Below are 111113 nucleotides of genomic sequence, written 5' to 3'. Positions count from 1 at the left end.
GATGGATGCTGAAGCGTGGTAACTCCAGTCTCCTCGGTCCGGTCCGAATGGACAACCTCTCGAAAGCTCACACCTAGAACTCCTCTTGAAAGCGTATCTAGCTTCAAAGGGCGTGTCGAAACGCGGTCTCCGGCTCGGCTTCGGTCACAAGATCGAGGACATTTACGAAGCCGCAGTGGCCCTAGGAATGCCGCCGATTGGGAACGTGAAGATGATTGCCAACAACCTTGACCTGATGAATTCTCAGCAAGATTTTAGGTACCCGTCGGGGTACAAGCTGAATGTCCCGCCGCCGAGCTTCTGCCGAGAAACGTATAACGCTCTCCACACAGCGATCGAGCCGAGGATCCCCACCGAGGTACTGAAAGCCAACCTCAAATTTCATTGGGATTTTCGGGGGAAGACTGTCATTTGGAAGGACGAATAGCCCGAGGATGATCTTCCCCATCTACGTTGGCGTTCTTATGGCGCTGCTGTCAGCATCCGCCATTGGCGGTGGCGGCAAGGCGATCTTGTTGGGATGGCCGCCTCGCTGACAATGGCCGGGATGGGCACTCGCCGGCTGGCTAGGTTCTTAGCAGGCCATAGCCGGCTGTCTGGTGGAGATCGTCTTTCAGGGCTTTGATCGTCTGTGAAAGGTCGCGAACCTTGTCCATCAGCGTCTGAATGGTCGCCCCGATGGGCTGGATCTTAACGCCTCAATCGTCGCGAGAAGCTCAAGGTAGACGTGGTTCAATTGAACTTTCTCCCTTCGAGAGCTCTCAATGGTGATCGACATGTGCGACCAGGCTCGATCAATTGCCTGTTCGCTTATCCTTCATCGACAAGCGGACGCGTGCCGCCACCTCCCTTCCGTCACGCGAAGGACCCAGCCGGCGAGACCAGACGGCGTGCGTGGCGCAATCTTCTATGTGACGAGCGGCGAGATCGCGTGTGTCCCGCCGTGATGGGATCATCTATTCGTCGAGCGCGGCGCTGGCGCCATCATCGTCGATATCTGCAAACCCTGGGATGATCCAGCAGCTTCTCCTTCGACAGCAGCCCGGCGTCCTCGAGCGCCTCGAAATCCGGCAGCTGGCGCAGCGTGTCGAGCCCGAACTGCGACAGAAAAGTTTTGGTCGTCACATAGGTGTAGGGCGCGCCCGGCTGCGGGCTGCGCGGCCCCGAGGCGACCAGCTGCTCAGCGCGCAGCACGCCGATCAGGTCACGTGACACCTCCTTGCCGAAAAAGCTCGACAGCTCGCCACGGGTGATCGGCTGGAAATAGGCAATGCACATCAAGACAAGCGCCTCCGCCTGCGACAGTTCTTTTGCTCCCTCGCCCGCTGCCGTGCCGAAGGCTGCGTGAATGGCGTCGCCAAAAACCTTTTTGGTCCGGTGCTGCCAGCCGCCGGCGACCGCGACCAGCTCGTAAGGGCGGCCGGCGAGTTCGGCGCGAATGTCGTCGATGATCAGCTCGATATTGCAGTTTTTTCCCACCACCCGCGCGAGGACACTACGTGTCACCGGTTCATTTGCCGCAAAGATCACCGCTTCGACGCGGGCCATCCATTCGCACCAGCGCAGCTCCGGCGGCAGATGTTCCAGTTCGGTGTCGAGCAGCGCCGGCTGATCGTTTGGCTTGCGGCGGGCGGACGCTTCGCTCATCGCTACAGCCCGAACAGCCGGAATGTGGGGCGGCCGGAGAGCTCGCGCACGACCTCCAGTTGCTGCAGCCGTTCGAACAGCCGTCGCGATGCAAAGCGCGACAGATTGTCCGTCGTCAGCGATCCGGACACGGCGTCTTCACTGAGCAGCAGAAAGATTACGTCGCCGGCGCCTTTGGCGCGCAGTTTCGGCGCCACCGCCAGGAGTTTTTCGGCCCGGCGCGACAGCTCGGCGGCCAACCGACAAGCGTCCGCGGCGGCCGCGACGAGCGCGATGCAAACCGCCCGCTCAAAATTCTTGTCCCCGGGCCGGATGCGCCGGCCACCGCCGGCCTCGGTGCGGAAAGATGGTCCAAAACCCTGCGCCATTAGGAGCGGCAGGGGCTGCGGCCAGCCCAGGCGTTGCGCCAGTACCAGGTCGGCGAGCCACCAGCCAAAGACTTCGGCATCGGGACGCATGGCGACGACCTCAGCGGCGATCGCCGCGGCGTCGAATGGCGCCGACCGCTGGGATACCCCGAGTTTTTCGATCTGCGTGCAAAGGTCGGCGAGCGCGGCGCCGTCCCAATGGAGGCCAAGCTGGTCGAGTATCTTCCCGAGCCGGCCGGGCGTAGCGGCGGGCGGCTGCCTGGCCAACTGCCGCCAGGCGCCAAAGACGGCGCCTGCGGGACCGGGGTCAGCACGTAGGGGACGCAAATGCCAGGCATCGCGCAAGGCGGCCGCATCCTCGGCGCGGCCGGCGAGCCGCATGCTGGAGGCGGCGCAGCGAACCGCCAGCCGCTGCCGCCAAGCGCCGGCCCAGGCTGCCTGCGCGCGGGCGAGCGTGTCGAGGGCACCCAGGGCGGCGCCGGCCCGGAAGGCGGCGTCGCCGTCACTCGGCGCGCCGGCGCTTGTGATCGCCCACGCGGGAACGGAGGGCGGCGCAGAGGAGCTGGCGGTCGCGGGATCGAGGCGAATCATAATTTGGAGAGTAAAGTGCCGGTGCGCTTTTCGCCATGATTTTCGTGCCAAAACGCACAGCCTGTCGGATCAGCACAACGACTGATAGTGTTGCATTATCAATCTCTTCACGAGTTCGTCCCTGCTAAGCCATTTGGCCAACAAGTAAGTCTCGACAGGGCACCTTTTTGCGCAGCCGGACGAAACTCCGTTCGGAAATGTGCCGGCTCGCGGCGTAGGAGCCTGCTCAGGTTCAGATGTCATGAAGGCATCTAACGCCCGATCTGCCGCGCAACTTCGGTCCCATATTCATTGCCGACGGGGTATCTGAGGGCGACGTTTTTTGCGGGTTTTTCCTGGTCGGCTTTGGAGGTGATGCTGGCGCCGATTGTCACAGGCTACTTCACTATCTGTTCCTTGACCGATGAGATCTTTTGCGCTGCGGCGCTCCCGTCTTTGCTGTGGGTCACCTTCTGACCCAAGCCCCAACGTACACACGCGGGAGTGTCCTACAAGCCATCGGTTTCGACAGATCGGATGGATTGGGCAGGCGAGCCCAAAAGCTGCGAGCTTAGAGCGGTTATAAATCGTAGTTGTAGCTGTGTAACAAACTGTGTAACAAAAAGCGCGAAAAGACTAGTATTTTCAGTATCATAGAGGTGAAAGGGAATCCCTCCCTCTCCGCCATCCCGCCGATTGCATGCCATAGTGCGATATTCTGCGAGATAGCTACCCAACGATCGCCGATTGCCGCACGGGATGCGTTCTCAGTATCACTGACCGTGACGCTTCGATCCACTCAACGATGGATCGCCGCTTGATATGCAAGGAAGCCGCATATGGAAGTCCGCCCCTTCGAGATCGATATCGCTGATTCGCGACTTGCGGATCTGCAGCGTCGCCTCCTCGCGGCACGCTTGCCGGCCAGTCTCGATCGTGAGGCGTGGGACGATGGCACAAGCCTCGCCTTTATCGAGCGACTGGCGGATCACTGGCAAAATCGATTTGACTGGCGGGCTCAGGAGACCCGGCTCAACCAGCTGCCGCAGTATAAGGCGGCGATCGACGGGCTCGACATCCACTTCGTTCACCAACCGGGTACCGGTCCGGCGCCGCTGCCTCTCATCCTCACGCATGGCTGGCCGGGTTCCTTCGTCGAGATGGAACTTATCATTCCAATGCTGGCGGATCCGGCGGCTTATGGTGGCGATCCGGCGGACGCCTTCCACGTCGTCGTGCCTTCCTTGCCGGGGTTTGGCTTTTCGCAAGCGCCCACAGATGCGGGCGTAAGCTCCAGGCAGATCGCCGAACTATGGCTAAATCTGATGCGTGGGCTGGGCTATGATCACTTCGGAACGCAGGGCGGTGATATCGGCGCCGGCGTTTCGACATGGCTGGCACGACTGTTCCCCGAAAGCGTTACAGGCGTTCACGTCAACTACATCCCCGGAAGCTATCGGCCGCCGATCGGAACAGGTTCCCCCACTGTGACACCGGAGGAACAGGCCTTCCTGGATAGAGCGGCGTCGTGGGCCGGCGCTGAGGGCGCCTATGCTCAGATACAGGGCACGAAGCCGCTGACGCTCGCCTACGCACTTACGGATTCGCCTGTCGGGCTGGCGGCGTGGATTGCCGAAAAGTTTCGCGCGTGGAGTGATTGCGACGGCGATGTCGAGCGCATCTTCACGATGGATGCGCTTCTCACCGACATTTCCCTCTATTGGTTCAGCAACACCATCGAGGCATCTTTGCGGCTTTATAAGGAAAATCGGCTTCGTCCCCTTTCCTTCGAAGGCGCCGAGCGCATCATTCCACCGCTCGGCGTAGCCCTGTTTCCGCGCGAGCTGTCGATGCCGCCCCGTTCATGGGTCGAGCGCGTCTTCGACGTAAGCCGATGGACGATCATGCCCAAGGGCGGCCATTTCGCCGCAATGGAGCAGCCGGCGCTGCTGGCCGACGATATTCGCGCCTTCTTCCGCCCTATGCGTCCGTCACCCTGACATGCACGTTAGAGGGCTATGGCGTAGACATAGTGCTCATCATCGTCGGTCGTGGCCCGCCAGATTTCTCTCCTGACAGATTGATTTTGCAGGATAGTTGTCGACGTCACTTGCCTCCATTTCCCCTTACGGCTGGGTAGCGCCTTTCGGCCCTTGCACTGGTATTCTCTGCATCGCTGCCATCATCGCCTTGATGCTTGCCAGCGCGGTCTTCCGCTACAGGCAGCGCGACATGCCGGAAGACCGCCCCCAAAAGGAAATCCCGGTTGTTTGACTGGCTTACTGGCCGCCTTCGCCGGGTCAGCCTGAGATAATTTCGTAGCTAAGGATCTGAGCGTCGCTGAGGGACGACCTCCGTCCAGGCGAGATGACGCCGGAGCCGAACAGGAGAACGGCTTCACGGCGCACGAACACTTCATGGTCGGGTCCAGTCGACACAAATGTGCCCGACGAGCTTCGCTCAACAAGCCCCGCCCTGCCGTTCGAAATGGTGAAGGTCGCGTGGTGTCTTGAGACCCAGGGGCGCGGGACGACGATATTGCATTCAGGAGATCGGCCGACGGTCACGAATTCGTTGTTGCGGCAGGATCGCAACTGATCTCCATAGCGGATGATTAGATTGATGTGCCTTGGCGGGGCGAACCGCCTGTCGATAATGGTGCCCCGGTTGGCGATCTGCGTAGTGAGGGCGGCCCCATCGTCGCTACCCAGGGTATAGACGTCGAAGGGCTCTTCCTTCCCCTTGAATGGCATTTTGTCGATGAGCCGCAAGGAACCGCGGCCCTCTGAGGAAAGGGCTTCGAAAAAGCTCTGGCTGATCAGCACCTCCCCCGGGTTGGCCGTGGTGGACAACCTCGCGGTGACATTGACAACGTCGCCGAATACTTCGCCCCGCGTGCGAATAACCGCCCCGAAGTGCAATCCGATCCGGGTGGTCAGCGACCCTTTCGTCAGCTGGCCGACAATTTGACGGACGGCCCTCAGCGCCGCCTCTGGCCTCTCGAACAGGCTAAGCACGTCATCGCCCTTCGAGTGAATGAAATCACCGCCGTGCCGGGCGGCGATCTCGCGTATCGCGTCTAGGCAATCCGAGACCTGCTGCAGAGCGGCATCGTCGCCGATGCGCTCAGAGCGGCGTGCTGCCCACCACATCGGCTAAGAGGACTGCGGCAAGAACTCTTTCCTGATCCATAATCCTAAAGCTCCGGCACCGGCTTAACTCTTAACTGAACTTGCCACCGTCCCCGAGTCCTTGATGCTTTGCGTTGTACAATGCACGGCAGCACGGCCTGGCGCTACAGGCAGCGCGACATGGTCGGCATGGTCGCCTGCCTTCTGATGGCCATTCTCGCGGTTATGGTGCCGGCGCTGCCGGCGAGGCCCGTGACTTCCGCGATCACACCATATGCAACTGTGGCCCGTCTGTTAGCCTATCCTGGCGGCGGACCTCATTTCCGCCTTAAGGCCGGCGCCACCCCCAGGAGCCCACCCAAACATACCCCAACGGTGCCGGCCCTTTTCCCTGGAACATCTCTGAAATCGTCGAGCACACCCTTGCGGGGCGAAGCTTGCGCGCGCGATGCTGCATCATGAGGGCAGCGGTCTATCCCTTAGTTGTCGCGGCAATATCTATCGGCACTGCAACAGCCGAGACGCCAAAGGAGGCGTATGAACGCTGTCTGGCGACCGCCGAGGATAAATTGGGGTGGTCGGGACGTTACGCCAGCGCGGCTTGTCGAACACGCTGACTATGTAGATGGTTCTTGCGGCTCAGGCACGGCTGGCATACTTCACCTTGCCCCACTGACTGCATTGAGGACACAAAGGACGGAGATAGGCCAACTTGTCGCCCGGAATACTTCCCGAACTGGTGATCGTCAGGCTGCTGCCCTCGAAACCCTCCAAGCTATAGGATTCCCAGGTGCCGCTGAGAGGTTGGTCGTCTTCTCGCAGTTTCAAATACCCGGTGCGACCGCATTCGCAAACCAGCTTTTCCCGCAATACAGTTAAGAGCACTTAGGACAGCCTCCGACGATGCGGCGAACAGGCCCGAAGCCACCATGGACATTTGGTATTCGAGTCTCCCGCACTGCCAAAGCTACAGGCGTATTGGCGATAGCTCAACTAAGACTGAAGTCCCCTAAGCCTCTCTCGAAGGTCGGCTTCCACTCGCGATTGGCCTGGATGCCCTCGCAATCAGGAACCACCGTGAAAAACACCGGCCGGTGGCGGGCTTTTCATTTGGCGGTGGGGCTAGCGGGATTAGCGGGCAAAATGCCGTCGCTTTCGAGTGTCAGCAGATGTGGTAAGGTTGATTGTCGGCGAGTGGCGGAGGTCCAGCAACAATGACTTTGAGACGAACCGGAGCTTACGGCACATCCGGCTTGGTTCTAGCGCTTTGCATTGTATTTGCTTGGCAGAACGCCGCTGCCGCTCAAAATTGCGACACAGCCGCGGCGCCTGGCGTCGATTGGCAGGACTGTGACAAAAAGCTTCTCATCCTAAAAGGACAGGACCTGAGCGGGGCGAACCTGATCGGTGTTGATTTCACTTCGACCGACCTCAGGAACAGCAATCTCCTTGCGGCAAATTTTGAGAAGGCAACGCTTGTGCGTGCTTCCCTGGCCGACTCGACCGCCAAAGGCGCCCGGTTCGACAAAATCGAGGCCTACAGGACCGACTTCAGCCATATGGACGCGCAGGGCGCTGTGTTTACGGGCGCGGAAGTGCAGCGCTCGAATTTCCAGGACGCCAATCTGACCAATGTTGATTTCACAAAGGCGGAATTGGGTCGGGCGCAGTTCCATGACGCCGATATCAGCGGCAGCCGCTTTTCGTTTGCCAATCTCGCGCGGGCGGACTTCCGAGGAGCGACGTTCACCGCGCCGATTGACTTTGACCGCGCTTTTCTCTTTCTGACCCGTATCGAGGGCCTCGATCTTTCCAATTCGGCGGGTCTATCCCAGTGGCAGCTCAACATGGCTTGCGGAGACGCCCGGACCGAGTTGCCTTCTGGCTTGACGAGGCCTGAAGATTGGCCCTGTAGCGAGCCATAGGCTCGGCCCTGTCGCTGCCGGGGCTGAAATCGCCAAGCGCGCCCTTGCGGGGGCGAAGCTTGCCCATCATGCTTTAGCGCATCAATCTGGGAGGCGGCGATGACTGAACGTGAGCACGAGATACTCGCAAATGCTTGGGCGCAGGCAACAGGAGCGCAACAGATCCTTCAGGCGCTTCTCATCATGCTGAAAAAGTCTGGCACGTCGCGCGAGTTTTTGGAGCAGGTGTTTGATCTCGCGGTTCAGCCGTCTGAGGCCATGGCGTTGAGCGACGATCAGACGACTCGGGCGATCGCAGTGAGGACGGTTCAGGTCGTGGATCACTTTCGCGCTAACGTCCTTGGTTGACGATTGAACCTCGTCCCGCTCGGAGCAGCCGCTTGCCTCCTGATGGCCGGCATGGGCGCCTATATGCTGTTTCGCTTGCGCCTTTTCGTGAGGAGACTATGGGCAAGCATTTCCGCGACGAACAGATCGAGGAATTCCTAAAAGCCTACGTCGCGAGGTTCCCGGACGCCGTAGAGCGAATGGAACATGTCATGTTGAATCCGTTCGACGATAATGACGAGCTGATGTCCCAGAACTTCCGCGAGATTTATCAGGTCGCACAAGTCGATGGAATTCTTCACGGCATACGCGACGCATGAGCCGAGTGCGATCCATCATTTGGTCAGGGACGTCGCGAGACCTGTGTCGGATGGGCTTGGCCCAAGGGAGCGAGAAAAATCAAATATTGACGCGCCGCTTGGCTGAGGCCTGGATAGGCAAGATGCCCCACCGGAATCAGCCGGCAGGCGCCGCGTTCGGGTTGGGGCAATCAGTCAATTGCTCACACGCAGAGGGCCGATCGCCAACTCCGCCATAACGTTCCACCAGTTTTGCGAATCCGTAGGCGAAGGCGAAAAGAAGCGCCAGGACAGCCAACATTCGGACGGCCATGCGGGATTATAGCACGATCATCCCGGCGCGTTTGTTTAGGCTTGCCTAATGTAATATGATCTCTTGCCAGCCGGCACCCTCACGCCGGTTAGGCCCGGTGGTCAAACCCCAAGCCCCCCGCCCCTGACCACTGGGCCGCCAGTAGCCTCGCCAGCGCGCATGCCGACCGCTGTCTGCCAATGTTGGCGCGACCGGAAAGTGTATCGTTTTACTCAATTTCCAATTGCTGGACTCGCGTGATGCGTCGGTAGTTTAATTTTTGCATCAGGCCAAGGAGTGGAAGGGCGCAAACTGGGAGGAACTAGACACATGGATTTCGAATTCGACATCCGCCATCCGTCTGACGATCAGCCGTACGAAATCACCTCTTTCGCCCAAAAGTACGGCCTTACGATCCCAATTGCGGACGCCGTGCTCTTCGCCAAAGGACCGTCGCGGAGGGCATGTGACGCTGCCGCACTGGCTTTCCTCTGCGCTATTGCCGCGCAAGCCAAGAGACAGAGGGCGCAATAGGCCCGCCAGGCGGCCGGCGGGGTTCCTACGCCGCCGAGGCGTCCGCGCGTCCTGACGATCGCCTGTGGCCAGCGCCATGCACTGCAACGCCATACCGCGGGAAAGCCCTCCTGCTTGTCCAGCTATGGCCCGGAATGACCGTGCGGCGGTGACGCCTTGTTGCGTAGCAGCCAGCGCCCGATCGGCGGCCACTAGGCGACGAGGCCTTGCCTGATTTGGTTTACTTCTTCGATCGGGATCGGATGCCCGGTGAGGAAGCCCTGCATCAAATCTACCCCCAGGCGCTGCAACAATATGTACTGCTCTTCCGTTTCAACGCCCTCGGCGAGCACGACATGGCCGAGATTGCGAAGCAGTCCGACCATGTCCCGCAACAGGCTAAGGCCATGAGACGTCTGGCAATCGTGGAGGAAGCTGCGGTCGATCTTGACCACGTCGAATTTGAAACGGCGGAGCCATGTAAGGCCAGCAAATCCCGTTCCGAAATCGTCCAGCCAAATCTGAACGCCCAATTTTCGCAGCCGCTCCACGTTTCTTACCGCTTGCGCCTCCAGAAAGATGTCACTGCCTTCGGTGATTTCGATGGCCAGTTTCTGTGGCGCGAGGCCGTGCCGACCAAGGATTTCGGTGATCCGGAGTGAAAAGTTCGGAACCTTGAGCTGAAAAACAGATACGTTCACGGTCACGACCGAGCCCAATTCGTATTCGGCCATGTCACCGCAGGCTCGATCGACCAGCCACGTACCCAGTTCCACTATCGCGCCGGTTTGCTCGGCAACAGGTATGAATACGGACGGACTGATCATGGTACCGTCGAAGTCACATACCCGCATCAGAGTCTCGTGGCCCAGCACTCGTCCAGACGCCAGGTCGCAAATTGGCTGGTAAGCGACAGAAACGAGCTGGTTGGAAACTGCCAGCTTCAGCAGTTCTGAGAGATTTTCGCCGGAGCGATCCCGGCCGGTGGCGTGCGGGTCGTAAATTGTGAACGTAGCCCGACCCGCAAACTTGGACGCGTAGAGCGCGCGGTCAGCTTCCTGCAGCAAGATTCGAAGTTCTATGCTCTGATCGGCGCGCGTCAACGAGGCTCCGGCACTGATCGTGACAATGTTGAGCTTGTCACCCCGATCAGGGTGGTAGATGTCCAAGTTCTCCACAGCGCGACAAAATTGCTGCGTTATTTCGTGAAGGTGAGCCCGTCCGGTGACCTTGCAGAGAATGACGAATTCTTCTCCGCCATAGCGTGCCGCGACGGCGTTGTTCGAAGCCGCCATTTCGGAAAGGACCTGGGCGAGTTTGATCAGACAATCGTCGCCGGCTTGATGACCAAGTCCGTCATTGAACCTTTTGAAGTAGTCGACGTCGATCAGAATGAGGCCTATCTCGTCGTCGTCCGCGGCCCAGTCTTCGCGCAGCTCCGAGAACTCTCGAATGATCGCCCTCCGGTTTTTCATCCCCGTGAGCGGATCCGTGTCCGCGATCTCGGTTAGCTTCTGCCCCTTCCTTATCGCAGCCTGCTCCTGGAACTGTGCCCGAAGTGCGTGCAGGAAAGTCTGGTACCGCTCCAGGCTAAGTCGCCAGGAAAGATACAGCGACAACACCAGACAATTCACGAAATAGGCCGACAGCACGACCCGGCCCACGATGTCGGCCTGGAGGAAGAACAGCGCGGCGCACACAAAGCTTGCGGCGACCGTCGCGGAGGCAATGGCTGAAAGCCAAAACCGGAAGTTGAAGAACAAATTCGCACCGAGGATAAATACGGTGCCAAAAATCATGAAATGGGAGAGGGCTTCTTGATGCTCTGTTCCAAGAGCGGATACGAGCCATCCAAGGGCACCGGATACAATCGCCAGCGCTGCTACAAGGTGCAAGGTGGCAAGGGCGAAGCCCCGTCGGGCGACAAATTCGACAAGCGCCAAGGAAGTGAGCCCAAGCGTAACGCGGGTCAAAACAAGCCGATCGGCGATATCCGGAAAAAGAAACCAATCGAAGAGGCCATAGGCCACATAGCTGAGTACAGCAGCCGCAATACCCCATCGCACGAGACTGCGATTTTCATCGGCATCTTTCTGCAGGAACAGTGCCAGGAGTTCCGGATCGGCCGAATGCCACCGCGGGCGTGCAATTGCAACCGCCACCTTCTGGGCAATGTCCTCGCTCAGTTGCATTGCAACACTCCTCTGCGATCTGCAGTCGCGAATGCAATAGCCGAGGTTGCCCGCCGTCGGAGAATGAAGGCGCCACTGTCCGCAGGAAAAGTCGGATGTCGCTAACCGACGGTAAACAGGCGGTTTGGATTTAGCCGGTTCAGGAGGGTGGATGACCACTCAATTGGCTAAAGTTTTATTAGAATTTTATTAAAATAGTTCGCATCATGCCGCGACACACCTATGCTGTTTGCCGTGGACCGGGCGGGGTAAACCGGAGACACGGCATGCCTATCGACCAAAAATTGCAGCTCGACGAATACAGCCTCGTCACCACCAGACTGATGAAAAGACATGCCCCTACCTCTGAAGGGACGGCCGACTCCGACGAGTTGAGGAACAGCGCGGTCCAGCTCGCCCTGATACTGGATCTTGCTTATCAAGCCTTCGCGCGGCACAAACCGGCCGCCCTCACCGTCGACCGCCTGGCAGGCAGGCTCCATAAGCTCCGCCGGCAGGTTGCTCCCGCGGTCTGGCAGAAACTCGTCCCTTTGGCTCAGCAGCACCGGGTCGCGGAATACTTGATCCAGGACCCGTTCACCCGTTGGTCGGTCGAAAAACCGCGCGGGTATTCTGGCGATGCAGGCTTGCTGGACATTTACTACAAGCATCCCACTGCCGACGATATCGTGGCTTCATCGACCTCACTTGGTCGGCAAATTTACGCGTACACCAGTGAAGCTGCCAGTTCGGTGGCGGGGCGCGAGCGGCGGGATATTCTGGCCAGGACGGTGGACGAGACGGCCAGCAGTGTGGAAAAGGCGGAGGTGCTGGCGATTGCCTGCGGCCACCTGCGGGAAGCCGAACGCTCCGACGCGTTGGCCAAGCGTAAATTGCAACGTTGGGTCGGCCTGGACCAGGACCCCGTCAGCGTAGCCACTGTGAACCACGACTTTGCCGGCACGGCAGTCGAGGCGATCCACGGCTCTGTACGCGGCATCCTTCGCCGCGCCTACGCTCTTGGCACATTCGATCTCGTCTACGCATCGGGGCTTTACGATTACCTGCCGCGCGCCACTGGCGTCCGCCTGCTGCAAAGAGCCATGGAACTCGTCAAGCCTGGTGGCGAATTCCTGTTTGCCAATTTCAGCGACGAGATCACGACGGATGGTTACATGGAGACCTTCATGGATTGGCCACTCATCTTACGGTCGGCTGATGACATGTGGGACATCATCAATGCCGCCCTCGGCGGGAGCTCTTTCGAAGCGCATGTATATTATGGCTCGAACCGAAATATCGTTTACGGCAAAGTCAGGAAAGGCAACCTCTAAGAGCCTAAGGGCGTTCTGATTGCCGTTTGATGCACCGGTGCATCGGCAATGGGCGAGAACGGATTTCTAAGCCTTTGCTGCTACTCAATCGTCCGTGGCCGGAGTTTTCCGACAGTGTCGCAGCGCGCATTCATCATCCTGCTCATCTTGCTGGCAGCGCTTGTCGCGCCGTCGGCAACATCGTTTGCCGGCGCGATGATCGGCTTCCTGATCGGCATCACGGTCGCCTTCTTCATCGCGATGCCGGGAGCCGCCATCGGCTACGCGTTGAATCGGGCCGGTGTTCCGGTGACGGGCGAGCAACTCGTCTGGGCTGCCGGCGGCCTCTACGCCGTGTTCGTTCTTGCCGCGGCCGTGCAGGCCTGGCTGCGGCTCCGGCGCGGCGATATGGACGGAGCGCGATCAGCGGCGTTGCGGATGGCCATCCTGATGGCGCTGCCGCTGATCGCCTGGCTGTCGCTAAACGCCATGCAACGCAATTGGCCCTGATCCCTACCCCTGTTCAGCTCTCGAAATAGCTGACACGGTCGAGATCGGCCATGAGCCTCGGCCCGGTCGGCAACCATTCCAGCATAGTGCGGGTCTGCTCGCTGGAAGCCGACAAGTCCCTGCCTATGAAATGGCCGAGGAAGCCGAAGTGCCCGGCCGCCTCCTCGTGGCTCTTGGAAACGACCGGCAGATTGAGGCGGCGGCCGATGATCTCGGCGATCTCCCTGGTCGCCACGCCCTGTTCGCCGACGGCATGATAGCTGGCGCCGCCGGCGCCCTTCTCCAGCGCCAGCCTGTACAGCGTGGCGGCATCGGACCGGTGCACCGCAGCCCAGCGATTCATCCCGTCGCCGACATAGGCCGAGACGCCCTTTTCACGCGCGATGGCAATCAGCATCGGCACGAAGCCGTGGTCACCGTCGCCATGGACGGTCGGCGCCAGCCGCACCGTCAATGCGCGCACGCCGCGCGCGGCAAGCGCCATGGCCGTCGCTTCGGAAGCGCGCGGCATGGCGACGGAAGGAGGCGCGGGTTTGTCGTCCTCGGTCGCTGGCCTTCCCTGCGCAAACCCGGCGAGGCCGGAGGTGACAAGCAGCGGCCGCTCCGAACCTTCCAGCACCGCGCCGAGCGTTTCGATGGCGCGCTGGTCGGCTGCGCAACTGGCGGCGAATTTCGAAAAGTCGTGGTTGAAGCCCGTATGGATGACGCCATCCGCCTGGGCGGCACCGCTGCGCAGGCTGTCCAGGTCCTCGATATCGCCGCGATGCGCCTCGGCCCCTGCGGCGGCGATCGACGTCGCACCCGCTTCCGAGCGCGCGAGGCCAAGCACCTGATGGCCCGCCTGAAGTAACTCCCGCACAATTGCCGAACCGACAAAACCGGTGGCACCGGTAACGAACACACGCATGATGATTTCTCCTCGGGTTTGTCGAAGGCCCGCTTGGGGCACCCCGCATGCCGAAGGAGATAGAAGGTTGAGATCATACGATCTATGCTGTAAAATCCGAAATATCTTCGCAATCGTCCGGGAATGCTCATGGATCCGCTGTCAGACGTGCTGTCGCTGCTGAAACCGCGCAATTATCTCTCCGCAGGCCTGGAAGCCGGCGGCGACTGGGCGATCCAGTTCCCCGACCAGCAGGCCGCCATCAAATGCGGCGCCGTGGTTTCCGGCCAATGCTGGCTGTCGGTCGAGGGTGTCACGGAGGCGGTGCGCCTGGACGCCGGCGACTGTTTCCTGCTGCCGCGCGGCCGGCCTTTCCGGCTTGCCAGCGATCTCGGCCTGCCGACGGTCGATGCAAGCACGATCTTCTCGCCGGCGCGCACCGGCGGCATCACCACCCACAACGGCGGCGGCGATTTCCTGCTGGTCAGCAGCCGCTTCGCGCTGTCAGGCGACCATGCCGGCATTCTGCTGCGGATGCTGCCGCCCATCGTTCACATTCGCGCCGAGAGCGATCATTCGGCGCTACGCTGGCCAGTGGAACGGATGATGTGGGAATTGCGCCAGCGGCGTCCCGGCGGCTTTCTCATCGTCGAGCATCTCGCCCATATGATCCTGATCGAGGCCTTGCGCCTGCATATGACAGCGCAAGGCAATGTCGGCTGGCTGTTCGCGCTGACCGACAGGCAGATCGGCGCCGCGATCGCCGCCATGCACGAAGACCCGGCGCATGGCTGGACATTGCAGACGCTGGCCGAGCGCGCCGGCATGTCGCGATCGACCTTTGCGCTGAAGTTCAAGCAGACGGTCGGGGCCTCACCCCTGGATTATCTGACGCGCTGGCGCATGACGCTGGCCGGCGACCGGCTGATGCATTCGAGCGATCCGGTGTCCGTCATTGCCTTGGCGCTCGGCTATGAATCCGAAAGCGCCTTCAGCACGGCGTTCAAGCGCGTCATGGGCTGTTCGCCGCGGCAGTACAGCCGGCGCCTGGAAACGGAATCGCCGGCGCAGGGCGAACGCGAAGCCGCCTGACCCGGGGGGAGCGGCTACGGCCAAAGCCCCTTCGTCGCCTTCAGATTGCTGTCTATGTGCTCGCCATAGAAGACGCCCTGATCGTCCTTGAAACCCTGCTTGAATTTCCTGGTGGCCATGTTGGCCTTGGTTCTCTTGGCACCCTGGTTGTAGGCGATGGCGACATAGACGCTTTCATCATGCGTCAGGCTCTTCTTGCCGGCTCCGTAGAGTGCCTTGGTCTGCGCCGTCAGTTCCGACATGCCGCGGCTGAGCGTACCTTTCCAGGTCGCCCATTTCTCGTCGATGAAATAGTCCTTGTCCCCGTCGAAGAACTGGATGTCGTACTGGAACATGCCGAAGCCGTGGCAGAATTTGTCGGGGTTCTTGACGACATTTTTGTAGCCCGAATTGATCGCGGCAATGCGCACCAGAGCGGCACGCGCGACCTTGAACATCTCCTTGCCCCTGGCATGGCTTTCGAGGTCGGCGCGGTTTTTCGGAAAGGCGGACGCACGCCTGGGGAAATCGATCGTGTCGCCCTCGGCGACGGAGGCGCCGCGGAAAAACTATCCCAGCGTCACCAGACGTTCGAGGAAACGCCCTTTCCCTGCATGGCGCTCACGGATCGATCTAAGCCGGACATGAAATTCCTCGGTGCTGCCTTGTCTTTCGGCAAGCGCCGCCAGATCGGAAAGAAGCGCCGCCGCCTTGTCGTAACCGGCGGGATTGCGCCGCCCGATCTCGATCTCGACCTCTCCCCAGACGTTTTCACCCCGCTGGCGAAGGGTCTCGAGCCGGACGTCACGGGCCTTCCCAGCCGCTTCCGCTTGCAATCGCCGCTGCGCCTCCGCCAGCTCCGCCTCGGCGCGCTTGCGGGCAAGGCGGATTCCTTCGGCCCGCGCCTGCAGATCCGCTGCTGTGCGCAAAGGATCAGGCGAGATCGTTTCGGGTTCCAGACGTGCCCGAATCGTGGCCCGCAACTCGGCGGACATATGGGGCTCATCACTGAAAAACCGCATGAGCAGACTGGTTTTCTCGGCGTCGCTCATCGCCGCGACCACCGGCCGGGCCATATCCGGTGCCGGGCCATCGTGAGCTGTTGTCGCGCTTCGCTCAGCCGCCGCCTGGACGAGCTCACGGTCGATGCCGAAGAACGCGGCAAACGCTTCGAGCGCCTCGGTCAGCGGCCCGATTCCCGGCATCGGCTCCGGCTCATCGGGTTCAATCGTGTCGGTTTCGACGGCCATCAACCAAAGCAGATAGAAAAGCCGAAGATCGCCCGCGATTAGATCGGCCCGCAACGGTGCCAAGACCGCGAGCCAACCCGAGTCGTCGTCGTCCCGGTGCTCGAACTCCAACTCGTCGCGCGAGATGCTTATAATGACGTTCTCGCCGGCAACCCTGAGCATGACGTCGTCGGTCGCTCCCAGGAAGGCGCCCATGCGATCCCGATCAACCAGCCGGGCCGGCAGCTTGATCATCAGGCGGCGGGAGCCCCAATTGGCCCAATAAAGATGAAGATCGAACCAGCGCTCCATGAGCTCGTCCGGATCGCCTTTGAAATCCCCCCACTCGTAGAAATTGGTGAAGCTCGTGGCGGTGATCCGCGCCCGCGATGACAGGTCGCGAAGCGCCCGGCGATCCGCGTTGCTAAGGGGGCGATCGACTGCCTGGAATTCGTAGTATTGGTATTCGCTCATCGTCGCTCTCGGGATTGACACAAGTGTGTGGCTGGGGGATCGATAGCATAAGGCCGGGCCGGGGCTCCATCGACGCGACTGGACGCGATGAAAAAGGAAGATCTGGAAAAGCTGCTCTCCAACGACAGCGGTGACTTCGAGTTGTATCCGATAGACCGCTATCTCCATGCCGTGGCGACTGAACGGCAGGTGCCGGATCTCGCAATCGCAGTCTGCACGATCAGGATAGAAGAAGCAGCGCCTGCGCTGCGCGCTGTCCTTGAACGCGCCGCCAATGGACAGCCTTTGTCGGACGATGAAGAAATGTTGCTCTTCAGGGGCGTGTATATCCTCGGCGGCGCCCGCGACACCCAGGCATGCCAACCTTTGCTGCGTCTGCTGCGCCGCCCTGGGAAGGAGGCCGAACGGCTGCTTGGCGACGCCACAACCGAAACCTTGTCGCGCATCATCGTAGGCGTATTCGACGGCGACGCCGACGCGCTGTTCGGCATCATTGCCGACCGCTCCGCCGACGAATTCATCCGCGACGCGGCGTTTGGCGCGGTGACCTTTTTGACCTGGGAAGGTCGCATCGAGCGCGACCGGACAAGGGATTTCGTGGAACGGTTCTACAGGGAGAGGCTGGCCGACGACTGGGATTACGCGTGGGTCGGCTGGCTGCAAGCCATCGCGATGCTGGCCCTGCGAGACCTCGTTCCGCTTGTCTACACCGCTTGGGATGAGGGCCGCATCCCGGAAGATGCGCTTGAACGCAGTGATTTCGAAAGCGACCTGCGGGAAGCCGAGCAGCAACCCGGCGACATCGGCCGGTTCGATCGCGCCAGTCTGAGTTATATCGAGGATGTCCTTGTGGCACTGGATTGGACCCGCGGCCTTGACGATGACGACGGCATCGAGCTCGGCGACGACGATTTCGATCTTGCTGAGGACGAAGCCTCATGGCTGGACCGGGCCTTGTCCAGCGTGACTCCAGCTACCAACCCTTGGCGCGACGTCGGGCGCAACGATCCGTGCCCTTGTGGAAGCGGCAAGAAATTCAAGAAATGCTGCTTGGCAAACGCGGAATGACGGGGTGACGCGTCAAGTCAAGGAAAGCCCGTCCTCAGTCCAATCCATCGGCCCCATGCGCCGCTATCGCGCTTAGGAATATCGCGCCGAACTCCTTGAGCTTGGCCGCACCGACACCGTTCACCTCGGCGAAATCGTCGAGGTCTTGCGGGCGACGCTCGGCCATGTCGATCAGCGTGCGATCGGAAAACACCACATAGGCCGGCACCTGGCGCTCCTTGGCCAGGCGCAGCCGCAGCGTCTTGAGCGCGGCGAGCAGCGACGCATCGACATTTTCGCCCTGGGGAGTCTGGCCGGCACGAGCCGCGCGGCGCGCCGAGCGGGTGCGCGTCTCGACGCGGTACTGGAACGGAACCTCGCCACGGCCGAGCGCATGGCCTTTTTCGGCGATGGCGAGGCCGCCATGACCGCCCGGATCCGGCATCAGGAAACCATTCGCGACCAATTGGCGGATCAGCGACAGCCAAAAGTCCTTCTTGTGCGCGGCACCGCTGCCGAAGCCGGCCAGCCGGTGATGGCCTCTTGCCGCCACCTTCTCGGTTTCATGGCCAAGCAAGATGTCGATGACATGGGCCGCGCCGAAGCGCTCGCCGCTCTGCGCCACCGCCGTCAGGATGATGCTCGCCTCGGCGGTGCCATCGGCGCGTGGCGCCTGCTCCAGGCAATTGTCGCAATTGCCGCAAGGCGAAGCCTCTTCGCCGAAATAGCCGAGCAACACCTGGCGCCGGCACTCCGCCGTCTCGCAATAGCCGATCAGCGTGTCGAGCCGGCCATGCGAGCGGCGCTTGTGCTCGGCAGCAGCGTCCTCGTCGTCGATGAACATGCGGCGCATGCGGATATCGCCGAGGCCGTACAGCATATGCGCTTCCGCTGCTCGCCCGTCGCGGCCGGCGCGGCCGATTTCCTGGTAATAGGCCTCCAGGCTGCCCGGCAGATCGGTGTGGAAGACATAGGCGACGTCAGGCTTGTCGATGCCCATGCCGAAGGCGATGGTCGCCACCATCACGACGCCGGACAGCGTCATGAAAGCGTTCTGGTTGGCGTCACGCGCCTCCTTGCTCATCCCTGCGTGATAGGCGAGCGCGGTGACGCCGTTCTTCTCGAGGAAGGCCGCCATCTCCTCAGTCTTCTTGCGCGACAGGCAGTAGACGATGCCGCTCTTGCCCTGATGTCGCTCGATGAAGTTGAGCAACTGCCGCTTGCTGTCCTGCTTGGGCTCGATGGCAAGCTTGATGTTGGGCCGGTCGAAGCCAAGCACCTGCGTTTCCACACGCCCGCCAAACAGCCGCGTCTCGATGTCTGCCCGCGTCGTCTCGTCCGCCGTCGCCGTCACCGCGATGATCGGCACGTCGGGAAAGATGCCGCGCAGCTGCGACAGATCTTCATATTCGCGCCGGAACGCCGGCCCCCATTGCGAAATGCAATGCGCCTCGTCGATGGCGATCAGGCTGACATCGAGCCTCGCCAACGCATCGAGCATGCGCTCGGTCATCAGCCGCTCCGGAGCGAGGTAGAGCAGACTCGTCTGCCCCGACGCGACGCGGCGCCAGGCCGCGACATTGGCATCGCGGTCGATCGAGGAGTTGATCGTATCGGCGGCGACGCCTGCAAGGCGCAGTGCCGCGACCTGGTCCTGCATCAGCGCCACCAGCGGGGAAACGACAATGGTGAGCCCGCCCTTGACCAGCGCCGGGACCTGATAGCAGAGCGACTTGCCCGCACCCGTCGGCATGACGGCCAGCACATGGCGGCCGGCAAGCAGCGCCTCCATCACCGAAGCCTGTCCGGGGCGAAAATCGTCGAAGCCGAACACGTCCTTGAGAACGCGCCGCTTGGGATCGTGCGCCGGAACGCTCGTCGTAGATATCTGCATCACGGATGTTTTCGATCGGCCGCCCGAAGCAGGGGCATGGGGCAACGATTAGCGCAGCCCCCGTCCGACCACAACAAGCAGCAGCAACATCCCACCGATGATTGATCTGGCTGGTGCCGTTAATCCTATCTTCATCATGTTGCGGCACCGTCCAAACCCTGCGGCGATGTTTCGAGTACCGCTGCGCTACGAGCGCACAGGCAACAAACCCGCGTCTCCCAGGAGGCGCGGGTTTTCCGTTTCTGGAACAGACCTGAAAGGCGATCAGGCCAGGAAATCGGCCCGGTGCGGCGTAAAACTGTCGACCAGGCGCCCGGCCTCCAGCGCCTTGACGCCATGCACCAGATTGGACGGCACGATGAAACTGCCGCCGGTCTCGATAACAGCGGTACGGCCGTCTATGGTCACCTCGAAGCGGCCTTCGGCGACATAGCTGGCCTGGACATGCGGATGCGAATGCAGCGCGCCGACGCCGCCCTTGTCGAAACCGAATTCGACCATCATCAGCTCGTCGGTATGCAGGAGAACGCGCCGCCTGTTGCCGTCCGGTGTCGGCGTCCAGGCGCTCTCGCCGGGATGGGCGAAAATCTTCTGCTCGGTCATAGCAGTCTCCTCATCGCGCCAGCCAGCCGCCGTCGACCGGAACCACCGCGCCATGCATATAGTCGGACGCCGGCGCCAGCAGGAAGACGGCGGCGTCGCCTATGTCTTCCGGCCCGCCCCAGCGGCCGGCCGGGATACGCGCCAGGATCGCAGCACTGCGGTCGGGATCGGCGCGCAACGCCTCGGTGTTGTTGGTTTCGATATAGCCGGGCGCAATGGCGTTGACGTTGATGCCTTTTGCCGCCCATTCGCAGGCGAGCAGCCTTGTTATGCCGAGCGCGCCATGTTTCGACGCAGTATAGGACGCGACGCGGATGCCGCCCTGGAAACTCAGTACCGAGGCGATGTTGACGATCTTGCCGCGACGGCCGGTATCGGCCAGCACGCGTTTGGCAAAAGCCTGGCTCAAAAAGAACAACGTCTTCAGATTGACGTCGATGACGTCGTCCCAGTCGGCGTCCGAGAAATCGACCGCATCGGCGCGGCGGATGATGCCGGCATTGTTGACCAGGCCGTCGATCGGTCCGGTCTCTTCCCAGACCTGGTCGAGCATGGTCTTGGCGGCGGCATGATCGGCGAGATCGCACCGCACGGCCTCGAATTGCCCGCCGGCCTCGCCGACCTTCCTTTGCGTGTCGTCCATCGCCGAGCGGCCGACGCCGATGACGGTGCCGCCGGCGCGCGCGATCGAGATAGCGATGCCCTGGCCGATGCCGGTGTTGGCGCCGGTGACCAGGATGCGCCTGCCGGTGAGGCTGAAGGCGGAAGGGGCGCTCAACGCAGTTCGCCCAGCGGCACCGGATCGACATCGGTGTAGTCGACATTGTCGCCGGCCATCGCCCAGATGAAGGCGTAGTTCGACGTGCCGGCACCCGAATGGATCGACCAGCCCGGCGACAGCACCGCCTCCTCGTTGGCCATGACGAGATGGCGGGTTTCGTCGGGCTCGCCCATGAAGTGGAAAACGCGCGCCGTTTCCGGCAGATCGAAATAGAGATAGGCCTCCATGCGTCGGTCATGCACATGGCAAGGGATAGTGTTCCACACCGAGCCCGGCGCCAGCTGGGTCATGCCGACGACCAACTGGCAGGTCTTGACACCCTCGGCATGGATGAACTGGAAGATCGAGCGTTCGTTGCAGGTCTCCTTGCTGCCGAGGTCGAGACGCTTGGCGTCGCCGATGCGGATCAGCCGGTTCGGGTAGGCGTGATGCGCCGGCGCGCTGAGCAGATAGAATTTGGCCGGTGCGGCCTTGTCGGCCGACTTGAACGACACGTCGGTGCTGCCCATGCCGAGATAGAGCATGTCGCGCGCCTGCAATGGGTGGGTCTCGCCACTTGCCGTCACTGAGCCGGCGCCGCCGATGTTGACGATGATCAGTTCGCGGCGGTCGAGAAAATTCCTGGTCCCCGTCGGCTTGATCCCTTCCAGCGGCAGCTGCGTTGCCACCGGCACGGCGCCGCCGACGATCATCCGATCATAATGGGTATAGGTCAGGCTGACGCGGCCCGGCTGGAACAGGTCGTCAATATGGAAGTTGTGCCGCAACTCGTCGGTGCCCATGGACGCCGCGGCAACCGGATCGATGGCGAAACGCGAGGTAAAATCGGTATGCGGGTGACTTTGAGACATTACTGCTCCAGCTGAAATGGTTATTCGGTTTCCGCCGCCTTGACCGAGTCGGCATAAAACACCTGGCGTGCGTGCAGGCGCTCGCGGTAGCGCTGCTGGCTGGCGGTGAGATGAGCGCGCATGGCCTCGCGCGCGGCTTCGGCGTCGCCCGATGTGATCGCATTGAGGATCACCAGATGCTCGCGCTGCAGCCCGCGCTGATAGCTGTCGGACTGCACCAGTTCGGTCGACCATGGCGAGGTCACGTCGCAGGGAATGGCGCGGCGTCCGAGCACGTCGAGCATCTCGACATAGAACGGGTTGTTGGTGGCGCTGGCGATTGCCCGGTGGAAAGCGAGATCGGCTGGACCGGTCGGCTCGCTGTTGAGAAGCAGGCGCTCGAATTCGAAGAAGGCTTCCTGGATCGCCGCCTCCTGAGCGGCGTTGCGGCGGATGGCGGCGAGCCCGGCCGACTCGATTTCGACCGCCAGGCGCACTTCGAGCACGTTGAGCGCGACCGAATCCTTGGCTCCCATGTCGGCGGCGAGCGCGCCGAACATGGTCGAGATGTGTTCGGTGACGAAGACGCCGGCGCCCTGGCGCGCCTCGACCAGGCCGTCGGCGGCAAGCTTGGCCAGCGCCTCGCGGATGACGGTGCGGCTGACGCCGAAAGTCTCGGTCAACTGTCCCTCGGTCGGCAATTTGTGGCCCGGCAGGATCTCGCCCGCATGCAGCTGCTTGCGGATGGCCGCGACAACGGTCTCCGACAGCTTGGGCTTTCTCTCGACCCTGAGGTCAGCAATTGTCTCGGCCACGTGGTAAGCTCCTAGTGGAACAGGCTCGGCAGCCACAATGAGATTTCCGGTATGTAGGTGACAAGCATCAGAACGGTGAAGGCCGCGCCATAGAATGGCCAGATCGAGCGCATCGCCGTCCAGATCGGGATGCGACCGATGGCGCAGCTGACGAACAGCACCGCGCCGACCGGCGGCGTGCACAGGCCAATGCCGAGATTGAGGATCAGGATGACGCCGAAATGCACGGGGTCGACGCCATAGGCCGTCACCACCGGCAGGAAGATCGGCGTGGTGATGATGATCAGCGGCGACATGTCCATGAACGTGCCGAGGATCAGCAGCACGACATTGATCAAGAGCAGGATGACGAGCTTGTTGTCGGATACCGACTGCAGGAAAGCGACGAGTGCCGCAGGGACCCTGAGATAGGCCAGCAGCCAGCCGAAAGCGGCAGCGCAACCGATGATCATCAGCACCATAGCCGTTGTCCGCACCGCCGCCGAGGTCGCGGCGACGAAGTCGCCCCAGCTCATCGAGCGGTAGATGATCAGCGTGACGAGGAAGGCATAGACGATGGCAATGCACGAGCTTTCCGTGGCGGTGAAGATGCCCGACCTGACACCGCCGAAGATGATGCCGATCAGCAGGAGCCCGGGAATGGCGGCGACCAGCAATTGCAGGACACGACCGAAGCCGGCGAAAGGTTCGGTGGGATAGCCGCGCCGAGTGGCGGCCCAATAGGCCGTGACCATCAGCGATAGCGCCAGCAGCAGCCCCGGGATGACGCCCGCCGTGAAAAGGTCGGCGATCGAGATACGGCCGCCGGCCGAGATCGAATAGATGATCATGTTGTGCGACGGCGGGATCAGCAGCGCTATGATGGCGCCGACCGATGTGATGTTGACGGCATAATCGATGCCGTAACCGCGCGCCTTCATCTGCGGGATCATCAGGCCGCCAACGGCCGATGCGTCGGCCACGGCCGAGCCGGAAATGCCGCCGAACATGGTCGATGCGGCAATGTTGACCTGACCGAGGCCGCCGCGCAAATGGCCGACCAGCGATCCGGCGAGCGCCACCAGCCGGGCGGCAATGCCGCCGCGCACCATGAGGTCACCGGCGAAGATGAAGAACGGAATGGCCATCAGCGAAAACACTGAGACACCCGAGTTGAGACGCTGGAACACCACCAGCGGCGGCAGGCCCAGCACCAGCACCGTGGCGAAACTGGCGACGCCAAGGCAGAACGCGATCGGCGTGCCGATGATGAGCAGGAAGACGAACGTGCCGAACAGAACCATCAGGGCCATCACAGATCCTCTTCGCCCGTGGCGTATTGATCGGCATCGACAGGCAGGCCGGCAAACCGCCCAGCCAGCCGTTCCAGTGAAAACAGGCAAACCATCGCGCCACCCAGGATGACCGGCAGGAAGGCGACGCCGCCTGGCAGATCGAGGGACGGCATGATGGTGTTCCAGGTCAGCCTGGTCAGCTGCACGCCGTAGACGATCATGCCAAAACCGAAGGCGAGCACGACCACATCGGAAATGCTGCGCAAAAACCCCTTGCCCGAGGGCGGCAGAAAATAGAGCAGCACGTCAAAACCGAGATGCGTGCGCTCACGAACACCGACCGCGGCGCCGAGGAAGATGAACCAGCCCATCAGCAGCACCGAGAAGGATTCGGTCCAGCTCGGCGAGCTGTTCAGGACATAGCGCGAGAACACCTGCCAGAAGATGATCACAGTCATCAGCGTCAGGCCCGCTCCGCTGACCCACAGCGCAAGCTTCGCCAGTTGCGACAAAAGCCGCTCCGTCGCCAGCCAGAATGATTTCATGTGGCCTCCTCCGCTGAGTGGTGGGGCGGATGAGCGCGCCACCACCTTCGCGACGAATTACTTGGTTGCCTGGATACGCGCGGCGAGGTCCTTGAGTGCCGGCGTCGACAGGTACTTGTCGTAGACCGGCTTCATCGCATCGATCAGCGGCTGCTTGTCGATCTCGCTGACCTTGACGCCGGCCTTCTCGACGATGTCGCGCGACTTCTTCTCCTGCGCGTCCCACAGTTCACGCATCTTGTCGACGCTGTCCTTGGCCGCCTGGCGCACGATCGCCTGATCTTCCGGCGACAGCTTGTTCCAGCTCGCCTTTGCCATCACCAGCACTTCCGGCACGATCTGGTGCTGGTCCATCGTGTAGTGCTTGGCAACTTCGTAGTGCTTGGCGGATTCGAAACTCGGCCAGTTGTTCTCGGCACCGTCGATGACGCCTGTCTGCAATGCCGAATAAACCTCGCCATAGGCCATCGGTGTGGCATTGGCGCCGAGTGCGTTGACCATGTCGACGAACACGTCCGACTGGATGACGCGGAACTTCATGCCCTTCATGTCGGCCATCGAGGTGATGTCCTTCCTGGTGTTGTAGAAGGAGCGGGCGCCGGAATCGTAGAAGGCAAGGCCGACAAGGTCATGCGCCTCGAAGGCCTTCAGAATCTCGTCGCCGATCGGCCCGTCCATGACATGACGCATATGGTCGACAGAACGGAACATGTAGGGCAGCGACGGCACCGCGGTCTCCGGTACGATGCCGTTGAACGGACCCATCGAGACGCGGTTCAGGTCGATGACGCCGGTCTGCGTCTGCTCGATCGTGTCCTTTTCCTCGCCGAGTTGCGCGGAATGATAGACCTCGACCGAATAGCGGCCGGCGGTACGCTCCTTGATCAGGTCGCCCATATATTTGACCGCCTCGACCGTCGGATACCCATCCGGATGGGTGTCGGCCGAACGCAGCACAGTCTGGGCGTTGGCGACGCCGATCATCAAGGTGCCTATGGCGAATGTGGCCGCCGTCAGTTTTGAAAAATGCAACATGACTGTCTTCCTCCCTTTTGAAATTCGCGACGCCGGCTCAGAGCCGGTACGCCTTCTTGGCAAGCGTGTAGGCAAGTTCCCGCGCCAGCTCATGCGCCTCGTCCTCGCGCAGCCGGTGCTCGGCGACGAGGCGGGCGAGAAAGGCGCAGTCGACCCGACGAGCCACATCGTGGCGGGCGGGTATCGATGGAAAGGCGCGGGTGTCGTCGTTGAAGCCGACGGTGTTGTAGAAGCCGGCCGTCTCGGTGGTCATCTCGCGGAAGCGGCGCATGCCTTCCGGACTGTCGTGGAACCACCAGGCCGGGCCGAGCTTCAGCGCCGGATAGACGCCGGCGAGCGGTGCCAGTTCCCGCGCATAACTGGTCTCGTCGAGCGTGAACAGGATGATGGAGAGGTCGCGCTCCAACCCGACGCAGTCGAGCAGCGGTTTGAGCGCCGCCGCATAATCGGTGCGGGTCGGAATATCGAAGCCTTTGTCGCGGCCGAATTTCTGGAAAATTTCAGGCGAATGATTGCGCCAGGAGCCGGGATGGATCTGCATCACCAGCCCGTCGTCGCGGCTCATCTTGGCCATTTCGGTCAGCATCTGGGCGCGAAACAGCTTGCGCTCGCGCTCGTCGTCGGAGCCGCGGCGGATGCGGTTGAACAGCTCTTCCGATGCCGCATCGGAAAGGTTGGCGGTCTCCGCAGTCGGATGGCCGTGATCGGACGAGGTCGCGCCGAAACTTTTGAAGAAGGCGCGGCGCCGGCGATGCGCGTCGAGATAGCCGGCCCATGTACCGGTGTCGCAGCCGCTGACCTCGGCGAGACGGTCGAGATTGGCCGAAAAGCCTTCGAAGTCCGGATCGACGACAGCATCCGGCCGGTAGGCGGTGACGACGCGGCCTTGCCAGCCGCTGTCGCGGATCGCCTTGTGCCACCGGAGATCGTCGAGCGCGCCCTCGGTCGTCGCAATGACCTCGATGTTGAAGCGCTCGAACAGCGCACGTGGACGATAGTCGTCCTGTTTGAGCAGGCCAGCGATGGTATCGTAGTGGCGGTCGGCAGTGCCGGCGTTGAGCGGCTCGTCGATGCCGAACAGATGCTCGAGCACATGGTCGAGCCATAGCCGCGTCGGCGTGCCGCGAAACAGGTAATAATGCTCGGCGAAGCGCCGCCAGATCGCCCGTCCGTCGCTCTCGACTGGTGAGCCGTCGAGCGGTGATATGCCGAGATCCTCCAGCCGCACGCCTTGGCTGAACAGCATGCGAAAGATGTAATGGTCGGGCACGACCAGCAATTGTGCCGGGTCGGGGAACGGCTCGTTGAGCGCATACCAGCGCGGATCGGTATGGCCGTGCGGGCTGACGATCGGCAGGTCCTTGACCCCGGCATAGAGATCGCGCGCGACCGAAAGCGCGTGCCCTTCAGCGGCAAAAAGCAGATCCGGGTGGGTCAATCCTGCCACGTCACTCCTCCTAAGGGCGCTATCGGTAGGATTGGGAAGAAGTAATGTCAACATACAAAAATTGGATTGTTGTATGATGACTTTTGACCGATATCGGGTCATTGTGCGACAGGAGAACGGATGATACGCCGCTAGCCGATCCGCCCCGCCCGCCGCCCAGCGACAAGCCGCGCCATGACCAACAGACGCCTTTCCAATACCACGGTGCAATCCCTGCCGGCCTCGGCAGCGGTCCCCGCCTATGATCGCGCCAGTATCGCCCCAGGCATCGTCCATCTCGGCGTCGGCGCCTTCCACCGCGCCCACCAGGCAGCCTATGTCGATGACTGCCTGGCGGCCGGCGAGACCGGCTGGGGTATCATTGGCGTGTCGCTACGCAGCCCCGACACGCGCGACGCGCTGGCGCCGCAGGACGGGCTTTACACGCTGGCGGTGCGCGGCAGCGATGGCGAAGCGCTTCAAATAATCGGCTCGATCCAGTCGATGCTGGTGGCGCCGGAAGATCCCGGCGCGGTGCTCGCCGCGCTAACAGACCCGCGCACCCGCATCGTCACCCTGACCATCACCGAAAAGGCCTATTTGAGAGCAGCCGACGGCAGCCTCGACGAAAAACATCCAGATATCGTCCACGATCTCGGCAATCCCGGATCGCCAAAGACCGCGCACGGCTTCCTGGCCGAGTCGCTGGCCCGACGTCGTGCCGTGGGCACGCCACCCTTCACGGTGCTGTGCTGTGACAACCTGCCGGCCAACGGCGCCACGCTGCATAGGCTGCTGATCGGCTTCGCCAAATTGCGAGACGCCCGCCCTGCCGCTTTAGGTGATGCCCCACTCGCCAAGCACATCGGCGACGAGGTGGCGTTTCCCTCGAGCATGGTCGACCGCATCGTGCCGGCAACCACCGATGCCGACCGCGCGCGCATCACGGCCGAACTCGGCGTCCAAGACGCCTGGCCGGTGATGACCGAGCCGTTCCGGCAATGGGTGATCGAAGACAAGTTTCCGACCGGGCGCCCGGCCTGGGAAAAATTCGGCGTCACCATGGTCGAGGACGTCAGGCCATTCGAGGACATGAAGCTGAGGCTGCTTAACGGCGCCCATTCGGGCATCGCCTATCTCGGCCTGCTCGGTAGCCACGCCACCGTCGATCGAGCCTTCGCCGACCCGGCGATCCGTGAATTCGTCGACCGGCTCTGGGCCGAGGCGATCCCGACCTTGCCTGGAGATGCCGGGCTCGACACGTCAGCCTATACGGCAGAACTCGCCGAACGTTTCTCCAACACCGCGCTCGCCCACCGCACGGCGCAGATCGCCAATGACGGCAGCCAGAAACTGCCGCAGCGCATTGTCGCTTCCGCCATCGAGCGTATCCAGGCCGGCCTGGTCCCGGAGCATCTGACGCTGGTGATCGCTGCTTGGATCGCGGCCTGCGAAGCGCGTGGCGAGAGCTTGCCCGAAGCCCACTTCACTGATCCGCTCGACATGGCTCTGGCCGCGCTTAGCGAGCAGCCGACGCTGGAACGGGTGGCGACCGTGTTCGACATTGCCGGCTTCGCCAGCGGCAAGCCCGAGCGTCAGCCGCTCATCGAACTGGTCGCTGCGCATCGCGTCCATATCCGGCAAGGCGGGGTCGCGCTTGCGCTCGCCGCGCTCGGCATACCGGGACCGACAAGACATGCTTGACGGCAGTCCGGAAGAGGATTCTGAGCCGAAGAGCCCGCATCGCCGAACCCGGCGGGTGCCGCTCGGTCAGGGCTTCTGACTCTATGTCTGTGGGCACAAAAAAGGCCGGGTTGAACCGGCCTGTCGTCTCTCTGTTTTCGCCTGAGACTTAAGCTGCCAGCAGCGCGCTTTCAAGCGTGGAGAGCTGGGCGAGGAACTGCTCGGCCTTGCTGCGGGACTGATCGTCCTTGGCATCGGCAGCATCTTCCTTGGCGTCCTGGATCCGGCGGGCGAGATCGGCGCGGTCGATGTCGCCGACGGCAACCGCCGATTCGGCCAGCAGCGTGCAGCCGGAAGGCAGGATGTCGGCAAAGCCGCCGAACACCACATAGCGCTCTTCCTTGCCTCCAGCGGTCTTCACCGTGACGACGCCCGGCTTGATCGTGGTCATGACCGGCGCGTGATGCGCCAGCACGGTCATCTCGCCTTCGGCGCCCGGAATGACGACGGCTTCGACCTGCTCGGAAACGAGCAGCCGCTCCGGCGAGACCAGTTCGAATTGGAAAGCTTCAGCCATGATCAATTTAGTGAGTAGGGAATAGTGAGTAGCGAGTAGTTAGAAGAAACCGCTCGGTTCACGCCTTTCCCTATTCGCTACTCCCTATTCGCTATTCGCTTCTTATGCCGCTTCAGCCGCCAGGCGCTGTGCCTTCTCGACCGCTTCGTCGATGCCGCCGACCATGTAGAAGGCGGCTTCCGGCAGGTGATCATAGTCGCCGTTGCAGAGGCCCTTGAAGCCCTTGATGGTGTCGGCGAGGTCGACCAGCTTGCCCGGCGAACCCGTGAACACTTCGGCGACGAAGAAGGGCTGCGACAGGAAGCGCTCGATCTTGCGGGCGCGGGCCACGGTCTGCTTGTCCTCTTCCGAGAGCTCGTCCATGCCCAGGATGGCGATGATGTCCTGCAGCGACTTGTAGCGCTGGAGGATCGACTGCACCTGGCGGGCGACGGCATAGTGCTCTTCGCCGACGACCAGCGGGTCGAGCATGCGCGAGGTTGAATCGAGCGGATCGACCGCCGGATAGATGCCTTTTTCCGAGATCGCGCGGTTGAGCACGGTCGTCGCGTCAAGGTGGGCGAACGAGGTTGCCGGCGCCGGATCGGTCAAATCGTCGGCGGGCACGTAGATCGCCTGCACCGAGGTGATCGACCCCTTGGTCGTCGTCGTGATGCGTTCCTGCAGCGCGCCCATGTCGGTGGCCAGCGTCGGCTGATAGCCCACTGCCGAAGGAATACGGCCGAGCAGCGCCGACACTTCCGAACCCGCCTGCGTGAAGCGGAAGATGTTGTCGACGAAGAACAGCACATCCTGGCCCTGGTCGCGGAAATATTCGGCCACCGTCAGGCCGGTCAGGCCGACGCGGGCACGTGCGCCCGGCGGCTCGTTCATCTGGCCATAGACCAGTGCCGCCTTGGAGCCTTCGCCGCCGCCCTTCTTGTTGACGCCGGACTCGATGAACTCGTGATAGAGATCGTTGCCTTCGCGGGTGCGCTCGCCAACGCCGGCAAACACCGAGAAGCCGCCGTGAGCCTTGGCGACGTTGTTGATCAGTTCCTGGATCAGCACGGTCTTGCCGACGCCGGCGCCGCCGAACAGGCCGATCTTGCCGCCGCGAGCGTAGGGCGCCAGCAGGTCGAGAACCTTGATACCGGTGATCAGGATCTGCGCTTCCGTCGACTGTTCGACATAGGACGGAGCCGGCTGGTGGATGGCGCGCATTTCGATGCCGTCAACCGGGCCTTCCTCGTCGACCGGCTCGCCGATGACGTTGATGATACGGCCGAGCATGCCCGGGCCGACCGGCACGGTGATCGGCGCCCCGGTGTCATAGACATCCTGACCGCGAACCAGACCTTCGGTCGAGTCCATGGCGATGCAGCGCACGGTGTTTTCACCGAGATGCTGGGCAACTTCGAGCACCAGGCGATTGCCGACATTGGTGGTCTCGATGGCGTTCAGAATGGCCGGCAGGTGATCGCCGAACTGGACGTCGACGACAGCGCCGATGACCTGGCGGACCTTGCCGACAACGCCGGTCTTCTTCACAACGGCGGCCGTCGTCTTCGCTGCCGTAGCCTTGGCCGGGGCCGCTGCCTTGGCGGGCGCAGCCGCCGTCTTGGCCGGAGCGGCCTTCGCCGCTGCTGCCGGAGCCTTTGCCGCCGCTTTGGGAGCTGCCGCCTTCGGGGTCGCTGCTTTCGCCATCGTCTTTACCCTTTTCGTCCTTTGTTTCTCACGCTCCACCACAAGGTCGATGACCTCCTGGCGGCCGCGCCTAGAGCGCCTCGGCGCCCGAAATGATTTCGATCAGTTCCTTGGTGATCTGCGCCTGCCGCTGGCGGTTGTAGGTGATCGACAGCTTGTTGATCATGTCGCCGGCATTGCGCGTCGCATTGTCCATGGCGCTCATCTTGGCGCCCATCTCGCCGGCTGCGTTTTCGAGCAGCGCGCGGAAGACCTGGACCGAGATGTTGCGCGGAATGAGGTCGGTCAGGATTTCGCCTGGCTCCGGCTCGTATTCGTAGACGGCATTGCCGCCGGCGGTCGCCTCGGCGGGCGCAGAGGCCACACCGGCCGGGATGATCTGCTGTGCCGTCGGGATCTGGCTGATCACTGACTTGAACTGCGAATAGAACAGCGTGCAGATGTCGAAGCCACCCTCGTTAAAGAGGTGGATGACCTTGCGGGCAATGGCGTCGGCATTGACGAAGCCGAGCGTTTTGACTTCGCGCAGATCGACGCGTTCGAGGATCATCGACGCATAGTCGCGGCGCAGGATGTCGAAACCCTTCTTGCCGACGCAGATAATCTTGACCTGCTTGCCGTCGGCCAGCAGCCGGCGGATGTGGTCGCGGGCGAGACGCGCGATCTGCGAATTGAAGCCGCCGCACAGGCCGCGCTCGGCGGTACAGACGACGAGCAGATGCACGTCGTCCTTGCCGGTGCCGGTCATCAGCGCCGGGGCATCGTCGCCGATCGCCTGGGTAATGTTGGCGAGCACCGAACCCATGCGCTCCGAATACGGGCGCGCGGCTTCCGCAGCTTCCTGCGCGCGGCGCAGCTTCGCCGCGGCGACCATCTGCATCGCCTTGGTGATCTTCTGCGTCGCCTTGACCGAGGCGATACGGTTACGAAGGTCTTTTAACGAAGGCATGCTTCAAACCTGATCCCGTCCGTCCGGCTTTCTCAAGCGAAGGTCTTGGCGAAGGCATCGATCTCGGCCTTCAGCTTGGCGCGCAGATCGTCCGACAGCGCCTTCTCCTTGCGGATGCCGTCGAGAACGTCCTTGCCGGCCGAGCGCATGTGGCTGAGCAGGCCATGCTCGAACTTGCCGACCTGATTGATCGCCAGCTTGTCGAGGTAGCCGTTGACACCGGCGAAGATCACCGCGACCTGTTCCTCGACCTTGAGTGGCGAGAACTGCGGCTGCTTCAGGAGTTCGGTCAGACGCGAACCGCGATTGAGCAGGCGCTGCGTGGCGGCGTCGAGATCGGAGCCGAACTGCGCAAAGGCCGCCATTTCGCGGTACTGCGCGAGCTCACCCTTGATCGAGCCGGCAACCTGCTTCATCGCCTTGATCTGCGCCGACGAGCCGACGCGCGACACCGACAGGCCGACGTTGACGGCCGGGCGGACGCCCTGGAAGAACAGGTTGGTTTCGAGGAAGATCTGGCCGTCGGTGATCGAGATCACGTTGGTCGGGATATAGGCCGACACGTCGTTGGCCTGCGTCTCGATGATCGGCAGTGCGGTCAGTGAACCGCCGCCATTGTCGTCATTGAGCTTGGCGGCGCGCTCGAGCAGGCGCGAATGCAGGTAGAACACGTCGCCCGGATAGGCTTCGCGGCCCGGCGGGCGGCGCAGCAGCAGCGACATCTGGCGGTAGGCGACGGCCTGCTTCGACAGATCGTCATAGCTGATCAGCGCGTGCATGCCGTTATCGCGGAAATATTCGCCCATGGTGCAGGCGGTGAACGGCGCCAGGAACTGCATCGGCGCCGGATCGGAAGCGGTGGCCGCGACGATGACCGAATAGTCGAGCGCGCCGCGCTCTTCGAGCACTTTCACGAACTGCGCGACGGTCGAGCGCTTCTGGCCGATGGCGACGTAGACGCAGTAGAGCTTTTCCTTCTCCGGGCCGTTGTCGTGGACCGCCTTCTGGTTGAGCATCGTGTCGAGAATGATGGCGGTTTTGCCGGTCTGACGGTCGCCGATGACCAGCTCGCGCTGGCCGCGGCCGACCGGGATCAGCGCATCGATGGCCTTGAGGCCGGTCGACATCGGCTCGTTCACCGACTTGCGCGGGATGATGCCTGGCGCCTTGACGTCGACGCGCTTGCGTTCGGTCGCCTTGATCGGGCCCTTGCCGTCGATCGGGTTGCCGAGCGCGTCGACGACGCGGCCGAGCAGGCCCATGCCGACAGGCGCATCGACGATGGCGCCGGTCCGCTTGACGGTGTCGCCTTCCTTGATGTCGCGGTCGGCGCCGAAGATGACGACGCCGACATTGTCGGCTTCGAGGTTGAGCGCCATGCCGCGGATGCCGCCGGGGAATTCGACCATCTCGCCGGCCTGGACATTGTCGAGGCCGTAGACGCGGGCGATACCGTCACCGACGGACAGCACCTGTCCAACTTCGGAGACCTCGGCCTCCTTGCCGAAATTCTTGATCTGGTCTTTCAGAATTGCGGAAATTTCCGCGGCGCGGATGTCCATCAGCCGACCTCTTTCAGTGCAAGCTTGAGCGAATTGAGTTTGGTTTTGAGCGACGTATCGATCTGGCGCGAGCCCATCTTGACCACCAGCCCGCCGAGCAGCGACGGATCTACGGTGACGGCGATGGCCACGTCCTTGCCGGCGACGCTTTTCAGCGCGGCCTTGAGTTCGGTCTGCTGGGCAGCCGTCAGTTCATGCGCCGAGGTGACCTCGGCTGCGGTCTCGCCGCGATGTTCGGCGGCGATCTGGCGGAATGCCTTGATCATACCGGGAACGGCGAAGAGGCGACGGTTGCGGGCGACGACACGCAGGAAATTGCCGGTGAGACCAGTGATGCCGGCCTTGTCGGCGATTGCCGCGATGGCCTTGGCCTGGTCCTCGCTGGAGAACACCGGGCTGTTGATGAGGCGGGTCAGGTCGGCGCTGCCATCCAGCATCGTTGCGAAACTGTTGAGGTCGGCCTCGACCTTGGCAACTGAATTGGATTGCAGTGCGAGTTCGAACAGCGAACCCGCGTAGCGTTCTGCGACACCTGAGATTGGCGATGACGATTGAGCCACGGACCGTCTTTTCTCTTGTCTGACAGGCCGCAGATTGTTGGCGCGAGCAAAAACTCTGGCTAAATCTTTGACCTTACTAAGTTTTTCCAAGCACGAAGACGCGGCTTCCGCTATCCCCGGCCGAAAGTCGATTGCCGTCTAGCACAGGCATTTTAAGACCGCAATGCGTCGTTCCGCATGCATTTCAGGCACTATTGTCGCATCCGGCAGCAGAGTTCAACCGAAGCCTTTGGATTGGCTGCCGATTCAGGGCAGAAAGCCGAAGACGAAGGCGAGCGGCAACGCGGCCAGCACCAGCTCGACAATGATCGACGCCCAGTTGAAAGGCGTGTTCGCGCCATCCGACATCATCGACAGCAAACGGCCGAAAGCGGTGAACAGCCAGGAGAAGCCGAGCGCCATATAGAGCCACGGCTGCGCGAGCAGGATGCAACACAGGCTGACGCCGAGATAGAAGCCGGACATGCGGCCGCGCCCTTCGGCGATCGCCGCTGCCTTCTCCGGCCGAACCTGCAGCCTAAGGATCCGGAAGGCGAGACCCGGCATGAGGAAAAACAGCAAGCCCAGCGCCAAGGTGACCACGGCGCTCGACCACGCCAGCCACTCGCCCTGGCTGGTCGGCCACGGAAACGCAAATTCCATCTTGTCCCCTCGATAAATGGCTGTTTGAAATCGCGGCCATTCTAACGAACGGGAAACAGCGCGCCAGATGGCGACGGTAGGAAATCAAGCGAGGGCGAACTCGACTGCGGCCTCGGCATGGATGCGCGTGGTGTCGAACACCGGAATGTCGAAATCCCGTGCGCCGATCAGCATGGTGATCTCGGTGCAGCCCATGATGACGCCGTCAATCTTTTCATCGCGCCGCAAGCGGGCGACCTCGTCGAGGTAGGCCGCCTTCGATGGCGCGCTGACGATGCCCTGGCAGAGCTCGTCATAGATCACCCGATGCACCATGTCGCGGCCGGCCTGGCCCGGCACCACCGGCTCGAGGCCATATTTGTCGGCCAGCCGGCCCTTGTAGAAATCCTGCTCCATGGTGAAACGCGTCGCCAGCAGCGCCGGCCGTCTGACGCCGGCGCCCTTGACCGCGACTGCCGTGGCATCGGCGATGTGGATAAGCGGGATCGACACCGCCGCCTGCACCTGGCCGGCGAGCTTGTGCATGGTGTTGGTGCAGATCAGCAGCCCTTCCGCGCCGCCCGCCTCCAGCTTGCGCGCGGCGTCCGCCAGAAGCACGCCCGCACCGTCCCAGTCGCCGTGATGCTGCCGCTCGGCGATCTCGGCGAAGTCGAAGGAATGGAGCAACAGCTTGGCCGAGTGCAACCCGCCCAGCCGCTCGCGCACGATCTCGTTGAGCAGGCGATAATAGATCGCCGTCGATTCCCAGCTCATGCCACCGAGCAAGCCAAGTGTTTTCATAGCGTTCGCGGCTCCGATACAAGGTGCATTGTCGATCTCACAAAAAGCTCTGCGGGTCGATGTCGACCTGTACGCGAACCGAGCCGCGTTGCTTCGGCCCTTCAGCCAGCATGGTGCGGATGAAGCCTTGCATGTCGGCCCGCCGCTCGCCCTGGATCAGCAAGCGGAAGCGGTGGCGCCCGCCAAGCAGGGACAGCGGCGCCTCGGCCGGGCCAAGCACGAACAGGTCGCTGGCCTGGGGTGCGGCGCGCCGCAGGCCGCGCGCATGCCCTTCGGCCTCCGCTCGCGTCACCGCGCTGACGATGACGCCGGCGAGCCGGCCGAAGGGTGGGAGCGCGGCCCGTTCGCGCTCAGTGATCTCGCGCTCGTAAAACGCCTCGGCGTCGCCCGAGACAATCGCCCGCATCACCGGATGGTCGGGCTGAAAGGTCTGCAGCAGGCCAAGGCTTTTCTTGCCGGTGCGGCCGGCGCGACCGGTCACCTGGCTGAGCAGCTGGAAGGTGCGCTCGGCCGCGCGCGGATCGCCATTGGCGAGACCGAGATCGGCATCGACGACACCGACCAGCGTCATGTTGGGGAAGTTATGCCCTTTGGCGACCAGCTGCGTGCCGATGACGATATCGGCCTCGCCATTGGCGATGGCCTCCAGCTCCAGCCGCAGCCGCCGCACGCCGCCCATCAGGTCGGAGGACAAGACGATGGTGCGCGCGTCGGGGAAATGCGCCACAACCTCTTCGGCGATGCGCTCGACTCCCGGCCCACAGGCGACGAGATGGTCAAGCGTGCCGCATTCGGGACAGGCCTCCGGCCGCTTCTCATTGTGCCCGCAATGATGGCAGACGAGCTGGCCGCGAAAGCGATGCTCGACCAGCCAGGCCGAGCAGACCGGGCAGCCGAAGCGGTGGCCGCAGACCCGGCACAGTGTCAGCGGCGCATAGCCACGCCGGTTGAGGAACAGCAGCGACTGTTCTTTTTTCTCCAGCGTGCGCTGCATCTGGTCGATCAGCAGCGGCGACAGGAAGCCGCCGCGCGTCGGCGGCGCGCGGCGCATGTCGATGGTCTTGAGGTCGGGAAGGGCGGCCTCGGCAAAGCGCGCCGAAAGCACCGCCCTGCTGTAGCGGCCCTGCTGCGCATTGACCCGGCTTTCGACGGACGGCGTCGCTGATGCCAGCACCACCGGAAAGCTGCTGATATGGCCGCGCACCACCGCCATGTCGCGGGCATTGTAGAAGACGCGGTCCTCCTGCTTGTAGGCAGGGTCGTGTTCCTCGTCGACGACGATCAGGCCGAGCTCCCGGAACGGCAGGAACAGCGCCGAACGCGCTCCGGCGACGACGCGCACGCCGCCTTCCGCCACCTGTCGCCAGACCTTTTCACGCATCCTTGGCGGCAGATCGGAATGCCATTCGGCCGGCTTGGCGCCGAAGCGCTGCTGGAAGCGTTCGAGGAAAGCGTGGGTCAGCGCGATTTCCGGCAACAGGATCAGCACCTGCTTGCCCTGGTCGAGAGCCGCCGCCACCGCCTCGAAATAGACTTCCGTCTTGCCCGATCCGGTAACACCGTCGAGAAGCGTCACGTTGAAAGCACCGGCCGCGACATTGGCGCGCAGCATGGCGGCCGCATCAGCCTGGTCCGGCATAAGCTCCGGCAGGGCGTAAGAGGCATCGGGCGCTGCGACCACCGGTCGCGGCGGGATCATCACCGTCTCGAACACGCCTTGCGCCCTGAGCCCCTCGATCACCGTCGACGACACGCCGGCAGCATGCGCCAGCCCGGAGCGTGTCCAGGCGAGGCCACCTTCCGCCGTCTCCAGCACGCGTGTCCTCGCATCCGTCATCCGATCGGGCATGAGAAGCGTCCGCTGCAGGCCCTCGATCCACGGTTCGGGATCGAACGCCTCCGGCGCCCTGAGCAGCATGCGCGCCACCATGCCGGGCGGCGACAGCGTGTATTGCGCCAGCCAGTCGACGAAGCGGCGCATGCCGCGATCGATCGGCGGGCAGTCGAAAACCTGCTCGATCGGCCGCAATTTCTTCGCGTCGACCTGTTCGGTCACGCCATCCCAGACGATGCCGGCAACTTGGCGTGGTCCCAGCGGCACGCGCACGATCGAGCCCGGCACCACGCGCATGCCGGCGGGCACCGCATAGGTGTAGGGTCGTTCGGCGGGCATCGGCACCAGCACCGGCGCGGCTGCGACAAAGGGCGAATCTTCGATCATCGGGCGTGACCTTGCCCCGACTTTGGTCTAGATCAAAGGGCAACCCCGAATGTGCATGACCTGCACATGGAAATCTTTCAGGAGACCCCCCATGAAATTTTTTGTCGACACCGCAGACATCAAGGACATCAAGGAACTGAACGACCTGGGGCTGCTCGACGGCGTTACCACCAATCCCTCGCTGATCCTGAAGTCCGGCGGCAAGATCGCCGATGTCACCAAGCAGATCTGCGATATCGTCAAGGGCCCGGTTTCGGCCGAGGTCGTCGCCACCGAATACAAGGACATGATGGCCGAGGCCAAGATCCTGGCCACGATCGCCGACAATGTCTGCATCAAGGTGCCGCTGACGCTCGACGGCTTGCGCGCCTGCAGGACGATCCGCACCGAGATGAACCGCATGGTCAATGTGACGCTGTGCTTCTCGGCCAACCAGGCGCTGCTGGCAGCCAAGGCCGGCGCCTCTTTCATCTCGCCCTTCGTCGGCCGCATCGACGACACTGGCTCCGACGGCATGGAGCTGATCGCCGAGATCAAGCAGATCTACGACAATTACGATTACCCGACCGAGATCCTGACCGCGTCGGTGCGCACGGTGAACCACGTCAAGCAGGCGGCGCTGATCGGCGCCCATGTCATCACCGCGCCGCCGGCGACGCTAAAGGCACTGGTCAAGCACCCGCTGACCGACAAGGGCCTCGAGCAGTTCCTCGCCGACTGGGCCAAGACCGGCCAGAAGATCGGCTGACCCCAAGGTCGACACCAATAAAAAAGGCCGGGAAACCGGTCTTTTTTATTGCGATCAGCTAAAGCTGGTCACGCTCAGAGACCGTTTCGAAATTCGCTCTGGCGAGTCATATGGGGGTGATTTCGAGAACCGGAGCGCAGCGGACATTCTAGTCCGTGAGCACCGGAAGCGCAGAAAACGCCGTCAGATGGCCGCCAGAGTAGAATTTCCAAACGGTCTATCAGGCCTTTTTGCCGTGCTTGATTATGTCCTGGGCGACCGACAGGCTCACCATTTCAGCCAGTTCGCGCGCGGCGCGGTTCTCGGCGTCGAGCTGCGCCCGGTAGGAGGCGAACTCCTGCCTTGGCTTGTCAAAGGATGACGGGATCGAGCGCTTGCCGGTGGCGATGACCGCACCGGTCTTGGCATCGGTCAGCACATAGTTCGCCGTCAGCGTCACCGTGCCTGCGGTCGGTTCATCCTCGTCGGTCTGGACCTGCACCACCGCGGCCGATTCGACCAGTTCGGTGACGCCGAGATCGAGCGTGTAGACCGGCGCTGGCGGCTCGCCAGCGCCCTGGCCAAAGGCAAAGATGAGATTGTTGCGGACCTGCTGGGCGTAGCGGGTCTTGACCGGCTTGACCGCGATCGACGCCAGTTCGGCTGAAGCGCTAACGGTCGAGCCTGCCGTCAGCGGCGCGCTGGAATAGAGCGGCCTGACCGTGCAGGCCGAAACCAGCGCCATCGAGGCGACCATGCCGTACAGCGCGGCGCGGCGCAGCAAACGCGTCGTCTTTTTCAGATCAGGCCCCATCCTTCTGCAGTCAAGTAACGACATTGACGATCCTCTGCGGCACGATGATCACCTTGCGGGGCGCCTTACCTTCCAGCGCTTTTTGCACGAAGTCGAGGGCCAGCACCGCTTTTTCGACCGCACCTTGGTCCGCGTCGCGGGCAATTGTCAAATCCCCACGCTTCTTGCCGTTGACCTGGACCGGCAGCACGATTTCGTTGTCAACGACCAGCGCCGGATCGTAGACCGGCCACGGCCGTTCGGCGACCAGATCGGTGCCGCCCAGCGTGTGCCAGCACTCCTCCGCCAGATGCGGCATGACCGGCGCAACCACATGCACCAGGATCTCCACGGCCTCGCGGCAGGCGCCTTTGAGCGCTGCATCGGCCTTGCCCTCGGCGACGTCATTGAGCGGCGTGGTCAAGGCGTTGGCCAGCTCGTAGATGCGGGCGATGGCGCGGTTGAAGCCGAGCTTCTCGATGTCCTCGCCGATAGCCTTCAGGATCTTGTGCGCGGCCTTGGAAACGGCCCCGGCCTCGCCTTCCTTCGCCGCCTGCGGCTTGACGCTGTCGAGCGTCTCGGCGGCGATCGACACCAGGCGCCAGACGCGCTGGATGAAGCGATGCGCGCCGGCGGCGCCATCGTCGGTCCATTCGACGTCGCGCTCCGGCGGCGAATCCGACAGCATGAACCAGCGCGCGGTGTCGGCGCCGTAGCCGTCGGTGATGTCTTCCGGGCTCACCGTGTTCTTCTTCGACTTCGACATCTTTTCGAGCGAGCCGATCGCCGCCTCTTCGCCGGTGGCGATCTCGATGGCGCGGCGCTTGCCGCCGGCATCCTCGATCCTTACCTCTGCCGGCGACAGCCAGCGCCCATTGGTCGAGGCGCCGCCGACGCGGTAGGTCTCGTGCACCACCATGCCTTGCGTGAACAGGCCCTTGAACGGCTCGGCGAGGTCGAGATGCCCGGTCGCACGCATGGCGCGGGTGAAGAAGCGCGAATAGAGCAGATGCAGGATCGCATGCTCGATGCCGCCAATATACTGGTCGACAGCCAGCCAATCATCGGCAGCCTTCGGCTCGGTCGGCTCATTGGCCCAGGGCGCGGTGAAACGCGCGAAATACCAGGACGAATCGACGAATGTATCCATCGTGTCGGTCTCGCGCCGCGCATCCTTGCCGCATTGCGGGCATTTGACATGCCGCCAGGTCGGGTGACGGTCGAGCGGATTGCCGGGCCGGTCGAACTCGATGTCGTCGGGCAGCTTGACTGGCAGGTCGGCCTTCGGCACCGGCACCACGCCGCAATCCTCGCAATGGATCATCGGGATCGGGCAGCCCCAGTAGCGCTGGCGCGAAATGCCCCAGTCGCGCAGGCGGAAGTTCACCTTGCGCTCGGCCATCGGCCGGCCGCCGATCGTCTTCTGCTCCAGCAGCGTCGCGACTTCGTCGAACGCCTGTTCCGGCTTCATGCCGTCGAGGAAGCGCGAATTGATCATCACGCCATCGTCGACATAGGCCTCTTCCGTGATCTGGAAGGTTTTTGCATCGGCATCTTCCGGCATCACCACCGGGGTCACCGGCAGGCCGTATTTGTTGGCGAAGTCGAGGTCGCGCTGGTCGCCCGACGGGCAGCCGAAAATGGCGCCGGTGCCGTATTCCATCAGCACGAAATTGGCGACATAGACCGGCAGCGTCCACGAGTCGTCGAACGGATGGACGACGCGGATGCCGGTGTCGAAGCCCTTCTTCTCGGCCGTCTCCAGCGCGGCCACCGACGTGCCCATGTGGCTGACCTCGTCGATGAACTTGGCCAGCTCGACATTGCTCTCGGCGGCCTTTTTGGCCAGCGGGTGGTCGGCGGCAACCGCCATGAACGAGGCGCCGAAGATGGTGTCGGGTCTGGTCGTATAGACTTCCAGCTCGTTCGTGTCGCCGACGGGTGCTGCCAGCGGCCAGCGGATCAGCAGCCCTTCCGAGCGGCCGATCCAGTTCTGCTGCATCAGCTTGACCTTTTCCGGCCACTCGCCGAGCCCGTTCAGCGAATCCAGGAGGTCCTGCGCATAATCGGTGATCTTGAAGAACCACTGCGTCAGCTCGCGCTGTTCGACCAGCGCGCCCGAGCGCCAGCCGCGCCCGTCGATGACCTGCTCGTTGGCGAGCACCGTCATGTCCTCCGGATCCCAGTTGACCTTGGAGGATTTGCGCGTCACCAGCCCCTTCTCGACGAAATCGAGGAACAGCATCTGCTGGCGGTGGTAATAGTCGACGTCGCAGGTGGCGAACTCACGCGCCCAGTCCAGCGACAGGCCCATCATCTTGAGCTGTTCGCGCATGGCGGCGATGTTGGCGTAGGTCCATTCCTTGGGATGGACCTTGTTCTGCATCGCCGCATTTTCGGCCGGCATGCCGAAGGCGTCCCAGCCCATTGGATGCAGTACATTGAAGCCCTTGGCCCGCTTGTAGCGCGCCACCACGTCGCCCATCGTGTAGTTGCGGGTATGGCCGATATGGATCTTCCCCGACGGGTAGGGGAACATCTCCAGCACGTAGTATTTCGGCTTCGGATCGTCATTGTGCGCTTCGAACAGCTTCTTTTCGGCCCAGGCTTTCTGCCATTTGGGCTCTGACGCGCGCGGATTGTATCGTTCGGTTGCCATCGGATGATTTTCACTTAAAAGCAGGCGCAAGCCGCCGGACAAGGCCCGGTGGCCAAGGTAAATGTCGTCGCGGTGTTCACCATGGATTGCCGGACCCGTCAACTGCGGCGAGCCGGCGAGGGCTAGAAAGACAGGCAGGATATAGGCATGGCCAGCGCCGTCGAACAGTTTTTCGCCGTCAAGTCGAGGATCACCGCTGCCGAGCGCGAAGCCGGCCGCGACGCCGGTTCCGTGACGCTGGTTGCCGTGTCGAAAACTTTTGAGGCCGACGCCATCCGCCCGGTCATCGAAGCCGGCCAGCGCGTATTCGGCGAAAACCGCGTCCAGGAAGCGCAGGCCAAATGGCCGGCGCTGAAACAGGAATTCCCCGACATCGAGCTGCATCTGATCGGCCCGCTGCAGTCGAACAAGGCGAAAGAAGCCGTCGCACTCTTCGACGTCATCGAGACCGTCGACCGCGAGAAGATCGCCGCCGAACTGGCCAAAGAGATCGTGCGCCAAGGCCGCACGCCAAAGCTCTATGTTCAGGTCAACACCGGCTCGGAGCCGCAAAAGGCCGGCATCGAGCCGCGCGACGCCGTTGCCTTCGTCACTCGTTGCCGTGATGTCCACGGTCTCGCCATCGAAGGCCTTATGTGCATCCCGCCGGCGGACGAAAACCCCGGCCCGCATTTCGCGTTGCTGGAAAAGCTCAGCAAGGAGGCCGGCATCGCAAAATTGTCGATGGGCATGTCCGGCGATTATGAAACAGCGATCGCCTTCGGCGCCACCAGCGTCCGGGTCGGCTCGGCAATCTTCGGCAGCCGGTAAGGCCAATCGGACGGTTGGACCAGTTCAGCAACTCCGTTGCGCCAATGCTGGAAACGAAACGGCCCGTTCCTATATGAGGTGTGCCCTCACCAAATCTTCTGGAGCCGCCACCATGCGCTACAATCAACTCGGAAATACGGGGATGTTCGTCTCCGAACTCTGCCTCGGCACCATGACCTTCGGCGCCGCCGGCGAGAATGCTCAATGGGGCCTGATCGCCAGTCTCGACCAGAAGGGCGTCAACGACATCGTTGCCCGCTCCATCGCCGCCGGCGTCAATTTCTTCGACACGGCCGACGTCTATTCGTTCGGCCAGTCCGAACGCCTGCTCGGCCAGTCGCTCCGGGATCTCGGTGTCAAGCGCTCGGACGTCATCATCGCCACCAAAGTCCACGGCGCCATGGGCCAGGGTCCGAACGAGCGTGGCTCCTCGCGCGGCCACATCATGGATTCGGTCGACGCTAGCCTGGAGCGGCTGCAGCTCGACCATATCGACCTCTACCAGCTGCACGGCACCGACACGGTGACGCCGATCGACGAGACGCTGCGGGCGCTCGACGATCTCGTCGCCAGCGGCAAGGTTCGCTATGTCGGCGTCTCCAACTGGCAGGCCTGGCGCATCGCCAAGGCGCTGGGCATTGCCGAGCGCAAGGGCTTTTCCCGCTTCGAGACCATCCAGTCCTATTATTCGATCGCCGGCCGCGACCTCGAGCGCGAGATCGTGCCGCTCATCAACGAGGAGAAACTCGGGCTGATGGTGTGGTCGCCGATGGCCGGTGGCCTGCTGTCGGGCAAATACGGTCCCGGCGCGCCCGGCAATGGCGAAGGCCGCCGCGCCGCCTTCAACTTCCCGCCGGTCAATGAGGACCGCGCCTGGGCAACTGTCGCCGTCATGCGCGACATCGCCAAGAAGCACGACGTCAGCGTCGCCACCGTGGCGCTCGGCTATGTGCTGGCCAAACCCTTCGTCATGAGCGTCATCATCGGCGCCAGCCGCATGGAGCAGCTGGAGCAGAACCTTGCCGCCGCCGATGTGAAGCTCGACGCTGACGATCTCGCCAAACTGGACGAGGTCAGCGCGCTGCCCTCCGAATATCCCGGCTGGATGCTGGAGCGCCAGGGTGCCGGCCGCCGCCCGGCGCCGTTCACGTCGAAGAAGTAGCTCGATCACTGTCGATCTGATGCTTGGGGGCCATCTGGTTCCCCAACATCCGTTCAGGTCATCCGCACGCTCTCGACCAGAAAGTCGAGAAACGCCCGCACCCGTGCCGGCAAATGCCGGCCCTGGCCGACATAGACGGCGTGGGTGGGTTCCTCATCGCCCGGATTGAAGTCTTCCAGCAGCGCCGTCAGCCGGCCCGCCGCAATGTCATCAGCCACATGCCAATGCGCCAGCCGGGCGATGCCGGCGCCGCCAACCGCCATCAGCCGCATCGACTCGCCATCGCTGACCAATGTGTTTCCGATTATAGGAACCAAGATGGCATTGCCGGCTGCGTCGACAAACTTCCAGCCATCGACATGCCTGACAAAGCCGAAAGCCATGCGATTGTGCCGGTCGAGATCGGCCGGTTTCAGCGGCGTGCCGTGGGTGCCGAGATAGGACGGCGCGGCAACGACCACCATCCGACATTGCCCGAGCTTGCGGGCCACCAGCCGCGATTCGCCGAGCGGACCGGCGCGGATGGCGACGTCGGCGCGCTCCTGCATCAGGTCGATGACACTGTCGGTCAGCACGAGATCGACCGAAATCTCAGGATAGCGTTTGAGGAAGCGCGGCAGCAGCGGGATCAGCCGGTGCACCCCGAACGGCACGTAGCTGTTGACGCGCAGCCGTCCGCGCGGTGCCGCACCCACCGCGGCCTCGCGTTCGGCCGCCGCCATGTCGGCCAGGATGCGCACCCCGCTGTCGTAGAAGGCCGTCCCTTCCGGCGTCAGCTGCAGCTTGCGCGTCGAGCGGCTGACCAGCCGCGCCCCGAGCCGTGCCTCCAGCCGTGCGATCAGTTTGCTGACCGCCGACGGCGTCATGCGCAGCGCGCGAGCGGCAGCCGAAAAGCTGCCCGCCTCGACGACGCGCACGAACACTTCGATCTCGCCGGAGCGGTTGATGTCGGGCCTGGCCATCTGTGAATCTATTTCACAGGAAATATGCCTAAGGCAAGTCTGGTTCACAAGGCGTGGGTGCACGATCTGTTGGGTCGGGGCGCGGATTGGACAAGGCGCTCATCGTCTTGGAAGTGGAAACCGCCATGCCTCTTGCTCTCTATGCCCTCGCCGCCGGTGCCTTCGGCATCGGTGTCACCGAATTCGTCATCATGGGCCTCCTGATCGATGTCAGCAAAGATCTCGGCGTCTCGATCTCGGCCGCCGGCCAGCTGATCTCAGGCTATGCACTTGGCGTCGTCATCGGCGCACCGCTGTTGACCATCGCCACCGGCAACTGGCCGCGAAAGATCGTGCTTTTGGCGCTGATGGCCATCTTCACGATTGGCAACCTCGCCTGTGCGCTCGCGCCAGACTACTGGACGCTGATGGGCGCCCGCATCATCACCGCCTTTGCCCACGGCACCTTCTTCGGCGTCGGCTCGGTGGTCGCCACCGGTCTGGTCGCACCCAACAAGAAGGCCTCGGCGATCGCGCTGATGTTCACCGGCCTCACCATCGCCAACATTCTCGGCGTGCCCTTCGGGACATGGCTCGGCCAGGCCTTCGGCTGGCGCGCCACCTTCTGGGCGGTAACCCTGGTCGGTCTGGCAGCCTTCGCCGTCATCCTCCTTCTGGTGCCACGCAGCCAGGAAGCCCCCGAAAAGACCAATTTGCGCGCCGATCTCGCCGTGCTGCGCCGTACACCCGTGCTGCTCGGCCTTGCCACCACCGTGCTCGGCTATGCCGGTGTCTTCGCCGTCTTCACCTATATCGCCCCGCTGCTGACCGAGATCAGCGGCTTCAAGGAAGCGGCCGTGTCGCCGATCCTGCTCGTCTTCGGCGGCGGCCTCATCGCCGGCAATCTGCTTGGCGGCAAGGTTGCCGACCGCTGGCTGGTGCCGGCGGTGCTCGGCAGCCTCGTGGTGCTGGCGCTGGTGCTGGCAACCATGACCTTCGCCGTCCACAGCCAGGTCATGGCCGTCATCTATGTCGGCCTGCTCGGCGCCGCAGCCTTCGCCACCGTGGCACCGCTGCAGATGTGGGTGCTGGAAAAGGCGCAAGGTGCCGGCCAGAGCCTCGCCTCGTCCTTCAACATCGCCGCCTTCAATCTCGGCAATGCCGCCGGCGCCTGGCTCGGCGGCGCGGTGATTGCTCATGGCCTCGGCCTCGGCTCGCTGACCTGGGTCGCCACCTTGCTGCCGGTCGCGGCCCTCGGCGTCGCCGCCCTGGCGCTACGTCTCGACCGCACTCCAGCGCTCGGCGCGCCGGTCTGCGCCCAGTCATAAGCATCACTCGCAAACCCGCTTCCAGATCATCCAAGGAGAAAACAATGGATTATCGACGTCTCGGCGCATCGGGCCTGAAAGTGCCCGCACTCTCCTTCGGCGCCGGCACTTTCGGCGGCTCCGGCCCCCTGTTCGGCGCCTGGGGCAACAGCGACGCCAAGGAGGCGCGGCGGCTGATCGACATCTGCCTCGAGGCCGGCGTCAATCTGTTCGACACGGCCGATGTCTATTCGAATGGCGCTTCCGAAGAGGTGCTGGGCGAAGCCATCAAGGGCCGCCGAGACGCGGTACTGATCTCGACCAAGACGTCCTTGCCGATGGGTGACGGCCCGGCCGATTACGGCTCGTCGCGTTCGCGGCTGATCAAATCCGTGGACGCGGCACTGAAGCGCCTCGGCACTGATTACATCGACCTTTTGCAGCTGCACGCCTTCGACGCCGGCACACCAATCGAGGAAGTGCTGTCGACGCTGGACGATCTCGTACGCGCCGGCAAGCTGCGCTATGTCGGCGTCTCCAACTTCTCCGGCTGGCAAGTGATGAAGTCGCTGGCGGAAGCCGACAAGCACGGTTATTCCCGCTACGCCGCGCATCAGGTCTACTACTCGCTGGTCGGCCGCGACTATGAATGGGAGCTGATGCCGCTCGGCCTCGACCAGGGCGTCGGCGCGCTGGTGTGGAGCCCGCTCGGCTGGGGCCGCCTGACCGGCAAGATCCGCCGCGGCCAGCCGCTGCCGGAAAAGAGCCGGCTGCACGACACCGCCGATTTCGGCCCGCCGGTCGCCAACGAGCATCTCTACCGGGTCATGGATGCGCTCGACGCCGTGGCCGAAGAGACCGGCAAGACCGTGCCGCAGATCGCCATCAACTGGCTGCTACAGCGCCCGACCGTCTCGTCGGTCATCATCGGCGCCCGCAACGAGGAGCAGCTGCGCCAGAACCTCGGCGCTGTCGACTGGGCGTTGACGCCCGAGCAGGTGAAAAAACTCGACGCGGCAAGCGAGGTTACCGCACCCTACCCGTACTTCCCCTATCGCCGTCAGGAAGGCTTTGCGCGGCTGAACCCGCCGGCGGTGTGAGGACCAGCGTTGCCCAATCTCCCCCCTCGAGGGGGAGATGTCGCCGAAGGCGACAGAGGGGGTCGTTGCGCGTGGAGCGCCGACTTCATCGCTCCATCCAAGGGCGTCGGCGCTCTATGTGAGACGACCCCCTCTGGCCGCTTTGCGGCCATCTCCCCCTCAAGGGGGGAGAGATTATCCGCGCCGCTCAGTGCAGCACGAACTCCCCATCCACCTTGCGCCATTCGTTCGGCGCGATCAGCTTCTGGTGCGTGTAGGTCACCGAATGCAGCGGGCCGTCGAGCTTGGCCTGCCAGAATTCGATGAATTTGATCAGCACCGGAAATTTCGGTGCGAGGTCGTAGTCCTGCCAGATGAAGCTCTGCAGCAGGTGCGGGTGGTCGGGGAAGTGATAGAGAATCTTGGCCGTGGTCAGCCCATAGCCTTTGAGCATCAAGTCCATTTCGGCATGGTCACGCATTGCAGCCCCCTGCGTCGATCTCCTTTCCTCCCAATGTTGGATTCTGCGCTCACTTGCTTAACTGTCTATTGATTTTTTTTGATCGTCGCGGGCATTTCCCACGCTAAAACATGCAGTTAGCAGCGGCCTTGGCAGAGTGCTGATAGCCGCTGAATCCACGACTGCGGCATCCCGCCGCGCGAATCCAACGTCTAATGTTGCCGTCATCCCGGAACTGTTAATAATGCGCGCGAATTCGCGGCCGCATCGCCGCGATTCCGCCAATGAACAAATCGGCGGATAGTTTGGGGAGGAATGCCAGAAATGTCCGAGGTCCATGTCCACCGCGTCCAGCCGGCGTGGAAGAAGAACGCGCTGATCGACAACGACACCTACCTGAAATGGTATGCCGACAGCGTGAAGAATCCGGACAGGTTCTGGGGCAAGCACGGCAAGCGCATCGACTGGTTCAAGCCCTTTACCAAGGTCAAGAACACCTCCTTCGACGGCAAGGTCTCGATCAGATGGTTCGAGGACGGCCTGACTAACGTCTCGTACAATTGCATCGACCGCCATTTGAAGAAGCGCGGCGACCAGACCGCCATCATCTGGGAAGGCGACAATCCCTACGACGACAAGAAGGTCACCTACTACGAGCTTTACGAGCACGTCTGCCGGCTCGCCAATGTGATGAAGAAACACGGCGTCAAGAAGGGCGACCGCGTCACCATCTACATGCCGATGATCCCGGAAGCCGCCTATGCGATGCTGGCCTGCACGCGCATCGGCGCTATCCATTCGATCGTCTTCGGCGGCTTTTCGCCGGACGCGCTGGCCGGCCGCATCGACGACTGCAAGTCTACTTTCGTCATCACCGCCGATGAGGGCCTGCGCGGCGGCAAGCCGATCCCGCTGAAGGAAAACACCGACAAGGCGATCGAGATCGCCGCCAAGGCCGGCACCAAGGTCGATAAGGTCGTCGTCGTGCGCCGCACCGGCGGCAAGATCGGTTGGGTGGCCGGGCGCGACGTCTGGTACCATGACGAGACCGCGACGGTGAAGGGCGACTGCAAGCCGGAGAAGATGAAGGCCGAGGATCCGCTGTTCATCCTCTACACCTCGGGCTCGACGGGCAAGCCGAAGGGCGTGCTGCACACCACCGCCGGCTATCTCGTCTATGCCTCGATGACGCACCAATATGTCTTCGACTACCATGACGGCGATATCTACTGGTGCACCGCCGATGTCGGCTGGGTCACCGGCCACAGCTACATCGTCTATGGCCCGCTCGCCAACGGTGCGACGACGCTGATGTTCGAAGGTGTCCCGAACTACCCCACGCAGTCGCGCTTCTGGGAAGTCATCGACAAGCACAAGGTGAACATCTTCTACACCGCGCCGACGGCGTTGCGCGCGCTGATGGGCGCAGGCGACGAGCCGGTGAAGAAGACCTCCCGCAAGTCGCTTCGTGTGCTGGGCTCGGTCGGCGAACCGATCAACCCGGAAGCCTGGGAGTGGTATTTCAACATCGTCGGCAACGGCAAGGTGCCGATCGTCGACACCTGGTGGCAGACCGAAACCGGCGGCATCCTGATCACGCCGTTACCCGGCGCCACCGACCTCAAGGCCGGTTCGGCGACGCGGCCCTTCTTCGGCGTCAAGCCGCAGCTGGTCGACGGCGAAGGCAAGGTGATCGAGGGCGCAGCCGACGGCAATCTCTGCATCACCGATTCCTGGCCCGGCCAGATGCGCACCGTCTATGGCGACCACGACCGCTTCGTGCAGACCTATTTCTCGACCTACAAGGGCAAATACTTCACCGGCGACGGCTGCCGCCGCGACGCCGATGGCTATTACTGGATCACCGGCCGCGTCGACGACGTCATCAACGTCTCCGGCCACCGCATGGGCACCGCGGAAGTCGAATCGGCACTGGTCAGCCACGACAAGGTGTCCGAGGCCGCCGTCGTCGGTTATCACCACGACATCAAGGGCCAGGGCATCTACAGCTATGTCACCTTGATGAAAGGCGTCGACCCAAGCGAGGAGTTGCGCAAGGAGCTTGTCGCCCATGTCCGCAAGGAAATCGGCGCCATCGCCACGCCCGACAAGCTGCAGTTCGCCCCCGGCTTGCCGAAGACTCGCTCCGGCAAGATCATGCGCCGCATCCTGCGCAAGATCGCCGAGGACGATTTTTCCGCGCTCGGCGACACCTCGACCCTGGCCGATCCGGCCGTGGTCGATGATCTCATCGCCAACCGGCAGAACAAGAAGGGTTGACGATCATTCCGCCCAAGGTTTGGCAGGACACGATTGGCGAGACGCGAAATGGCTGAGCTTGGCTCCGTCACCGAACTCTGGCCCTATCCCGCGAGCTCGCTCGCCGGCGAATGCCGGGACGCCATTTCGGTCGGCCTGGAAACCATCGACGGTGACCGCCTGTTCGGCCTCGTCGATGTCTCCGACAACGAGATTGCGCGGCCCGATCGCGACGCGAAATGGCACAAGGTGCCGCGTATCCGCACCCGGCTGACCGGTGATCATCAGCTGGAGATCGCCGTGCCAGAGGGCGACTGGCTGCATGCGCCCGGCGCCGAATGCGACAGCGCCGTTTCGACCTATCTCGGCTTCGGTGCCTCGATCCGGCCGTTCCGCAGGGAAAACGTCGCGCCCGGCTATTCCGGCCCGCTGACAGCCGAGCGTTACCACAAGGCGCCGATCCATCTCTTGACCACGGCGTCGCTGGCGTGGCTGAAGGCGCTGCACCCGGAGTGTAGTCCCGACCCGCGCCGCTTCCGCCCCAACATCGTCGTCGACATGGCGGCGGTCGAAGGTTCGTTTCCCGAGACCGAATGGATCGGCCGCAAGCTCGCCATCGGCGACCTGCTGGTGACCATCTCGGCACCATGCCGCCGCTGCGGCTTCACCATCATCTCCCAGGACGGCTTCGACCACGACCCTGGCATCCTGCGCAATCTGGTCCGCCACAACGCCCATAATCTCGGCGTCTATTGCACGGTGGACAGGCCAGCCAGCGTCGAGATCGGCGCGCCGATGCGGTTCGTTCAGGATTAGAGCAGTTCCAGGAAAAGTGTGTGCGGTTTTCCGTCCGGAATTGCGTGAAAACAAAGAGATAGAGCGGTTCGCCGTTTCCGTGAAACGGTGAAACGCTCTAGCGCCGGTCCAGCCCCGGATCAGACAGATCACTACCGATACAGATCCGCCCGTGTCGGCGGCAGGCCGCTCGGGCCGCGCGCGCGTTTGGTGACGACGGTCTGGAAAATCTGTGCCGAGGCGCGCTCGAAGGTGATCGAACAGCCGGTGAGATAGAGCAGCCACAGCCGCGCCTTGGCCTCGCCGACTTCGGCGACCGCCTCGTCGAAGCGGGCCTGCAGCCGTTCGGCCCACAGCCGGCAGGTGCGCGCATAGTGTTCGCGCAAATTCTCGACGTCATAGACCAGGAAGCCATGCGCCTCGAAATTGCCGAGCGTCATGCCGATCGTGTCGAGTTCGCCGCCGGGGAAAATGTATTTGAGCAGCGCCTTGAACTCCGGCCCCTTGCGCAGGGTCTTCTTCAAATCGCCCTTGCTGCGCCTTGTGATGGCGTGGTGCAGATAGATGCCGCCCGGCTTGAGCAGGCGATGGACGGTCTTGAAATAGGTGGCGTGGTTGGCGAGCCCGAGATGCTCGAACATGCCGATCGAGGATATCTTGTCGAAGCTGCCTTCGAGCTCCGCATAGGATTTGATCTCGATGGTGATGCGGTCTTCCAGCCCCTCGGCGCGGATACGCTCGCGAGCGAGGTCCGTCTGCGCCTGCGACAGCGACACGCCGTGGCCGACGACGCCGTAATTCTTTGCCGCATGGATCAGCATGGCGCCCCAGCCGCAGCCGATGTCGAGCAGCTTTTCGCCCGGCTTCAGCCGGAGTTTGCGGCAGATATGGTCGAGCTTGTCGGCCTGCGCCTGGTCGATGCCGTTGGCGAAATCCGTGAAATAGCCGCAGCTATAGACCATGCGCTCGTCAAGGAAGAGCCGGTAGAAGGCGTTCGAAATGTCGTAGTGATGCTGGATCGCTTCCTGGCTCGATCCGCTGACATAGGGATTGCGCCCCGACAGATCGGTCCGCGCACTCATCTGCCTGCGTGACAACAGCACCGCCGGCAGGTCGCGCAGGATCGCCAGCTTCGGCAGCGACTTGATCTTGGTTCTGAGCTTGCCTTGCGACGGCAGGGCGTAGAAATCGAAAATCGTCCCGTCTTCGATGTCGATCGTCTTGGAAATCCACATCTCGATCAGCGTCGACAAAGACGGCCGCTTCACCACCTGCCAGACGATGTCCTGGTCGTTGATGGTGAGCACCGGCCCGGTGGCAGGACCGATCCGCTCGCCGGTCCACAGCCTGACCGCAAAACCCGGCTTCAGCGTTTCGATCACCGTGCGAACGATGCGCGCGGCCTTCTCGGCTGCTTCCATGCCATTCCTCCGAATGCTGGTCTCCCAGCGGGAGTTTGCCCGGCTGGGCGGACGATCGCAACCCGGCCCGGAAAAGCCGGCCGCCGGCTATTTCACACCGGCATCTTGTCTTTTGCTGCAACGCACTCCATCATGATGGTGTGTTCAACAAATCGAAAGGAGGTGATCCGATGTCGAGTGATTTCGTTTTCCAGAACGTGGCCTCAGCGGATTGCACTTTCGGGAAGCAGTCTTCCCGTTAAGGCGCGAGAAGCGCGGTGGGTGACTTCGGTCACCGCCATCGGCCGCGCCATGGACGGAAACACGGAAGGCCGCCGGCTTCGTCAAGAAGCGGCGGCCTTTTCCTTTGGAGCCAACCGGAACCCCTACTTGGTCAAAGACAGGTTCTCGATGTTGCGGGCAATGGTCTGGAAGGCATCGTTGAGTTCAGTGCCGCTGGCAACCTGGTAGAAATGCTTGATGCTGCCGGTGTCCGGGCTGGCGCAATCCTGCAAGGTCGCCTTGGCGTTCTGCTCGGTGAGATCGAAGCCGATGGTGAAGATCTCGATGCCCTTGTTGCGCATCGCGCCGCACAAGGTCTTGGCTGCCGTACGGGTCGGTTCCTTGCCCGCGTTGTTGTAGACCTGATCCACGCTGCTGGCGTCGAAATAGGACAGGTTGAACTCGCCGTCGGTCATCAGGATCGCGAATTTGGCGACTTTCTTTAGGTCCATTTTGGCCGGCCGCTGCGACGCCTTCATCACGCTGCCCCAGTTTTCCGACAGCATGTACCAGGCCCACTGCACGCCGATGTGGCCGGCGGTGCCGCCCGAAGCGGAAAAGTTCTTGATCACACTCTTGAGCGCGTTGGCGTCGGCCGTCAGCGGCATCAGCGCCGCGGCCGGGCAAGCCGCCGTATTGGTGTTTTGCGCGAAGCCCGACAGGAAATAGTCGCGATTGACCATGCCGACATCGGGGCCGGCATCCGTATACTGGTTGGCGCCCTTGCGCTCGGTGGCGCAATTGTCCGGACGCGTCGATGCCGAGACGGCTTGCGGGTCGCCATTGGCCGGAGCCTGTTTGCGCTGGCTGGACTTGGTTTCGACAAACACGCTGCCGGCGGCAAGCGCGCCGGCATTGACCGAATTGGCGTAGGGCACGATGGCGACGCGCACCCGCGGCTTGGACAAGTCCTGGCCGGCAAGGAAGGCATCGACGGCATTGCTTGCCGCCGCCTTCAAATCCTTGATCTTCTGACCAGCCATCGAGCCCGTGACGTCCAGCATCATCGAGACCTCGATGGTCTTGTCGGAATAGAGCGCGGAGGTGGAAGCACCGACACGCTGCATGTCGCCGACGCTGAACAGCGGAAAGTAAAGCCCGACATCGACGTGGGCGTCGGCCGTGACCGTATTGGCGGTCCTGTCGACGGTCAGCTTGTCGAGAACGATCTGATCGGCCTGCAAGATGCCTGCCATGCTGTTGGCGTCGAGAAAGGCCTGCACCGACTTGTTGGCATCGGCTTCCTTGATGACCCCGGTGGTCAGGTCGCGCGCCGTGGAGGTAACGGCGGCATCGACCACGCCCTGCAGGCTCGATTTGGCGTTGTAAATCTGGGAGATGTTGACGGCAAAGCCGACGCTGAGCGCCAGGACCGAAGCGGCAAGGCCGAACAACACCGCGAAACTTCCACTGCGATCCCTGGTGAAAACACCCGCCGCGTGAACAAGATCCCCATAATTCCGCATGCTTCAGCCTCCGCTCGCCTCGGCCTCGTCGCCGCAGGAAGGCCGATGCAGGATTCCGGCCGGATCGCGCGGTTGCCTCCGCGAAAGCAGCCGGCCATCATTCAAGCCATTGTTTTTGCTGGGTTCTGCATCGCAGCAAAGTGAACGGACGGTAAACGGAAATTCACGCAAGCGACTTCGTTTACGAAGCGCTTACCATGATCCACTGCGTGCCGAATGCCGGTCCCGATCCGGCACAGATGTCCGGAGGATGCAGTGTGTCGAAGCGGACCAGAATCCGGGCCAAGAACCGCTCTACGCGAGCATGTGCGCGCCGACGGTCTTGTCGACGCCGTGATAGGGCGGATTGAACAGCTTGCCTTCCTGCTCGTAGGTCCAGACCTTGAACAGGCTGAGCCGATGCGGGCCAAAACTGTGCAGCAGCGGCACATCCGTGGCGTCGCGGCCGCGCGCGATGACGACACGGCCGATCCTGGGCGTGTTGTGGCGGGGGTCGAACGTGTACCACTTGCCGTCGAGGTAGACTTCCATCCAGGCCGAGAAATCCATCGGCGCCGGATCGACCGGCACGCCAATGTCGCCGAGATAGCCGTTCACATAGCGGGCCGGGATGTTCATGCAACGGCACAGCGTAATCGCCAGATGGGCGAAGTCGCGGCAGACACCGACCCGCTCCTCATTCGCCTGTGCGGCCGTGCGCGTCGGACGGGCATAGCCATAGCCAAAGGACAACCGGTTATGGACATAGTCGACAATCGCCTGCACCCGCGCCCAGCCGGACGGCAGATGGCCGAAAAGCTGCCAGGCCAGCCCACCCAGATGGTCGGTCTCGCAATAGCGGCTGCCGAGGAGATAGCCGAGCACATCGTCCGGCAGTTCCGACACCGGCACTTCCCTGGCCAGCGTGTTGACCTCGTCGGGCTCACCGCTGTCCTCGACGGCAGCGTCGTAGAGGATACGGAAATTGCCGGCGGGCGCGACAAAGCGGCGGCAGGCATTGCCGAACAGGTCGTGATAGACCTTGCTCGGCACCGAAGGCGAGGTCAGCACGCGCGTCTGCCGCTTGATGTCGGCCTGCCGGTCCGCATGGATCTCGAGCAGCGAGATGACCGGCGTGGCGTCCACACAGTCAATGGCGATTTCGTAGCCAAGCCGGATCAGCATCGCAAGTCCCCCCGTCGATCTCGTGGAAAACAGTCTTGCTCAAACGCCAGAAGCGGGACCATGGTTCCCTGGAACTATCGAAAAGGACCGCCCACGCCTTCCCAGGCGGGCGTGGCGACGTTACCGTCGAACGACATGTTTTGACCCTCCTGAAACGCTCCCTGACCCCGTTGGAAAATCTTATGTTTGCAGGCAGAAAATTCGCCGCCTTCCTCTTCGATATGGATGGCACGGTGCTCAATTCGATTGCTTCGGCCGAGCGGGTCTGGGCGGCATGGGCGCGTCGGCATGGTCTCGACGTCGAAACCTTCCTGCCGACGATCCACGGCGTGCGCGCGGTCGAGACCATCACCAGGCTGGCGCTTCCCGGTGTCGACCCGGTCCACGAGGCGCATGTGTTGTTGCAGGCCGAGTCGGATGACGTCGAAGGCGTGCTTCCGATCGCCGGCGCCGTGCCGTTTCTCAACGCTTTGCCGCCCGAGCGCTGGGCGATCGTCACTTCGGCGCCGCGCCCGCTGGCGCTGCTGCGCATGCAGGCGGCCGGCATCCCGGTTCCGGCCTTGATGGTCGCGGGCGAGGATGTTTCGCACGGCAAACCGGCGCCCGACTGTTTCCTGCTCGCGGCAAAACGGCTCGGCGTCGATATAGGCGATTGCCTGGTCTTCGAAGATGCCCCGGCAGGCATCGCAGCCGCCGAGACGGCAGGAGCGTCGGTGATGGTGATCAGCGCCACCCACCAGCACCCGATGGCGACGCAGCATACCGCGATAGCCGGCTATGACGCTGTCGCCATCGCCGTCGATGACGGTGGCTGGATGACCTTGGAGCCGCAGCGCAGCGCGGCCTGAGGAATTGAGGAACTGAGGAACTGAGGAACTGAGGAACTGAGGAACTGAAACCATCGTGCGCGATGCGCCTTTCTTCAACTCTTCAGTTCTTCAGTTCTTCATTTCCTCAGCTCTTTGTTCCCGAACTCTAGAAATCCGTAGCCAAGCCCTTGACCTCCCAGTCGCCGTAGCGACCGGGTTCCTTGCCGCCGCGGCCGCCGACCTCTTTCGGCAGCGCAGCTTCCTTCTGGCGATACTCGTCACGGCGCGCCTTGGCCTCGGCCAGCGCGCGGCGGGCGGCGGGTGTCAGGTCCTTCGGAGGCGCAGCGCCATACGGATCGGTGTCGGCTTTGCTGGTTTCGTCGGTCATGCGATAGTTCCGGCGGATTGAAACGAGAGGCGGCGTTTCCCATCATATAGCGATGATGACACCCGGATCGACCCCTTTTTGCCGCGGCCGCAAACGGAGCAGACGATGAGCACGCTACGCACCGCCATGCTTCTGGCCGCAATGACGGCGCTGTTCATGGGCGTCGGCTTCCTGATCGGCGGCACCGGCGGCATGATGATCGCCTTCCTGGTCGCCGCCGGCACCAACCTGTTCAGCTACTGGAACGCCGACAAGATGGTGTTGTCGATGAACCATGCCGTCGAGGTCGACGCCAGGAACGCGCCCGAATTTTACGCCATCGTCGAGGCGCTTGCCAAGCAGGCCGGCCTGCCGATGCCGAAGACCTACCTGATCGACAACCCGCAGCCCAATGCCTTCGCCACCGGCCGCAATCCCGAGAACGCCGCCGTCGCGGCCTCGACCGGCCTGCTGGAGCGTCTTTCGCATGAGGAGGTGGCGGCGGTCATGGCGCATGAACTCGCCCACATCCAGCACCGCGATACGCTGACCATGACCATCGTGGCGACGCTCGCCGGCGCCATCTCGATGCTCGGCAATTTCGCCTTCTTCTTCGGCGGCAGCCGCGACAACAACAATCCGTTCGGCTTTGTCGGCGTGCTGGTGGCGATGCTGGTCGCGCCCTTTGCCGCCATGATCGTGCAGATGGCGGTCAGCCGCACGCGCGAGTACGAGGCCGACCGGCGGGGTGCTGAAATCGTCGGAAATCCGCTTTGGCTGGCATCAGCGCTTGACAAGATCGCTCGCGGCGCCGAACGCATCCGCAACCCGGATGCCGAGCGCAACCCCGCGACCGCGCATCTCTTCATCATCAATCCCTTGCACGGCGAGCGCATGGACAGCCTGTTTTCGACCCACCCGAACACCGACAACCGCATCGCCGCGCTGCAGGCGATGGCGCGCGACATGGCGGGCCGCACCAACCAGCCGGCGCCGCGCCAAGCGCCCGTGCCCACCGAAGAACTGCAGGCCGATGGCCAAGGTCCATGGGGCAGGCCGGCGCAGCCCGAGCCGCCGGCCGAACCGGAACAGCCAAAGCCCAACCCGTGGGGCCGCAACCCGACCGGACCCAAAGGTCCGTGGTCGTGAGCGAAGCCAGAGGCCGGCCCGCACATTCAGGCAATCGCGAAACCAGCTCCGACGAACCGTTCGCCGGCCTCGCCGCGCGCAAGGCGGCGGCGCGGCTGCTGGCCGCCGTCATCGATGCCAGGACACCACTCGACGGGCTGACCGACCATGAGAACGGCCACCCGCAATACAAGGCGCTCGATATGCGCGATCGCGGCCTGGTGCGCGCCATACTGGTGACCGCGCTGCGCTACCGCATGACCATTGCCGGGCTCCTCGCCCGCCGGTTGGAAAAGCCGCTGCCACCGAACGCCACGGCTCTGTCGCACCTATTGCATGTCGCGGCGGCGCAAATCCTGTTCCTCGACATTCCTGACAGCGCCGCCGTCGACCTTGCCGTGACCCACGCAAAATCCGATCCCCGCACGCAGCGCTTTTCCGGCCTCGTCAACGGCGTGCTGCGCACGTTGGCACGCGCCAAGGAAACCGAACTGCCGGCAGCCCTCGCCGCCACCGACGAAGCGCCAAAGTGGTTCTCGGATAGGCTGAAGGCCGCCTATGGCGCCGACAAGACGAAGCAGATTCTCGCTGCTCACCGGGTGGAGGCTCCGGTCGACTTCACCGTCAAGGCCGATCCCGAACTGTGGGCCGAAAAGCTCGGTGGCATCGTGCTGCCGACCGGCACGATCCGGGTGGAAAAGCTCAGCGCCTCCGTCACCGAACTGCCCGGCTTCGAGGATGGCGCCTGGTGGGTTCAGGATGCCGCGGCCAGTTTTCCGGCACGGCTGTTCGGCGATGTCAAAGGATTGCGCGTCGCCGACCTCTGCGCCGCACCGGGCGGCAAGACCGCCCAGTTGATCCTGGCCGGCGCAAAAGTCACCGCCGTCGACACCTCGAAGAACCGCCTGGCGCGACTGACGCAGAACCTCGAACGGCTCGGCCTGTCGGCGGACATCGTCCAGGCCGATCTGCTGAAGTACCAGCCGGCGGAGCTTTTCGACGCCGTCCTGCTCGACGCCCCCTGCTCTTCCACCGGCACGGTGCGGCGGCATCCCGACGTACCGTGGACCAAGACCATGGCCGATGTCGAAAAGCTTGCCGACCTGCAGGCAAGGCTGCTCGCCCGCGCCGTCACCTTGGTCAAACCGGGCGGTCGGATTGTTTTTTCCAACTGCTCGCTCGACCCGATCGAAGGCGAAGATCTTTACCGCGTCTTTCTGGCCGGCAACAAAACCATCGCCAACGATCCATTGCAGCCGGGCGAGATCGACGGCATCGATGCTTTCCTGACCAGCCAGGGCACGCTGCGCACCACACCAGCCGATTTCGACCTAGGTTCGCCGGGGATTTCCGGCCTGGACGGCTTCTTCGCCGCCCGCATGCGGCGTGTCGCTTAGGGTGCAACGCGTCGCCCAGGATGTGTCGAGATTCAGGTCAGGCCGCGCCGAGAGCGGCGGTTTCTGAGAACCGGAGCGGAGCGTACTGAAGTACGTGAGCACCGGAAGCGCAAGAAACCGGCGCTCGCAGGCCGGCCTCACCTGAATATCGATACATCCTAAAGCATGTCGTCAAGCGACCAGGGCTTCCCCCACCGCGCATCGATCTCATCGTCGACATTCTGGTAGCGGATATCGGTGGAGAGCCGGATACGCCCCTCCCTGCTCTTGTTGATGGTCGAGGCATGGATCATGTAGGGGGAGTGCAGGACGACATCGCCGGCCTCGAAATCCGCGATCAGCCAGCGTGTGTCGAAGCGCTCCGCCATGCCAGGCAGATCCTTCGACACCCAGCCGCCTTCGCTCATGTTTCTGTTAAAGGCGCTGATGCGTTCCTCGGGGCTAAGCCCGGCATTGTCCCTGGCGAAGCGGGCTTCCATATCGAGGCCGATCGCGTGTGATCCCTGGAGATAGACCAGACCGCCCATGTCGACGGAAACGTCGCCGATCGGGATCCAGGCCGTGACGATGCGGCTGGTGCCGCCGCGCAGATAGACGAGATCGTAATGCGCCGGCGTCGCCACAGTCGTGCCGGGCAGGGTGAAGCGCATGAGCTTGCGCTTGTGCAGGTAGGACAGCCCGCCGACAAACGCATCCATCAGCCGCGACATCGGCGGCTGCGCACAAAATCCTTCATAGGCGGTGGAACGAACCAGCGCCATCAGCCGGCGATCGGCGAGCTGGCGGTCGAATACACCGGCCGCCGCCTGCCCAAGCGCAGGATCGGACCCAGACTTCAGCAGCCCGGTATCGGCCAGATGCGAAAACACCCAGCCGCGAAAATCGATGACGTCGCTGCGCGGCAGCACGCCTTTCAGCCAGACATAGCCTTGCTCGGCAAAGAGCTTGCGGATCGTCTCGATGCCGACCTTGGGGTCGGTCGGCGAGAGATAGCCCAGCCGGTTCGGCGCCGTCGACAATGTCTTGCCGTTCGCGATCAGAGCGATCGGCGGAACAGTGTCCTCAAGCTCTGCTCGGCTTGTTGATCTTGACATTTCAGTCATCCACGAATTGTCATCTCAGCAAGCAGTGCCACGTCTGCCATCGCTCCGGCCATGGATAGAACGAAAGACTGGACTTTTCGCTCATGCCCGATCGCCCTTTTGCACTCTACAGATCGGCGCCGTCCGCCGCTGGCGGCCTGTCGGTTACCGGGATTGGCCGGCATCGCGTCACCCAGGCGATCAACATACGCAAGTTGCCAGAGTTCGCCGTAGTGCTGGTCGAGGATGGTCAAGGCTGGCTCGAAACCAAAGCTTTCGGCGTGCAGACGGTCACAGCGCCCGCTTTGTTCTGGCTGTTTCCCGGCAAGACGCATTCCTATGGACCGGACGCCTCCGGCTGGCTTGAGCGCTGGGCGCTGTTCGACGGTGCCCTGACGCGGGATTTCACCCGGCTGCGGCTCATCGCCGAGGACGCACCCGTCGTGCCGTTGCACGATCTCAGCGAGATGCAGCGTCTGTTTGACAGACTGCACAGCGAGCTTTCGCTCGATACGGTGCTGAGCCAGGCGGAAGCCGCTGCCACGATGCATGGCATCGTCGTGCGGGCCGCCCGCCAAGCCGCGGATCGGAGCAATCGAGAACGAGATCCGGGCCTTCACGGTGCCGCCGACATCCGGCCCATCATCGACGAATTGCGCCGCTGCGCCTGCGATCCGATCGATCTCGACGTCTTCGCCGCGAAATTCGGGATGTCGCCGGCAACCATGCGCCGCAGGTTCGCGCTGGCCACCGGCATGTCCCCCAAGGCCTTTCAATTGCGCATTCGGCTCGACCGCGCCAAGCAGATGCTGGCCGGTTCCGATTCGTCGATTGAATCCATCGCCGCCGCCGTCGGCATCCACGACGCCTTTTATTTCTCGCGCCTGTTTCGCGATCGCGAAAACTGTTCGCCGAGCGAGTTCCGATCGCGTCACAACCGCAGGTGAGTGCCGGATTGTCGGGCTTACCCCCGGAAATCGCTCGACTTTTTTCGGCGTTGACCGGCCGCCGGGAGCGTGAAGCCGTTCACGTCGATCGAATTCGACTTCGCATAAGTTCTTGAAGCATATAAGCTTGTGCTGGGGTACCGGAGCATGATGCCGAAAAGTGTGACGCGGCTTTCGGACAACATCATGCTCTATCACTAGGTGACGAGGAGGGGTTTTGGCACTGGCTGCCGGCAGTACGACACGTCTGTGGACGCTTGTCGCCAAGGAGTTTTGGCGCAAGACGCGCCGGCGCCTGCGGGCAGGGCCAGTCTATCGCTGGCGCTATTCCGGACGCACGCCGGAGCGCGTCCTGATTGCGCCGCCGGATCTCAGGCTCGCCGACCCGCAGATCGCGCTCGAAATCTATTATGGCCGCTATCCGCTGTCGGGCCATCTGGTCGAGACCGGCGGCAAATCGCCGTTCCAGATCGACGTTGCCAATCGTGGTTGGGTGAAAACGCTGCACGGCTTCCGCTGGCTGCGCCACATGCGCGCCGCCGGCACCGAGCTGGCCGCAGCCAATGCCCGCGCGCTGGTTTCCGACTGGATCGCCATGCATAGCAACCAGATTTCCGGCATCGCTTGGGAGCCCGGCACGACCGCCAAGCGCGTCATCGCCTGGCTGCAACATTCCTCGGTTGTCCTACAAGGGGCCGAATTTCCGTTCTATCGCGCCTTTCTGAAATCGCTCGCCGTGCAGATCCGCTATCTGCGCTCGATGGCGCGCGAAATGCCGGACGGCAAGGACAGGCTGCGCGCCCGCATCGCGCTTGCCTTCGCCGCGCTGTCGCTGCCGGCGCCGGCCTCGGCATTGCGCGGCGCCACCCGCAATCTGGCCGAGGAACTCGACCGGCAGATCCTTCCCGATGGCGGCCATATTTCGCGCAACCCGATGGCGGTGCTTGAACTGCTCGCCGACCTTTTGCCGTTGCGCCAGACCTATGCCAACCAGGCCGAGACACCGCCGGCAGCGCTTATGGGCGCCATCGACCGCATGCTGCCGGCGCTGCGCTTCTTCCGTCACCAGGACGGCAGCCTCGCCCGCTTCAACGGCATGGGCGCCACCATCCACGACCGCATCGCCACCATATTGCGCCACGACGACACCGCCGGCGCGCCGCTGCTGCACGCACCGCATTCCGGCTATGAGCGGCTGTCTATGGGCGGCGTGACCGTCATTGCCGATACCGGCGCGTCGCCGCCCGTCGACGTGTCCAACGCCGCGCATGCCGGGTGCCTGGCCTTCGAACTGTCTTCCGGCCGCCAGCACTATGTCGTCAATGCCGGTATCGACACCTATGGTGCCGCCGAATTCCGGCCGCTGGCCCGCGCCACGGCGGCGCATTCGACCGCCACCATCAACGACACCTCGTCGGCGCGTTTTTCCCATTCGCTGCGCGTCAACGACCTGCTCGGCACGCCATTGCTGGGTGGCCCGCAGCATGTGCCGTGCAAGCGCATCGACCAGAAGGGCGCGCAAGGCTTTATCGCCCGCCATGACGGCTACGTCCAGCGCTTCGGCTTCCAGCATGAGCGTGAGCTGAAACTGTCGAGCGAGGGTAATGTGCTTGCCGGACGGGACCGCTTCCTGCGTCCCGGCGGTGCAGCGATCCGCAACAACGGCCGCGACTTCGTCGTGGTGCGCTTCCACATTCATCCCGACATCAACCTACTGCAGGACGAGCATGACCGCCTAGTGCTGACCGCCGACCAGGCCGACACCTGGGTGTTCACCTGCACCGAAGTGGTGCCGGAAGTGGAGGAATCGATCTATTTCGCCGGCCTTGGCGGCCCGCGGCGCAGCCGTCAGATCGTGCTGACCTTCAAGGCCTCGGAGATTGCCGAGGTGCATTGGCAGCTGACGCGCACCGGCATCGCCGGCTACCCCGAGAACAACTGACCATTGCGGCGGCCGGCCTCCCGGCTCGACCTTCCTGCTTGATTTCCTGATGTCATGTGCTACGGCCCGGCAACGCTCTCCAATCAGCCCTGAAAGGCCGCCAGCCCATGGCCGTCGCCGCCAAGAACATTCCGGCACCTGACCTCGTTCCGGTCCGCCGCGCCCTGCTTTCCGTTTTCGACAAGACCGGCCTGATCGACTTCGCCAAAGGCCTGGCCGCGGCCGGCGTCGAGCTGGTGTCGACCGGCGGCACGGCAAAGGCGATCGCCGATGCGGGGCTGGCCGTGCGCGACGTCTCCGAACTGACCGGCTTTCCCGAGATCATGGACGGCCGCGTCAAGACACTGCATCCGTCGGTGCATGGCGCGCTGCTCGGCGTGCGCGACGATCCCGAACATGCCAAGGCCATGCACGATCACGGCATCGAGCCAATCGATCTCCTCGTCTCCAATCTCTACCCGTTCGAGGAGGTCCGCCGGTCCGGCGCCGACTATGCAGCGATCGTCGAGAACATCGACATTGGCGGTCCGGCGATGATCCGCGCCTCGGCCAAGAACCACGCCTATGTTGCCATTGTCACCGATCCCGGCGACTACGCCTCGGTGCTCAATGCGCTGGAGATGAACATCGGCTCACTGTCGCTGGACTTCCGCAAGAAGCTGGCAGCCAAGGCCTTTGCCCGCACCGCCAGCTACGATGGGGCGATTTCCGGCTGGTTCGCCGAGACGCTGGAGATCGAGCATCCGACATGGCGTGCCTTCGGCGGTAAGCTGGAAAGCGTCATGCGCTATGGCGAAAACCCGCATCAGAGCGCCGGTTTCTACGTCAACGGCGACAAGCGTCCGGGCGTCGCCACGGCCCGCCAGTTGCAGGGCAAGCAGCTGTCCTACAACAACATCAACGACACCGACGCCGCCTTCGAACTGGTCGGCGAGTTCGATCCCAACCGCTGCGCCGCGGTCGCCATCATCAAGCACGCCAACCCGTGCGGCGTTGCCGAAGGCGCGTCACTGACCGAGGCCTATGCGAGAGCATTGGCCTGTGATCCGGTCTCGGCCTTTGGCGGCATCGTCGCCATGAACCGCATCCTCGATGCCGAGGCGGCCGAGGAGATCGTCAAGACCTTCACCGAAGTGATCATCGCGCCGAACGCCTCGGAAGACGCCGTCCGCATCGTTGCCGCCAGGAAGAACCTGCGCCTGCTGGTCACCGGCGGCCTGCCCGATCCGCGTTCTGCCGGCACCACGGTGAAGTCCGTCGCCGGCGGTATGCTCGTCCAGGGCCGCGACAATGCGGTGGTCGACGATCTCGAACTCAAGGTGGTGACCAGGCGCGCGCCGACAGCGGCTGAGATGGCCGATCTCAAATTCGCCTTCCGCATCGCCAAGCACGTCAAGTCGAACGCCATTGTCTACGCCAGGGACGGCGCCACCGTCGGCATCGGCGCCGGCCAGATGAGCCGTGTCGATTCCTCGCGCATTGCCGCCCGCAAGGCGCTCGACGCGGCGGAAGCGGCTGGCCTGGCGGAGCCGCTGACCAAAGGCTCGGTGGTTGCCTCCGATGCCTTCTTCCCCTTCGCCGATGGGCTGATCTCAGCCATCGAAGCCGGGGCCACCGCCGTCATCCAGCCCGGCGGCTCGATGCGCGACGACGACGTCATCGCCGCCGCCGATGAGCATGGCATCGCGATGGTGTTTACCGGGGTCAGGCATTTCAGGCATTGAGCGCCGCACTTCCCTTCCCCCCCTTGTGGGAGAAGGTGGATTGCCGCGAAGCGGCAAGACGGATGAGGGGTGCTCCAGCGGAGTGAGGCGTCGGCGTTCCCTGGAACACCCCTCATCCGACCTCGCTTCGCGAGGCCACCTTCCCCACAAGGGGGAAGGAAGAACGCAGTCACTCCACCGGCTGATCCGCCGGATATGGCGTCCAGATCAATATCGCGATGCCGACGCCCAAGAACAGCACGATCGCAGCCATACCGAGCCGCGCCGAGCCGCTGGCGAGCGTGATCGACGCCACCATGAACGGCGCCAGGAAACTCGTCGCACGTCCGGCCAGCGCATAGATGCCGAAATAGCGGCCGGACTCGGCAGCGGTCACGCTACGCGCCATGTAGGAGCGCGACGATGCCTGCACCGGCCCGAAGGCCAGCCCGATCAACAAGCCGTAGAAGATGTAGGCCTTTTCCGCCGCCGTGCCGAACAGGCCGCCGCTATCGGCCCCCGGCATCATCCAGGCGCCGAACAGCGTGTAACCAGGCCCGGTCGAAACGATACCGATGGTGGCGAGGCTGAGCATGACGAGCGAAATCATCACGATCGTCTTGGAGCCGAGCGCGGTGTCGAGACGCGCGGCAACCAGGCAACCGACGATAGCGACGACATTGAGGATGATGCCGAACATGCCGATCTCGGTGATCGACCAGTGGAACATCGCCGCCGCAAAGGTGCCGCCCAAGGCGAGCAGCGCGTTGACGCCGTCCTGATAGATCATGCGAGCGACAAGGAAGCGAAGGATGCCACTGCGCTGGCGCACTTCGGTCAGTGTCGACTTCAGCTCCGACAGGCCTTCGCGGACCGCCGGCACGATCGGAATGCCTTTGATGGCGTCCGGCGTGAAGAAGAACATCGGCAGGATGAACAGGAAATACCAGCCAGCCGACAGCGGCCCCGTGGCGCGCGCGTCCTCGCCTAATTTCGGGTCGAGCCCGAACAGCGGGTCGATGCCGATGATCGTCTTGCCGGTCTCCGCCGAGCCCGCCAGGCAGGTGACGACAAAGATCAGCGCGATCATGCCGCCGAGATAGCCGAGGCCCCAGGCCATATTCGAGATGTGGCCGATCTCGCTCTTCGGCACCAGGCGCGGCATCATCGAATCGTTGAACACGGTCGAAAATTCCGCCGCGACCGAAGCCAGAGAGAAGAACAGCACCACCAGGAAAAGGTTTGAACCGGGCGCGGCGAACCACAGCAGGCAAAGACTGATGATCTTGATCGAGGCGAAGAAGGCGATCCATGGCTTGCGTGGGCCGGTCTGGTCGGCGATCGAGCCAAGGATTGGCGACAGAACGGCGATGACCAGGCCCGCAGCGGCGATGCCATAACCCCAGGCGGCCTGACCGCTTTCGGGATTGCTGGCCATGCGCGAGACGAAATAGGGGCCGAAGATAAAGGTGGTGACGACGGTGAAAAACGGCTGCGCCGCCCAGTCGAACAGCATCCACCCCCAGATGCCGCGTCCCGATGCCCGCTGCACTGTTTCTACTGCCGCCATGATTCCCCCGACATCCGCTCCGCCCGTGTCGGGCGCCATGTCTGCATGTTTCCGGTGCTCATGCAATTAACAAGCGCCGCGCCCCGGGTGGGGGTCGGTGCCGCACCCCCACCCCGCCGCTTCGCGGCGATACAAGGGAGGAGGGTAAGGCCTCACATCCCCGTCAGATCGCTCATCAGCCCGGACGCCACCGACAGCCGCGACACGGTGATGTCGCCGCCTTCGGTCAGTGCCTGCAGGCGCTCGCGGATGCGCGCTACCCTCTCGCCGCCGGCCTCCAGCCAGGCCGCCACAGGGTCGGCCGTCCCGGCATGGCCGGTGAGAGCCGCCACCGCGATGCCGCGTCGCGCCGCGCCGATCGTGTCTGTGGCGCGCGACAGCGCCAGCTGGTCGTAATAATCCGACGGTGTGATCGACCGCGCCGCCTCTTCGACGCGCGGAATGCGGAAGGCGTCGCTGACGGCGAAGAACGCCTTGGCCGCCGCAACGATGTCGGCATTGGCCGTGCGCGCCGTCAGTGCGATATCGGGGATCAATTCAGCCAGATCGGCCAGGGCCAGCTTTTCGGCCAGCTTTTCCGGCGCGCCGACCTTGAACAGGCCGTGCCGCCGCTCCTCGATCCGCTCGCGCGAGAAGGCCGGCAGCAGTGAGATGAGCTTCGGCTCCAGCGCCTTGCGCGCCTCCTGCAATTCGGCGATGCGCTGGCCAAGCGCTGCGGCGCCCGCATCGTTCTTCAGATACCAGCCGCTGGTCACAAAGATAAGCCGGCTGACGGACTGGTAGAGGTCGAGCTGTGCCTGGCCATCGATCTGGCTGTCGAGCGCGTCGATCTCGCGGTAGAGCGCCGGCAGCCCGAAGCCATCGCGCACCACGGCGAAGGTGCGCACCACATCGGCGGCGCTGCGCCCTGTGGCTTCCTGCAGCCGGTTGACGAAGGACGGGCCGCCGCGGTTGACGAGATCGTTGGCGACGACGCGAGCGATGATCTCGCGGCGCAGACGGTGGCCGTGGATCTCAGTGGCGTATTTCTTCGCCATGCGGTCAGGGAAATAGCCCATCAGGTCACGGTCGAAATGCGCATCGTCCGGCACGTCACTGGCGACGATGTCGGAAAACAGCACGATCTTGGCATAGGCAAGCAGCACGCCGAGCTCGGCCCGGGTCAGCGGCTCGCCGCGCGCCTCGCGCTCGGCAAGGGCTGCCGGCGACGGCAGCGTCTCGACCGCACGGTCGAGCAGGCCGCGCGCCTCCAGCGCCGTCATGAAACGGCTCTGATGCGCGATGTCGGCAAGCCCGCGCTTGCGCGCGATCGAAAGCGCCAGCGTCTGTTCGTAATTGTTGGACAGAACCAACCCGCTGACCTCGTCGGTCATTTCGGCCAGCAATTTGTTGCGCGCCTGCCGGGTCAGCGACCCCTTGCGCATGGCGGAAGCCAGCGCGATCTTGATGTTGACCTCGACGTCGGAGCAGTTCACGCCACCCGAATTGTCGATGGCGTCGGAATTGCAGCGGCCGCCATTCATACCGAACTCGATGCGGGCGCGCTGCGTGACGCCGAGATTGGCGCCCTCGCCGATCACTTTCGCCCGGACATCGAGCGCGGTGATGCGGATGGCGTCGTTGGCGCGGTCGCCGACATCGGCGTTGGTTTCGCCCGAGGCCCTCAAATAAGTGCCGATGCCGCCAAACCACAGAAGGTCGACATTCGCCTTGAGGATGGCGGTCATGATCTCGACCGGGGTCGCGGTGGTCTTGGCTAGGCCGATCGCCGCCGCCGCTGCTGCGGGCAGCGTGATCGACTTCTGGCTGCGCGAGACGATCACGCCGCCTTCCGACAGTTTGGTCTTGTCGTAGTCCTGCCAGGACGAGCGCGGGAGGGCAAACATGCGCTCGCGCTCGGCCATCGACGCCACCCTGTCCGGATCGGGATCGATGAAGATGTCGCGATGGTCGAAGGCCGCGATCAGCCTGGTCTGCGGCGACAACAGCATGCCGTTGCCGAACACGTCGCCCGACATGTCGCCGACGCCGACGACGGTGAAGGGCGAGGTCTGGATGTCGCGATTCATCTCGCGGAAATGCCGCTTCACAGCTTCCCAGGCGCCCTTGGCGGTGATGCCCATCTTCTTGTGGTCGTAGCCGGCCGAGCCGCCGCTGGCGAAGGCGTCGTCGAGCCAGAAGCCGTGTTTCTCCGAGATTGCGTTGGCGGTGTCGGAGAAGGTCGCTGTGCCCTTGTCGGCGGCGACGACGAAATAGGGATCGTCGGGGTCGCGCCTGACAACGCCGGCCGGCGGGATGACGCCGTCCAGGCCGATATTGTCGGTGATCGACAGCAGGCTGGAGACGAAGTTCTTGTAGGCCGAGGTGCCGGCCTCGAAGATAGCGTCGCGGCTGCCGCCTGCGGGCAGGCGTTTGGGGAAGAAGCCGCCCTTGGCGCCGACCGGCACGATAACGGCGTTCTTGACCTGCTGCGCCTTGACCAGGCCGAGCACTTCGGTGCGGTAGTCCTGGGCGCGGTCCGACCAGCGCAGGCCGCCGCGCGCAACCGGGCCGAAGCGCAGATGCACGCCTTCGACCTCGGACCCGTACACGAAAATCTCGCGCCATGGCCGCGGCGCCGGCAGGCCCTCGACTGCCTGCGAGTCCAGCTTGATCGCCAGCGACTGGCCCCTGGCCTTCGTTTCGGCAACGAAATGGTTTGTTCGCAGCGACGATTCGATCAGATTGAGATAGCGGCGGATGATGGTGTCGTCATCGATATTGGGCACCTCTTCCAAGGCATCCTTGATCTTGGCTTTGAGGTGCTTGGCGGCAACGACGCCGTCCGTCTCAGCGGTCGGGCCGAGACGGGCGATGAACAGCGCATGCAGGCCGCGTGCAATGTCCGGATAGCGATTGAGGGCTGCGGCAATGAAATCCTGGCTCTGCGGAATGCCGGCCTGCTGCAGATAGCGGCCATAGGCGCGCAGGATGGTGACTTCGCCCGACCACAGGCCGGCGGTCTGGGCAAGGCCGTTATAGCTGTCATTGTCGACGTCGCCGCGCCACACCGACAGGAAGGCGTCCTCGAACAGCGCCCCACCGTCGGCGAGGTCGATCGGCTTGCCGTAGCTGTTCTCCAGTTCCATGTCGTGGACGAAAACGGTGTCGCCGCCATCCTCGCCGACTTCGAAGGTGCGCTCGCTGATGACGCGGAAGCCGATGTTTTCCAGCACCGGCACCCGCCGCGACAGCGCCACCGGGCTGCCGTGATGGTAGATCTTCAATGCCGCCTGATGCGGCTTCTGCTCGGCATGCCGGTAATAGTCGATGGCGATCGGATTGCTTGCGCTGATCTTGGCGATGCGCCCGGCATCCGCCAGTGCCACGGCGGCACTGAAGGAGTCGCGATAGCCCTCCGGAAGCCGCGCAGCGATCGCCTTCAGCGACGGATCGCTGCCGCCGGCTTCCGCCGCCTCGGCCAGCGCGTCGTCCCAGGTGCGCACGATGTCGCGGATCGCCGCCTCGATCGCCGCCGGCTCGACTTTCGGCGTCTTGCCGCCGGAGCGGCCGATGATGAAGTGGACCCGCGCCAGCCCGCCTTCAGGGAAGGCCGGATAGTAAGCCGACAGCCGGCCCTCGAAAACGGTCTTGAGGTACGTGCCGACCTTCTCGCGCACGACGCTGTCATAGCGGTCGCGCGGCACGAAGACGAGGATGGAGACGAAGCGGTCGAACTGGTCGACGCGCACCAGCGCCCGCACCCGCGGCCGTTCGATCAGGCCGAGAATGGCTGCGGCGTGTTTCTTCAGGACCGGCACCGGCACCTGGAACAGTTCGTCGCGCGGATAGCTTTCCAGCACGTTGATCAGCGCCTTGCCGGAATGGTCGTGGCGGTCGAAACCGGACTTGGCGATGATGGTTTCGGCCTTTGACCTCAGATACGGGATCTTCATCACCGAGCGCGTGTAGGCGGTCGAGGTGAACAGGCCGACGATGCGCAATTCGCCGGCAAGCGCGCCCTTGGCGGTGTAGGTCTTGACGCCGATATAATCGAGATAGATGCGGCGGTGCACCAGCGACTTGGCGTTGGCCTTGGTGACGATCAGCGGCTCCGGCCCATGAAGGAAGGCGCGGATCTCCGGCGTCGTCGACACCGCCTCGGTTCCGCGCCGCAGCACCAGCACGTCCGGATCGGCCAGGATGCCGAGGCCAGGCTTGTCGGCGCGCTCCAGCGTGCCGCTATCCTCGCCGCCGACATATTTGAACTCGCGCATGCCGAGGAAGGTGAAATTGTCGTCGCGCAGCCATTCGAGAAAGGCGATTGCCTCGGCGACGCTTTTCTTGTCGAGCGGCACCGCCGAGTAGCGGAACTCCGAGATTGCCTGGTCGAGACGGGCCAGCATCGGCTTCCAGTCGCTGACGGCGGCGCGGACCTGGTTAAGCATCTTGCGCAGGCGCTCGGCCAAGCCGTTCGCCTGCTCCGCCGTCAGGCGCGGGATGTGGACATGAACGACGCTCAGCCGGTCGTGGGTGCCGTCGTCCTTGAGGATGCTGCCGTCGCCGACGACCTCGTCGACACCGGCCTTACCATGGCGCACGACGATGACCGGATGGGTGACCAGCGTCGGTTCGCCTGATGTCTCGGTGATCTCGCCCAGGATCGAATCGAACAGGAACGGCATATTGTCGTTGACGACGGTGATGACCGTCACCGGCCGGCCCTCGCGAGAGACACCGGAATCGGCATCGACGGCGACAACACTTTGGCCTTTCTTGTGGACGGCGACGGCCCGACCCGCCAGTTCGGCGGCGCGCTCGAGGTCGGCGGGGGCGTAGGTTGCAATGTCTTCAGCCGGCGCGCGGGCCAGCAGATAGTCGGCAAGCCTGGCCGGCCTGTCCTCGGTTTTCACCGCTGCGGTGGCTTTTTTCTTCAACTTAGCTGCGGATTTCACGCTCGCCATGATGTCCTCCCGTCACATGCTTTTACGACTATGGTAGCAGATGACCGCCGTTTGGCGACAAAGGTTTGACGGCTCGCTAAGAATTGTCGGAATTCGGCGGTCAGGCGGCAATGAACGAGGAGGAAGACCCATGTCCGGCAAAATCAGCGCCCTTGACCTCGGCATCGCCGAGCTCAGCGAGGCGACAAAAGCCTATTTCGCCAAATGCGAGGAAAAGCTCGGCCTGGTGCCCAACGTCCTTCTTGCCTACGCCTTCGACGAGAAGAAGCTGCGCGCCTTTACCGACACCTACAATGACCTGATGCTCGGTGAATCCGGCCTGTCGAAGCTGGAGCGCGAGATGATCGCGGTCGTCGTCTCCTCGATCAACCACTGCTATTATTGCCTGACCGCGCATGGCGCGGCAGTGCGCCAGCTCTCCGGCGACCCGGCCTTCGGCGAGATGATGGTAATGAATTTCCGCGCCGCCAACCTTTCCCCGAAGCAGACGGCGATGCTGGAATTCGCCGTCAAGCTGACCGAAGAGCCGGCAAAGATCGTCGAGGCCGACCGGGCAGCACTGCGCGACGCCGGCTTCAGCAACCGCGACATCTGGGACATCGCCTCGACCGCCGCTTTCTTCAACATGTCCAACCGCGTGGCCGCGGCAATCGACATGCGGCCGAACGACGAATACCACGCCATGGCAAGGTGATAGCATGACGATAGACACGTCGGGCAAATGGTGGGTTGGCAGCGAGCCCACCGACATTGCGGAATACCTGGAGGGGTATGCCACCGAAGGCTATGAGGTTCACGACTTCAGGCTCGCCCGATGCAAATGCGGCTCCATCTCGTTTCTCCTCGACGCCGATGATGACGAGGGCGTGGCGCGACGAACGTGCACAGTCTGCGGGCTAGAACATTCTATCTGCGACAGTGAGGAATTTTGGGCCGAGTCCAAGCCCGAGCGCTTTGTGTGCGTTGAATGCGGTTCCGAAGCCGCGAATGTCGGCGTTGGCTTCTCCATTTACCCGGGGCGTGCTGGCGTTCGCTGGCTTTATGTCGGCGAACGATGCGCGGCTTGTGGCGTGTTGGGGTGCTTCGCCGGCTGGAAGGTAGGCACTTCAGATATGGACCTGTTGGACAAGGTTTAGTCCGACATCATACCTGACATTAGCTGTCGCGCATTCTCGTTGCGTGAATGGCTTTTTGGTCCGATGATCGGCGGGCGGCGTGACCGCATGCCGGTTCGATGCCGCTGATGAAGGGAGGAGAACATGGCGAAGTTTCTCTACATCTATCACGGTTCCGGCAAGATCCCGGCGAACGAGGCCGATCTAAAGGCGTTGACGGACACCTGGACGGGCTGGTTCGGAAAGCTTGGTTCGGCTGTGGTCGACCGCGGCAATCCGGTTGGCATGTCGAAGACCGTCCTGCCCGGCGGCAACGTCGAGAACAATGGCGGCAGCAACCCGACTGGCGGCTATTCAATCATCGAAGCGAAAGACATCGACGACGCCACCAGCAAGGCCAAGGATTGTCCGATCCTGATGGAGCCGAACTGCAACGTCGAGATCGCGCCGATCCTCAATATGATGGGTTGACGCGCCGGTTCAGGACCGCGCTGCGATCGCCGCCGCGGCGCCAGCCATAGTGCCGGCGCTGATGCGATTGGCGATCTTCATCGCCCGCTTGCTCTTCAAGAGCTTGCGCGCCTGTGAGGCGGCGAGCACCCAGGCAAGATCGATGGCGATCAGAACCACGGCCATGGTCGCCGTCAGCTCGACCCAACCGATGACGCTGACCGAAGCGAGGTCGATGATGGTCGGCAGCAGCGCCAGATAGAACATCATGATCTTGGGATTGCCGAGCGTCACCGCCATGCCGGCAAAGAACAGTTTTGCGGGAGAGTCTTCACGCGGCATCTCGCCTTCCCTGGCGTCGACGGGTGCGGTCCACATCTTCCAGGCGAGGTAGGCGAGATAGGCAACACCCACCCATTTCACGACGACGAAGGCTAAGTGGAAGGTCTGCGCCACGACGGCCAGCCCGAACACCGCCAGCGACAGCCAGATGCCCTCGCCGATCCACATGGCGAGAAGGAACGGGAACACATCGCGAAAGCCTTTCGAGATGACGCGCGCCACGAGGGCTGCGATCGACGGCCCGGGTGAGCCGGCGGCGACGAACAAAGCGGCGGCGAAGATCAGCAGTGAGGTGAGGTGCATGATGGATCTCTGCTTCAAGGTTTGGGCCGCGACAATAACCCGGAAGCGACGGTCCTGGCAAAGGCGGTACAAGGCCTGGTTTCCTCGCCCCCATGAAGTGGGGGAGAGGTGGCCGCGAAGCGGTCGGAGAGGGGGCTGCGGCGCTGGGAGGTATTCTCTGAATTCTGCAACGCTGCTCCCCCGCTCCGTCTCGGCTTCGCCGAGCCACCTCTCCCCCGCTCTGGCGGGGGCGAGGAACCGAAGTCCTGAGGTGTGGCAAATTTCGAGCATACGCACCTTGCTGACGCCGGTGGTTTGAGAAAGGATCGCGGCCATGAAATCAATAGTCATCCACGCGGCAAAAGACCTCCGCATCGAAGAGACCGATCCAGGCACGCCAGGCGCCGGACAGGTCGAGATTTCAGTCGAAGCCGGCGGCATCTGCGGTTCAGACCTGCACTATTACAATCATGGCGGCTTCGGCGTCGTGCGCCTGCGCGAGCCGATGATCCTGGGACATGAGGTCGCCGGCATGGTAAGAGCGCTTGGCGCCGACGTCTCAAGCCTTGCCGTCGGCGACTGTGTCGCGATTTCGCCCAGCCGGCCCTGCAATGCCTGCCGCTACTGCCTGCAAGGCATGCAGAACCAATGCCTCAACATGCGCTTTTATGGCAGCGCCATGCCGATGCCGCATATACAGGGCGCCTTCCGCCAGCGCCTCGTCGCCGAGGCTTGGCAATGCCACAAAATAGCGGACCATGTCTCCATCAACGAAGCCGCCTTCGCCGAGCCGCTCGCGGTGACATTGCACGCCGTCAACCGTGCCGGCTCGCTGCTCGGCAAGCGGGTGCTGGTCACCGGCAGCGGGCCGATCGGCGCGCTCTGCATCCTGGCTGCGCGCGTCCACGGCGCGCGCGAGATCGTCGCCACCGATGTCATGGACGGCGTGCTGGCCAAGGCCCGTGAGATCGGCGCCGACCGCACCATCAATGTCGCCACCGATGGCGACAAGCTCGCCGCCTACAATGTCGAGAAGGGCCATTTCGACGTGGTGTTCGAATGTTCCGGCAACGAGCGCGCCGTGCGTGCCGGGCTCGACGTGCTGAAGCCGCGCGGCGTGCTCGTCCAGCTCGGCCTCGGCGGCGACATGTCCTTGCCGCAAAACCTCATCGTCGCCAAGGAAATCGAGATGCGCGGCTCTTTCCGTTTCCACGACGAGTTCGCGCTGGCCGTCGACCTGATCAACAACCGTCGTGTCGAGGTCAAGCCGCTGCTGACCGGCATCTATCCGATGGACGAGGCGGTTGCGGCGTTCGAGATCGCCGGCGACCGCAACAGGTCCATGAAGGTCCAGATCGCCTTCGCTTAAGCATGGTTGAAGAGGCTCCGTGAGGCTTGCCTGCCTGGACCTTCGTCGCTAGAAGAGCCGTCCCGACATCCATTTCGAGCGTCATTTTGCCTCAGTAACCGCCGGTCTCGCCAACTCCGCTGATCACACCTGGCAGGGCGCCGCATAAGCGGTGTCCGTTCGATTTTCACGTGTTCCTCAGGCGGCGGTTCGAGACCGGTTTGGCACTGCTGAACCGCTGTCGCGCGCGTGCCGCCCGTGACATCCGACTTCCGACATAGCTAGCTCTCGCCACGCCGTGCCCGCTTGGGCATCTCGACATCGCCGGTCTGACGAACTTCCCGACGGGAAGGGCTTACCGGCATGTCTACCTTGCGCATCCTCTGGACGATCGCGCCTGAAATCGCACCTCGACCCCTGATCAACTGCAATCGCTGCGGCACTGTAAAAGCCTATCGCTGCAGCGACAAATTCCGCGTCAACGCCAATGGCAAGCGCATAGACGTCTGGCTGATCTATCGCTGCATCGACTGCGACAATTCGTGGAACTTCGGCATTTTCGAACGCCGCAACCGCCGCGACATCGAATCTGTGCTATTGGCCGCACTCGAAAGCAATGATCCGGTACTCGCCCGCCGCTATGCCTTCGACATCGTCGCATTGCGCAACAAGGTGGGGCGTGTCGAGGAATTCTCGGACGTCGCCGTGCACAAGCACTGGCTCGGCGATATCGACGAAACCGCAACCGCGCTTGAAATCAGGCTCGCGCTCGAAATGCCGATTGCGCTGCGGCTCGACCGTTTGCTCGCCGGCGAACTCGGCATCTCGCGGTCGAGGCTTCAGGCGATGGAGGAGAAGCGATTGCTGGCTGTCGCACCCGACGGCGCCACGGCTTTGCGCAGGCCGGCCCGCGACGGCACGACTTTGCGGATCGATCTCGCCGGAGAACTCGACCGGCCAGCCATAATCTCGGCGGCGGGCGGGTAATGAAAAAGGGCGAAGCACGGTGGTGCTTCGCCCTCGAATTCGAAAAAACCAGGCGATTACGCCGCGCCGACCACTTTGGCCGACTTTTCGAAGCGCTTGCGCTCGTTCGGGTCGAGATAGAGCTTGCGCAGACGGATGGTCTTCGGCGTCACCTCGACCAGTTCGTCGTCCTGGATCCAGGCCAGCGCGCGCTCCAGCGTCATGCGGATCGGCGGGGTCAGCTTGACCGCCTCGTCCTTGCCGGCGGCGCGGATGTTGGTCAGCTTCTTGCCTTTGAGCACGTTCACTTCGAGGTCGTTGTCACGGCTATGGATGCCGATGATCATGCCCTGATAGACCTTGACGCCGGGGTCGATGACCATGGGTCCACGGTCTTCCAGGTTCCACATGGCGTAGGCGACGGACTCGCCCTGCTCGTTGGAGATCAGCACGCCATTGGTGCGGCCGGGCAGTTCACCCTTATAGGCTTCATAGGCATGGAACAGCCGGTTCATCACGGCGGTGCCGCGCGTGTCGGTCAACAGTTCCGACTGATAACCGATCAGGCCGCGCGTCGGCGCGTGGAAGACGATGCGCTGGCGGTTGCCGCCGGAGGGGCGCAGCTCGACCATCTCGGCCTTGCGCTCCGACATTTTTTGCACCACGACGCCGGCATGCTCTTCGTCGACGTCGATGACGACTTCCTCGACCGGCTCCAGCAATTCGCCGTTCTCGCCCTTCTGCATGACCACGCGCGGACGCGACACGGCGATTTCAAAGCCTTCGCGGCGCATCGTCTCGATCAGAACGGCCAACTGCAATTCGCCGCGGCCGGAGACGAAGAACGAATCCTTGTCAGGCGATTCCTCGATCTTCAGCGCAACATTGCCTTCGGCTTCGCGCAGCAGGCGGTCGCGGATGACGCGGCTGGTGACCTTGTCGCCTTCGGTGCCGGCGAGCGGCGAGTCATTGACCAGGAAGGACATGGTCACGGTCGGCGGATCGATCGGCTGTGCATGCAAAGGCTCGGTGACCGCCGGGTCGCAGAACGTGTCGGCGACGGTGCCCTTCGACAGGCCGGCAATGGCGACGATGTCACCCGCCTGCGCTTCGTCGATCGGCTGGCGCTCTAGGCCACGGAAGGCGAGGATCTTCGAAATACGTCCGGTTTCGATCTGGGTGCCGTCGTGGTGCAGCACCTTGACCGCCTGGTTGGACTTCAGCGTGCCAGATTCAATGCGGCCGGTGATGATGCGGCCGAGGAAGGGATTGGCTTCCAGAATGGTGCCGATCATGCGGAACGGGCCGGGATGAACGGTCGGCTCCGGCACATGCTTGATGACAAGGTCGAACAGCGGCGCAAGCTGCTGATCCTTGGGGCCTTCCGGATTTTCCGAGACCCAGCCATCGCGGCCCGAACCGTAGAGGATCGGGAAGTCGAGCTGCTCATCGGTGGCGTCGAGCGCGGCAAACAGGTCGAACACCTCGTTGACCACTTCGACATGGCGGGCGTCCGGACGGTCGATCTTGTTGATGACGACGATCGGCTTCAGGCCGACCTTGAGCGCCTTGCCGACGACGAACTTGGTCTGCGGCATCGGGCCTTCGGCGGCGTCGACCAGCACGATGGCCGAATCCACCATCGACAGGATGCGCTCGACTTCACCACCGAAGTCGGCGTGGCCGGGGGTGTCGACGATGTTAATGCGGGTGTCCTTCCAGTCGACCGAGGTCGCCTTGGCGAGGATCGTGATGCCGCGTTCCTTTTCTAGGTCGTTGGAATCCATGGCGCGCTCGGCGACACGCTGATTGTCGCGGAAGGAGCCGGACTGCTTCAAAAGCTGATCGACAAGGGTGGTCTTTCCATGGTCGACGTGCGCGATGATCGCGATATTACGAATTTTCATGTTGTGGTCTCGGGAGCGTTGCAGGCAGCAGGCCAAAAGGCGCCGCCTCTTTCGGTTGCGCGGCTCATACAGGGTTTTTCGCAATTGCGAAAGAGGAGGCGCATCACCAAATACTCATCAAATCTTAAGCATCTCGGTGTGAGATGGTTTTGTTAACCAAGGCGGGAACCTTTCGGGGCCTGGGCAGTTCGAAATTCATGACCGACAAACTCAACCGATTTTGGCCACTCATTGCTTCGGTCGCATTCGCTGCCCTGCTGGCGGCCAATGCCGCGCAATCGGCCGCGACGCTGAAGGAAGCCAATCCCGCTTCGTCGTCCGACCAGACCGCCGAGCAGATGTTCGCCGACGCCCCTGATGGCGTCGACCCCGTGGTCACCGGCCCGGTCAGTGCCTCCTTCAAGCAGAGGCAGCAGGTAGCCGGCTGCGACAGCGCAGTTTGGCCAAAGATTCCGGCGGTTTGCTACCCGGATTGATGGTCGCCCTACTCCAAACGTAGCGATCCTTCACACCCCCTCTGCCCTGCCGGGCATCTCCCCCGCAAGGGGGGATATCGGATGTCACATTGGGGTTTCGCCAATCTTCACCGCAGAAGAGCCGGCACCAGCAGCAAAACTGCCAATCTCCCCCCTTGCGGGGGAGATGCCCGGCAGGGCAGAGGGGGGTGCTGTCCCGCCAACCTATTCGGATTACGCCGAGCGCACCGGATCCAGCGTCACCTTGTAAAGCTCGTTGTCGTCGCGATCCATCAGCCGCACCGTCAGCTGCTCTGTAGCCCCCGAAATATCGACCAACCCGAAGAACTGCAGGCCAGCCGATGGCGCCAGGTTCTGGCCCTGTTCGGCGGTCGGCGCCTTGATGAATTTCAGCTCCGGACCGAAGGTCATGTCGAAATCGTTGGGGCCGAACGTGCCGGCGTGGATCGGGCCGGAGACGAATTCCCAGAACGGGTTGAAGTCCTGGAACTGCGCCTTGTCGGGGTTGTAGTAGTGGGCGGCCGTATAATGCACGTCGGCGGTGAGCCACACCGTGTTGCTGATGCCCGCATTCTTGATGTAGCGCAGCAGATCGGCGATCTCGAGCTCGCGGCCCTTCGGCAGACCATTGTCGCCATTGCTGACGGCTTCCGCGCCCACCTTCTTGGTGCCGTCGTTCCAGACGACGAGGCCAAGCGGCATGTCGGCGGCAATGATCTTCCAGGTCGCCTTGGAGTTGGCCAGTTCGCGCTTCAGCCATTTGGTCTGCTGTTCGCCCAGCATGCGGGACTCCGGCGTCATGGTGTCCTGCATGTCAGGACCGTTGGGGCCGCGATAGGAACGCATGTCGAGGAAGAACACGTCGAGCAGCGGCCCGTGGGATATCTTGCGATAGACGCGGCCGGGTTCCGACGGCTCATAACGGATCGTCGTCATCTCATGGAAGGCGCGCGCCGCACGCGCCGCCAGCACATGGATGGATTTTTCGGTGTAGCGGTTGTCGGCGCTCAGATCCTTCGAATCCGACCAGTTGTTCAGCACTTCGTGGTCGTCCCACTGGTAGAAGGTCGGACAGATGGCGCTCAAAGCGAGCACATGTCTGTCCATCATGTTGTATTTCCACTGGTCGCGGTACTCGTCCAGCGTCTCGGCCACCTTGCGCTTGCCGTCGACGAGGACGACGTTCTTCCATTTGCCGCCGCCAGGCAGGTCGACCTCATCCTTCATGGCGCCATCGGCATAGATCGTGTCGCCGGAATGCAGGAAGAAGTCGGGCGTGTGCTTGGCGATGGTGGCGTAGGTCTTCATGCCGGTCTCGTCGATGCCCCAGCCCTGGCCGGCGGTGTCGCCCGACCAGGCGAATTTGATGTCGCGCTTCGAGGCGGGTGCGGTGCGGAAGCGCCCGACGATCGGCTCGGAGACGACATTGATGTCCGAGAGATCGGCGGCCGTCATTCGGTAGAAGATATCCTGGTCGGAAGCGAGATCGGTCAGCAGCCGCTTGACCGTAAAATCGCTGGCCGGGGAGGTATCCAGCAGCGCCAACCGGGTGGCATTGGCGAAATTCTCGGTCGACGATATCTCGAACATGACGCGCGAGGGACGATCGGTGCGCGTCCACACCATGCCGCTCGAGGCATCGACATCGCCGGACTGGACGCCATGGGTAAACGCCGGGCGCTGGCTGGCGCGCGAATAATAGGGCAAAGCGAGGCCCGATGCGCCGAGCAGACCGGCCGCACTCGCTGATGTGACGAAGGCGCGGCGGGTCAACGAGATCTTGTTCATGGCTGTCTCCTGATGGCTTGAACGTCCGCCACCACCGTCCAGCCTCAATGTTTCAGCCGCATCTCGGAAAGATGAAGTTTTGATAACAATGGACAGGTGATCTCCCCCCTTGAGGGGGAGATGTCGCCAAAGGCGACAGAGGGGGTCGCCGCGCGTAGAGCGCTGACCTCCTCCTTCGCCGCAAGGACGCCGAGCCCGGTCGGACCGACCCCCTCTGGCCGCTTCGCGGCCATCTCCCCCTCAAGGGGGGAGATTAGCGTCGCGCTTAAGCCGCCTGCGGTTCCGGTTCAAACGCCGGCCGGCTCGTATTGATCAGCAGCGACAGACACGCAGCCACAATCGCGGTCATGCCGGCGATCAGGAAGGCCAGCTCATAATTGCCCTGCAACTCGCGCATGGTGCCGCCGAAGGCGGCGGCGGTTGCCGCACCGACCTGATGGCCAGCGACGATCCAGCCGAAGACGATCGGGCCGCTGCGGTCGCCGAAGGCTTCGTTGGCGAGCCGCAGCGTCGGCGGCACCGTGGCGATCCAGTCGAGACCGTAGAGCACGGCAAATATGATCAGGCTGGTCGCCGAGAAGCCGGAAAAGGGCAGGTAAATCAGCGACAGCCCGCGAATGCCGTAATAGACGCCGAGCAGCTTGCGCGGGTCGAAACGGTCGGTGAGCCAGCCCGACAGCGTCGTGCCGATCAGGTCGAAGATGCCCATCAGCGACAGCAGGCCGGCCGCCTGAACCTCGCCGATACCCATATCGCCGCAGAAGGAGATCAGATGCGTGCCGACCAACCCGTTGGTGGTGAAACCGCAGATGAAGAAGGTGGCAAACAGATACCAGAAGACGCGGGTGCCGGCGGCGCGGCGCAGCGTGTTGAGCGTATGTGCCAGGAAATTGCCTTGCGATGCCGGCGATACCGGCGGCACGTCATCGGCCCCGGCGCCATAGCGCACCATGCCGATCGAAGCCGGACGCTCCGGCACCAGCAGCCAGACCAGCGGCAACAAACAGGCGGTAGCTACGGAAACAGCGATGGCGACCGGCTGCCAGCCGCCGGACTGGGCGAGCGAGGCGAGCAGCGGCAGGAACACCAGCAGGCCGGTGGCGCTGGAGGCCGACATCAGTCCCATCACCAGGCCGCGATTGGTCTTGAACCAGCGGTTGACGATGGTGGCGCCGAGCACGGTGGCAACCGCGCCGGAGCCGATACCGGAAAACACGCCCCAGGTGAGGAACAGGTGCCAGGGCTCGGTCATCAGCAGGCTGAGCGCTGTCGAGCCCGACATGATCACCAGCGAAGCCAGCAGCGTGCGGCGCAGACCGATCCGCTCCATCAGCGCGGCGGCGAACGGGCCGGTCAGACCGTAGAGGAAGATGCCGATGGCAGCGGCAATCGAAACGGTATCCCGCCCCCAGCCGAAGCTTTTGTCCAGCGGCAGCATCATCACGGAAGGAGCCGAACGCAGGCCGGCCGCGATCAGCAGGCAGAGGAAGATGACGCCGACCACGACGAAAGCGTAGCGCTGGCCAAACGGACGGGATTGAGCTATCATGTTACTGACCGGTACGTTGCAGGATGGAGGTATGTATACGTACCGATCGGTAACATTGTCAATCGAGTCACATAATGCCAACGGACAAAAATATTGAACTGACCATCAACCACGGTCATGCAGCGTCGCCGCCGAAGGCTGCCAAGAAGATCCTCGACGTCGCCTACGACCTGTTCTATCGACGCGGCATCAGGGCGATCGGCGTCGACGAGATCGTCAAGCGCGCCGGCGTCACCAAGCCCAGCCTCTATCGCAGCTTTCCGTCAAAGGATGAGTTGGCCGCATCGTATCTCCGGCAATATGACCGTGAATATTGGGAGCGTTTCGACGAAGCCGTGGCCGCTCATCCCGGCGACCCGCGCGCGCAGATCAGCGCCTTCCTGACCCGTGTCGGCAAGCGTACGCAAAGACCGGACTATCGCGGCTGCGGCATGACCAACGCGGCGGTGGAATACCCCGAACACGGCCATCCGGCACGCGTCGTCAGCGAAGCCAACAAGCAGGAGCTGCGCCACCGCCTGCGCGAAATGGCGGCCGCGATGGGCGCGCAAGACCCCGACACGCTCGGCGACGGCCTGCTGCTTCTGATCGAAGGCGCCTATATCAGCGGCCAGCTGTTCGGCCTCGGCGGCCCCGCGGCATCGGTCGCCCGCAACGCCGACCTGCTGATTGAAGCGAGCTTGAAGAAATAGCGTTTAGGGATACGCTGCGGCAGCTCGAAACGGAGTTTGTCGCCATGCGCGCTCTTCTGCTCTCGCTGGCTCTTGCCGGCCTCTGCCAGGCAGCCCATGCCGATGGCATATCCAGCGTCTACACCGACCTCGACTCGCAAAAGGATTGCGTGACCTATGCGCAGGCGGAGGAGGGCGACGGCGACTGGGCCGAACTCGCCTGCTCCGGCTATCGCGGCTATCCCGTGCTGATCGCCTATGACGATGCGCGGGAATCGCTGTTCTACGGATTTCCGCCCGGCGGCGAGATGACCTCGGTCTGGGAGAGTTTTTCCGGCTTCAATTCGTCCGGCGCCAAGGTCGAGTGGCGCATCGAGAGCAAGGGCGACGTCGCCGTTCCTTTCGCCGTCATCCACCGCCGCTCTATCAGCAATCCCGAAGACGAGAACAAGCCGACCGAAGTGCTTGTCGTCGCCAAGGTCGCCCAGATGGAAGCCCGTGACGGATGCACAATCGGCTTGGTGCTCGCCACCGGCAACCCGCAGGCCAACGACCAGGCGCGCAAGCTGGCCGACGAAAAGGCAAAGAGTTTCGCCTGCGGCAAGGACAAGCACACCGTCATCGGCAACGTGCCGGCGTTTGGCAGGGTGGATAACTGATCGGGCTACTTCGCCGCCTTCGCCCGCGCGATCGCGTCGACGATCATCTTCTTGGCGTATTTGGAATCGTGCCAGCCTTCGATCTTGACCCATTTGCCGGGTTCGAGATCCTTGTAGTGCTCGAAGAAGTGCTGGACCTGGTCACGGGTGATCTCGGGCAGCTGCGTGTATTCGGTGACGTTTTCGTAGCGCAGCGTCAGCTTGGGCGACGGCACGGCGATGATCTTCTCGTCCTGGCCGGCATTGTCTTCCATGATCAAGACGCCGATCGGCCGCACATTGATGACGCAGCCCGGCACCAGGGCGCGCGTGTTGCAGACCAGAACGTCGATCGGGTCGCCATCGCCCGACAGCGTATGCGGCACGAAGCCGTAATTGCCGGGATAGCGCATCGAGGTGTGCAGGAAGCGGTCGACGAACAGCGTGCCGGCCTCCTTGTCCATCTCGTATTTGATCGGCTCGCCGCCGATCGGCACCTCGATGATGACGTTGACGTCCTCAGGCGGGTTCTTTCCGCTGGCAACGGCTTCAATGCGCATGGCTCAAATCCCTCTCTCGATTTCCCAGATCGATAGCGGGCGAAGCGCAAGGGCGCAATGCGGCGATTGGTACGGAGCGCTCAAGGAAGCGCACAGTTTGTGAATGGGCTGTAACCGAGACGGTGCTCGCTATTCCCAGACGAAGGCGACCTTCTTCAGCGCCCTCTGCTCGAAAATCTCGACGCCCTCGGCGACATCGCGGCCACCGGCGCCGGCATAGAAGGCAAGCGCGTTCTGGTTGTCTTCCAGCGCCCACACCACCATGCCTTTCAGCCCGTGGTCGGCAAGCCGTGCCCGCGCCGCCTTGAACAGCCGGCTGCCGAGCCCGATGCCCTGATACTCCGGACGCAAATAAAGCTCGTAGATCTCACCCTGCTGCCGAAGCTCGCGGGCGCGGTTCTTGCCGATCGTGGCGTAGCCGGCGATGGTGCCGCCGATCTCGACCACCAGCACGGTGGCGGCGCGGCGAATCGCGTTCGCCCACCAGTCGGCGCCGCGGCGATTGATCATCGAGGTCAGCGAGCGATGCGGGATGATCCCGGAATAGGCGCCCTCCCAAGCCTGCTGATGCACGTCGGCGATGGCGCCAGCGTCGCGTGGTTCTGCCTTCCTGATGTCGATGCTCAGCGTATTCATGATTTGTTAACCATAGACCCGCATCGGCCATTTGCAAGAGTCGAGGCCAACTCGCCAACCGCTTTCTCACAGCCGACCACGACACTGGTGACATCGGGCCAGAGCCGGCTTGAAAACGCGCGCAGCCGAGAGTCAAACGGTCGTCAGGGTAGCGTTTGCAGGCTTTTCAGATCTCGACCAGATGGTCGTCCAGCTCATTGGCGTCGCCCGATGTAACCGGGAAATGCTCGGCCAGCACCGCGCCGACCTGCTCGATCGCCTTGACGAAGCCGTCGGCGAGCCGGTCGTTGCCGGCATGCTGCGTAAGGTCGCGGATAACGCCGTCCCAGACATGCTGGCCGACCTTGCTGTTGATACCGCTGTCGGCGACCACTTCAGCATAGCGCTCGGCGATCGAGACGAAGACCAGCACGCCGGTGCGCGCCGTGGTGCGGTGCACATTGCGGGCGAGGAATTGCCTGAGCGCATTGTCATGTGCCGCCTGATAACGCTGCCTCCGTGGCACCAGATGGATGCGCAGGCCGGGCAGCGCCCACAAGAGCACCAGCACTGACGCCAGTGCCAGAAGCTGCGCGAGGACGAAATGCGGCAGCGGGATCGACAGCCACCAGGCTTCCAGCCCATAGGCGACGGCGAGGCTGACGATCAGCATGCCAGCCGTCGCCATGAAGGCGGCCGGAAAGAAATAGCCGTCGCTGGCATGCGCGACGACGCAATAGATCTCGCCGTCGGTTTTCGATTCGGCTGCACGGATCGCAGTGGCGATGCGCTCATGGTCCTGCGGGCTGATCGGTCGTGTTGCCATGTCTCTTACCAGCTCCCTGAAGACCCGCCACCGCCGGACGAGCCGCCGCCACCTGAAAACCCACCGCCGCTGCTTGAGCCCGACGACCAGCTGCTGCCCGAACTTCCTGACGACCATCCACTGCCCGACGACCAGCCCGACGACGAACTCGATGTCCAGCTGCTTGAACCCGAAGACGATCCGCTCGGCCCCTGGCCATAGCGAAAAGTCATGCCCAGCCATCTATACACACCCGGCGACAGCTTGGTGCCGAAGATCGGCGGCAGGAAGGCCATCGCCAGACCGCCGAAGAACATCGTTGCCCACAGGATCAGGAAGATCGCGACGATGGGATCGATGGGCGTGCTGTTGTCGGCCGGATTGCGCTTGCCGCGCGCTTCCAGCTCTTCGGGATTGCCTTCCAGCACCATGACCATGTCGTCGACGGCTTTGGAAATGCCGCCGGAGAAATCGCCGGCCCGAAAAGCCGGCACCATATCGTTTTCGATGATCAGTTTTGTGTGCAAATCGGTCAGCGTGCCTTCCAGCCCATAACCGACCTCGATGCGCATCTTGTGGTCGTTCGGCGCCACCAGCAAAAGCACGCCATTGTTCTCGCCGGCCTGGCCGAGCTTCCAGAAGCGAAACAGCCGGTTGGCGTAGGGCTCGATCTCCTCTCCGTCGAGACTGTTGATCGTTGCCACGACGATCTGGTCGGAGCCTTTTGTCTCGAAGTCGGCCAGTTTCTGGGTCAGCGCCGCCTCGGTCGCGGGGTCGATGATACCGGCATCGTCGACGACGCGACCGGTGAGCGCGGGCAACTCCGCCGCCATGGCGACAAAGCCGAAGATCAACACCGCCAAGGCAAGCAACGCACCGGCGGTGAAACGCCTGGGGGGGCTGATGACGGGCATCATCATATCGACACCGCCTCCAACGCTTCCGGATTGCCCTCAAGCGCCATGACTGTCCTCGAGCACCTTGATGATGTCGTCGACGGCCTTGGAAAGGCCACCGGAGAAATCGCCGACGCGGAAGGCCGGCACCATGTCATCTTCAATGATTCGTGTGGCGTGCGAATTGGTCAGAGCGCCCTCCAGCCCATAGCCGACCTCGATGCGCATCTTGCGGTCGTTCCTGGCCACCAGCAGAAGCACGCCATTGTTCTTGCCCGCCTGGCCGAGCTGCCAGAAGTTGAACAGCCGGTTGGCGTAAGGTTCGATCTCCTCGCCGCCGAGGCTGCTGATCGTGGCGACGACGATCTGGTCGGAGCCTTTGGTCTCGAAATTCGCCAGCTTCTGCGTCAGCGCCGCCTCGGTCGCGGCGTCGATGATGTCGGCATTGTCGACGACACGACCGGTGAGTACGGGCAACTCCGCCGCCAGCGCTGCGAAGCCGACGAGCAACACCACCAAGCCCAGCAAGGCAGCGCCGGTCATTGCGACGAGACGACCATGCCAGGAACTGATGATGCGCGTGGTCATCTCGTCACCAGCTTCCCGAGGAGCCGCCGCCGCCGGACGAACCGCCACCGCCTGAAAAGCCGCCACCACCGCTTGAACCCGACGACCAGCTGCCACCGGAACTGCCTGAAGACCAGCCGCTGCTGGATGACCGCCGGCTCGGCTCGAATGTCATGCCCAGCCAGCGGTAGCGGCCGGGGCCAAGTTTCTTGCCGAAGATCGGCGGCAGGATGGAGGCCGCCATGCTGCCGAAGAAGATGATCGCCCAGATGCTGATGAAGACCGTGAAGAACAGATTGTCCATGTCGATGGGCGGTTGCTCATTGCGCTTTCCGCGCGCCTCCAGTTCTTCCGGATTGCCTTCCAGCACCATCACCATGTCGTCGACGGCTTTGGAAATCCCGCCGGGGAAGTCGCCGGCGCGGAAGGCCGGCACCATGTCGTTTTCGATGATCAGTTTCGTGTGCAGGTCGGTCAGCGTGCCTTCCAGCCCATAGCCGACCTCGATGCGCATCTTGCGGTCATTCGGCGCCACCAGCAGCAGTACGCCATTGTTTTCCTTCGCCTGGCCGAGCTTCCAGAAGCGGAACAGCCGGTTGGCATAGGGTTCGATCTCCTCGCCGTCGAGGCTGGGGATGGTGGCGACGACGATCTGGTCGGAACCCTTGGCCTCGAAGTCGGCGAGTTTTTGGGTCAGTGCAGCTTTTGTGCCGGAATCGATGATGCCGGCATTGTCGACGACGCGGCCGGTCAGCGCCGGGAGGTCGGCTGCGAAGGCGGTGAGGGGGAGGAAGAGCACGAAAAGCAGGACGAGAAGGGTAGCGCTCTGTCGCGCCCCCCTCTGTCCTGCCGGACATCTCCCCCACAAGGGGGGAGATTGGCGGTTCAGCCGCCAGCCCCCGCTTTCAGCCGTTGGTGATTGGCGAAGGCCAACGCGACATCCAATCTCCCCCCTTGTGGGGGAGATGTCCGGCAGGACAGAGGGGGGCGCGAAGGAGCGCAAAGCTGGCAGGCTCTGTAAACCAGCTCGCCGCTCACCCGCCCTGCTTTGTCCCGAAATCCACCTTCGGCGGCTGCATCTTGTCTTCGTCGACGGTGAAGTTGGCGAAGGGCTCGTTGCCGCGGAACCAGAAGGTTGCCCACAGCACCGAGGGGAAGGTCCTCAGAGTCAGATTGTAGTCCTTGACCGCCAGGATGTAGTCGCGCCGCGCCACCGCAATGCGGTTCTCGGTGCCTTCGAGCTGCGCCTGCAGCGCCAGGAAATTCTGGTTGGCCTTGAGGTCGGGATAGGCCTCCGACACCGCGATCAGCCGCGACAGCGCACTGGTAAGCCCCGCCTGCGCATCCTGGAACTTCTTGAGGGCTTCGGGATCCTTCAGCGTTTCCGGCGTCACCGTGATCTGCGTCGCCTTGGCGCGCGCTTCGACCACCGCATCGAGCGTGTCCTTCTCATGCGCCGCATAGCCCTTGACCGTCTCGACCAGGTTCGGGATCAGGTCGGAGCGGCGCTGGTACTGGTTCAGCACCTCGCTCCAGGCTGCCCTGGCGTTTTCCTCCGCCGTCGGGATGGTGTTGTAGCCGCAGCCGGCAAGCAGCGGCAGCACAATGGCCATCATCAACACGGCCGGCAGGCTGGGGAAGGGGAAGGCAAGGCGCTGGGCAAACATGGTGTGGTCCCTCGACAGAAGTTGCAGGCGAAGCATTAGCACAATCCGCGCTCAAGAAAATGTCTGCGGCTGGCGCGCACGCACGCGCCCGCGAGGCCCTGTGATTGCCCGCACGAACACGGTATGCTCGCCAGCAAACAGGACAGGATCATGGCGGAACGCCGCGACGATGACAGCGAATCGCGCCGCATTATCGAGCGCGTTGCAAACGAGAGCGGCCCAGGCGGCACGTCGTTCATCGCGCGGGCCGCCAAAGACGCGCGCGATCACGTCACCGCCGCCGAGGCCGACCGCTCCGATCCGATCGAGGTCTGGGGCACCCGCATCGGTCGCACACTGGGGCTCATCGTCGCCATCGGCCTTTTGATCTGGCTCGTGTACTACGTCTCCCGGGGCAGCTAGGAATTTCATGAACAGCGAAAAGTCAGACGCGCCGCGCGCGGTCATCGTCATTTCCAGCCATGTCGCCCGCGGCTCGGTCGGCAACCGCGCCGCCGTGTTCGCGCTGGAGACGCTGGGCTTCCCGGTGTGGGCGGTGCCGACGATCACCCTGCCCTGGCACCCCGGCCATGGCCGTGCCACGCGCATCGTACCGCCGCTCGACCAGTTCAAGGCGCTGATGGCCGATCTCGAGCGCGCGCCCTGGCTGGGTGAGGTTGGCGCCGTGCTGTCGGGTTATCTCGGCGAGGCCGGCCAGGCCGAGGCCATCGTCTCGCTGGTGTCAGCGGTCAAGGCCAAGACGCCGGACGCGGTCTATATATGCGACCCGGTGATGGGCGATTCCGGCGGGCTCTACGTGCCGGAGCCGACGGCCGCCGCCATGCGCGACCGGCTGATGCCGATCGCGGATATCGCCACCCCCAACCGCTTCGAGCTGGAGTGGATGGCCGGCGCGCCTTTGCCCGATCTGAAATCGGTCATTGCAGCTGCCCTCCATGCCGGCCCAAGAACCATGCTGGTAACGTCGGCGCCATCGATGATGACCGGCGGTACCGGCAATCTGCTGCTCGATGCCAGCCAGGCGCTGCTGGCCGAACACCGCCTGATCGACAAGCCACCGAACGGGCTGGGCGACCTGACGGCCGCCGTCTACCTCGCCCGCATCCTGTCGGGACAGCCGCCGATCAAAGCGCTGCAGTCGACGACGGCGGCGGTCTACGAGATCCTGGCGCGCACCGCCAAACGCGGCGGCGACGAATTGCAGCTCGAAACCGATGCGCAAAGCCTGTCGCACCCGATGGCGATGGTGCAACTGCGCCATCTCACACACCCAGGGCGGGACCGCCGGGCGTGACATCCGGTGTGCTCGCCGGCGTCGACGGCTGCAAGGCCGGCTGGATCGCCGTCCGCCGCGATCCGGACACTGAGTCCTCGGTGACTGTCTTTCCAAGCTTCGCAGAACTGCTCGACGCCTTGCCGACCGATACGATCGTGGCTGTCGACATGCCGATCGGCCTGCCTGACTTCTCGCAGAGAGGCGGGCGCGGACCGGAAGCACTGGTGCGGTCGCTGCTCGGGCAACGCCAGTCCAGCGTCTTCTCTATCCCTTCCCGCGCTGCCCTTTACGCCGACATCAGCGACTTCACCACGGTTGAGGCCTGGTATGAAGCGCATCGCCGCGCCAGCGACGTGGCCAAGACGACCTCCGACCCGCCGCGCGGCGTCTCGATCCAGGCTTTCGGCATCTTTGCCAAGATCCGCGAGATCGACGCGCTGCTGATTGCGCGCCCCGAGCTGCGCACCCGCGTCTACGAATCGCATCCGGAAGTCGCCTTCTGCCGGCTGAACGGCGAAAACCCGATGACGCTGCCGAAGAAGATCAAGGGCGTCGTCAATCCGGCTGGCATGGAAGAGCGCAAGGCGCTGCTGTGCCGGCATGGCTATGTCAGAGCCTTTCTCGACCAGAAGCCGCCGACAGGGGCTGCCGCCGACGATTTCCTCGACGCGGCAGTGATGATGCTGATTGCCGGACGCATCGCCTGCGGCGAAGCAAGACCGTTTCCCGACCCACCACTTGCCGACCGTTTCGGCATTCCCGTCGCCATCTGGGCGTAAGGCAAGCCGCTAGCAATGCGCGCCGCATGACGATTTGCGACGGAGCCATCCGCAATTCGGCATTGCCCGCGACAGGCTTTTGCCGTTAGAGGCTTTCTCAACTGAAAAAGAGCTGCCGTCTCCAACCCGGAAAGGCTCCGTCCTCCGCCCATGCCCCACCTCCCCGACCACCTTCTCAACGGCTATCGCAACTTCATGAACGGCCGCTATCTCACCGAGAGCGGACGCTATCGTGAACTCGCCCGTGAGGGGCAGTCGCCCGAAACCATGATCGTTGCCTGCTGCGATTCCCGCGCCGCCCCCGAAGCGATCTTCGACGCCGGCCCCGGCGAACTCTTCGTGTTGCGCAATGTCGGCAATCTGGTGCCCCCCTATGCGCCGGATGGTGAGTTCCACTCGACCTCCGCCGCGCTCGAATTCGCCGTGCAGAGCCTGAAGGTGAAAAACATCGTGGTGATGGGCCATGGCCGCTGCGGCGGCATCCGCGCCGCGCTCGACCCCAATTCGGCGCCGCTGTCGCCCGGCGACTTTATCGGCAAATGGATGAGCCTGATCGCGCCGGCGGCCGAAACCGTATCGTCCAGCACCTTCATGACGGCGACCGAACGGCAGACGGCGCTGGAGCGCATCTCCGTCCGCTATTCGATTGCCAATCTCAGAACTTTCCCTTGCGTCTCGATCCTCGAAGGCAAGGGGCGGCTCGCCCTGCACGGCGCATGGTTCGACATTTCGACCGGCGAACTCTGGGTGATGAACAAGGACACCGGCGACTTCGAGCGGCCGGATTTGAGATAGATCGTGATCCCGAAAAGTGGGCACCGGTTTTCGGATAAGATCATGGTCAAATAAGAGGAGGCAGCCATGCGGAATCGCCATTCGATCGTTTTCGCCGTGGCGGCGCTGCTCTTCTCGCTCGCCCCTGCCCGCGCCGATGACGGCGCCATCATCGACCGCTGGTATTCGGCGCTGCTGGTCGCCGACCGCACCGAATTGTCGGACCTGCTCGCCGACGATGTCCGCATCAAGCTCGACGATCTCGGCGTCGTGCAGTCGAAGCAGGAATTCATCGCCTCGATCGACGAATGGAAAGGTGCGGTCGCCGGCGCCGCGATCCGCCATCGCATCGAAAAGACCGAGGCAGGCGTCACCACGGTCATCGCCTGCTACGATTTTCCCAACAATGACATGCTGATGCAGGAGACGGTTGCTGTCACCGGCAACCGCATCGCCGCCAGTTCGCAAGCGGCGATCGCGGAAAATTGCGACGGCTTCTGACGCCAGCTTGAACGGCCGCGCTGTTGCGCCGCGCCAGGCATCGCCCTACATCGGTCAGCAAGCCCCGCCAATCATCGAAAGATCCCCATGCCGTCCACGAAAACCGTCGACCTCGCCGCCCATCCGCTGACCAAATGGCAAGGGCCGCTCGGCCTGCCGGATTTCGCCAACATCGGCGACGGCGATTTCTCCGCAGTGTTCGACGCAGCGCTGAAGGCGCATGAGGCCGAGATCGACGCCATCGCCGGCAGCAAGGATACGCCCACCATCGAGAACACGCTGGCCGCACTGGAACTTGCCGGCGAGCCGCTCGACCATGTCTCGTCGATCTTCTGGTGCCGGGCCGGCGCCCACACCAACGACGCGATCCAGGCGCTGGAGCGCGAGATTTCGCCAAAAATGTCGAGGCACTTCTCGGCGATATCGATGAACGAGAAACTGTTTGCTCGCATCGACGATCTCTACCAGCGCCGGGACTCTCTGAAACTCGACGCCGAGACGCTGCGGGTGCTGGAAAAGACCTGGAAAGGTTTCGTCCGCTCGGGCGCCAAACTCGACGCCGACGGCAAGAAGCGTCTGGCCAACATCAGCGAGGAGCTGTCCTCGCTCGGCACCACTTTCGGCCAGAACGTGCTGGCCGACGAGCGCGACTGGGCCCTGTTCCTCGACGAGGCCGATCTTGCCGGCCTGCCGGACTTCGTGAAGAGCTCGATGGCCGAGGCCGCCGAGACGCGTGGCCAGAAAGGCCGTTACGCCGTCACTCTGTCGCGCTCGATCTACGAGCCGTTCACCACCTTTTCCGAACGCCGCGACCTGCGCGAGACCGCCTTCCGCGCCTTCACCATGCGCGGCCAGAATGGCGGCGCCAGCGACAACACCGCGGTGGTACGCGACATGCTGAAGCTGCGCGCCGAAAAGGCCAAGCTGCTCGGCTATGGCTCCTTCGCTGCACTGAAGCTCGACGACACCATGGCCAAGACGCCGAAGGCCGTGCACGATTTGCTCGACCCCGTGTGGGAGAAGGCTTTGGAAAAGGCCGCCGCCGACCAGAAGGAACTGGAACGGCTGGCGACCGAAGCCGGCAGCAACGAAAAATTCGACGCCTGGGACTGGCGCTTCTACCAGGAGAAATTGCGCACGGAAAAGTTCGCCTTCGACGAGGCGGAGCTGAAGCCGTATCTGCAGCTCGACCGCGTCATCGACGCCTGCTTCGACGTCGCGACCAAACTGTTCGGAATCACCTTCGAGGAGAAGAAGGGCATTGCCGCCTGGCATCCCGACGCACGCACCTTCGTGGTGAAGAATGCTGACGGCAGCGAACGCGGCCTGTTCCTGGCTGATTATTTTGCCCGGTCCTCGAAGCGTTCCGGCGCCTGGATGAGCGCGCTGAAATCCGGCTACACGCTTGGCGATGGCTCCAAGCCGGTCATCTACAACATCATGAACTTCGCCAAGCCGCCTGCAGGTGAAACAGCCCTGCTGTCGGTCGATGAGGCCAAGACGCTGTTTCATGAGTTCGGCCATGCCCTGCACGGCATGCTGACCGACGTCACCTGGCCGTCGGTGGCGGGCACTTCGGTTTCACGCGATTTCGTCGAACTGCCCTCGCAGCTCTACGAGCACTGGCTGACGGTGCCGGCGGTGCTGGAAAAGCACGCGCTGCATGTGAAGACCGGCAAGCCGATGCCGAAGGCGCTGCTCGACAAGATGCTGGCCGCCCGCACCTTCGGCGCCGGTTTCGCCACCGTCGAGTTCACCGCCTCGGCGCTGATCGACATGGCCTATCACGCGCGTTCGGATGCGCCTGACCAGCCGCTCCGATTCGAAGCCGAGACGCTTGAGAAGCTGCACATGCCCGACACCATCGCCATGCGTCACCGCACCCCGCATTTCGGCCACGTCTTCTCTGGCGACGGCTATTCAGCCGGCTACTATTCCTACATGTGGTCCGAAGTGCTCGACGCCGACGCCTTCGCCGCCTTCGAGGAAACCGGCGACCCTTTCAACCCGGCACTGGCCGAGCGGTTGCGGAAGAACATCTACGCCGCCGGCGGGTCGAAGGATCCGGAGGAGCTGTACACCGCGTTCCGTGGCAAGATGCCTTCGCCGGAAGCGATGATGGTGAAGCGGGGACTGGTGTAGCGCTGCGTACTCTCCCCCCTCGAGGGGGAGATGGCCGCAAAGCGGCCAGAGGGGGTCAGTCCGACCGGGCTCGACCTCCGGCGGCAGATGGAGGCTAGCGCTTCACGCGCAAGGACCCCCTCTGTCGCCTTCGGCGACATCTCCCCCCCAAGGGGGGAGATTACACCGCCCAAGGATCCTTGACCCTTGGCCACACCGGCCGCGTCAGCTTCCTGTAGTCCGTCACCGCCGGATTGCTCGGATACGAACTCGGTGCCGACAGATAAATAATCTCCGCCGCGATCGGCTCAAAGCCGGCGTAGAAATGGTTGGTCGACTTGATCAGCAAAATGGCCTTGCTCATCGGATCGACGCCGATGTTGGAGAAAATATCCGGCTCGAAGGTCTGTGTGCGGTTGGTGTTGAGGATGATATCGACCGCGGTGCCCTCGATGCGCACCAGCGCCGTCGGCCCGAGCGTCACCCGGCTCGGCCCAAAGCTCTGCCAGCCCTCCGGAACCGCCTTCAGCACCCGCACCTTCGCGTCGATCGGTTCGCCGGCCAGCGGACCGGCCTTGCCGCCGAAGCGCAGGTCGATGACGGCGCCTTCGCCCGCCGCCTGGCAGAAGGTGACCGCGATCGGGTCCCAGATCGTCGCCACGCCGACATTGTCGATGCCGCGTGCCAGCATGGCGCGCAGCACGACGGTGCCGTCGCCGGCGACGCCGCCGCCGGGATTGTCCCATATGTCCGCGATGACCACCGGTCTGTCCGGGTTTTCCTTGCGCACGGCCAGCGCCCGTTCGATGCCGTCCGCGGTGTTCAGCATCGTCATCGCCGTCTTCTCGCGCATGGCATAGAGCTCGCGCCCCAGCCTCTCCGCCAGCGCATCGCCCTTGGCCTTGTCATTGTCGGTGACGACGAGGATGCGGGTGCCCATTTCCGGCACGTCGGCCGCCATGAAGCCGTGGATGACCGAGACCGACAGCACGCCATCCTTGCCGTGCAGCGCCTTGATGCGGTCGACGAAGGAGCGCATCGGCTCACGGCTGGTCGGCAGAACCTGGATCATGCGGCAGTCGAAGGTCGAGATAGCAGGCTTGATCTCGCCGCGCGCGGCAGCCAACCCGAGCTCGACGACATGCTCGCCGCGCTCGTAGAAATCGGTGTGCGGGAATTCGAGGAAGTAGGCCATGATGTTTGACGCCGCGACGCGCTTCGGCGTCAGATGGCTGTGCGGATCGAGCTCCACCGCGATCACTACATCCGGCCCGACCATCGCGCGGACTCGTTCCAGCAGATCGCCTTCGCAATCGTCATAGCCTTGCGCGACCATGGCGCCATGCAGGCCGAGAATGACGGCGTCGACCGGCAACGCTGCCTGCAACTGACCGAGGATCTCGTCGCGCAGCGCCTCGTAGGTCTGCCGCTGCACCAGGCCGCCCGGCTCCGCCCAGGTGGCGGTGCCCTCGATGACGGTCAGCCCATCCTTGGCTGCACGCCGGCGCAGCGCGACCATTGGCGACGAGCACAAGGTCGGCGTGTCCGGATGTTTTCCCGGACCGGCATAGAACGCCATCTCGAACGACGCCCGATCGGTCGGCACCGGTGAGAAGGTGTTGGTTTCCGTCGCCAGCGAGGCGGTAAAGATGCGCATGGAAGCTCCGTAAGAAGGCTATTTGACCGCCCCGAGCGCCAGCCCCCGGACGAGATAGCGCTGCAGCCAGATGAACAGGATCGCCACCGGCAGCGTCGCCAGCAGCGTCGCCGCCATCACATGGTGCCATTCGATCGTATAGCGGCCGGCGACCAGCGAGAACACCTGGATCGGCAGCGTGTAGCTTTCCTGGCTGCGCAGCATGGTGAGTGCGACGACGAACTCGTTCCAGGCATTGATGAAGGTGAAGATGGCGGTGACCGCGATCGCCGGCAGGCAGAGCGGCAGGAACACTTTTCGCAAGGTCAGCCAGCGGCCGGCGCCTTCCATCCAGGCGGCTTCCTCGAGATCGCGCGGGATGGTGTCGAAATAGCTCTGCAGCATCCATACCGTGAAGGCAACGTTGAAGGCCATGTAGATGACGCCGAGCGCGGTGGTCGATTCGATCAGCCCCCAGGCGGCCATCAGCCGGAACAGGCCGAGCACCAGCACGATCGGCGAGATCATCTGCGAGATCAGCAGGAACTGGCGGAAGGCGCCATAGCCGGCAAAACGAAACCGCGACATGGCGTAGGCGGCCGGCACCGAGATCAGGATTGCGCCGACCGTCGCGATGACAGAGACATAGAGCGAATTGGCCAGCGCCTGGCCAAAGCCGGTCGCCACCCACATGTCGGCAAAATTCGACCAGCGGAATTCGCTCGGCCACCATGTCGGCGACAGCACTTCCTGTCGTGGCTTGACCGCGGTCAGGAACATCACGGCAAAGGGAAAGATCGTCACCACCAGCAGCGGCGAAAGCAGCAGCCAGGCAATGATGGTGCGCTTCAGCTTTGGCGTCATGTGCGTTGCTCCCGCATCGCCAGGCGCACATAAATCATGGTGAAAATCAAAAGGATGGCGAACATCAGCAGCGACACCGCCGACGCTTCTCCCAGCTTGCCGATGCGGAAAGCCAGTTTGTAGAGATGGGTGACCAATATGTCGGTCGAGTTGGCCGGCCCGCCTTGGGTCATCACCCAGATGATCGGGAACGAGTTGAAGACGTAGATCGTGTTGAGCACGATGGCGATGTTGATGAACGGTTTCAGCAGCGGAAAGGTGATCTCGCGGAATTGCTGCAGCGGCGTCGCACCCTCCAGCGCCGCCGCCTCGTAGAGATCGTCGGGGATCGACGACAGGCCGCCGAGGAAGATCGTCGTCGTGAACGGCACCGTCACCAATATGCCGATCAGCACCTGCATCGGGAATGCCGTCTCGGCGCGCGCCAGCCATTGGATGTTCTCATGGATCAGGCCGAGCCCGATCAGCGCCGAGTTCAGCATGCCGCTTTCGCCGTTGAGCGCCCAGCGCCAGACCACCGCCGTCATCGTCAGCGACACTGCCCAGGGCAGCATGATGATGACGCGGGCAATGCCGCGGCCGTAGAAATCGGTGTTGAGGATCATCGCCACAGGAACCGACAACAGCAGCGCGCCGCCGACCACCAGCACGGTCCACAGGCCGGTGCGCCAGAGCGCTGCCAGGAAATCGGGATCGGCGAGGAAGGCGGCGTAGTTGGCGAAATTGTTGAAGTCGCGCAGCTGGCCGAAGCGGCTGACATCATGCGTCGAGATCTGGATCAGGTCCCAGACCGGCCAGAAGATGACGACCGCGGCCAGCAACAGGCTGGGCAAGGTCAAGAGATAGGGCAAGAAACGATTTTGCATCGGCCGGTTTCGTACCCGTTGAACATCAGTAGCGCTGGCGTGCCAGCTCGGATCAGTCTCGCATATCGTTCTGGAGCAGCGCTCCAGGATTTGAGTTTCCTGCAGACGTTTGCGCTGCCCCTCACCTGCCCGTCCTCCGCAGCGGTTGCGGAAGGGAGCCCTTCCTCTCCCCCGTCGATCGGGGGAGAGGTGTCGAGCGAAGCTCGACGGAGTGGGGGGGTCGACCCTTGGGCGCAGGGCGAGGCGATGCTTGCGCCTAGTGCCGGTCCTATCTCGTTCGCAGCGGTTGCCAAGTGGTTCCCCCACTCCGTCTCGGCTTCGCCGAGCCACCTCTCCCCCCTCCGGAGGGAGAGGAAAAGAGCCCGGCTGGGGCAGCGCTGACATCGACGAACTATCTTACTGCTCAAGTCTGCAAGATGTGGCGCGCCCCGATCTCTAGGGGCGCGCCGGGCGCAGGGAGATACGCCCTATTTCTTCAGCACCGCGTTGGCCTTATCAGCCGCTTCCTTCAGGCCTGCCTCGGGGTCACCGCCAAGATAGATCTTCTGCATGGCATCCGAGGTGATCTGGGCGACTTCTTCCCAGCCCGGGATGACGGGCGCGAAGCGGGCGTCGGGCAACAACGCCGTGAAGGCGGCGAGATCGGCATTGTTGACATAATAATCCATCTTGGCCTCTTCCTTGTTCACCGGCAGGAAGCCTTCCCCTTGCGTGAACTTGGCGCGCTGCTCGGTGGTGAACAGGAAGTCGAGCAGCTTCCACGCCTCATCCTTGTTCTTGGAGTTCTTGAACATGATGATGGAATCGGTGACGCCGTAGGTGCCACGCGCACCTGTCGGACCGGCCGGAATGGCGGCAACGCCATATTTCAGGTTCGGCGCCTCGTCCTTGATCTGGTTGGACAGGAAGGGCGCGGTGATCATCATGCCGACCTTGCCCTGTTTGAACAGGTTCTGCACGTCTTCGCGGTTGTTGGAGGTGACGCCCGGTTCCGTCAGGCCCTCGTCGATCATCGACTTGTAGAGCTTGGCGGCTTCGAGCGCGCCCGGTGTGCCGAGGCCGGACGTGCCGTCCTTGTTGAGGATCTCGGTGCCTTGCGACCACATCGCATAGTAGTAGTAGACGTCGGTCTCGATCTCCTTGCCCTGCAGGCCGAAACCGAACGTGCCGGAGCCCAGCGCCTTGATCTTGCGCGCATCTTCCTGCAGTTCGGTCCAGGTTGCCGGCGGATTGGCGATGCCGGCCTTCTCGAACAATTCCTTGTTGTAGTACATCGCCCGCGCCGAAGCGGCGATCGGCAGGCCGTAGGTCTTGCCGTCCATGATCGAGGGCGACAGGAAGGTGTCGATGAAGCGGTCCTTGAAGTCAGGCTTGATGTAGCCGTCGAGCGGCTCGGCGACATCCTGCTGGACGAAATCGATCAGCCAGCGCGTGCCTATGATCGACAGATCCGCATTGGTGCCGCCGGTGATGTCGGTGGTGAGCTTCTGCAGCAGCACTTCCCATGGCACCACTTCGAACTTGACTGTGATGCCGGGGTTGGCGGCTTCGAATTCCTTTTTCACCGCTTCGAAATACGGCCCGGTCTTGGCGCTGTATTCGGCGACGGTGACGCGCACTTCGCCGGCGTCCGCCTGCGCCGTCATCGCCAGCATGCTCATTCCGGCCATCAGCCCTATGGTCCATTTCGCAAGCGTCATATGATCTCTCCCATTGATTGGCGCCTGCGCACCTGCGGCTTTCAGGCGGCCTCGGCTTTATGTGACTTTCCTACATTATCTATCATTTGCCGCTGCGCAAGCAGATTATCCTGTTGCTTAATTACATTTCTTAAAATAGCGTTTTGCGACTATCGTGGACCCGAGGAGACGCGCAGGGTGGATTCAAAGGCCGAATTTGCAGGCAAGACTGTGCTGGTAACCGGCGCCGGCGGCGGCCTCGGCTCGGCCATCGTGACGCTGCTGGCCGAGCGCGGCGCGCGGGTCGTCGGCTGCGACCAGTCGGAAGATCAACTCGGCAGTCCGCATCTGGCGTCGCGCCACGTCTTCGACCTGCTCGACCGGGCTTCCATCGAGGCGGCGATACCAGCGATCCTCGAGAAAGACGGCGTCCCCGACATCCTGATCAACAATGCCGGCTGGACGCGCGCCGAGACGCTTGCGGCGTTGACCCCCGACAGAATAGAGCACGAACTCGACCTCAATCTGACCGGGGTGATGCTGTTCGCCGATCCGCTGATCAAGGCGATGGCCGCGCGTGGTTCGGGCAACGTGGTTTTCATCTCCTCGGTCAATGCGATTTCCCATTTCGGCAACCCCGCCTATGCGGCGGCGAAGGCCGGCATCAACGCCTATGCGAAATCGGTCGCGGTTGAGCTCGGACGCAGCGGCCTGCGCGCCAATGTCGTCTGCCCCGGCTCGATCCGCACCGCCGCCTGGGACCATCGCCTGGCCAAGAACCCTGATATTCTGGGGAAGCTGCAGCGGCTCTATCCGCTCGGCCGCATTGTCGATGCCGCGGAAGTGGCCGAGGCGGTGGCCTTCCTCGCCTCGGAACGCGCATCGGGGATAACAGGCGCGGTGGTGCCGGTCGACGCCGGACTGACCGCCGGTTTCCTGCCCTTCATCGACGATATCTTGGGAGCCTGACCATGACCGACGTCGAGTTCCGCGACCTGTCGAAATCCTTCGGACGTCACAAGATCCTCGAAAACATCAGCCTCGACATCAAAAGCGGCGAATTCGTCGTGCTGGTCGGTCCCTCCGGCTGCGGCAAGTCGACCTTGCTGCGCATGCTGGCCGGGCTGGAGCCGATCACTTCGGGCGACCTGCTGATCGGCGGCGTGCGCGCCAACGATTTGCCGCCGCAGCAGCGCAACATTGCGATGGTCTTTCAATCCTATGCGCTGTTCCCGCACCTGAAGGCGGCGGACAATATCGGCTTCGGTCCAAAGATTCGCGGCGAGGCGCGCCCTGCCATCGATGAGAAGGTCAAAAAGGCATCGGGCATCCTCAACCTGTTCTCCTATCTCGACCGCTACCCCCGGGAGCTGTCGGGCGGCCAGCGCCAGCGTGTCGCCATGGGCCGTGCCATCGTGCGCGAGCCCTCGGTGTTCCTGTTCGACGAGCCGCTCAGCAATCTCGACGCGCAATTGCGCGTGCAGATGCGCACCGAAATCAAGGCGCTGCACCAGCGGCTGAAATCGACCATCGTCTATGTCACCCACGACCAGATCGAAGCCATGACCATGGCCGACCGCATCGTGGTAATGGACCGCGGCAAGATCCAGCAGGTCGGCGCGCCGCTGGAGCTCTATGACCGTCCCGCCAACAAATTCGTCGCCTCCTTCATCGGCTCGCCGTCGATGAGCTTCGTGTCCGGCGCGCTGAAGACCACGCCCGAGAAAAGCTGGTTCGAGTCGGCCGGCGGCGGGCGACTGGCGCTCGACGGCAAGACGGTGCCGGCAGGCAGCACTGTCGAGGCCGGCATCCGGCCCGAACACTTCATCATCGGCGAGGCTACCGACGCCATGGCGATCAAGGTCGATGTCGTCGAACCGACGGGCTCGGAAACCCATGTCTATGGCGCCATCGGTGCCGACACCGTGCGCGCCGTGTTCCGCGACCGGATACAGGTCAAGCCGGGTGAAATGCTGCCGGTCTCCGTCGCGCCGGGCAACATCCATCTGTTCGACAAGGCCACGGGCCTGCCGCTATGAAAGCGCCGGTATGAAAACGAAAATCCAGAGATGAAGACGACAACCCAGAGATGAAAACGCCGGCCGACATCATCACGCGGCTGCAGCTGATGTTGCAGGATGGTACGAAATCGGACCGCCGGCTGGCCGGCCTCGTGCTGACCGATCTCGACTTCGCCTCCAAGGCGGCCATCTCCGAGATCGCCGCGCGTGTCGGCGTCAGCGAGCCGACGGTCACCCGCTTCTGCCGCAATCTCGGCTGCGAGGGCTTGCGCGACTTCAAATTCTATCTGGCGCAGGCCATCGCCATTGGCGGCCAGTATCTGTCGCCCGAGCCGCTCAGCCGCGATGCGCGCGAGCAGCGCATCGCCTCGGCCATCACCGAAGCGGCGATAGCCGCCATCCAGCGCGCCTCAGAAAACCTCGACATGAAGACGCTGGTGGGCGTCGCCGCGCGCATCGTCAATTCAGGCAATGTGCTGTGCATCGGCTCCGGCGGCATTTCCTCGATGATGGCGACGGAAATGCAGAACCGGCTGTTTCGGCTGGGTGTGCCGGTGCTGGCGCAGATCGACGGGCAATTGCAGCGCATGTATGCCGCGGTCGCCACATCGGAGACGACGCTGATTGCCTTTTCGGTGTCCGGCTATGCGCGCTCGGTCATCGATGCGGTCCAGGTTGCCCAGCAATATGGCGCGACCACAATCGCCATCACCCCGCCGGACTCAGCCCTTGCCAAGGCCGCCGACACGGTCATTCAGTTCCAGTCGCTGGAAGACGGCAACATCTACAAGCCGACCTCATCGCGTTATGCGCTGCTGTCGATCGTCGACATGATCGTCACATCTGTCGCCGAGACGCGCGGACCCAGGGTTCTCGAAAACCTGCGCCGCATCAAGCAGAGCGTGAACACGCTGAAGGTCGATGATCCGAAGCTGCCGCTGGGGGATTGAGAGCGACGCGGAAGCTGCCAATCTCCCTCCTCGTGGGGGTTGAGGAGCGGTCCGCATAGCGGACGCAAAGCCAATTGCTTGGCTTTGCGAGCAACGAAAGCCGGCAGGACAGAGGGGGCGCTGACCCGCCGACAGATCAAGGGTGTACATGCCGCAACGCTGGATCTTCGATCAGCCGCTGAGCGTTTCAACGCGCAGCGCCAGCACAGCCGGATCACCCGCGACACGCAGTGTCTTCAACCGTGAAGTACCTCCACCGACAACCGACACGGTAGATGCAGGCACATCGAGCGCCTTACCAATCAGCCGCTCTAGCGCGGCGTTGGCCGCACCATTCTCCGGCACGGCGCGCACGCGCGCCTTCAAATAGCTTCGCCCGTCCGCCGATATTTCGACGCCTTCAAGCCTGTCCGCGGAAGACTTCGGCGTCAGCCGGACGAACAGGTCGATGCCATTCTCGCGGGTACGAAAAGGCGCGCTCAAGCGATCTTCGACCTCACAGGACCAGCGGCGCTATCGTGGTGAGAATGAGCTGCCTGAGGAAGAACAGGAGCAAAAGCAGGATGATCGGCGAGATGTCGACACCGCCAAGGTCGGGCATGAACCGACGGATCGGCCGCAGCGCCGGCTCGGTCAGCCGGTAGAGCATGTTGCCGATGCTGCCGACGAACTGATTGCGCGAGTTGACGACGTTGAAGGCATAAAGCCAGGAAAAGATCGCTGAGGCGATGATGACCCACCAGTAGAGGTCGAGCGCCATGACGATTGTTTGAATGAGGGCGAGCATGCCGGTCTCCAATTGTTGCCGACATGTAGCCATTGCGCACGAAACCGGCAAGGGCCGCCTTCTGCCGCACGAGGTGGGCAAAGGCCGCCCCTTTTGGTGTTTCGGCAAAACCGCGCCTTGACAGGAAACCGCAGCCTTCGATAAATGCGCCATCCGCTGGACGGGGCTGTAGCTCAGCTGGGAGAGCGCGTCGTTCGCAATGACGAGGTCAGGAGTTCGATCCTCCTCAGCTCCACCAGCGGAATTCCTCAACTACTAGCAATCGTTGCGTAATCCACGCGCGGTCTTGGGTATCCCCATTTCCGTCCCCACTTTCGAGGTTTGTGGCGGGGGTCGAACCGAGTCTCTGCGGTGGGAGATCCTGAGAATCTTCGTGGTGATCGCTCACCCTGGTTCGGCTGAGGGAATTGTCGTTTCATATTAATTGTGACTAATATGCCTCATTGGTCGGAAGTGGGCGACATGGCACCTGTGAATTCGGGGGCACCTGTGAATTCGGGGGATGGTGGGAGATGCAAATTTTCTCCTCCGCCATTTTAAGCGCGGGACTGTTAAGAATACTGGTGATCGCAGGCCAGCCTGTTCAAGACAGTTCTGATGCCGAGGATTTTTGCTTCTGCGAAATTCGTGAGAAATTGTTTCTTGAAGACTCAACCGACGAAGTCGATGTCGCGATCGTTCTTGCGGCCGATATGTCCGGCTCCATCAACGACACCGAGGCTGCTTTACAACGCGAGAGCTACGCATCTGCGTTGGAATCGGCGGACGTGCTGAAGGTGATCAAAGAGGGTATGCACGGCAGGATCGCTGTCACGTTCGTTGAATGGTCGAGCTTCGGCTCCTTGGAAACTCGGGTGGACTGGGCCATTCTGTCCGACGCAAATGACGCTTCTTTTATCGCAGAAGCCATTCGGAGAAAGTCGGAAAGGGAGCGCTCTGCTCCGCACGGCTCGAAAACATCGATCTCATACGCCATCGATGTATCTGTTGTTGCCCTTGACAAACTTCCTGTCCCAACATTGCGCAGGATCATCGATATTTCAGGCGACGGAACAAACAATGACGGATCTTCACTTGAGGACAGCCGCCGGAGAGCGCTTCAGAAAGCAATCGTCATCAACGGCCTACCAATTGGCGCTGAAGTTGAAAACGGCGAGACGACTACGGAATATTATGAACGGCACGTTATCGGAGGGCCCGGCTCGTTTGTCATTCCGGCCAACAGCTCCGCTGAATTTCACTGGGCGATAATCAACAAGCTAGTGCGAGAATTGAGCTCTATCTCCGGTGAGGCGCGTTCTTAGTAGCGCTAATGGCAGTCAGGTACGCCCCAAGAGTTCCTTGATGCCCGCGCCGCTCGGCGAGCCGCTTACGACGAAGAGCACCGTCTAGAGATAGAAGCGACCGACCAACCGCCGGCCGCGCCAGTTTACGCTGCCCATGACTATCCACTCGTTTCAGCTGACCTGAATCACAGGCCAGTCCGCGCCACGATCTTCATAAGGGCAGAGAGCGGTGAGGCAAGAGCCGATCGCCACAGCTCACTCTCTTTCCGTCTTCAGCCCGCTCACCAGCGTGTCGACGAAACCCAGCAGCTCGCTTTCGAGGTCGGTGGGCGCGAGGCCGATGAACCGGTCTTCGAGCGAGATGGCGACGATGCCGTGCACTGCGGAAAACAACGTGCGGGCGCGGGCCAGCAGGTCCGGCGTGTCCAGCGCCGGGAGCAGTTGGGCAAGCGGCTCGACCAGGTGCTGGATCAGCACCGCATGTTCGGCCAGGTGCCATTCGGGCACCGCCACGCCTGGCGCCATGCGGTGTTCGAACAGCGCCTTCCACGCCATACGGTTGTCGCGGGCGAAGCCGAGATAGGCCTTGGCCAGCGCCTTCAGCCTCGACCTTGGCTCTGCGGCGCCCGTCGCCTCCTGTTGCAAGGCCTCTCCCAGCCGCGCCAGCGTAATCGAATTGACGTGCAGGATGAGCTCGTCGAGGTCGGCGAAGGCGGTATAGAGCGCGCCCAGAGCGCAGCCGGCATCGGCCGTGATGTCGCGTGCGCGCAGGCCGGCGAGACCGGAGGCTTGAATGCGCGCTTGCGCGGCCTCGATCAGCCTGCCCCTGAGATCCTCGCGTTTGGCGTCCCGTTTTGCCGTCATTAACCTTCCCTATACGAAATTGATGAACACCGTTCATTTTGCTCTTGAACGCTGTTCACAATGTGTTACGTTGCATTCGTGAACAACGTTCATAGAGGAGAAACGGGAATGTTGAAACAGTTTTTTGCTCTCGTCCGCGGTCGCAGCTACGAAGCCGCCGAGGTGGTCGCCGACCGCAACGCGCTGGTGATCCTGCGCCAGCAGATCCGCGATTGCGCCGACGCCATCGCCGCTGCCCGCCGCGCGGTCGCAATTGCCATCGCCCAGAACGAACAGGAAGTCGCGCAGTTCAAGAAACTGGTCGTCCGCATCGACGATTTGGAGAAGCGCACCATCGCCGCGATCGAGCAGGGACAAAATGAACTGGCCCGCGAGGCGGCGGAAACCATCGCCATGCTGGAAGCCGAACGCGATGCCTCCAGCGAGGCGCAAAAGAGCTTCAGCACCGAGATCGAACGGCTGAAGCGGATTATTCGCGTCTCCGAAATGCGCCTGCGCGAATTGCAGCGCGGCCAGCGCATCGTTGCCGCCGTCGACTCGACCCAGCGTCTGCGCGAAAGCGCTCCGGGCTCCAGCCTGTCGGCGCTCAAGGACGCCGAGGAGACGCTGCTGCGCCTGCGCACACGGCAAAAGCAGATCGACGCCACCGCGGCTGCCATGGCCGAGATGGAGCAGTCGGGCGATCCGGCCGCGGTCTCAGAGAAGCTCGCGGCCGCAGGCTGCGGCGCACCGCTGAGGAGCAGCGCCGACGCCGTGCTCGAACGGCTGACGAAGACGATGACCAAGCCGGCCTGATTGTATCCAGCCTGAAACAGATCAACACCCAACCAACCTAACCCTGAAACGAAAGGACTATACCGATGACCCCCAACACCTACGCACCCAAGGACACAGCCGCCTGGAAGACCTTCACCATGGCCAGTTTCGTCGTTGCCGCTGCGATGATGGCAGGCGGCATCTACTTCATGGAAGCAAGTTTCGCCGCAAAGGGCTTTTATGCCATGGCCGCCATCATGCTCGTGCACACCTCGATCACCATCACCAAGACGCTGCGCGACTCGGAAGAGTCCAGCCGCTTCATCAACCGGCTTGAAGACGCCAAGACCGAGAAGCTGTTGATGGAAGTCAGCCGCAGTAACGAAGTGTAACCGGGTTCCCGCTAAAACAAGGCTCAAACCGCGCAAGACCGCTGATCAATCCAACCAGGATTTCAATGGTCTTGCCCAATGGAAGTCGCCGCTATGGAAATCGCCCCGATCAACCGTCCGACAGCTCATCTGATGACGTCCCGGCGCTTTGCGCCCTTGTTCTGGACGCAGTTCCTGTCCGCCTTCAACGACAATTTCCTGAAGAACACGCTGGTGTTTCTTATTCTGTTCACGCTGGCGGCGGACCAGGCGGCGTCTCTGGTCACTCTGGCGGGCGCCGTCTTCATGGCCCCCTTCCTGTTCCTGTCCGCGCTTGGCGGCGAGATCGCCGATCGCTTCGACAAGGCCCTCATCGCCAAACGTCTGAAATTCGCCGAGATCGCCGCCGCGGGTGTCTCCGTCGTCGGCATCGCGCTGTCGTCCATTCCCGTGCTGATGGTGGCGCTGCTGATGTTCGGCATCATCTCGGCGCTGTTCGGGCCGATCAAATACGGCATCCTGCCCGATCACCTTGAGCGCAAGGAACTGCCCAAGGCCAACGCCTGGATCGAGTCCGCCACCTTTGCCGCCATCCTCGGTGGCACCATTGCCGGTGGCGTCGTTTCCGCCGATGGCATCGGCGTCGCGGTCTTCGGACCGATCATGATGGCCTTGGCCGTCGGCTGCTGGCTCGTCAGCCGCTACATCCCGTCCACCGGTTCGGCGGCGCCCGACCTCGTCATCGACAAGAACATCTTCCGCTCGACCTGGCGTCAGGTCGCAGAATTGCGCACCGACATGCGCATCTGGCGCGCCGGTCTGATGACGTCCTGGTTCTGGCTGATCGGCGCCATCGTGCTTTCGATCCTGCCGACCCTGATCAAGGATTCGCTCGGCGGCAACGAGATGGCGGTCACCGTCTATCTCGCGGTCTTCGCCGTCTCGATCGCCATCGGCTCGGCCATCGCCGCCTGGATGTCGCAGGGCCGCATCGTGCTGTTGCCGGCACCGGTCGGCACGGCGCTGCTGGCGCTGTTCGGCCTGCATCTCGCCTGGACGATCTCCAGCATGACGCCTTCGCCCCTGGCGGAAACCCTTGGCGCATTCTTCGCTGGCCCGAACACGATCCGGGTTGCCATCGACCTCGCCGGCATGGCCATTGCAGCCGCCTTCCTGGTGGTGCCGACCTTTGCCGCCGTGCAGGCCTGGTCGCCCGAGGCACGCCGCGCCCGTGTCGTCGCTGCCGTCAGCATCGTCAATGCCGGCTTCATGACGGTCGGTGGTATTGTTGTCGCCGTGATCCAGACGAAAGTCTCTACCGGTGGCATTCTGTTCGGCCTCGCCGCGGCCAATGCGATTGCTGCCTGGCTGATGTTGAAATTCCTGCCGACCAACCCCTTCCGCGATTTCGTCTCCATCCTGTTCCGCGCCTTCCTGCGCCTGGAGGTCGAGGGCATGGACAACCTCAAGGCAGCCGGCAAGGCGCCGATCCTGGCGCTCAACCATGTGAGCTTCCTCGACGGTCCGCTGGCGCTGACGCTGACCGATGAGGAGCCGGTCTTCGCCATCGACTACTTCATCGCCCAGGCGTGGTGGATGAAGCCGTTCATGAAACTTGCCCGCGCCTTGCCGCTCAACCCGGCCAAGCCGATGTCGACGCGTACGCTGATCAAGGTCGTGCAGGGTGGCGACCCGCTCGTCATCTTCCCCGAGGGCCGCATCACCGTCACCGGTGGCCTGATGAAGGTCTATGACGGCGCCGCCATGGTCGCCGACAAGACCGGCTCGATGGTTGTGCCGGTGCGTATCGACGGGCTGGAGAAGACCTACTTCTCGCGGCTGAGCTCGCAGCATGTCCGCCGCCGTCTGTTCCCGAAGGTCAAGGTGACCATTCTGGAACCGGTGAAGCTCGAAGTGCCGCAGGAACTGAAGGGCCGCAAGCGCCGCGCCGCGGCAGGCTCCGCCCTCTATCAGGTGATGTCGGATCTCGTCTTCCGCACCCAGGACATCGACAAGACCGTGCTGGAAAAGATCATCCAGACAGCCAACGAACGCGGCTTGAAACAGCTCGCCGTCGAGGATCCGGTCACCGGTTCGCTCAGCTACGGCAAGCTTTTGACGGCCGTTGCCGTTCTCGGCGAGAAGTTCCAGAACATGTATGCCGACCAGCAGACGCTGGGCATCATGCTGCCCAATGCCAACGGCGCCTGCGCAGCCCTGCTCGGCGTCATGTCGGCGGGCAAGGTGCCGGCGATGATGAACTTCACCGCGGGTGCCGCCAACATACTCTCTGCCTGCAAAGCGGCTGAAGTCCGGACCGTGCTGACCTCCCGCGCGTTCGTCGAACAGGCAAAGCTCGGCGCTGTGGTCGAGGAACTCGGCCGCTCGGTCGACATCGTCTGGCTCGACGATCTCAGGAAGACCATCGGTCTCAAGGACAAGCTGCTTGGCCTGCTGCGCAAGTCGACGCCGCGCGCGAAGCGCTTGCCGGACGATCCGGCGGTGATCCTGTTCACCTCGGGTTCGGAAGGCACGCCCAAGGGCGTCGTGCTGACCCATCGCAACATCCTGGCCAATGCCGCCCAAGCGGCGTCGCGCATCGATTTCCATTCGGGAGACAAGGTGTTCAACGTGCTGCCGATCTTCCATTCCTTCGGCATGACCGCGGGCACGGTGCTGCCGCTGATCTCGGGCGTGCCGGTGTACTTCTACCCCTCGCCGCTGCACTACCGCATCGTGCCGGAACTGATCTACGCCTCGAACGCGACCATCATTTTCGGCACCGACACCTTCCTCTCCGGCTATGCGCGCACCGCGCATCCTTACGACTTCCGCTCGATACGCTATTGTTTTGCCGGCGCAGAACCGGTCAAGGCAGCAACGCGCATGACCTATATGGAGAAGTTCGGCGTGCGCATCCTCGAGGGCTACGGCGTCACCGAGACGGCGCCAGTGATCTCGATCAACACGCCGATGTACAATCGCTCCGGAACCGTCGGCAAGATCATGCCCGGCATGGAATATCGCCTCGACCCGGTGCCTGGCGTCGACGACGGCGGACGGTTGTTCGTACGCGGACCCAATGTCATGGCCGGCTATCTCCGGGCCGAGAAGCCCGGCGTGCTCGAACCGCTTGAGGATGGCTGGCATGATACAGGCGACGTCGTCGCCATTGACGAGGGCGGCTTCATCACCATTCGCGGCCGCGCCAAGCGCTTCGCCAAGATCGGCGGCGAGATGATCTCGCTGGCGGCGGTGGAAGCGCTGGCCGGCGAATTGTGGAAGGGCTCGCTGTCGGCGGTCGCGACCGTGCCGGATGCACGCAAGGGTGAAAAGCTGATCCTCATCACCGAGGCACCCGGCGCCACCCGCGCGGACTTCCTGGCCTTCGCCAAGGCCAATGGCGCCATGGACCTGATGGTGCCGGCCGAAGTGCGGGTCGTCTCAAAGGTGCCGGTGCTCGGCTCCGGCAAGCTCGACTTCGCCGCCGTCACCAAAATGGTACGCGACGAAGAAGCCATGAAGACCAAGGCCGCCTGATCGAATGCATCTTGATAGCTGAACGGGTCGGCACAAAACGGGAAAGCAGCGCGTTGTCCATCATGCCTTGGTCTCCCGCTGCGAGATCAGCATCGCCATGCGCTGGACGGCGCGCAGTTCCATCTCCAGCCCCGGCGACGAAGCCAGCGCCGGCATATTGAGCGCCACCAATGTCAGCGGCTCGAGCGTCGCCAGCAGCACATGCGTCGCCTCATATTTCTCGAACAGCCAGGCCAGCTGCTCGCGTATATCCTGGTCGACCGGCGCATCTAGCTTCATATCGGCGACCGAGCGCACCGGCTCCTGTTCCAGCGCCCGCGCCAACACCTTGAGGTCGAAATCGCCGAGGTCGGCGGCCGGCAGGATCAAGGCGCCGTCGACGAGGATATGGTGCTGCAGCCCGCGCAGGAAGCGCGCGGAATCGGTGAGGTCGCCCTCGGCCATATGCTTCAGCAGCGAGTCGCGGCGTTTTTCGGCGGTGAGGCTGACGCTGTCATTGTAGATCACCGCCAGCAGCGTCGCCGAAAGCACGATCACCACGCCCTGCACGCTGCCGCGCCAGCCGAGATCGTCGATGCCGCCCAGCGCCAGGCCGGCAAACACCGAGCTCAGCGCGATGACGGCGAAGGCGCCGATCGTGTCGCGATGGCCGAGGCTCGCCCGCCCAAGCCCGATCGTCAGCCAGCACAGGAACAGGATGGCGATGCCGCCAAGACGCACCGGCACCTCGAACAGGCCGGGCCGGTAGTCGGTGACCATGAACGGAAGGATCAAGAGCAGCGACAGCGCCATGCGCTCCACCGTGCGGTTTTCGGCCGCCGACAGGCTGTCGCGGTCGCGCGTCATCACCAGCCAGCCAATGGCGAGAAAGCCACCGAACTGGAAGGCCAGAAGCATCGCCATCCGCCATGGCTCGGCAAAGCGTTCCGGGATCAGCGCCAGCAGGAAGAACAGCGCAGCACCGCCGGCGGCGAAGACTTTGAGCGCGAACGGCGCGTGCCGGCGCAGCAGGCCCTCGGTCAAAAGCAGCGCCGCCAGCGGCAGCAGGCCGGCCGCCGCGATGGTGACGAAGCGAAACAGCGCAAAGCCCGTGGTCCAGTCGAGAATGCGGCAGGCGAGCAGCACCGCCAGCACCCGCAAGCCAAACAGGAAGCGCCGCGACAGCGGATCGCCGGTATCGCGTCCGCCGACCACCGAAATGACGATCAGCAGCCCGGCCAGCGCCGCCAGCGAGGTGATGGTGTCGGCAATGACGGTATTGTCGAAACTCATCGCCCTGAAACCGGATGCAAGGCTGCGCCGGGCCCGTTCGCCAACCCGATGGCGCGGAACGTCTCATCGATGACCGCGGGCGTCAGCGTGTCCATGGTCGCAACACATTCCATTGGCGGCTGGAATCGGCCCAGTGCACCACCGGCAGCACCAGCCGCTGCAGCGTGGCGGCGGCACCCGCCACCGCCAAAGCGGCCAGCGAGCCGCGCGGCACTGCGTCGGCGAGATAGGTGCGCGCCGCCTGGAAATTCATCTGGCTGATCTGCAGCACGTCGTCGCCGCGCCCATAGTCGAGCTCCTTGCGGCAGAATTCGTTAAAGGCCTCGTCGCGATGCTTGGCCGCCTCGTCGAAACTCTTCTTCAAATCGTCCGAACCGCCCGTATAGGCATTGGTGATGACGAAGCGTTCCTCGTCGAAACCGGCTTCGGGTCCGACGCCGAAGACATGGCGGTGGCGCGCCATGATCTGCCGCGCCAAAAGCACATGGGTCAGCGAGCGCCGCGCGCCGGCATGCGGTCCCGGAAAGACATTGGTGAAGGCTTCGGCGACCATGCCGACGACGGCCGGCACCTGGGTGACGTTGGAGATCCAGATCGGCCTGAGCTGATTGCGCAGGAACATCAGGAAGCAGGTCAAGCCGTAGAGGATCCAACTGAGGCCCCGGCTGCGTTCGTCCGGATCGACCATGACGAGGCCCAGATGCAGCACCTCATAGGGCTTGCCGGCCAACGTGACTTCCATCAACGCCAGCGCGTTGAAGGCGATCGGCCGCCCGTCGCTGCGCCTGTAGACAATGGTGATGATGGAATGCTCCAGCCGGCTGCGGTCACCGGAAAACACGCCATAGGTCAGGCTGCCCGCCTTCAGCGCCTTCGACGCCACCAGCCGCAGATCGCTGCTCAACTGCTCCAGATCGGCCGCCTTCATCCAACGCCCGGGCCGCTCGACGACGCGCGTCTCGTAGCCGTCGGACACGCGCATGCGCACATCCATGAACCGACCCGGCAGCAACTGCAGAACCGCCTTGAGCAAGATTGTTTGTCCCCTGGGCTCTGACGCCTAATCTATCATGGCCGCGTCAGCCTAAGGTGCGGTAAACCCGAAGACGACAACGCCTGGTTGGTCGCAACAAGGTAAAAGAATAGCTGCAATACCGGCATTCCGATGGCGGCATACTTTCGGCTGTCGCAAGAACTGCGGCGCTCAGCATCCGAGATTGCTCCGGTTTAACCGACCGATTTCCGATCAATGCTGCTGGTGAACAGTCGACCCCCACTCCGTCGAGCTTCGCTCGACACC

The 111113-nt window shown here is 63.1% G+C and carries 99 protein-coding genes and 1 tRNA gene; 45 read left to right on the top strand and 55 right to left on the bottom strand.

The window, feature by feature from the left end; all coding sequences use genetic code 11:
- Positions 1–984: 984 nt before the first annotated feature.
- Entirely contained in the window at positions 985–1647 is a 663-nt protein-coding gene (locus tag FJV77_RS24385) for an SMC-Scp complex subunit ScpB (protein WP_063169436.1), read from the bottom strand.
- Positions 1648–1649: 2 nt separating this feature from the next.
- The gene (locus tag FJV77_RS24380; RefSeq protein ID WP_063169437.1) at positions 1650–2606 is read right to left on the bottom strand and encodes a DUF1403 family protein; all 957 of its coding nucleotides are present in this window, start codon (positions 2604–2606) and stop codon (positions 1650–1652) included.
- Between the two features lie 818 nt (positions 2607–3424).
- Between FJV77_RS24380 and FJV77_RS24375 the strand changes: the two genes are divergently transcribed.
- The gene (locus tag FJV77_RS24375) at positions 3425–4585 is read left to right on the top strand and encodes an epoxide hydrolase family protein (protein ID WP_142869144.1); all 1161 of its coding nucleotides are present in this window, start codon (positions 3425–3427) and stop codon (positions 4583–4585) included.
- Between the two features lie 300 nt (positions 4586–4885).
- Here FJV77_RS24375 and FJV77_RS24370 read toward each other — a convergent pair whose 3' ends face one another.
- On the bottom strand, positions 4886–5737 hold the full coding sequence (locus tag FJV77_RS24370) for an FHA domain-containing protein (RefSeq protein WP_142869143.1): 852 nt from the start codon (positions 5735–5737) through the stop codon (positions 4886–4888).
- A gap of 1193 nt (positions 5738–6930) precedes the next feature.
- Between FJV77_RS24370 and FJV77_RS24365 the strand changes: the two genes are divergently transcribed.
- The 4 genes from FJV77_RS24365 (at position 6931) to FJV77_RS24350 (ending at position 9093) form a co-directional block, all read left to right on the top strand.
- Positions 6931–7641, top strand: coding sequence for a pentapeptide repeat-containing protein (locus tag FJV77_RS24365; RefSeq protein WP_142869142.1), 711 nt, complete (start codon positions 6931–6933; stop codon positions 7639–7641).
- 99 nt (positions 7642–7740) lie between these two features.
- Positions 7741–7989, top strand: a complete 249-nt coding sequence (locus FJV77_RS24360; protein ID WP_142869141.1) for a hypothetical protein — start codon at positions 7741–7743, stop codon at positions 7987–7989.
- Between the two features lie 98 nt (positions 7990–8087).
- Positions 8088–8288 carry a hypothetical protein gene (locus FJV77_RS24355; protein ID WP_142869140.1) on the top strand — a complete coding sequence of 67 codons (201 nt, stop codon included), beginning with the start codon at positions 8088–8090 and terminating at the stop codon, positions 8286–8288.
- Positions 8289–8889: 601 nt separating this feature from the next.
- On the top strand, positions 8890–9093 hold the full coding sequence (locus tag FJV77_RS24350; RefSeq protein WP_142869139.1) for a hypothetical protein: 204 nt from the start codon (positions 8890–8892) through the stop codon (positions 9091–9093).
- Between the two features lie 191 nt (positions 9094–9284).
- Here the strand turns inward: FJV77_RS24350 and FJV77_RS24345 are convergent, their stop codons facing one another.
- Complete coding sequence (locus tag FJV77_RS24345; protein ID WP_142869138.1) at positions 9285–11264, bottom strand: GGDEF domain-containing phosphodiesterase; 1980 nt, start codon at positions 11262–11264, stop codon at positions 9285–9287.
- Between the two features lie 266 nt (positions 11265–11530).
- Here FJV77_RS24345 and FJV77_RS24340 point away from each other — a divergent pair, with 266 nt between their 5' ends.
- Together FJV77_RS24340 and FJV77_RS24335 are read left to right on the top strand one after the other, a co-directional pair.
- Positions 11531–12577: a class I SAM-dependent methyltransferase gene (locus tag FJV77_RS24340; protein WP_142869137.1), complete on the top strand. Its 1047-nt coding sequence runs from the start codon at positions 11531–11533 to the stop codon at positions 12575–12577.
- 114 nt (positions 12578–12691) lie between these two features.
- A complete protein-coding gene (locus FJV77_RS24335) occupies positions 12692–13066 on the top strand; it encodes a hypothetical protein (protein ID WP_142869136.1) in 375 nt (124 codons plus the stop codon).
- Positions 13067–13079: 13 nt separating this feature from the next.
- On the opposite strand, the gene FJV77_RS24330 is transcribed toward FJV77_RS24335, so the two are convergent.
- The gene (locus tag FJV77_RS24330) at positions 13080–13973 is read right to left on the bottom strand and encodes an SDR family oxidoreductase (protein WP_142869135.1); all 894 of its coding nucleotides are present in this window, start codon (positions 13971–13973) and stop codon (positions 13080–13082) included.
- 129 nt (positions 13974–14102) lie between these two features.
- On the opposite strand from FJV77_RS24330, the gene FJV77_RS24325 reads away from it, so the two are divergent.
- Entirely contained in the window at positions 14103–15044 is a 942-nt protein-coding gene (locus FJV77_RS24325; protein ID WP_142869134.1) for an AraC family transcriptional regulator, read from the top strand.
- Between the two features lie 14 nt (positions 15045–15058).
- On the opposite strand, the gene FJV77_RS24320 is transcribed toward FJV77_RS24325, so the two are convergent.
- Both FJV77_RS24320 and FJV77_RS24315 read right to left on the bottom strand, forming a co-directional pair.
- On the bottom strand, positions 15059–15481 hold the full coding sequence (locus tag FJV77_RS24320; protein WP_142869133.1) for a hypothetical protein: 423 nt from the start codon (positions 15479–15481) through the stop codon (positions 15059–15061).
- 111 nt (positions 15482–15592) lie between these two features.
- Entirely contained in the window at positions 15593–16726 is a 1134-nt protein-coding gene (locus FJV77_RS24315) for a hypothetical protein (RefSeq protein WP_142869132.1), read from the bottom strand.
- Between the two features lie 87 nt (positions 16727–16813).
- Between FJV77_RS24315 and FJV77_RS24310 the strand changes: the two genes are divergently transcribed.
- Positions 16814–17794: a DUF1186 domain-containing protein gene (locus tag FJV77_RS24310; RefSeq protein WP_142869152.1), complete on the top strand. Its 981-nt coding sequence runs from the start codon at positions 16814–16816 to the stop codon at positions 17792–17794.
- Positions 17795–17828: 34 nt separating this feature from the next.
- Here the strand turns inward: FJV77_RS24310 and recQ are convergent, their stop codons facing one another.
- The 9 genes from recQ to uxaC form a co-directional block, all read right to left on the bottom strand.
- On the bottom strand, positions 17829–19667 hold the full coding sequence (gene recQ / locus FJV77_RS24305; protein WP_142869151.1) for a DNA helicase RecQ: 1839 nt from the start codon (positions 19665–19667) through the stop codon (positions 17829–17831).
- A gap of 264 nt (positions 19668–19931) precedes the next feature.
- Entirely contained in the window at positions 19932–20270 is a 339-nt protein-coding gene (locus FJV77_RS24300; protein WP_142869131.1) for a cupin domain-containing protein, read from the bottom strand.
- Positions 20271–20280: 10 nt separating this feature from the next.
- A complete protein-coding gene (kduD, locus tag FJV77_RS24295; protein WP_142869130.1) occupies positions 20281–21048 on the bottom strand; it encodes a 2-dehydro-3-deoxy-D-gluconate 5-dehydrogenase KduD in 768 nt (255 codons plus the stop codon).
- Complete coding sequence (gene kduI / locus FJV77_RS24290) at positions 21045–21902, bottom strand: 5-dehydro-4-deoxy-D-glucuronate isomerase (RefSeq protein WP_142869129.1); 858 nt, start codon at positions 21900–21902, stop codon at positions 21045–21047. The genes kduD and kduI overlap by 4 nt, the downstream gene beginning before the upstream one ends.
- A gap of 20 nt (positions 21903–21922) precedes the next feature.
- Positions 21923–22696 (bottom strand): FadR/GntR family transcriptional regulator, encoded by a 774-nt coding sequence (locus tag FJV77_RS24285; RefSeq protein WP_142869128.1) that lies wholly within the window; start codon positions 22694–22696, stop codon positions 21923–21925.
- Between the two features lie 11 nt (positions 22697–22707).
- Positions 22708–23988, bottom strand: a complete 1281-nt coding sequence (locus tag FJV77_RS24280) for a TRAP transporter large permease (protein ID WP_142869127.1) — start codon at positions 23986–23988, stop codon at positions 22708–22710.
- Positions 23988–24515, bottom strand: coding sequence for a TRAP transporter small permease (locus FJV77_RS24275; RefSeq protein ID WP_142869126.1), 528 nt, complete (start codon positions 24513–24515; stop codon positions 23988–23990). Before FJV77_RS24275 ends, FJV77_RS24280 begins: the two co-directional genes overlap by 1 nt.
- 57 nt (positions 24516–24572) lie before the next feature.
- Positions 24573–25550, bottom strand: a complete 978-nt coding sequence (locus FJV77_RS24270; RefSeq protein ID WP_142869125.1) for a TRAP transporter substrate-binding protein — start codon at positions 25548–25550, stop codon at positions 24573–24575.
- 37 nt (positions 25551–25587) lie between these two features.
- Positions 25588–26997, bottom strand: coding sequence for a glucuronate isomerase (uxaC, locus tag FJV77_RS24265; protein ID WP_185970413.1), 1410 nt, complete (start codon positions 26995–26997; stop codon positions 25588–25590).
- 174 nt (positions 26998–27171) lie between these two features.
- Here uxaC and FJV77_RS24260 point away from each other — a divergent pair, with 174 nt between their 5' ends.
- On the top strand, positions 27172–28680 hold the full coding sequence (locus FJV77_RS24260) for a mannitol dehydrogenase family protein (RefSeq protein WP_142869123.1): 1509 nt from the start codon (positions 27172–27174) through the stop codon (positions 28678–28680).
- A gap of 148 nt (positions 28681–28828) precedes the next feature.
- On the opposite strand, the gene FJV77_RS24255 is transcribed toward FJV77_RS24260, so the two are convergent.
- The 8 genes from FJV77_RS24255 to FJV77_RS24215 all read right to left on the bottom strand — a co-directional run bounded on the left by FJV77_RS24255 (position 28829) and on the right by FJV77_RS24215 (position 37636).
- Positions 28829–29236, bottom strand: a complete 408-nt coding sequence (locus FJV77_RS24255; protein ID WP_142869122.1) for a F0F1 ATP synthase subunit epsilon — start codon at positions 29234–29236, stop codon at positions 28829–28831.
- A gap of 102 nt (positions 29237–29338) precedes the next feature.
- Complete coding sequence (atpD, locus tag FJV77_RS24250) at positions 29339–30922, bottom strand: F0F1 ATP synthase subunit beta (RefSeq protein ID WP_185970412.1); 1584 nt, start codon at positions 30920–30922, stop codon at positions 29339–29341.
- Between the two features lie 70 nt (positions 30923–30992).
- Entirely contained in the window at positions 30993–31871 is an 879-nt protein-coding gene (locus FJV77_RS24240) for a F0F1 ATP synthase subunit gamma (protein ID WP_142869121.1), read from the bottom strand.
- Positions 31872–31903: 32 nt separating this feature from the next.
- Positions 31904–33433: a F0F1 ATP synthase subunit alpha gene (gene atpA, locus FJV77_RS24235; RefSeq protein ID WP_142869120.1), complete on the bottom strand. Its 1530-nt coding sequence runs from the start codon at positions 33431–33433 to the stop codon at positions 31904–31906.
- The gene (locus FJV77_RS24230) at positions 33433–33993 is read right to left on the bottom strand and encodes a F0F1 ATP synthase subunit delta (RefSeq protein WP_142869119.1); all 561 of its coding nucleotides are present in this window, start codon (positions 33991–33993) and stop codon (positions 33433–33435) included. The genes atpA and FJV77_RS24230 overlap by 1 nt, the downstream gene beginning before the upstream one ends.
- 246 nt (positions 33994–34239) lie before the next feature.
- The gene (locus tag FJV77_RS24225) at positions 34240–34635 is read right to left on the bottom strand and encodes a DUF4345 family protein (protein ID WP_142869118.1); all 396 of its coding nucleotides are present in this window, start codon (positions 34633–34635) and stop codon (positions 34240–34242) included.
- Positions 34636–34719: 84 nt separating this feature from the next.
- Entirely contained in the window at positions 34720–35415 is a 696-nt protein-coding gene (locus tag FJV77_RS24220) for an aspartate/glutamate racemase family protein (RefSeq protein ID WP_142869117.1), read from the bottom strand.
- Positions 35416–35452: 37 nt separating this feature from the next.
- On the bottom strand, positions 35453–37636 hold the full coding sequence (locus FJV77_RS24215) for a primosomal protein N' (protein ID WP_142869116.1): 2184 nt from the start codon (positions 37634–37636) through the stop codon (positions 35453–35455).
- 91 nt (positions 37637–37727) lie between these two features.
- On the opposite strand from FJV77_RS24215, the gene fsa reads away from it, so the two are divergent.
- Complete coding sequence (gene fsa / locus FJV77_RS24210; RefSeq protein WP_142869115.1) at positions 37728–38384, top strand: fructose-6-phosphate aldolase; 657 nt, start codon at positions 37728–37730, stop codon at positions 38382–38384.
- Between the two features lie 220 nt (positions 38385–38604).
- On the opposite strand, the gene lptE is transcribed toward fsa, so the two are convergent.
- Positions 38605–39201, bottom strand: coding sequence for an LPS assembly lipoprotein LptE (gene lptE, locus FJV77_RS24205; RefSeq protein ID WP_246691372.1), 597 nt, complete (start codon positions 39199–39201; stop codon positions 38605–38607).
- Positions 39188–41815 carry a leucine--tRNA ligase gene (gene leuS / locus FJV77_RS24200; protein ID WP_142869114.1) on the bottom strand — a complete coding sequence of 876 codons (2628 nt, stop codon included), beginning with the start codon at positions 41813–41815 and terminating at the stop codon, positions 39188–39190. Before leuS ends, lptE begins: the two co-directional genes overlap by 14 nt.
- A gap of 147 nt (positions 41816–41962) precedes the next feature.
- Here leuS and FJV77_RS24195 point away from each other — a divergent pair, with 147 nt between their 5' ends.
- Positions 41963–42625, top strand: a complete 663-nt coding sequence (locus tag FJV77_RS24195; RefSeq protein ID WP_142869113.1) for a YggS family pyridoxal phosphate-dependent enzyme — start codon at positions 41963–41965, stop codon at positions 42623–42625.
- A 112-nt stretch (positions 42626–42737) separates the two neighbouring features.
- Complete coding sequence (locus tag FJV77_RS24190; protein ID WP_142869112.1) at positions 42738–43787, top strand: aldo/keto reductase; 1050 nt, start codon at positions 42738–42740, stop codon at positions 43785–43787.
- A 53-nt stretch (positions 43788–43840) separates the two neighbouring features.
- Here FJV77_RS24190 and FJV77_RS24185 read toward each other — a convergent pair whose 3' ends face one another.
- Positions 43841–44749 (bottom strand): LysR family transcriptional regulator, encoded by a 909-nt coding sequence (locus FJV77_RS24185; RefSeq protein WP_142869111.1) that lies wholly within the window; start codon positions 44747–44749, stop codon positions 43841–43843.
- 125 nt (positions 44750–44874) lie between these two features.
- Here FJV77_RS24185 and FJV77_RS24180 point away from each other — a divergent pair, with 125 nt between their 5' ends.
- Both FJV77_RS24180 and FJV77_RS24175 read left to right on the top strand, forming a co-directional pair.
- A complete protein-coding gene (locus tag FJV77_RS24180; RefSeq protein ID WP_142869110.1) occupies positions 44875–46056 on the top strand; it encodes an MFS transporter in 1182 nt (393 codons plus the stop codon).
- A 44-nt stretch (positions 46057–46100) separates the two neighbouring features.
- Positions 46101–47135 (top strand): aldo/keto reductase, encoded by a 1035-nt coding sequence (locus tag FJV77_RS24175; protein WP_142869109.1) that lies wholly within the window; start codon positions 46101–46103, stop codon positions 47133–47135.
- Positions 47136–47322: 187 nt separating this feature from the next.
- On the opposite strand, the gene FJV77_RS24170 is transcribed toward FJV77_RS24175, so the two are convergent.
- Positions 47323–47595, bottom strand: a complete 273-nt coding sequence (locus FJV77_RS24170; RefSeq protein ID WP_142869108.1) for an usg protein — start codon at positions 47593–47595, stop codon at positions 47323–47325.
- A gap of 303 nt (positions 47596–47898) precedes the next feature.
- Here FJV77_RS24170 and acs point away from each other — a divergent pair, with 303 nt between their 5' ends.
- Both acs and FJV77_RS24160 read left to right on the top strand, forming a co-directional pair.
- Entirely contained in the window at positions 47899–49854 is a 1956-nt protein-coding gene (acs, locus tag FJV77_RS24165; protein WP_142869107.1) for an acetate--CoA ligase, read from the top strand.
- 48 nt (positions 49855–49902) lie between these two features.
- On the top strand, positions 49903–50649 hold the full coding sequence (locus tag FJV77_RS24160; RefSeq protein ID WP_142869106.1) for an MOSC domain-containing protein: 747 nt from the start codon (positions 49903–49905) through the stop codon (positions 50647–50649).
- Positions 50650–50780: 131 nt separating this feature from the next.
- Here the strand turns inward: FJV77_RS24160 and FJV77_RS24155 are convergent, their stop codons facing one another.
- From FJV77_RS24155 to FJV77_RS24145, 3 genes are all read right to left on the bottom strand, one after another.
- Complete coding sequence (locus FJV77_RS24155) at positions 50781–52049, bottom strand: cyclopropane-fatty-acyl-phospholipid synthase family protein (RefSeq protein ID WP_142869105.1); 1269 nt, start codon at positions 52047–52049, stop codon at positions 50781–50783.
- A 365-nt stretch (positions 52050–52414) separates the two neighbouring features.
- Positions 52415–53776, bottom strand: a complete 1362-nt coding sequence (locus tag FJV77_RS24150) for a pilus assembly protein (protein WP_142869104.1) — start codon at positions 53774–53776, stop codon at positions 52415–52417.
- Positions 53777–54070: 294 nt separating this feature from the next.
- Positions 54071–54940 (bottom strand): transglutaminase family protein, encoded by an 870-nt coding sequence (locus tag FJV77_RS24145; protein ID WP_142869103.1) that lies wholly within the window; start codon positions 54938–54940, stop codon positions 54071–54073.
- 182 nt (positions 54941–55122) lie between these two features.
- Here FJV77_RS24145 and FJV77_RS24140 point away from each other — a divergent pair, with 182 nt between their 5' ends.
- Positions 55123–55788: an HAD-IA family hydrolase gene (locus FJV77_RS24140; protein ID WP_142869102.1), complete on the top strand. Its 666-nt coding sequence runs from the start codon at positions 55123–55125 to the stop codon at positions 55786–55788.
- Positions 55789–55915: 127 nt separating this feature from the next.
- Here the strand turns inward: FJV77_RS24140 and FJV77_RS24135 are convergent, their stop codons facing one another.
- The gene (locus FJV77_RS24135) at positions 55916–56137 is read right to left on the bottom strand and encodes a DUF1674 domain-containing protein (RefSeq protein WP_142869101.1); all 222 of its coding nucleotides are present in this window, start codon (positions 56135–56137) and stop codon (positions 55916–55918) included.
- 105 nt (positions 56138–56242) lie between these two features.
- Between FJV77_RS24135 and htpX the strand changes: the two genes are divergently transcribed.
- Together htpX and FJV77_RS24125 are read left to right on the top strand one after the other, a co-directional pair.
- Entirely contained in the window at positions 56243–57265 is a 1023-nt protein-coding gene (htpX, locus tag FJV77_RS24130) for a zinc metalloprotease HtpX (protein WP_142869100.1), read from the top strand.
- Positions 57256–58641 carry an RsmB/NOP family class I SAM-dependent RNA methyltransferase gene (locus FJV77_RS24125; protein WP_185970411.1) on the top strand — a complete coding sequence of 462 codons (1386 nt, stop codon included), beginning with the start codon at positions 57256–57258 and terminating at the stop codon, positions 58639–58641. Before htpX ends, FJV77_RS24125 begins: the two co-directional genes overlap by 10 nt.
- A 158-nt stretch (positions 58642–58799) precedes the next feature.
- On the opposite strand, the gene FJV77_RS24120 is transcribed toward FJV77_RS24125, so the two are convergent.
- Entirely contained in the window at positions 58800–59735 is a 936-nt protein-coding gene (locus FJV77_RS24120) for a phytanoyl-CoA dioxygenase family protein (protein WP_142869098.1), read from the bottom strand.
- Positions 59736–59827: 92 nt separating this feature from the next.
- On the opposite strand from FJV77_RS24120, the gene FJV77_RS24115 reads away from it, so the two are divergent.
- The 3 genes from FJV77_RS24115 (at position 59828) to purH (ending at position 64336) form a co-directional block, all read left to right on the top strand.
- Positions 59828–60670 carry an AraC family transcriptional regulator gene (locus tag FJV77_RS24115; protein ID WP_142869097.1) on the top strand — a complete coding sequence of 281 codons (843 nt, stop codon included), beginning with the start codon at positions 59828–59830 and terminating at the stop codon, positions 60668–60670.
- 217 nt (positions 60671–60887) lie between these two features.
- A complete protein-coding gene (locus FJV77_RS24110; protein ID WP_142869096.1) occupies positions 60888–62612 on the top strand; it encodes a heparinase II/III family protein in 1725 nt (574 codons plus the stop codon).
- 107 nt (positions 62613–62719) lie between these two features.
- Positions 62720–64336 carry a bifunctional phosphoribosylaminoimidazolecarboxamide formyltransferase/IMP cyclohydrolase gene (purH, locus tag FJV77_RS24105; RefSeq protein WP_142869095.1) on the top strand — a complete coding sequence of 539 codons (1617 nt, stop codon included), beginning with the start codon at positions 62720–62722 and terminating at the stop codon, positions 64334–64336.
- 169 nt (positions 64337–64505) lie between these two features.
- Here the strand turns inward: purH and FJV77_RS24100 are convergent, their stop codons facing one another.
- Both FJV77_RS24100 and FJV77_RS24095 read right to left on the bottom strand, forming a co-directional pair.
- Entirely contained in the window at positions 64506–65885 is a 1380-nt protein-coding gene (locus tag FJV77_RS24100; protein WP_142869094.1) for an MFS transporter, read from the bottom strand.
- 152 nt (positions 65886–66037) lie between these two features.
- On the bottom strand, positions 66038–70828 hold the full coding sequence (locus FJV77_RS24095; protein WP_142869093.1) for an NAD-glutamate dehydrogenase: 4791 nt from the start codon (positions 70826–70828) through the stop codon (positions 66038–66040).
- A gap of 130 nt (positions 70829–70958) precedes the next feature.
- Between FJV77_RS24095 and FJV77_RS24090 the strand changes: the two genes are divergently transcribed.
- From FJV77_RS24090 to FJV77_RS24080, 3 genes are all read left to right on the top strand, one after another.
- Positions 70959–71522, top strand: coding sequence for a peroxidase-related enzyme (locus FJV77_RS24090; protein WP_142869092.1), 564 nt, complete (start codon positions 70959–70961; stop codon positions 71520–71522).
- A gap of 4 nt (positions 71523–71526) precedes the next feature.
- Positions 71527–71964, top strand: a complete 438-nt coding sequence (locus tag FJV77_RS24085) for a hypothetical protein (protein ID WP_142869091.1) — start codon at positions 71527–71529, stop codon at positions 71962–71964.
- A 123-nt stretch (positions 71965–72087) separates the two neighbouring features.
- Positions 72088–72414 carry a hypothetical protein gene (locus FJV77_RS24080; RefSeq protein WP_142869090.1) on the top strand — a complete coding sequence of 109 codons (327 nt, stop codon included), beginning with the start codon at positions 72088–72090 and terminating at the stop codon, positions 72412–72414.
- Positions 72415–72423: 9 nt separating this feature from the next.
- Here the strand turns inward: FJV77_RS24080 and FJV77_RS24075 are convergent, their stop codons facing one another.
- The gene (locus FJV77_RS24075) at positions 72424–73038 is read right to left on the bottom strand and encodes a LysE family translocator (RefSeq protein WP_142869089.1); all 615 of its coding nucleotides are present in this window, start codon (positions 73036–73038) and stop codon (positions 72424–72426) included.
- Between the two features lie 313 nt (positions 73039–73351).
- Here FJV77_RS24075 and FJV77_RS24070 point away from each other — a divergent pair, with 313 nt between their 5' ends.
- Positions 73352–74386 (top strand): L-idonate 5-dehydrogenase, encoded by a 1035-nt coding sequence (locus FJV77_RS24070; protein ID WP_142869088.1) that lies wholly within the window; start codon positions 73352–73354, stop codon positions 74384–74386.
- 342 nt (positions 74387–74728) lie between these two features.
- On the top strand, positions 74729–75352 hold the full coding sequence (locus FJV77_RS24065; RefSeq protein WP_142869087.1) for a DUF1062 domain-containing protein: 624 nt from the start codon (positions 74729–74731) through the stop codon (positions 75350–75352).
- Between the two features lie 56 nt (positions 75353–75408).
- Here FJV77_RS24065 and typA read toward each other — a convergent pair whose 3' ends face one another.
- Positions 75409–77238 carry a translational GTPase TypA gene (gene typA, locus FJV77_RS24060; RefSeq protein ID WP_142869086.1) on the bottom strand — a complete coding sequence of 610 codons (1830 nt, stop codon included), beginning with the start codon at positions 77236–77238 and terminating at the stop codon, positions 75409–75411.
- A gap of 197 nt (positions 77239–77435) precedes the next feature.
- On the opposite strand from typA, the gene FJV77_RS24055 reads away from it, so the two are divergent.
- The gene (locus FJV77_RS24055; protein ID WP_246691371.1) at positions 77436–77714 is read left to right on the top strand and encodes a hypothetical protein; all 279 of its coding nucleotides are present in this window, start codon (positions 77436–77438) and stop codon (positions 77712–77714) included.
- 213 nt (positions 77715–77927) lie between these two features.
- Here FJV77_RS24055 and FJV77_RS24045 read toward each other — a convergent pair whose 3' ends face one another.
- Both FJV77_RS24045 and FJV77_RS24040 read right to left on the bottom strand, forming a co-directional pair.
- Positions 77928–79502 (bottom strand): alkaline phosphatase, encoded by a 1575-nt coding sequence (locus tag FJV77_RS24045; protein WP_142869084.1) that lies wholly within the window; start codon positions 79500–79502, stop codon positions 77928–77930.
- Positions 79503–79767: 265 nt separating this feature from the next.
- Entirely contained in the window at positions 79768–81051 is a 1284-nt protein-coding gene (locus FJV77_RS24040) for an MFS transporter (RefSeq protein WP_185970409.1), read from the bottom strand.
- A 74-nt stretch (positions 81052–81125) separates the two neighbouring features.
- Between FJV77_RS24040 and FJV77_RS24035 the strand changes: the two genes are divergently transcribed.
- Together FJV77_RS24035 and FJV77_RS24030 are read left to right on the top strand one after the other, a co-directional pair.
- Complete coding sequence (locus FJV77_RS24035) at positions 81126–81743, top strand: TetR/AcrR family transcriptional regulator (RefSeq protein ID WP_142869083.1); 618 nt, start codon at positions 81126–81128, stop codon at positions 81741–81743.
- Between the two features lie 44 nt (positions 81744–81787).
- Entirely contained in the window at positions 81788–82381 is a 594-nt protein-coding gene (locus FJV77_RS24030; protein ID WP_142869082.1) for a hypothetical protein, read from the top strand.
- Between the two features lie 5 nt (positions 82382–82386).
- Here the strand turns inward: FJV77_RS24030 and ppa are convergent, their stop codons facing one another.
- The 7 genes from ppa to FJV77_RS23990 all read right to left on the bottom strand — a co-directional run bounded on the left by ppa (position 82387) and on the right by FJV77_RS23990 (position 87470).
- A complete protein-coding gene (gene ppa, locus FJV77_RS24025) occupies positions 82387–82920 on the bottom strand; it encodes an inorganic diphosphatase (RefSeq protein WP_112561302.1) in 534 nt (177 codons plus the stop codon).
- Between the two features lie 129 nt (positions 82921–83049).
- On the bottom strand, positions 83050–83556 hold the full coding sequence (locus FJV77_RS24020) for a GNAT family N-acetyltransferase (RefSeq protein ID WP_142869081.1): 507 nt from the start codon (positions 83554–83556) through the stop codon (positions 83050–83052).
- Positions 83557–83722: 166 nt separating this feature from the next.
- On the bottom strand, positions 83723–84361 hold the full coding sequence (locus FJV77_RS24015) for a TPM domain-containing protein (protein WP_142869080.1): 639 nt from the start codon (positions 84359–84361) through the stop codon (positions 83723–83725).
- Between the two features lie 5 nt (positions 84362–84366).
- The gene (locus FJV77_RS24010; protein ID WP_142869079.1) at positions 84367–85260 is read right to left on the bottom strand and encodes a YgcG family protein; all 894 of its coding nucleotides are present in this window, start codon (positions 85258–85260) and stop codon (positions 84367–84369) included.
- 33 nt (positions 85261–85293) lie between these two features.
- Entirely contained in the window at positions 85294–85824 is a 531-nt protein-coding gene (locus FJV77_RS24005; RefSeq protein ID WP_142869078.1) for a YgcG family protein, read from the bottom strand.
- A 4-nt stretch (positions 85825–85828) separates the two neighbouring features.
- Positions 85829–86611 carry a YgcG family protein gene (locus FJV77_RS24000; RefSeq protein ID WP_246691373.1) on the bottom strand — a complete coding sequence of 261 codons (783 nt, stop codon included), beginning with the start codon at positions 86609–86611 and terminating at the stop codon, positions 85829–85831.
- A gap of 226 nt (positions 86612–86837) precedes the next feature.
- On the bottom strand, positions 86838–87470 hold the full coding sequence (locus FJV77_RS23990) for a LemA family protein (protein WP_142869147.1): 633 nt from the start codon (positions 87468–87470) through the stop codon (positions 86838–86840).
- 150 nt (positions 87471–87620) lie between these two features.
- Here FJV77_RS23990 and FJV77_RS23985 point away from each other — a divergent pair, with 150 nt between their 5' ends.
- From FJV77_RS23985 to FJV77_RS23960, 6 genes are all read left to right on the top strand, one after another.
- On the top strand, positions 87621–87872 hold the full coding sequence (locus FJV77_RS23985; protein ID WP_142869076.1) for a hypothetical protein: 252 nt from the start codon (positions 87621–87623) through the stop codon (positions 87870–87872).
- A gap of 7 nt (positions 87873–87879) precedes the next feature.
- Positions 87880–88764 (top strand): pyridoxal kinase PdxY, encoded by an 885-nt coding sequence (gene pdxY / locus FJV77_RS23980; protein ID WP_142869075.1) that lies wholly within the window; start codon positions 87880–87882, stop codon positions 88762–88764.
- Positions 88761–89525: a DUF429 domain-containing protein gene (locus FJV77_RS23975; RefSeq protein WP_142869074.1), complete on the top strand. Its 765-nt coding sequence runs from the start codon at positions 88761–88763 to the stop codon at positions 89523–89525. The genes pdxY and FJV77_RS23975 overlap by 4 nt, the downstream gene beginning before the upstream one ends.
- Positions 89526–89675: 150 nt before the next feature.
- Entirely contained in the window at positions 89676–90320 is a 645-nt protein-coding gene (locus tag FJV77_RS23970) for a carbonic anhydrase (protein ID WP_142869073.1), read from the top strand.
- Between the two features lie 66 nt (positions 90321–90386).
- Entirely contained in the window at positions 90387–90800 is a 414-nt protein-coding gene (locus FJV77_RS23965; protein WP_142869072.1) for a nuclear transport factor 2 family protein, read from the top strand.
- A gap of 87 nt (positions 90801–90887) precedes the next feature.
- Complete coding sequence (locus tag FJV77_RS23960; RefSeq protein ID WP_142869071.1) at positions 90888–92942, top strand: M3 family metallopeptidase; 2055 nt, start codon at positions 90888–90890, stop codon at positions 92940–92942.
- A gap of 160 nt (positions 92943–93102) precedes the next feature.
- Here the strand turns inward: FJV77_RS23960 and FJV77_RS23955 are convergent, their stop codons facing one another.
- The 4 genes from FJV77_RS23955 to FJV77_RS23935 all read right to left on the bottom strand — a co-directional run bounded on the left by FJV77_RS23955 (position 93103) and on the right by FJV77_RS23935 (position 97987).
- Positions 93103–94578: a M81 family metallopeptidase gene (locus tag FJV77_RS23955; protein WP_142869070.1), complete on the bottom strand. Its 1476-nt coding sequence runs from the start codon at positions 94576–94578 to the stop codon at positions 93103–93105.
- 18 nt (positions 94579–94596) lie between these two features.
- Positions 94597–95421 (bottom strand): carbohydrate ABC transporter permease, encoded by an 825-nt coding sequence (locus FJV77_RS23950; RefSeq protein ID WP_142869069.1) that lies wholly within the window; start codon positions 95419–95421, stop codon positions 94597–94599.
- Entirely contained in the window at positions 95418–96287 is an 870-nt protein-coding gene (locus FJV77_RS23945; RefSeq protein ID WP_142869068.1) for a sugar ABC transporter permease, read from the bottom strand. Before FJV77_RS23945 ends, FJV77_RS23950 begins: the two co-directional genes overlap by 4 nt.
- Before the next feature lie 467 nt (positions 96288–96754).
- Complete coding sequence (locus FJV77_RS23935) at positions 96755–97987, bottom strand: sugar ABC transporter substrate-binding protein (RefSeq protein WP_142869066.1); 1233 nt, start codon at positions 97985–97987, stop codon at positions 96755–96757.
- A 177-nt stretch (positions 97988–98164) separates the two neighbouring features.
- Here FJV77_RS23935 and FJV77_RS23930 point away from each other — a divergent pair, with 177 nt between their 5' ends.
- The 3 genes from FJV77_RS23930 to FJV77_RS23920 are packed head-to-tail and all read left to right on the top strand — an operon-like array spanning position 98165 to position 100937.
- Positions 98165–98935 carry an SDR family oxidoreductase gene (locus FJV77_RS23930; protein WP_185970408.1) on the top strand — a complete coding sequence of 257 codons (771 nt, stop codon included), beginning with the start codon at positions 98165–98167 and terminating at the stop codon, positions 98933–98935.
- A gap of 2 nt (positions 98936–98937) precedes the next feature.
- Entirely contained in the window at positions 98938–100005 is a 1068-nt protein-coding gene (gene ugpC / locus FJV77_RS23925; protein WP_142869064.1) for a sn-glycerol-3-phosphate ABC transporter ATP-binding protein UgpC, read from the top strand.
- Between the two features lie 50 nt (positions 100006–100055).
- Positions 100056–100937 (top strand): MurR/RpiR family transcriptional regulator, encoded by an 882-nt coding sequence (locus FJV77_RS23920; protein ID WP_112561284.1) that lies wholly within the window; start codon positions 100056–100058, stop codon positions 100935–100937.
- A gap of 171 nt (positions 100938–101108) precedes the next feature.
- Here FJV77_RS23920 and FJV77_RS23915 read toward each other — a convergent pair whose 3' ends face one another.
- Positions 101109–101420, bottom strand: coding sequence for a DUF167 family protein (locus tag FJV77_RS23915; protein ID WP_142869063.1), 312 nt, complete (start codon positions 101418–101420; stop codon positions 101109–101111).
- 13 nt (positions 101421–101433) lie between these two features.
- On the bottom strand, positions 101434–101724 hold the full coding sequence (locus tag FJV77_RS23910; RefSeq protein WP_023668602.1) for a YggT family protein: 291 nt from the start codon (positions 101722–101724) through the stop codon (positions 101434–101436).
- Between the two features lie 162 nt (positions 101725–101886).
- Between FJV77_RS23910 and FJV77_RS23905 the strand changes: the two genes are divergently transcribed.
- Together FJV77_RS23905 and FJV77_RS23900 are read left to right on the top strand one after the other, a co-directional pair.
- Positions 101887–101962: transfer RNA gene (locus FJV77_RS23905), tRNA-Ala, on the top strand.
- Positions 101963–102236: 274 nt separating this feature from the next.
- Positions 102237–103028, top strand: a complete 792-nt coding sequence (locus FJV77_RS23900) for a DUF1194 domain-containing protein (protein ID WP_142869062.1) — start codon at positions 102237–102239, stop codon at positions 103026–103028.
- Between the two features lie 237 nt (positions 103029–103265).
- On the opposite strand, the gene FJV77_RS23895 is transcribed toward FJV77_RS23900, so the two are convergent.
- Positions 103266–103874 carry a TetR/AcrR family transcriptional regulator gene (locus FJV77_RS23895; RefSeq protein ID WP_142869061.1) on the bottom strand — a complete coding sequence of 203 codons (609 nt, stop codon included), beginning with the start codon at positions 103872–103874 and terminating at the stop codon, positions 103266–103268.
- Positions 103875–103982: 108 nt separating this feature from the next.
- Between FJV77_RS23895 and FJV77_RS23890 the strand changes: the two genes are divergently transcribed.
- From FJV77_RS23890 to FJV77_RS23880, 3 genes are all read left to right on the top strand, one after another.
- Positions 103983–104669 (top strand): PspA/IM30 family protein, encoded by a 687-nt coding sequence (locus FJV77_RS23890; protein ID WP_142869060.1) that lies wholly within the window; start codon positions 103983–103985, stop codon positions 104667–104669.
- Between the two features lie 65 nt (positions 104670–104734).
- The gene (locus tag FJV77_RS23885; RefSeq protein ID WP_142869059.1) at positions 104735–105022 is read left to right on the top strand and encodes a YiaA/YiaB family inner membrane protein; all 288 of its coding nucleotides are present in this window, start codon (positions 104735–104737) and stop codon (positions 105020–105022) included.
- Between the two features lie 93 nt (positions 105023–105115).
- Entirely contained in the window at positions 105116–108541 is a 3426-nt protein-coding gene (locus tag FJV77_RS23880) for an acyl-[ACP]--phospholipid O-acyltransferase (RefSeq protein ID WP_246691370.1), read from the top strand.
- Between the two features lie 60 nt (positions 108542–108601).
- Here the strand turns inward: FJV77_RS23880 and FJV77_RS23875 are convergent, their stop codons facing one another.
- A complete protein-coding gene (locus FJV77_RS23875) occupies positions 108602–109813 on the bottom strand; it encodes a hypothetical protein (RefSeq protein ID WP_142869058.1) in 1212 nt (403 codons plus the stop codon).
- Positions 109814–109895: 82 nt separating this feature from the next.
- Positions 109896–110846: a hypothetical protein gene (locus FJV77_RS23870; protein WP_210246568.1), complete on the bottom strand. Its 951-nt coding sequence runs from the start codon at positions 110844–110846 to the stop codon at positions 109896–109898.
- Between the last annotated feature and the right edge of the window lie 267 nt (positions 110847–111113).

Origin of the sequence: Mesorhizobium sp. WSM4306 (genome assembly GCF_007003975.1) — a bacterium.
GTDB lineage: Bacteria > Pseudomonadota > Alphaproteobacteria > Rhizobiales > Rhizobiaceae > Mesorhizobium.
Note: the sequence above shows the minus strand (reverse complement) of the source record. Positions and strands in the feature narration are given on the sequence as shown.

Excerpts from the sequence above, each read along its gene's own strand:
- FJV77_RS24315 (WP_142869132.1), bottom strand. The coding sequence starts at position 16,726 with ATGAGCGAATACCAATACTACGAATTCCAGGCAGTCGATCGCCCCCTT.
- FJV77_RS24220 (WP_142869117.1), bottom strand. The coding sequence starts at position 35,415 with ATGAAAACACTTGGCTTGCTCGGTGGCATGAGCTGGGAATCGACGGCG.
- fsa (WP_142869115.1), top strand. The coding sequence starts at position 37,728 with ATGAAATTTTTTGTCGACACCGCAGACATCAAGGACATCAAGGAACTG.
- FJV77_RS24355 (WP_142869140.1), top strand. The coding sequence starts at position 8,088 with ATGGGCAAGCATTTCCGCGACGAACAGATCGAGGAATTCCTAAAAGCC.
- FJV77_RS24010 (WP_142869079.1), bottom strand. The coding sequence starts at position 85,260 with ATGATGATGCCCGTCATCAGCCCCCCCAGGCGTTTCACCGCCGGTGCG.
- FJV77_RS24320 (WP_142869133.1), bottom strand. The coding sequence starts at position 15,481 with ATGTTCAAGGTCGCGCGTGCCGCTCTGGTGCGCATTGCCGCGATCAAT.
- FJV77_RS24095 (WP_142869093.1), bottom strand. The coding sequence starts at position 70,828 with ATGGCGAGCGTGAAATCCGCAGCTAAGTTGAAGAAAAAAGCCACCGCA.
- FJV77_RS24370 (WP_142869143.1), bottom strand. The coding sequence starts at position 5,737 with ATGTGGTGGGCAGCACGCCGCTCTGAGCGCATCGGCGACGATGCCGCT.
- FJV77_RS24150 (WP_142869104.1), bottom strand. The coding sequence starts at position 53,776 with ATGCGGAATTATGGGGATCTTGTTCACGCGGCGGGTGTTTTCACCAGG.
- FJV77_RS24040 (WP_185970409.1), bottom strand. The coding sequence starts at position 81,051 with ATGATAGCTCAATCCCGTCCGTTTGGCCAGCGCTACGCTTTCGTCGTG.
- FJV77_RS23920 (WP_112561284.1), top strand. The coding sequence starts at position 100,056 with ATGAAAACGCCGGCCGACATCATCACGCGGCTGCAGCTGATGTTGCAG.
- atpA (WP_142869120.1), bottom strand. The coding sequence starts at position 33,433 with ATGGACATCCGCGCCGCGGAAATTTCCGCAATTCTGAAAGACCAGATC.
- FJV77_RS23965 (WP_142869072.1), top strand. The coding sequence starts at position 90,387 with ATGCGGAATCGCCATTCGATCGTTTTCGCCGTGGCGGCGCTGCTCTTC.
- FJV77_RS24005 (WP_142869078.1), bottom strand. The coding sequence starts at position 85,824 with ATGACCACGCGCATCATCAGTTCCTGGCATGGTCGTCTCGTCGCAATG.
- FJV77_RS24035 (WP_142869083.1), top strand. The coding sequence starts at position 81,126 with ATGCCAACGGACAAAAATATTGAACTGACCATCAACCACGGTCATGCA.
- acs (WP_142869107.1), top strand. The coding sequence starts at position 47,899 with ATGTCCGAGGTCCATGTCCACCGCGTCCAGCCGGCGTGGAAGAAGAAC.
- FJV77_RS23895 (WP_142869061.1), bottom strand. The coding sequence starts at position 103,874 with ATGACGGCAAAACGGGACGCCAAACGCGAGGATCTCAGGGGCAGGCTG.
- FJV77_RS23955 (WP_142869070.1), bottom strand. The coding sequence starts at position 94,578 with ATGCGCATCTTTACCGCCTCGCTGGCGACGGAAACCAACACCTTCTCA.
- FJV77_RS23875 (WP_142869058.1), bottom strand. The coding sequence starts at position 109,813 with ATGAGTTTCGACAATACCGTCATTGCCGACACCATCACCTCGCTGGCG.
- FJV77_RS24215 (WP_142869116.1), bottom strand. The coding sequence starts at position 37,636 with ATGATCGAAGATTCGCCCTTTGTCGCAGCCGCGCCGGTGCTGGTGCCG.
- FJV77_RS24275 (WP_142869126.1), bottom strand. The coding sequence starts at position 24,515 with ATGAAATCATTCTGGCTGGCGACGGAGCGGCTTTTGTCGCAACTGGCG.
- FJV77_RS24270 (WP_142869125.1), bottom strand. The coding sequence starts at position 25,550 with ATGTTGCATTTTTCAAAACTGACGGCGGCCACATTCGCCATAGGCACC.
- FJV77_RS24015 (WP_142869080.1), bottom strand. The coding sequence starts at position 84,361 with ATGGCAACACGACCGATCAGCCCGCAGGACCATGAGCGCATCGCCACT.
- FJV77_RS24340 (WP_142869137.1), top strand. The coding sequence starts at position 11,531 with ATGCCTATCGACCAAAAATTGCAGCTCGACGAATACAGCCTCGTCACC.
- FJV77_RS23945 (WP_142869068.1), bottom strand. The coding sequence starts at position 96,287 with ATGCAAAATCGTTTCTTGCCCTATCTCTTGACCTTGCCCAGCCTGTTG.
- FJV77_RS24090 (WP_142869092.1), top strand. The coding sequence starts at position 70,959 with ATGTCCGGCAAAATCAGCGCCCTTGACCTCGGCATCGCCGAGCTCAGC.
- FJV77_RS23885 (WP_142869059.1), top strand. The coding sequence starts at position 104,735 with ATGACCCCCAACACCTACGCACCCAAGGACACAGCCGCCTGGAAGACC.
- FJV77_RS24100 (WP_142869094.1), bottom strand. The coding sequence starts at position 65,885 with ATGGCGGCAGTAGAAACAGTGCAGCGGGCATCGGGACGCGGCATCTGG.
- purH (WP_142869095.1), top strand. The coding sequence starts at position 62,720 with ATGGCCGTCGCCGCCAAGAACATTCCGGCACCTGACCTCGTTCCGGTC.
- FJV77_RS24310 (WP_142869152.1), top strand. The coding sequence starts at position 16,814 with ATGAAAAAGGAAGATCTGGAAAAGCTGCTCTCCAACGACAGCGGTGAC.
- lptE (WP_246691372.1), bottom strand. The coding sequence starts at position 39,201 with ATGTCGTTACTTGACTGCAGAAGGATGGGGCCTGATCTGAAAAAGACG.
- FJV77_RS24240 (WP_142869121.1), bottom strand. The coding sequence starts at position 31,871 with ATGCCTTCGTTAAAAGACCTTCGTAACCGTATCGCCTCGGTCAAGGCG.
- FJV77_RS24385 (WP_063169436.1), bottom strand. The coding sequence starts at position 1,647 with ATGAGCGAAGCGTCCGCCCGCCGCAAGCCAAACGATCAGCCGGCGCTG.
- atpD (WP_185970412.1), bottom strand. The coding sequence starts at position 30,922 with ATGGCGAAAGCAGCGACCCCGAAGGCGGCAGCTCCCAAAGCGGCGGCA.
- FJV77_RS24325 (WP_142869134.1), top strand. The coding sequence starts at position 14,103 with ATGGATCCGCTGTCAGACGTGCTGTCGCTGCTGAAACCGCGCAATTAT.
- FJV77_RS24300 (WP_142869131.1), bottom strand. The coding sequence starts at position 20,270 with ATGACCGAGCAGAAGATTTTCGCCCATCCCGGCGAGAGCGCCTGGACG.
- FJV77_RS24120 (WP_142869098.1), bottom strand. The coding sequence starts at position 59,735 with ATGTCAAGATCAACAAGCCGAGCAGAGCTTGAGGACACTGTTCCGCCG.
- FJV77_RS24045 (WP_142869084.1), bottom strand. The coding sequence starts at position 79,502 with ATGAACAAGATCTCGTTGACCCGCCGCGCCTTCGTCACATCAGCGAGT.
- kduI (WP_142869129.1), bottom strand. The coding sequence starts at position 21,902 with ATGTCTCAAAGTCACCCGCATACCGATTTTACCTCGCGTTTCGCCATC.
- FJV77_RS24175 (WP_142869109.1), top strand. The coding sequence starts at position 46,101 with ATGGATTATCGACGTCTCGGCGCATCGGGCCTGAAAGTGCCCGCACTC.
- leuS (WP_142869114.1), bottom strand. The coding sequence starts at position 41,815 with ATGGCAACCGAACGATACAATCCGCGCGCGTCAGAGCCCAAATGGCAG.
- FJV77_RS24070 (WP_142869088.1), top strand. The coding sequence starts at position 73,352 with ATGAAATCAATAGTCATCCACGCGGCAAAAGACCTCCGCATCGAAGAG.
- FJV77_RS24020 (WP_142869081.1), bottom strand. The coding sequence starts at position 83,556 with ATGAATACGCTGAGCATCGACATCAGGAAGGCAGAACCACGCGACGCT.
- FJV77_RS24055 (WP_246691371.1), top strand. The coding sequence starts at position 77,436 with ATGACCGACAAACTCAACCGATTTTGGCCACTCATTGCTTCGGTCGCA.
- FJV77_RS23985 (WP_142869076.1), top strand. The coding sequence starts at position 87,621 with ATGGCGGAACGCCGCGACGATGACAGCGAATCGCGCCGCATTATCGAG.
- FJV77_RS24155 (WP_142869105.1), bottom strand. The coding sequence starts at position 52,049 with ATGGAAGCAGCCGAGAAGGCCGCGCGCATCGTTCGCACGGTGATCGAA.
- FJV77_RS24350 (WP_142869139.1), top strand. The coding sequence starts at position 8,890 with ATGGATTTCGAATTCGACATCCGCCATCCGTCTGACGATCAGCCGTAC.
- FJV77_RS24360 (WP_142869141.1), top strand. The coding sequence starts at position 7,741 with ATGACTGAACGTGAGCACGAGATACTCGCAAATGCTTGGGCGCAGGCA.
- FJV77_RS24170 (WP_142869108.1), bottom strand. The coding sequence starts at position 47,595 with ATGCGTGACCATGCCGAAATGGACTTGATGCTCAAAGGCTATGGGCTG.
- pdxY (WP_142869075.1), top strand. The coding sequence starts at position 87,880 with ATGAACAGCGAAAAGTCAGACGCGCCGCGCGCGGTCATCGTCATTTCC.
- FJV77_RS24255 (WP_142869122.1), bottom strand. The coding sequence starts at position 29,236 with ATGGCTGAAGCTTTCCAATTCGAACTGGTCTCGCCGGAGCGGCTGCTC.
- FJV77_RS24195 (WP_142869113.1), top strand. The coding sequence starts at position 41,963 with ATGGCCAGCGCCGTCGAACAGTTTTTCGCCGTCAAGTCGAGGATCACC.
- FJV77_RS23950 (WP_142869069.1), bottom strand. The coding sequence starts at position 95,421 with ATGACGCCAAAGCTGAAGCGCACCATCATTGCCTGGCTGCTGCTTTCG.
- FJV77_RS24140 (WP_142869102.1), top strand. The coding sequence starts at position 55,123 with ATGTTTGCAGGCAGAAAATTCGCCGCCTTCCTCTTCGATATGGATGGC.
- FJV77_RS24075 (WP_142869089.1), bottom strand. The coding sequence starts at position 73,038 with ATGCACCTCACCTCACTGCTGATCTTCGCCGCCGCTTTGTTCGTCGCC.
- FJV77_RS23880 (WP_246691370.1), top strand. The coding sequence starts at position 105,116 with ATGGAAATCGCCCCGATCAACCGTCCGACAGCTCATCTGATGACGTCC.
- FJV77_RS23970 (WP_142869073.1), top strand. The coding sequence starts at position 89,676 with ATGCCCCACCTCCCCGACCACCTTCTCAACGGCTATCGCAACTTCATG.
- FJV77_RS24185 (WP_142869111.1), bottom strand. The coding sequence starts at position 44,749 with ATGGCCAGGCCCGACATCAACCGCTCCGGCGAGATCGAAGTGTTCGTG.
- FJV77_RS23960 (WP_142869071.1), top strand. The coding sequence starts at position 90,888 with ATGCCGTCCACGAAAACCGTCGACCTCGCCGCCCATCCGCTGACCAAA.
- FJV77_RS24160 (WP_142869106.1), top strand. The coding sequence starts at position 49,903 with ATGGCTGAGCTTGGCTCCGTCACCGAACTCTGGCCCTATCCCGCGAGC.
- FJV77_RS23890 (WP_142869060.1), top strand. The coding sequence starts at position 103,983 with ATGTTGAAACAGTTTTTTGCTCTCGTCCGCGGTCGCAGCTACGAAGCC.
- FJV77_RS24030 (WP_142869082.1), top strand. The coding sequence starts at position 81,788 with ATGCGCGCTCTTCTGCTCTCGCTGGCTCTTGCCGGCCTCTGCCAGGCA.
- FJV77_RS24280 (WP_142869127.1), bottom strand. The coding sequence starts at position 23,988 with ATGGCCCTGATGGTTCTGTTCGGCACGTTCGTCTTCCTGCTCATCATC.
- recQ (WP_142869151.1), bottom strand. The coding sequence starts at position 19,667 with ATGCAGATATCTACGACGAGCGTTCCGGCGCACGATCCCAAGCGGCGC.
- FJV77_RS24145 (WP_142869103.1), bottom strand. The coding sequence starts at position 54,940 with ATGCTGATCCGGCTTGGCTACGAAATCGCCATTGACTGTGTGGACGCC.
- FJV77_RS24365 (WP_142869142.1), top strand. The coding sequence starts at position 6,931 with ATGACTTTGAGACGAACCGGAGCTTACGGCACATCCGGCTTGGTTCTA.
- htpX (WP_142869100.1), top strand. The coding sequence starts at position 56,243 with ATGAGCACGCTACGCACCGCCATGCTTCTGGCCGCAATGACGGCGCTG.
- FJV77_RS24190 (WP_142869112.1), top strand. The coding sequence starts at position 42,738 with ATGCGCTACAATCAACTCGGAAATACGGGGATGTTCGTCTCCGAACTC.
- FJV77_RS24065 (WP_142869087.1), top strand. The coding sequence starts at position 74,729 with ATGTCTACCTTGCGCATCCTCTGGACGATCGCGCCTGAAATCGCACCT.
- FJV77_RS23900 (WP_142869062.1), top strand. The coding sequence starts at position 102,237 with ATGCAAATTTTCTCCTCCGCCATTTTAAGCGCGGGACTGTTAAGAATA.
- ppa (WP_112561302.1), bottom strand. The coding sequence starts at position 82,920 with ATGCGCATTGAAGCCGTTGCCAGCGGAAAGAACCCGCCTGAGGACGTC.
- FJV77_RS24180 (WP_142869110.1), top strand. The coding sequence starts at position 44,875 with ATGCCTCTTGCTCTCTATGCCCTCGCCGCCGGTGCCTTCGGCATCGGT.
- typA (WP_142869086.1), bottom strand. The coding sequence starts at position 77,238 with ATGAAAATTCGTAATATCGCGATCATCGCGCACGTCGACCATGGAAAG.
- FJV77_RS24085 (WP_142869091.1), top strand. The coding sequence starts at position 71,527 with ATGACGATAGACACGTCGGGCAAATGGTGGGTTGGCAGCGAGCCCACC.
- FJV77_RS24115 (WP_142869097.1), top strand. The coding sequence starts at position 59,828 with ATGCCCGATCGCCCTTTTGCACTCTACAGATCGGCGCCGTCCGCCGCT.
- FJV77_RS24330 (WP_142869135.1), bottom strand. The coding sequence starts at position 13,973 with ATGCGTGTGTTCGTTACCGGTGCCACCGGTTTTGTCGGTTCGGCAATT.
- FJV77_RS23910 (WP_023668602.1), bottom strand. The coding sequence starts at position 101,724 with ATGCTCGCCCTCATTCAAACAATCGTCATGGCGCTCGACCTCTACTGG.
- FJV77_RS24260 (WP_142869123.1), top strand. The coding sequence starts at position 27,172 with ATGACCAACAGACGCCTTTCCAATACCACGGTGCAATCCCTGCCGGCC.
- FJV77_RS24375 (WP_142869144.1), top strand. The coding sequence starts at position 3,425 with ATGGAAGTCCGCCCCTTCGAGATCGATATCGCTGATTCGCGACTTGCG.
- ugpC (WP_142869064.1), top strand. The coding sequence starts at position 98,938 with ATGACCGACGTCGAGTTCCGCGACCTGTCGAAATCCTTCGGACGTCAC.
- FJV77_RS24380 (WP_063169437.1), bottom strand. The coding sequence starts at position 2,606 with ATGATTCGCCTCGATCCCGCGACCGCCAGCTCCTCTGCGCCGCCCTCC.
- FJV77_RS24225 (WP_142869118.1), bottom strand. The coding sequence starts at position 34,635 with ATGGAATTTGCGTTTCCGTGGCCGACCAGCCAGGGCGAGTGGCTGGCG.
- FJV77_RS23935 (WP_142869066.1), bottom strand. The coding sequence starts at position 97,987 with ATGACGCTTGCGAAATGGACCATAGGGCTGATGGCCGGAATGAGCATG.
- FJV77_RS24080 (WP_142869090.1), top strand. The coding sequence starts at position 72,088 with ATGGCGAAGTTTCTCTACATCTATCACGGTTCCGGCAAGATCCCGGCG.
- FJV77_RS23990 (WP_142869147.1), bottom strand. The coding sequence starts at position 87,470 with ATGTTTGCCCAGCGCCTTGCCTTCCCCTTCCCCAGCCTGCCGGCCGTG.
- FJV77_RS24345 (WP_142869138.1), bottom strand. The coding sequence starts at position 11,264 with ATGCAACTGAGCGAGGACATTGCCCAGAAGGTGGCGGTTGCAATTGCA.
- FJV77_RS24135 (WP_142869101.1), bottom strand. The coding sequence starts at position 56,137 with ATGACCGACGAAACCAGCAAAGCCGACACCGATCCGTATGGCGCTGCG.